At 60.2% G+C, this 115,343-nt stretch carries 89 protein-coding genes, 1 tRNA gene and 1 pseudogene (1 of these 91 running past the window's edge); 21 read left to right on the top strand and 70 right to left on the bottom strand.

Annotated elements, in window-relative coordinates; translation table 11 throughout:
• The 4 genes from HBJ59_RS30120 to HBJ59_RS30105 all read right to left on the bottom strand — a co-directional run.
• Positions 1-140: the start of a biopolymer transporter ExbD gene (locus tag HBJ59_RS30120; RefSeq protein WP_003218118.1), read on the bottom strand. Its footprint begins 262 nt before the window's first position; the window shows 140 of its 402 coding nt (coding positions 1-140); it begins with the start codon at positions 138-140; its stop codon lies off the left edge, out of view.
• A 1-nt stretch (position 141) separates the two neighbouring features.
• On the bottom strand, positions 142-867 hold the full coding sequence (locus HBJ59_RS30115) for a MotA/TolQ/ExbB proton channel family protein (RefSeq protein ID WP_167665676.1): 726 nt from the start codon (positions 865-867) through the stop codon (positions 142-144).
• Between the two features lie 50 nt (positions 868-917).
• The gene (locus HBJ59_RS30110; protein WP_167665672.1) at positions 918-1,727 is read right to left on the bottom strand and encodes an energy transducer TonB; all 810 of its coding nucleotides are present in this window, start codon (positions 1,725-1,727) and stop codon (positions 918-920) included.
• Positions 1,728-1,967: 240 nt separating this feature from the next.
• Entirely contained in the window at positions 1,968-2,819 is an 852-nt protein-coding gene (locus HBJ59_RS30105) for a LysR family transcriptional regulator (protein ID WP_167665671.1), read from the bottom strand.
• A gap of 106 nt (positions 2,820-2,925) precedes the next feature.
• On the opposite strand from HBJ59_RS30105, the gene HBJ59_RS30100 reads away from it, so the two are divergent.
• Both HBJ59_RS30100 and HBJ59_RS30095 read left to right on the top strand, forming a co-directional pair.
• Positions 2,926-3,387, top strand: coding sequence for a nucleoside deaminase (locus HBJ59_RS30100; protein ID WP_167665670.1), 462 nt, complete (start codon positions 2,926-2,928; stop codon positions 3,385-3,387).
• On the top strand, positions 3,374-4,558 hold the full coding sequence (locus tag HBJ59_RS30095; protein ID WP_167665669.1) for a CynX/NimT family MFS transporter: 1,185 nt from the start codon (positions 3,374-3,376) through the stop codon (positions 4,556-4,558). Before HBJ59_RS30100 ends, HBJ59_RS30095 begins: the two co-directional genes overlap by 14 nt.
• On the opposite strand, the gene HBJ59_RS30090 is transcribed toward HBJ59_RS30095, so the two are convergent.
• A complete protein-coding gene (locus HBJ59_RS30090) occupies positions 4,555-6,903 on the bottom strand; it encodes a TonB-dependent receptor (RefSeq protein WP_167665668.1) in 2,349 nt (782 codons plus the stop codon). The genes HBJ59_RS30095 and HBJ59_RS30090 overlap by 4 nt on opposite strands.
• 155 nt (positions 6,904-7,058) lie before the next feature.
• Here HBJ59_RS30090 and HBJ59_RS30085 point away from each other — a divergent pair, with 155 nt between their 5' ends.
• On the top strand, positions 7,059-8,003 hold the full coding sequence (locus tag HBJ59_RS30085) for a LysR family transcriptional regulator (protein WP_167665667.1): 945 nt from the start codon (positions 7,059-7,061) through the stop codon (positions 8,001-8,003).
• Between the two features lie 208 nt (positions 8,004-8,211).
• Positions 8,212-9,825 carry an alkaline phosphatase family protein gene (locus tag HBJ59_RS30080; RefSeq protein WP_167665666.1) on the top strand — a complete coding sequence of 538 codons (1,614 nt, stop codon included), beginning with the start codon at positions 8,212-8,214 and terminating at the stop codon, positions 9,823-9,825.
• A 132-nt stretch (positions 9,826-9,957) separates the two neighbouring features.
• Here HBJ59_RS30080 and HBJ59_RS30075 read toward each other — a convergent pair whose 3' ends face one another.
• Positions 9,958-10,863 carry a TauD/TfdA family dioxygenase gene (locus HBJ59_RS30075; RefSeq protein ID WP_167665665.1) on the bottom strand — a complete coding sequence of 302 codons (906 nt, stop codon included), beginning with the start codon at positions 10,861-10,863 and terminating at the stop codon, positions 9,958-9,960.
• A gap of 183 nt (positions 10,864-11,046) precedes the next feature.
• On the opposite strand from HBJ59_RS30075, the gene HBJ59_RS30070 reads away from it, so the two are divergent.
• On the top strand, positions 11,047-11,967 hold the full coding sequence (locus HBJ59_RS30070) for a LysR family transcriptional regulator (RefSeq protein ID WP_076015537.1): 921 nt from the start codon (positions 11,047-11,049) through the stop codon (positions 11,965-11,967).
• Positions 11,968-12,018: 51 nt separating this feature from the next.
• Here HBJ59_RS30070 and HBJ59_RS30065 read toward each other — a convergent pair whose 3' ends face one another.
• Complete coding sequence (locus HBJ59_RS30065; RefSeq protein ID WP_167665664.1) at positions 12,019-13,020, bottom strand: ABC transporter substrate-binding protein; 1,002 nt, start codon at positions 13,018-13,020, stop codon at positions 12,019-12,021.
• Positions 13,021-13,306: 286 nt separating this feature from the next.
• Between HBJ59_RS30065 and HBJ59_RS30060 the strand changes: the two genes are divergently transcribed.
• Both HBJ59_RS30060 and HBJ59_RS30055 read left to right on the top strand, forming a co-directional pair.
• The gene (locus HBJ59_RS30060) at positions 13,307-14,905 is read left to right on the top strand and encodes an ABC transporter permease (RefSeq protein WP_167665663.1); all 1,599 of its coding nucleotides are present in this window, start codon (positions 13,307-13,309) and stop codon (positions 14,903-14,905) included.
• Positions 14,902-15,717: an ABC transporter ATP-binding protein gene (locus tag HBJ59_RS30055; RefSeq protein ID WP_167665662.1), complete on the top strand. Its 816-nt coding sequence runs from the start codon at positions 14,902-14,904 to the stop codon at positions 15,715-15,717. The genes HBJ59_RS30060 and HBJ59_RS30055 overlap by 4 nt, the downstream gene beginning before the upstream one ends.
• A 13-nt stretch (positions 15,718-15,730) precedes the next feature.
• Here the strand turns inward: HBJ59_RS30055 and HBJ59_RS30050 are convergent, their stop codons facing one another.
• Positions 15,731-16,810, bottom strand: a complete 1,080-nt coding sequence (locus HBJ59_RS30050) for a fatty acid desaturase (protein WP_167665661.1) — start codon at positions 16,808-16,810, stop codon at positions 15,731-15,733.
• 101 nt (positions 16,811-16,911) lie between these two features.
• Between HBJ59_RS30050 and HBJ59_RS30045 the strand changes: the two genes are divergently transcribed.
• On the top strand, positions 16,912-17,916 hold the full coding sequence (locus tag HBJ59_RS30045; RefSeq protein ID WP_167665660.1) for an AraC family transcriptional regulator: 1,005 nt from the start codon (positions 16,912-16,914) through the stop codon (positions 17,914-17,916).
• Between the two features lie 145 nt (positions 17,917-18,061).
• On the opposite strand, the gene HBJ59_RS30040 is transcribed toward HBJ59_RS30045, so the two are convergent.
• Both HBJ59_RS30040 and HBJ59_RS30035 read right to left on the bottom strand, forming a co-directional pair.
• Positions 18,062-18,427: a response regulator transcription factor gene (locus tag HBJ59_RS30040; protein ID WP_076015543.1), complete on the bottom strand. Its 366-nt coding sequence runs from the start codon at positions 18,425-18,427 to the stop codon at positions 18,062-18,064.
• Positions 18,428-18,465: 38 nt separating this feature from the next.
• Complete coding sequence (locus HBJ59_RS30035) at positions 18,466-19,152, bottom strand: Crp/Fnr family transcriptional regulator (protein ID WP_167665659.1); 687 nt, start codon at positions 19,150-19,152, stop codon at positions 18,466-18,468.
• An 83-nt stretch (positions 19,153-19,235) separates the two neighbouring features.
• Here HBJ59_RS30035 and HBJ59_RS30030 point away from each other — a divergent pair, with 83 nt between their 5' ends.
• The gene (locus HBJ59_RS30030) at positions 19,236-19,760 is read left to right on the top strand and encodes a DUF962 domain-containing protein (RefSeq protein WP_167665658.1); all 525 of its coding nucleotides are present in this window, start codon (positions 19,236-19,238) and stop codon (positions 19,758-19,760) included.
• Between the two features lie 120 nt (positions 19,761-19,880).
• Here the strand turns inward: HBJ59_RS30030 and HBJ59_RS30025 are convergent, their stop codons facing one another.
• The 6 genes from HBJ59_RS30025 to dibA all read right to left on the bottom strand — a co-directional run bounded on the left by HBJ59_RS30025 (position 19,881) and on the right by dibA (position 26,230).
• Positions 19,881-20,861 carry a sulfate/molybdate ABC transporter ATP-binding protein gene (locus tag HBJ59_RS30025; RefSeq protein WP_063033633.1) on the bottom strand — a complete coding sequence of 327 codons (981 nt, stop codon included), beginning with the start codon at positions 20,859-20,861 and terminating at the stop codon, positions 19,881-19,883.
• Between the two features lie 3 nt (positions 20,862-20,864).
• The gene (gene cysW, locus HBJ59_RS30020) at positions 20,865-21,737 is read right to left on the bottom strand and encodes a sulfate ABC transporter permease subunit CysW (RefSeq protein ID WP_167665657.1); all 873 of its coding nucleotides are present in this window, start codon (positions 21,735-21,737) and stop codon (positions 20,865-20,867) included.
• Between the two features lie 13 nt (positions 21,738-21,750).
• Complete coding sequence (gene cysT / locus HBJ59_RS30015; protein ID WP_076015547.1) at positions 21,751-22,569, bottom strand: sulfate ABC transporter permease subunit CysT; 819 nt, start codon at positions 22,567-22,569, stop codon at positions 21,751-21,753.
• A gap of 158 nt (positions 22,570-22,727) precedes the next feature.
• Positions 22,728-23,738, bottom strand: a complete 1,011-nt coding sequence (locus HBJ59_RS30010) for a sulfate ABC transporter substrate-binding protein (protein WP_003218143.1) — start codon at positions 23,736-23,738, stop codon at positions 22,728-22,730.
• A 76-nt stretch (positions 23,739-23,814) separates the two neighbouring features.
• Complete coding sequence (oscA, locus tag HBJ59_RS30005; protein WP_003170956.1) at positions 23,815-23,997, bottom strand: sulfur starvation response protein OscA; 183 nt, start codon at positions 23,995-23,997, stop codon at positions 23,815-23,817.
• A gap of 322 nt (positions 23,998-24,319) precedes the next feature.
• Positions 24,320-26,230, bottom strand: a complete 1,911-nt coding sequence (gene dibA, locus HBJ59_RS30000) for a phosphodiesterase DibA (RefSeq protein ID WP_167665656.1) — start codon at positions 26,228-26,230, stop codon at positions 24,320-24,322.
• 166 nt (positions 26,231-26,396) lie between these two features.
• On the opposite strand from dibA, the gene desA reads away from it, so the two are divergent.
• Positions 26,397-27,581, top strand: a complete 1,185-nt coding sequence (desA, locus tag HBJ59_RS29995) for a delta-9 fatty acid desaturase DesA (protein WP_010168824.1) — start codon at positions 26,397-26,399, stop codon at positions 27,579-27,581.
• A gap of 322 nt (positions 27,582-27,903) precedes the next feature.
• Complete coding sequence (locus tag HBJ59_RS29990) at positions 27,904-28,902, top strand: sensor domain-containing diguanylate cyclase (protein ID WP_076015549.1); 999 nt, start codon at positions 27,904-27,906, stop codon at positions 28,900-28,902.
• 119 nt (positions 28,903-29,021) lie between these two features.
• On the opposite strand, the gene HBJ59_RS29985 is transcribed toward HBJ59_RS29990, so the two are convergent.
• The 3 genes from HBJ59_RS29985 to gabD form a co-directional block, all read right to left on the bottom strand.
• A complete protein-coding gene (locus HBJ59_RS29985) occupies positions 29,022-30,230 on the bottom strand; it encodes an HDOD domain-containing protein (protein WP_167665655.1) in 1,209 nt (402 codons plus the stop codon).
• Positions 30,231-30,367: 137 nt separating this feature from the next.
• Positions 30,368-31,645, bottom strand: a complete 1,278-nt coding sequence (gene gabT, locus HBJ59_RS29980) for a 4-aminobutyrate--2-oxoglutarate transaminase (protein WP_167665654.1) — start codon at positions 31,643-31,645, stop codon at positions 30,368-30,370.
• Between the two features lie 182 nt (positions 31,646-31,827).
• Positions 31,828-33,270, bottom strand: a complete 1,443-nt coding sequence (gene gabD, locus HBJ59_RS29975; protein ID WP_003218155.1) for an NADP-dependent succinate-semialdehyde dehydrogenase — start codon at positions 33,268-33,270, stop codon at positions 31,828-31,830.
• Between the two features lie 395 nt (positions 33,271-33,665).
• Between gabD and HBJ59_RS29970 the strand changes: the two genes are divergently transcribed.
• The 3 genes from HBJ59_RS29970 (at position 33,666) to HBJ59_RS29960 (ending at position 35,598) form a co-directional block, all read left to right on the top strand.
• A tRNA-Arg gene (locus tag HBJ59_RS29970) sits at positions 33,666-33,742 on the top strand.
• Positions 33,743-33,787: 45 nt separating this feature from the next.
• Positions 33,788-35,041: an AAA family ATPase gene (locus tag HBJ59_RS29965; protein ID WP_318304601.1), complete on the top strand. Its 1,254-nt coding sequence runs from the start codon at positions 33,788-33,790 to the stop codon at positions 35,039-35,041.
• Positions 35,035-35,598: a DUF4276 family protein gene (locus HBJ59_RS29960; RefSeq protein ID WP_167665653.1), complete on the top strand. Its 564-nt coding sequence runs from the start codon at positions 35,035-35,037 to the stop codon at positions 35,596-35,598. The genes HBJ59_RS29965 and HBJ59_RS29960 overlap by 7 nt, the downstream gene beginning before the upstream one ends.
• A 35-nt stretch (positions 35,599-35,633) precedes the next feature.
• Here the strand turns inward: HBJ59_RS29960 and HBJ59_RS29955 are convergent, their stop codons facing one another.
• From HBJ59_RS29955 to HBJ59_RS29885, 15 genes are all read right to left on the bottom strand, one after another.
• Positions 35,634-36,839, bottom strand: coding sequence for a Wadjet anti-phage system protein JetD domain-containing protein (locus HBJ59_RS29955; RefSeq protein WP_167665652.1), 1,206 nt, complete (start codon positions 36,837-36,839; stop codon positions 35,634-35,636).
• Positions 36,836-40,198 (bottom strand): ATP-binding protein, encoded by a 3,363-nt coding sequence (locus HBJ59_RS29950; protein ID WP_167665651.1) that lies wholly within the window; start codon positions 40,196-40,198, stop codon positions 36,836-36,838. The genes HBJ59_RS29955 and HBJ59_RS29950 overlap by 4 nt, the downstream gene beginning before the upstream one ends.
• On the bottom strand, positions 40,195-40,860 hold the full coding sequence (locus HBJ59_RS29945; protein WP_010168804.1) for a DUF4194 domain-containing protein: 666 nt from the start codon (positions 40,858-40,860) through the stop codon (positions 40,195-40,197). The genes HBJ59_RS29950 and HBJ59_RS29945 overlap by 4 nt, the downstream gene beginning before the upstream one ends.
• Positions 40,857-42,311 carry a DUF3375 domain-containing protein gene (locus HBJ59_RS29940; RefSeq protein ID WP_167665650.1) on the bottom strand — a complete coding sequence of 485 codons (1,455 nt, stop codon included), beginning with the start codon at positions 42,309-42,311 and terminating at the stop codon, positions 40,857-40,859. Before HBJ59_RS29940 ends, HBJ59_RS29945 begins: the two co-directional genes overlap by 4 nt.
• Positions 42,312-42,467: 156 nt before the next feature.
• On the bottom strand, positions 42,468-43,070 hold the full coding sequence (locus HBJ59_RS29935; RefSeq protein ID WP_167665649.1) for a hypothetical protein: 603 nt from the start codon (positions 43,068-43,070) through the stop codon (positions 42,468-42,470).
• Positions 43,067-43,627 (bottom strand): RNA polymerase sigma factor, encoded by a 561-nt coding sequence (locus HBJ59_RS29930; RefSeq protein WP_017478055.1) that lies wholly within the window; start codon positions 43,625-43,627, stop codon positions 43,067-43,069. Before HBJ59_RS29930 ends, HBJ59_RS29935 begins: the two co-directional genes overlap by 4 nt.
• Positions 43,628-43,653: 26 nt before the next feature.
• Positions 43,654-45,315 carry a VWA domain-containing protein gene (locus HBJ59_RS29925; protein ID WP_167665648.1) on the bottom strand — a complete coding sequence of 554 codons (1,662 nt, stop codon included), beginning with the start codon at positions 45,313-45,315 and terminating at the stop codon, positions 43,654-43,656.
• Between the two features lie 74 nt (positions 45,316-45,389).
• Positions 45,390-45,971 (bottom strand): hypothetical protein, encoded by a 582-nt coding sequence (locus HBJ59_RS29920; RefSeq protein ID WP_076015556.1) that lies wholly within the window; start codon positions 45,969-45,971, stop codon positions 45,390-45,392.
• Positions 45,972-46,045: 74 nt separating this feature from the next.
• Positions 46,046-46,264 (bottom strand): hypothetical protein, encoded by a 219-nt coding sequence (locus tag HBJ59_RS29915; protein ID WP_218586014.1) that lies wholly within the window; start codon positions 46,262-46,264, stop codon positions 46,046-46,048.
• A gap of 98 nt (positions 46,265-46,362) precedes the next feature.
• On the bottom strand, positions 46,363-46,986 hold the full coding sequence (locus HBJ59_RS29910) for a hypothetical protein (protein ID WP_167665646.1): 624 nt from the start codon (positions 46,984-46,986) through the stop codon (positions 46,363-46,365).
• A gap of 65 nt (positions 46,987-47,051) precedes the next feature.
• Positions 47,052-47,630, bottom strand: a complete 579-nt coding sequence (locus HBJ59_RS29905) for a hypothetical protein (RefSeq protein WP_076015558.1) — start codon at positions 47,628-47,630, stop codon at positions 47,052-47,054.
• Between the two features lie 89 nt (positions 47,631-47,719).
• Positions 47,720-50,308: an autotransporter outer membrane beta-barrel domain-containing protein gene (locus tag HBJ59_RS29900; protein WP_167665645.1), complete on the bottom strand. Its 2,589-nt coding sequence runs from the start codon at positions 50,306-50,308 to the stop codon at positions 47,720-47,722.
• 291 nt (positions 50,309-50,599) lie between these two features.
• Positions 50,600-51,391 (bottom strand): hypothetical protein, encoded by a 792-nt coding sequence (locus HBJ59_RS29895; RefSeq protein ID WP_167665644.1) that lies wholly within the window; start codon positions 51,389-51,391, stop codon positions 50,600-50,602.
• A gap of 52 nt (positions 51,392-51,443) precedes the next feature.
• Positions 51,444-51,890 (bottom strand): SMI1/KNR4 family protein, encoded by a 447-nt coding sequence (locus HBJ59_RS29890; protein WP_167665643.1) that lies wholly within the window; start codon positions 51,888-51,890, stop codon positions 51,444-51,446.
• Positions 51,891-51,927: 37 nt separating this feature from the next.
• On the bottom strand, positions 51,928-52,620 hold the full coding sequence (locus HBJ59_RS29885) for a hypothetical protein (protein ID WP_167665642.1): 693 nt from the start codon (positions 52,618-52,620) through the stop codon (positions 51,928-51,930).
• 390 nt (positions 52,621-53,010) lie between these two features.
• Here HBJ59_RS29885 and HBJ59_RS29880 point away from each other — a divergent pair, with 390 nt between their 5' ends.
• Complete coding sequence (locus tag HBJ59_RS29880) at positions 53,011-53,265, top strand: hypothetical protein (RefSeq protein WP_167665641.1); 255 nt, start codon at positions 53,011-53,013, stop codon at positions 53,263-53,265.
• Positions 53,266-53,411: 146 nt separating this feature from the next.
• On the opposite strand, the gene HBJ59_RS29875 is transcribed toward HBJ59_RS29880, so the two are convergent.
• From HBJ59_RS29875 to HBJ59_RS29770, 21 genes and pseudogenes are all read right to left on the bottom strand, one after another.
• The gene (locus HBJ59_RS29875) at positions 53,412-53,948 is read right to left on the bottom strand and encodes a hypothetical protein (RefSeq protein ID WP_167665640.1); all 537 of its coding nucleotides are present in this window, start codon (positions 53,946-53,948) and stop codon (positions 53,412-53,414) included.
• Between the two features lie 116 nt (positions 53,949-54,064).
• A complete protein-coding gene (locus HBJ59_RS29870; protein ID WP_167665639.1) occupies positions 54,065-54,481 on the bottom strand; it encodes a hypothetical protein in 417 nt (138 codons plus the stop codon).
• A 214-nt stretch (positions 54,482-54,695) separates the two neighbouring features.
• Positions 54,696-55,052, bottom strand: a complete 357-nt coding sequence (locus HBJ59_RS29865; protein ID WP_167665638.1) for a hypothetical protein — start codon at positions 55,050-55,052, stop codon at positions 54,696-54,698.
• A pseudogene (locus HBJ59_RS31290) lies at positions 55,049-56,433 on the bottom strand (cysteine peptidase family C39 domain-containing protein); the annotation flags it as partial. The gene HBJ59_RS29865 and the pseudogene HBJ59_RS31290, both read right to left, overlap by 4 nt.
• A 504-nt stretch (positions 56,434-56,937) precedes the next feature.
• Complete coding sequence (locus HBJ59_RS29855; RefSeq protein ID WP_167665637.1) at positions 56,938-57,384, bottom strand: hypothetical protein; 447 nt, start codon at positions 57,382-57,384, stop codon at positions 56,938-56,940.
• Positions 57,381-66,632, bottom strand: a complete 9,252-nt coding sequence (locus HBJ59_RS29845; RefSeq protein ID WP_178124302.1) for a DUF637 domain-containing protein — start codon at positions 66,630-66,632, stop codon at positions 57,381-57,383. Before HBJ59_RS29845 ends, HBJ59_RS29855 begins: the two co-directional genes overlap by 4 nt.
• Before the next feature lie 31 nt (positions 66,633-66,663).
• Positions 66,664-68,388: a ShlB/FhaC/HecB family hemolysin secretion/activation protein gene (locus tag HBJ59_RS29840; RefSeq protein WP_167665636.1), complete on the bottom strand. Its 1,725-nt coding sequence runs from the start codon at positions 68,386-68,388 to the stop codon at positions 66,664-66,666.
• 321 nt (positions 68,389-68,709) lie between these two features.
• Complete coding sequence (pgaD, locus tag HBJ59_RS29835; protein WP_167665635.1) at positions 68,710-69,192, bottom strand: poly-beta-1,6-N-acetyl-D-glucosamine biosynthesis protein PgaD; 483 nt, start codon at positions 69,190-69,192, stop codon at positions 68,710-68,712.
• The gene (gene pgaC / locus HBJ59_RS29830; RefSeq protein ID WP_076015573.1) at positions 69,189-70,535 is read right to left on the bottom strand and encodes a poly-beta-1,6-N-acetyl-D-glucosamine synthase; all 1,347 of its coding nucleotides are present in this window, start codon (positions 70,533-70,535) and stop codon (positions 69,189-69,191) included. Before pgaC ends, pgaD begins: the two co-directional genes overlap by 4 nt.
• A gap of 3 nt (positions 70,536-70,538) precedes the next feature.
• A complete protein-coding gene (pgaB, locus tag HBJ59_RS29825; protein ID WP_076015574.1) occupies positions 70,539-72,536 on the bottom strand; it encodes a poly-beta-1,6-N-acetyl-D-glucosamine N-deacetylase PgaB in 1,998 nt (665 codons plus the stop codon).
• Between the two features lie 12 nt (positions 72,537-72,548).
• Positions 72,549-75,002 (bottom strand): poly-beta-1,6 N-acetyl-D-glucosamine export porin PgaA, encoded by a 2,454-nt coding sequence (pgaA, locus tag HBJ59_RS29820; protein ID WP_167665634.1) that lies wholly within the window; start codon positions 75,000-75,002, stop codon positions 72,549-72,551.
• A gap of 181 nt (positions 75,003-75,183) precedes the next feature.
• Positions 75,184-76,680, bottom strand: coding sequence for a YdgA family protein (locus HBJ59_RS29815; protein ID WP_167665633.1), 1,497 nt, complete (start codon positions 76,678-76,680; stop codon positions 75,184-75,186).
• A 267-nt stretch (positions 76,681-76,947) separates the two neighbouring features.
• Complete coding sequence (locus HBJ59_RS29810; protein ID WP_076015577.1) at positions 76,948-77,580, bottom strand: NADH:ubiquinone oxidoreductase subunit N; 633 nt, start codon at positions 77,578-77,580, stop codon at positions 76,948-76,950.
• 81 nt (positions 77,581-77,661) lie between these two features.
• Positions 77,662-79,104, bottom strand: coding sequence for an efflux transporter outer membrane subunit (locus tag HBJ59_RS29805; protein ID WP_076015578.1), 1,443 nt, complete (start codon positions 79,102-79,104; stop codon positions 77,662-77,664).
• Complete coding sequence (locus HBJ59_RS29800; protein ID WP_167665632.1) at positions 79,101-79,991, bottom strand: efflux RND transporter periplasmic adaptor subunit; 891 nt, start codon at positions 79,989-79,991, stop codon at positions 79,101-79,103. Before HBJ59_RS29800 ends, HBJ59_RS29805 begins: the two co-directional genes overlap by 4 nt.
• Positions 79,988-80,197, bottom strand: a complete 210-nt coding sequence (locus HBJ59_RS29795) for a DUF1656 domain-containing protein (protein ID WP_003218193.1) — start codon at positions 80,195-80,197, stop codon at positions 79,988-79,990. The genes HBJ59_RS29800 and HBJ59_RS29795 overlap by 4 nt, the downstream gene beginning before the upstream one ends.
• A complete protein-coding gene (locus HBJ59_RS29790) occupies positions 80,194-82,272 on the bottom strand; it encodes an FUSC family protein (protein ID WP_167665631.1) in 2,079 nt (692 codons plus the stop codon). The genes HBJ59_RS29795 and HBJ59_RS29790 overlap by 4 nt, the downstream gene beginning before the upstream one ends.
• Complete coding sequence (locus tag HBJ59_RS29785) at positions 82,269-82,700, bottom strand: MarR family winged helix-turn-helix transcriptional regulator (protein ID WP_003218197.1); 432 nt, start codon at positions 82,698-82,700, stop codon at positions 82,269-82,271. The genes HBJ59_RS29790 and HBJ59_RS29785 overlap by 4 nt, the downstream gene beginning before the upstream one ends.
• A 218-nt stretch (positions 82,701-82,918) precedes the next feature.
• On the bottom strand, positions 82,919-84,388 hold the full coding sequence (locus HBJ59_RS29780) for a Fic family protein (RefSeq protein WP_167665630.1): 1,470 nt from the start codon (positions 84,386-84,388) through the stop codon (positions 82,919-82,921).
• A 101-nt stretch (positions 84,389-84,489) separates the two neighbouring features.
• Positions 84,490-84,735, bottom strand: a complete 246-nt coding sequence (locus HBJ59_RS29775) for a DUF2789 domain-containing protein (RefSeq protein ID WP_076015581.1) — start codon at positions 84,733-84,735, stop codon at positions 84,490-84,492.
• Positions 84,736-84,792: 57 nt separating this feature from the next.
• Positions 84,793-86,400 (bottom strand): glycosyltransferase family 39 protein, encoded by a 1,608-nt coding sequence (locus tag HBJ59_RS29770; protein ID WP_372241512.1) that lies wholly within the window; start codon positions 86,398-86,400, stop codon positions 84,793-84,795.
• 209 nt (positions 86,401-86,609) lie between these two features.
• On the opposite strand from HBJ59_RS29770, the gene HBJ59_RS29765 reads away from it, so the two are divergent.
• The 5 genes from HBJ59_RS29765 (at position 86,610) to HBJ59_RS29745 (ending at position 91,646) form a co-directional block, all read left to right on the top strand.
• Positions 86,610-88,772, top strand: a complete 2,163-nt coding sequence (locus HBJ59_RS29765) for an outer membrane assembly lipoprotein YfiO (protein WP_167665629.1) — start codon at positions 86,610-86,612, stop codon at positions 88,770-88,772.
• 3 nt (positions 88,773-88,775) lie between these two features.
• A complete protein-coding gene (locus tag HBJ59_RS29760) occupies positions 88,776-89,483 on the top strand; it encodes a DUF3142 domain-containing protein (RefSeq protein WP_167665628.1) in 708 nt (235 codons plus the stop codon).
• 77 nt (positions 89,484-89,560) lie between these two features.
• Entirely contained in the window at positions 89,561-90,259 is a 699-nt protein-coding gene (locus tag HBJ59_RS29755; RefSeq protein WP_076015585.1) for a hypothetical protein, read from the top strand.
• Positions 90,260-90,285: 26 nt separating this feature from the next.
• Positions 90,286-90,960 carry a hypothetical protein gene (locus tag HBJ59_RS29750; protein ID WP_256670924.1) on the top strand — a complete coding sequence of 225 codons (675 nt, stop codon included), beginning with the start codon at positions 90,286-90,288 and terminating at the stop codon, positions 90,958-90,960.
• Complete coding sequence (locus HBJ59_RS29745; protein WP_076015587.1) at positions 90,957-91,646, top strand: protein phosphatase 2C domain-containing protein; 690 nt, start codon at positions 90,957-90,959, stop codon at positions 91,644-91,646. Before HBJ59_RS29750 ends, HBJ59_RS29745 begins: the two co-directional genes overlap by 4 nt.
• On the opposite strand, the gene HBJ59_RS29740 is transcribed toward HBJ59_RS29745, so the two are convergent.
• The 15 genes from HBJ59_RS29740 to HBJ59_RS29670 all read right to left on the bottom strand — a co-directional run bounded on the left by HBJ59_RS29740 (position 91,643) and on the right by HBJ59_RS29670 (position 110,483).
• Positions 91,643-92,224: a hypothetical protein gene (locus HBJ59_RS29740; protein ID WP_076015588.1), complete on the bottom strand. Its 582-nt coding sequence runs from the start codon at positions 92,222-92,224 to the stop codon at positions 91,643-91,645. The genes HBJ59_RS29745 and HBJ59_RS29740 overlap by 4 nt on opposite strands.
• A 59-nt stretch (positions 92,225-92,283) precedes the next feature.
• Positions 92,284-94,737, bottom strand: coding sequence for a TonB-dependent siderophore receptor (locus HBJ59_RS29735; protein ID WP_167665627.1), 2,454 nt, complete (start codon positions 94,735-94,737; stop codon positions 92,284-92,286).
• Positions 94,738-94,831: 94 nt separating this feature from the next.
• A complete protein-coding gene (locus tag HBJ59_RS29730) occupies positions 94,832-95,788 on the bottom strand; it encodes a FecR domain-containing protein (protein WP_076015590.1) in 957 nt (318 codons plus the stop codon).
• Positions 95,785-96,294 (bottom strand): sigma-70 family RNA polymerase sigma factor, encoded by a 510-nt coding sequence (locus HBJ59_RS29725; protein ID WP_167665626.1) that lies wholly within the window; start codon positions 96,292-96,294, stop codon positions 95,785-95,787. Before HBJ59_RS29725 ends, HBJ59_RS29730 begins: the two co-directional genes overlap by 4 nt.
• Positions 96,295-96,367: 73 nt before the next feature.
• Positions 96,368-97,810, bottom strand: a complete 1,443-nt coding sequence (locus HBJ59_RS29720; RefSeq protein ID WP_167665625.1) for an efflux transporter outer membrane subunit — start codon at positions 97,808-97,810, stop codon at positions 96,368-96,370.
• Positions 97,807-98,865 (bottom strand): HlyD family secretion protein, encoded by a 1,059-nt coding sequence (locus HBJ59_RS29715; RefSeq protein ID WP_167665624.1) that lies wholly within the window; start codon positions 98,863-98,865, stop codon positions 97,807-97,809. Before HBJ59_RS29715 ends, HBJ59_RS29720 begins: the two co-directional genes overlap by 4 nt.
• A 26-nt stretch (positions 98,866-98,891) precedes the next feature.
• Positions 98,892-100,427 carry an MFS transporter gene (locus HBJ59_RS29710; protein ID WP_167665623.1) on the bottom strand — a complete coding sequence of 512 codons (1,536 nt, stop codon included), beginning with the start codon at positions 100,425-100,427 and terminating at the stop codon, positions 98,892-98,894.
• 229 nt (positions 100,428-100,656) lie between these two features.
• Positions 100,657-101,577 (bottom strand): LysR family transcriptional regulator, encoded by a 921-nt coding sequence (locus tag HBJ59_RS29705; RefSeq protein ID WP_017478026.1) that lies wholly within the window; start codon positions 101,575-101,577, stop codon positions 100,657-100,659.
• A 171-nt stretch (positions 101,578-101,748) separates the two neighbouring features.
• Positions 101,749-102,597, bottom strand: coding sequence for an ABC transporter permease (locus HBJ59_RS29700; protein ID WP_003218225.1), 849 nt, complete (start codon positions 102,595-102,597; stop codon positions 101,749-101,751).
• A gap of 12 nt (positions 102,598-102,609) precedes the next feature.
• Positions 102,610-103,461 (bottom strand): ABC transporter ATP-binding protein, encoded by an 852-nt coding sequence (locus tag HBJ59_RS29695; RefSeq protein ID WP_076015595.1) that lies wholly within the window; start codon positions 103,459-103,461, stop codon positions 102,610-102,612.
• Between the two features lies 1 nt (position 103,462).
• The gene (locus HBJ59_RS29690) at positions 103,463-104,488 is read right to left on the bottom strand and encodes an ABC transporter substrate-binding protein (RefSeq protein WP_167665622.1); all 1,026 of its coding nucleotides are present in this window, start codon (positions 104,486-104,488) and stop codon (positions 103,463-103,465) included.
• Positions 104,489-104,502: 14 nt separating this feature from the next.
• Positions 104,503-105,396 carry a TauD/TfdA family dioxygenase gene (locus HBJ59_RS29685; protein WP_167665621.1) on the bottom strand — a complete coding sequence of 298 codons (894 nt, stop codon included), beginning with the start codon at positions 105,394-105,396 and terminating at the stop codon, positions 104,503-104,505.
• Positions 105,397-105,572: 176 nt separating this feature from the next.
• Positions 105,573-106,937, bottom strand: a complete 1,365-nt coding sequence (locus HBJ59_RS29680) for an HlyD family type I secretion periplasmic adaptor subunit (protein ID WP_167665620.1) — start codon at positions 106,935-106,937, stop codon at positions 105,573-105,575.
• Positions 106,927-109,083, bottom strand: coding sequence for a type I secretion system permease/ATPase (locus HBJ59_RS29675; RefSeq protein WP_167665619.1), 2,157 nt, complete (start codon positions 109,081-109,083; stop codon positions 106,927-106,929). Before HBJ59_RS29675 ends, HBJ59_RS29680 begins: the two co-directional genes overlap by 11 nt.
• Positions 109,084-109,124: 41 nt before the next feature.
• Complete coding sequence (locus tag HBJ59_RS29670) at positions 109,125-110,483, bottom strand: TolC family outer membrane protein (protein ID WP_076015599.1); 1,359 nt, start codon at positions 110,481-110,483, stop codon at positions 109,125-109,127.
• A 338-nt stretch (positions 110,484-110,821) separates the two neighbouring features.
• Between HBJ59_RS29670 and HBJ59_RS29665 the strand changes: the two genes are divergently transcribed.
• On the top strand, positions 110,822-115,343 hold a 4,522-nt coding region (locus HBJ59_RS29665), incomplete at its 3' end, for a retention module-containing protein (RefSeq protein WP_167665618.1).

Genomic DNA, 115,343 nt, shown 5'->3' with positions numbered 1-115,343 from the left:
GGCAGGTTGATCGGAATCGCATTGGTCAACAACGGCGCCGTGACGATAAACACCACCAGCAGCACCAACATCACATCCACCAACGGCGTGACGTTGATCTCACTCAGCACCTCATCGCTGTCTTGCGTGGAGAAGGCCATCTCAGGACGCCTCCTTCACTTTTTGCACGCCGCCCTGGGCACCGGCTTTGCTCAACGTCGGGTGCAGCAGCACACGAAACGAGTTCTTCTGCGCCAGGCTGTAGAAGTCATGGGCAAAGTCGTCCAGGTCCGCAGCCGTGAGTTTCAGGCGACGCAGGAAGTAGTTGTAAACCAGCACCGCCGGCACCGCGACGGCGATACCCACACCGGTGGCGACCAACGCGGCACCAATCGGCCCCGCCACGGTTTCGAGGCTGGCGGAGCCGGCGGCACTGATGCCTTTCAAGGCTTCCATGATCCCCCAAACGGTACCGAACAGACCGATAAACGGCGACGTACTGCCGATACTCGCGACCACCGCCAGGCCGGTTTCCAGGGAGCGACGCTCACGCACAATTTGTTGGCGCAGTGCACGTTCCAAACGGTCCTGATGATTGATCGCCTGGCTCAGGTCAGCAGCGTGTGGCGCCTCACCCACCTGAATCGCGGCGTAACCGGCCTGGGCCACACGAGCGGCAGCGCCCGGCCTGGTTTCCGCCAGTTCAGCGGCCGAATCCAGACTGGAGGCCGCCCAGAACTGTTTATGGAATTTGCGATCCTGGGACTTGAGGCGGCCGAACTGGACGCCCTTGAGCAGGGCCAAGCCCCAGGTGGCGACCGAAAAAACCACCAGCAGCCAGATCACCGCGCTTTCGATGGACTCAGTTGGAGATGCTAATGCCATGATGTATTCCCTCTGTGCAGGTCGCGATGTGTCCAACACACCGCATCCAATAATTAATGAATCTTGAAATCGATCGGTACGCTGACCCAGCCGTCCTGGGCCACATCGCCCTGCTTGGCCGGTACAAAACTCCAGCGCTTCACGGCAGCCAGTGCGGCGTCGTCGAGCTGCTGGCGACCACTGCTTTTCTGAATCTGGATCTCACCCGGTTTGCCGGTGGCCAATACATGCACCCGCAACAACACCGTGCCTTCCCAACCCCGGCGCTGGGCCAGTGACGGGTATTCGGGCGCCGGGTTCTTCAGGTACGCGGCGTTGGCCGAGGCCGGTGTTACCGGCGCTGGCGCAGGCGGTGCGGGTGCTGGAGCCGGTGGCGCAGGTACAGGCGGCGCGGGCGGCTGCTCAGCGACCGGTTTCGGTGCGGGCTTGGGCACAGGCTTCGGTACCGGCTTGGGTTTCGGAATCTTTTTCGGCGCCGGCTTGGCGGCCAATTCATCAACCACCGGTGGCGGTGGCTCGACAACCGGTGGTGGCGGCGGTGGCGGCACGGGCGGTGGCGGCTCCACAACCGGCGGCGCCGGCTGGGAAAATTCGATCGTCATTGGCGGAATTTCCGGCGGCACAATCGGCAGCACCGGGGTTGGCTTCTGGCTGACCCAATAGATCACCGCACCATGCAAGGCCAACGCGAGAATCCCCAACAGGATCGCTTCACGCCGACTCAGCACACCCTTGGGGGTTTTCTGCGTACGCAACTGCCCCAACGGCGCGCGATGCGGCCGGCCAAGGTCGACCAACTCACCACCCGGTGCGTGGCGCCATTGCGCCTCTTGTGCACTGGCGGCGGTCTGGACATTGCCCATTGATTAACTCCCCTGCGGTCTTAAGCAAAAAAACCGACGGGCCTGCCTTGGCGGCCGTCGAGGGCTGAATCATCGGGGCCAGACGCTTATCTCTTAAAGTAATCTTTAAAGTTATAGATAGATCCAAATTGAATAACCGAAACATCCAGATACGCCAAAGCCACGGCCTGCGCGGGCTGGCGCCGAGGCGTAAAATTCGAATGCTTTTGAGGCATACAAAATATTCGCTGAAGGCATGGCTCAGCGGGGATTGCTGGCACATAAATCCTGCAATTGGCGCAGCAACGCCTGCCCCGCCGCGCCCAGACCATTGCGGCCATACAGCGCCAGCCGCACACCCTGCACCGCCGGCAAACCGCTGTCTGCGCCCAACACCACATGCCCGGGCTGCAAGACCCGCACCGGCAGCAAACTGATTCCCAGCCCCGCCGCCACCGCCGAACACACGCTGGCCAGGCTCGCGCTGGAATAACCGATGCGCCAGCGCCAGCCACCCACCTCCAAGTGATGCAACATTTCATTGCGATACAGGCCACCGGCAGGAAACGCCACCAGCGGCAACGGATCACGTCCCAGAGAGGGCGCACTGCGGCTGTCGACCCAGCACAACGGCTCTGGCCAAGACGCCAGGCAGTCATCACTGTCGCCCATTTGCTTGACCAGCAGCACGTCGAATTCACCGCCGCGATAATCCCGCAGCAACTCCGGCCCCAAGCCGCTGGTGACCTCCAGGCGCACCCGTGGATAAGCCTGCACAAACGCCGACAGCAATGGCATCAAGCGCTCAGCCGCAAAGTCCTCGGGCACCGCGAGGCGCAGCACGCCATCGCTCTGCTGGTTGATCAGCACGTCAGCCGCCTCTTCGTGCAGCGCCAGGATGCGCCGCGCATAAGCCAGCAAGCGTTCACCCTCCACCGTGGCCACCACGCGACGCTGATCACGGTCGAGCACCTGGCTGCCGAGTGCGTCTTCGAGGCGGCGGATCTGTTGGCTGACCGTGGACTGGGTCAGATGCAGGCGCTCAGCCGCGCGGGTGAAATTGCCGCAATCGACGACGGCAACAAAGCTGCGCAATAAGACGGGATCGAACATGAGCCTCACCATTCCATTTGCCACTGATTGGCATGGTTATATTTAATTTCAGAATACTCCGGCGGCTGCCCATACTTCACGCCTCATTGCGCACGAGGGGTTTTCCATGACTGACGATCAGCAGCATCTGCATCACGCCGTGCAACTGGCGAAGGCGAACGTAGCCGCCGGTGGCCGCCCGTTTGGTGCGGTCCTGGTGCGCGACGGCAAGGTGCTCGTGGAAGCGGTCAACGAAATCCACTTGAGCCAGGACCCCACCGCCCACGCCGAGATGCTCGCCATCCGCGCCGCCAGCCAACAACTCGGCCCGCGCCTGGAAGGCTGCGTGATCTACGCCAGCGGCCAGCCCTGCCCGATGTGCCTGAGTGCGATGTACCTGTGCGGCGTGTCCCGCGTGGTATTCGCCGCCAGCAACGAAGTGGCAGCACCTTTTGGCCTGTCGACAGCGGCGATCTACCAGCAAATGACGTTGCCTTTGGCGGAGCAAAAATTGCCCGTGCAGCATCTGCCACAGGCGGCGATGCAAGCCCTTTACGGTGAATGGCAGGCCCTGCATGACGCTGAATAATTCGTTCGCCGGCAAACTCGCCGGCTGGGGTTTGCTGGTAGTGCTGGGCCTGAACCTGCGGCCCATCCTCAGCTCCATCAGCCCATTGCTGGGGGAAATCCGCTTGGCCACCGGGCTGAGTTTCCAGAGCAGCGCCCTGCTCACCAGTCTGCCAGTGATTTGCATGGGGCTGGTGGCGTTGGTGGGTGTGCGCCTGGAGGCGAAGCTGGGAGAACGTCGCGGGATCGCCCTGGGTTTGATGATGATCCTGCTGGCGTGCCTCGCACGCTGGCTGTTTGGCCAGGCGCCGGCGTTGCTGGCCACGGCATTGTTCGGCGGCGCGGGTGTGGCGCTGATCCAGGCGCTGGTGCCGGCGATGATCAAGCGCCAGTTTCACCAGCGCGTGCCGCTGGCGATGGGGGTTTACTCGGCGTCGCTGATGGGCGGCGGTGGCTTGGCGGCGCTGCTCAGCCCGTGGGTGGCGGGGCATTTCCAGCACTGGCAGGCGGGGCTCGGGATCTGGCTGCTACCGGCCCTGGGCGCGCTGTTGCTGTGGGCGTGGCTGCCATTGGGCGCGGCGAAAAACCCGCAGGTGACAGCGCCGTTCCAGGGCCTGCGCAACCGTCGGGCGTGGTTGCTGGCGCTGTATTTCGGCCTGGTGAATTGCGGCTACATGAGCATGGTCGCGTGGTTGCCGGCCTACTATCAGCAGTTGGGTTGGGACGTATTGCCCAGTGGTTCGCTGCTGGCGTTCATGACGATCTTCCAGGTGATCGCCGCGCTGTTGATGCCCGCACTGGCGCAACGCGGCATTGATCGTCGGCCGCTGCTGAGCATCAGCCTGCTGGCCCAGACCGTGGGCTATATCGGCCTGCTGGCAGCGCCGCTGGAATTCCCGCACCTGTGGGTGGCGTTGATCGGCTTCGGCCTGGGCGCGTGTTTCGCCCTGAGCCTGCTGCTGACCCTGGACCACCGCCGCGACCCTCGGGAAGCCGGCCAACTGGCCGCGTTCGTCCAGGGCGTGGGCTTTTTGATCAACGCCATCTCGCCATGGCTGACTGGCTGGCTGCGGGAACTGACCGGCAGTTTCGTCAGCGCCTGGCTGGTGCTGACGCTGACGGTGGTGGCGATGCTGATACTCACGCGGGTGTTCAGCCCGGCGACTTATCGCCCCGCTCCCGTGGCGGCCTAGAAGTCGTAACGCCCGGTCACCCCAAGCGTGCGCGGGGTGCCCAACAGCCCTTCATACCCCCCGTTACCGCCGGTCCACAGGGTGGTGTAGTAGGTCTTGTCGAACGCGTTCTTCAGCCACAACGACACGTCCCACTGCCCTTGCTGGTAGTTACCTCGCAGGCCGGTGGAGAGGTTGACCACCGCGTACGCCGGGATCTGCCCGTAATCGGAATCTTCAACCGTGCCCACCGCCTTGGAGCGGAACGCATAACTGGCGGTGACGTAGGGTTCGAAGCCGTTATCCAGGTTCCATTTGTATTCGCCATTGGCGTTGGCGATCCACTTCGAAGCGCCCACCACCTGATGGCCACTTAAGTCGCACGAAGCCGGCGCGCCCGGGCGCAGGCTGACTTCCGGCGGGCACGGCGCATCTTTGTACGACAGGTACTGCACGTCGTTGTACGAGCCGTTGATGTTGAGCGTCAGGCCCTTGATCGGGATAAGCGTGCTCTCCACCTCCACGCCCCGTGAGCGCACCGAGCCGGCGTTGGTCAGGTACTGCACGCGGTTGCTGTCGTCGTAGGCGTTGGTCTGGTAGCCGTTGACCTGGGTCCAGAACAGGTTGGCGTTGAGTTGCAGGCGGCGGTCCCACAGGGTGCTTTTGAAACCCAATTCGGCATTGTTGGCGCGCTCGGTACCGATCAACAGCGAGTCCGGGCCGGCGGTGGGTGCGGAGCCGACCGCCAGGTTGACCCCGCCGGATTTCTCGCCATGGGACAAGGTGGCGTAGCCCAGCAAGTCGTCGTTGAACCGATAGCTGAGGTTCAACAAACCGGACGGGCTGGTGCTGTATTGGTTGAGGTCGCCGGAGTCATATGCCCCCGTTCGACCGCGCCGTGCAGTCGCCGCCGCACCGGTCACCGCAGCGCCGCCAATAGGTGCGTTGCGCGTGACCCAGGCACTTTTCTGTTCATAGGTACCCCGCAGGCCGGCGGTGAAGTCCAGGCGCTCGGTCAGGTGCCAGGTGCCTTGGGCGAACAGCGCAAAACTGTCGGTGCGGATATGCCCGTTGCCCACGCTGCTGACGTTGTTCAAGGCGCCCGTGGGCGTGCCGTTCCAGATGTCGGCCTTGGGCCCGTAATAGGCGAAGGATTTGTTGTCCAGGTCGGAGCCGAAGTAGTAGGCGCCGAGCACGTAATCGAAGAAGCCACCGGTGGGCGAAGCCAGGCGAAATTCCTGGGACCACTGCTTGTCTTCCACCGACACGCCGGCGTTGTAGGAGGCCGGTACATTGAGACCGTCGTCGTTGCGCGGGGTGAAATTCCACCAGCGGTAGGAGCTGACCGAGGTCAGGGTGAAGTCGCTGGGCAGCGTCCAGTTGGCTTCCAGCGAAGTGCCGCCCTGAAACACGGTGACGTGCTGGTCGCTGTCGAGGTTGACCTTGCGGTGCGTGCCGTCGACAAGGGTCGCGCCTGCCGCCGCCGCCCGCGATTGATACAGGTTGGTGCCATTGATGGTCGGCCCGGTGCTGTACAGCACGCGGGTGCCGGCGCTGGAATCCTCTTCGTTGTAGTCGCCGATCCAGCGCAGGTTGAACGTGTCGCTGGGCTTGTACAGCAGTTGGCCGCGAAAACCTTGGCGCGAGCCGCCATTGAGGTCGTGGCCGTCGTACTCGTTCTTGATGTCGCCGTCGCTGCGGGTGCGGTACGCGGAAAAACGGCCCGCCAGATCCTCGGTCAGCGGGCCGGAAATCGTGCCTTTGGTCTGGAAATAACCGTCCTCGCCCAAGGAAGTCTCAATGCTGCGCTCCGGGGTAAAACTCGGCGCGCGGGTGCTGATATTGATCACCCCGGCGGTGGTGTTCTTGCCGAACAGCGTGCCTTGGGGACCGCGCAGAACCTCGAGCTGTTCGATGTCCATCAAGTCGAACACGGCCATCCCCGGCCGCCCCAGGTACACGTTGTCGATGTACAGCCCCACACTGCCTTCCAGGCCGTCACTGGCCGGGTTGTTCCCCAGCCCGCGAATCGACACGCTGGACTGGCGCGCATGCATGTAGGCGACGTTGACGCTGGGCACCAGTTGCTGCAAATCCTGAATCCGGTAGACCCGCTGGCTCTCCAGGGCCTGGCCGCCGATCACGCTCATGGGCGTGGGCACGTCCTGGGCACTTTCGGTACGCCGCCGCGCCGTCACCGTGACCGTTTCCAACTGTCCACTGGCGTTCTCACCCTTGGGCGCCGGCGCGGGCTCATCGGCCGCCTGGCTGCTGGACCAACCGGCACTGCCCGCCAGCAACAACGCCATCGGCAGGCGTTTAAGGCGCCAGGGAGAGGGAGGGACAGCGCGATTCAACAGGCTCATAAGCGGCTCCGGTGTCAGGAAATACGCTGGATCGCATATTCCTAAAGGCTATTTATTTATGTTTTTACAAACATTTACTGCATAAGAGATAGCCTTTATAAGGAGTCGACCTAATGCATAGCCAATGCATTTCCCCGATATTTTCAATGTGAAAAATGCATATCGACCTGCGCCAACTTCGCCACTTCATCGCTCTTGCCGAGCAACGCAGTTTTGTCGCGGCAGCGGTGACCGTGAACCTGTCGCAATCGGCCTTCAGCCGCAGCATCCAGGCGCTGGAACTCAGCGCCGGTTGCCAGCTGGTAGACCGTGGCCGCAAGGACCTGGCGCCGACCAAACAAGGCCAGGTGCTACTCGAACATGCGCGGCGGCTGGTCAGCGGCGCCCAGCAACTGGCGAATGAGATCAGCCAGTTCAACGGGCTGGAGGCGGGTGAGCTGCGCTTCGGTTGCGGCCCGGCGCCAGCGGCAGGTTTGATCCCGAGGGCCATCGGCAGTTTTATCGGGCGCTACCCCAAGGCCCGGGTGCAGTTCCAGGTGGACGACTGGCAAAGCCTGAGCAAGCGCCTGCTCAGCGAAGAGTTCGAATTTTTCGTCGCCGACACCCGGCATTTCGAGGCCCACCCGGATTACCAGACCCACCGCTTGCGCCCGCGCAAATGGCACTTCTGCTGCCGCGCCGGGCACCCGTTGGCGGAGCTGGAAAGCGTGACTGCCGCCGAGCTGATGAGCTATCCGCTGGCGGTGACGATTCGCCCGCCGAACCCGCGCAAGGTCATCGTCGACCTCAGCGGCCGACCCGACTACACGCCCAACGTCGAATGCGAAAACGGCTACAGCCTGCTGGGCGTGGTGCTGCGTTCGGACGCTATCGGCATCGTCAGCGCCAACAGCGACGTACTGCACATGGCCCGTGGCGAGCTGGTGTGCCTGCGAATTGAAGGTTTGGCGGAAGACCTGGAGGAGCGCTACACCCGCTATGGGATTGTCAGTCGTGCGGGGTATCGGCTGTCACCGCTGGCGGAGGCGATGATCGAGCAGATCAAGGTGATTGATGAGCAGGATGAAGAGGTGTGCGCGCTGGAGAATTTTGCTGTCTGAGCGACCGCCTTCGCGAGCAAGCCCGCTCCCACACTTCACCGCGTACATCCTGTAGAAACGCGATCGAATGTGGGAGCGGGCTTGCTCGCGAAAGCGTTAGTCGCCAAACAAATGCACTCACTGCATAAAACCCATTCCCCAAATGCACTTGCTTCAAGGCCCGCCAAGCGGCGAAATCGTTCGCCTGTCCTCCGTTCGGTGAAGCCTCATGTCCCAACCCAAACCCGTGCGCAATGTGCTGTACATCATGTGCGACCAACTGCGCCGCGATTACCTGTCGTGCTATGGCCACGCCCATCTGCACACCCCCAACATCGACCGCCTGGCCGCCGCCGGCGTGCGCTTCAGCCGGGCCTACACCCAAGGCACGATTTGCGGCCCGTCGCGGATGTCGGCCTATACCGGACGCTATGTCAGCAGCCATCAGGTGGCTTGGAACGCGGTGCCACTGCCCTTGGAAGAACTGACCATCGGTGACTATTTGCGGCCCCACGGCATCCGTACTGCACTGGTGGGCAAGACCCACGCCACGCCCAATCTCGAAGCCCTGCAACGCCTGGACATCGACCCCGACAGTGCCCAGGCAGAACCGCTGAATGAGGTCGGCTTCGAAGCCTATTTCCGTCACGACGGGATCTTCCCCGACAGCCCGCTGTTCACCGAAAAACGTGAATCCGCGCCCTACACCCACTACTTGCGCGAACAGGGCTACGACGGCACCAACCCCTGGCACGAATGGGCAAATGCGGCGGCCGGTAAATCCGGGGAAATCCTCAGCGGCTGGCACATGCGCAACGCTCACCTGCCGGCGCGGGTGGATGAACAGCACTCGGAAACCGTCTACACCACCGACCGCGCCATCGACTTCATCACCGAGCAAGGCGAGCAACCGTGGTGCCTGCACCTGTCGTACATCAAGCCTCACTGGCCCTACATCGCCCCGGCGCCGTACCACGCGCTGTACTCCGCTGAGCATGTGCAGGCGCCGATTCGGCCGGCGCCCGGAAAGGAAAGTGATCACCCGGTGTACCACGCCTTCCGCCAGCATCAGGAGAGCCTGAATTTCTCCCGGGATGAAGTGCGGCTTAACGTGATCCCGACCTACATGGGCCTGATCAAGCAGGTGGACGATCAACTCGGCCGGCTGTTTGATTTTCTCGAAAGCAATGGCCGCTGGGACGACACGTTGATCGTGTTTACCAGCGATCATGGTGACTTCCTCGGCGATCATTTCCTCGGTGAAAAGGAATTCCTGCTGGAGCCTGCAGTGGGTATTCCGCTGATCGTGCGCGACCCTCGGGCTGCCGCCGATATCACCCGTGGCTCGGTGGACGAGCGCCTGGTGGAAACCATCGATGCCCTGCCGACTTTCCTGCACGCGCTGGGGTTACCCGGTGCCGAACACCGCCTGGAGGGCCGCTCGCTGATTCCGCTGCTGCACGGTGAAAACATCACCTGGCGCCGCTACGCCATCGCCGAATACGACTACGCCTTCCAGGCCCCGGCTCGGGAACGCCTGGACCAGCCCATCGACCGCTGCCGCATGACCATGGTGCGCAGCGAACGCTGGAAATACCTGGCCTACGACGGTTACCGCGCGCAGTTGTTCGACTTGCAGAATGACCCGCAGGAATTGCATGACCTGGGCACCGACCCGGCGCACGCGGATGTGCGCGAGGCGCATCGGGGTTATCTGTTCGAATGGCTGCGAGGCTTGAAACGGCGCACCACCATTAGCCACGCCGAGATTGATCTGCGTGGCCAATGGTTCAGGTATGGAGAGCCGGAAGCGGAGAAGGTGGTGCAGATCGGGGTCTGGTGACCCGAAACGACCGATAAGCTTTTGTGGCGAGGGAGCTTGCTCCCGCTGGACTGCGTAGCAGTCCCATTTTTTTGGGGCCGCTTCGCGCCCCAGCGGGAGCAAGCTCCCTCGCCACAGGGATTTGCGTTGGCGTTATAGGCCGCGGGTGGTCTGGCTACGCTGCCCCTGCACGCTCACCGGCACATCGCCCTTGAGCGTTACCCGGCGCACGATGCGTTCCTGGGTGCCATAGTCGTCCACTGCGTAATGCTGGGTGGCGCGGTTGTCCCAGATCGCCACGTCGCCGGTGTTCCAGCGCCAGCGCACGGTGTTCTCCAAGCGAGTGACGTGGCTTTGCAGAAGGTTGAACAGGTGCGCCGAATCCACCTGCGAATAGCCCTTCAGGCGTTTGACGAAGTGCCCCAGCAGCAGGGTTTTTTCGCCGCTGACCGGGTGCACACGCACCACCGGGTGCTCGGTCTCGTAGACCGTCGAGGTGAAGATCTTGCGGTACTCCTCCAGCTTCTCCGGCGACACATCCGGCTTGCGCGCGGCGTAGTCGTATTCGTTGCTGTGCACGGCCCAGAGCTTGTCCGCCAGTTCGCGCAGTTCGGCACTCAGGTCGTTGTAGGCCGCTGCGGTGTTGGCCCAGACGGTGTCACCACCGGAGGCTGGCGCCAGCACCGAACGCAGGATCGAGGCTTTCGGGTAGGCATCAACGAAGGTTACGTCGGTGTGCCACGAGTTGGCGCGCTGGCCACGGGCGCCGTCCAGTTCCAGCAGGAACCGCGTGCCGTCGCGCACTGGAACGGTGGGGTGGGCAATCGGCTCGCCGAGCAAGTGGGCGAAGGCTTCCTGGCTCTGGTCATCGAGGTGGGTCTGCTCGCGGAAGAAGATCACCTTGTACTGCACCAGCGCCTGCTGGATGGCGTCGACAGTGGCGGCGTCCAGCCCGCCGGATAAGGTGATGCCACGGATCTCGGCGCCGATGCGTCCGGCCACCGGGTGGATATCCAGCGCCAGGGCGACGGGTTGAACAGCTAGTGCGGCGTTGCTCATGGTGATGACCCTCATGTGCCAGCTTTCGGTTGGGAGTAGCGTGCAACAAGGCTCTATTCATATGCATTTTAGGTCTAGCAAATGAACGAATGCTTCGTTGACGGAATAAGAGCTTGCATTTAAAACCTCAGCTCCCCCGGTCGCAAATGCCTTCGACCTATTTTTAAAATGCCAGGAAAGCATATGGATCTTCGCCAACTGCGCTACTTCATTGCCCTCAACGAGCACCGCAGTTTTGTGCGTGCTGCCGACGCCATGGGCATCACCCAACCGGCGTTCAGCCGTAGCATCCAGGGGCTGGAACAGGAGTTCGGCTGCGTGCTGGTAGACCGTGGCAACAAGGACCTGCGCCCCACGCCCGAAGGCCAGGTGGTGTTGCAACACGCCCTGACCCTGGTGCACGGCGCAGCCTTGTTGAGCAGCGAAGTCACGCGCATGACCAAGCTCGATGCGGGCGAACTGCGCTTCGGTTGCGGCCCGGCGCCGGCGGTGAAACTGGTGCCGGATGCGGTGGCGCGGTTTATCACCGCGCACCCGAAAATCCGCACCAGTTTCCAGGTGGATAACTGGGAAAAACTCAGCCGTAGCCTGAGCCGTGAAGAGATCGAATTTTTTATCGCCGACATCCGCCAGTTCGAGTCCGACCCGAACTTTCAGACCCGGCCACTGACGCCCAAACGCGGGGTGTTTTTCTGCCGCCCGGGGCACCCGCTGCTGGCCAAGGACAGCCTGTCGACCAACGACATGTTTGATTACCCGTTGGCCGCGCCGCTGATTTCCCAAGGCACTCGCAAACTGCTGGCGAATCTCAGCGGGCGCATGGATTTCTCACCGAGCATTCACACCGAACACTTCCCGGCATTGGTGAAGATCGTGTTGCAGTCGAATGCGATTGGCGTGGGCACCGAAGAGGCGTTTGCCGAGGACATTGCCAAAGGTGAGCTGGTGCTGCTGCACTGGCGCAACCTGCCACAGAACCTGGAGAGCCTGAATGCTCGTTGCGGGATCGTCAGCCGCACCGGTTTTCGCTTGTCGCCGGCGGCCAAGGCGATGATCGAGACGCTGGTGGCAGTGGATCAGCAGGAGGTGAGTGTGGCGGTCTAGTGCACCGCCACACTCACTCCCGCTACGAAGGAAGCTTGCGATAGGGGGCCTTCAGATTCCGGCGGCCGCCAACTTCGGCGCCACCCAATCGCTCACCTGGAACGGCTTGCGGATCAACCGCTGCTGCGATGCCAGGTCCACCTTGTCCTGCAATTTGGCGAGGAACACCGGGTCGAGGGTCGACGGGAATATCTCGCTGAGTTTCTGGTCTTGCAAATCGTTGGTGAGAATCACCGGTGGATAGCTGGCCAGCCCCGACACCAACTGGATGTAGGCCTGCTTGTTGCTGTCATCGGTCAGCCATTGCACTGCTTGCTGCTGCGCCTTGAGCAATGTGGCCACGGCTTCGGGATGCTCATCGACAAACTTGCCACTGCCCACAAGCACGCTCTGGATACTGCCGGCGTCGCCCAGGTCCTTGGTGCTCAACGGGATTTCGGCCAGGCCCTTGGCCTGCAATGCGCTCAGGCCCGAACTGCCCCAGGTGGCGTCGATCTGCTTGGCGGCCAGTGCGGCGACGGCGGCATTGAAGTCCAGGTTGATGACTTTCAGGTCTTTTTCACTCAAGCCCTGACTGGCCAATGCGCTGTCGAATGACAGTTGGCTGGCGGTGCCGCGGAACACCGCAACGCGCTTGCCCTTGAGGTCCTGCAGGGTCTTGATGCCCGAACCCGGCACCACCCCCAGATAATGTTTGACGCCTCGGGCGCTGGCACTCAACAGGCGCGTGTCGAGGCCGTTGGATTTGCCGATGATTGCCGCCAGGTCGCCCAGGTAGGCCAGGTCCACCTGGCCATTGGCGAAGGCTTCATTGATCACGGGGCCCGCGCCCTTGAAGAAATTCCACTGGATCTTGATGCCCTGGTCGGCGAAGGCCTTTTCGAAGATCTGCTGTTGGCGCAGCACGTCCACCACCCCGCCGCCGCTGTGTTGAGTACCGGCGGTGAGGTCGGGCACGGCAATCCGGATTTCCTTAAGGTCGGCAGCCTGCACCAGCCCGGCCAACGCCGTGCCGGCAACGAGGGTGATCAAGCGTTTGAAGGGCAGCTTCATAGGGGGTGCTCCTGAGGGCGGCGGTAGCCTGGGGAGCAGAAAGTAGGCATAAGCGGGTCAAAACTATAAATACTATAAATTCACAATTTAATAGCTTTCAGATCTATAGGCAGCCAAACGCAGGCCCCAGAAGGCTATGCATCAACAGCATGGAAAATATTCTCCAAATGCATTGGATGCGTGTCAGGTAGCGGCTTTAAATGGTTTTTCTTATCCCTCAATCGTCTTGATTGTTTGTTTATAAGATCAAAAAAACATAAAGCCCACCGGACAACGGAGGTCATCCATGGCCCGAATCTCGCTGTTGAGCCTGCCACTGGCGGCCCCTGCCCAAGGGCGGCAGCCACGTTGGCCGCAACTGGGCGAACACCTGTTGCCCTGGCTGCTGCCGCTGGTGTTGTTCGCCCTATGGTGGTTGGCCAGCCGCAATCACTGGATGAGCGAGCAGATCCTGCCCGCACCGTCGCTGGTCTGGAGCAGCGCGGTGGAGTTGGCCGGCGGCGAATTGTGGAGCCACTTGGCGATCAGCCTGCAACGGCTGTTTTGGGGCTTGCTGGCGGGGGTGAGTGCCGGGGCATTGCTGGGGGCGCTGCTGGGTTTCAGTCCCCGAGCGGAGCGCCTGGTGTTCCCGACGTTCAGCGCCTTGTCGCAGGTCCCGACCCTGGCCTGGATCCCGCTATTCATGGTGTTTTTCGGAATTGGCGAAACCCTCAAGCTGGTGGTGCTGGTGAAGGCCATTGTGGTGCCGGTCACCCTGCATACGCTGGTGGGGGTGCGCGACGCCCAGCCCGGCCTGCGTGAAGCGGCACGGGTGCTGCGCCTGCCCTCTCACTTGTTGATCCGTCGCCTGATTCTGCCGGCCGCATTGCCGGCGTTCATGGCCGGTGTGCGCCTGGCCCTGGCCGCCGGCTGGACCTCGTTGCTGGCCGTGGAGCTGCTGGCCTCCAGTGAGGGCATCGGCTACCTGATGGTGTGGGCGCGGCAGCTGTTCATGCTGGATATCGTCTTCGTGTGCATCGTGGTGATCGGCGTGCTGGGCGTGGTCATGGACCGCGGCGTCGGCTGGCTGGACCGCAAGTGGGTGCACTGGCCGCATCCGGCCACCGCACAGATTCGCCGTGGCCCGCGCTACCAAGGCTGGCAACGCCTGCAACCATGGCTGCTGCCGCTGGGTTTAGTGGCGCTGTGGCAACTGGCAACACAGCAGGCCTGGGTGGATCCGAACATCCTGGTCAGCCCATGGGCCGTCCTGCAAACCACGGTGGCCGGGGTGCTGGACATGAGCCTGGTCAGCGCCCTGGCCCTGAGCCTCGGGCGCACCTTGGGTGGGTTGGTACTGGGCGGCGGCCTGGGCTTCATCGTCGGCTTGCTGCTGGGCCTGTCGCGCACCAGTGAACGGGTACTCGGCCCGACGCTCGCCGCCCTGCGCCAGATTGCGATTTTCGCCTGGGTCCCGCTGCTCACTGCCTGGTTCGGCCTCGGCGAATTGGCCAAGTGGGTGTTCATCGCCCTGGCCGCGTTTTTCCCGCTGTTTATCGCCACTCAACGCAGCGTGCTCAACCTGTCCCCACAACTGAATGAAGCAGCTCAGGTGTTGCGCTTGAGCCTCGGCCAGCGCCTGCGCCGCCTGGTGCTGCCGGGTGCGGCAGCGGGGATTTTTGCCGGCCTGCGCCTGAGCCTGATCTACGCCTGGCTGGGCACCATCGGCGCTGAATATTTCATGCCGTCCAACGGCGGCATCGGCAGCCTGATGATCGGTGCCCAGCAACTGCTGCGCATGGACCTGATCATGAGCGGCATGCTCCTGGTGGGCCTCACCGGCGCCGCTCTCAACCTTATCGGCCAACGCATCGAAACCCGCGCCACGCGCTGGAGACACGCATGAACGCACCTATCGTCAGCTTCACCCATGTGGGCAAATCCTTTGACGTCGACGGCTTCGAACTGGAGGCCATACGCGAATTCAACCTGGATATCGCCGAAGGTGAGTTCGTTGCGATCGTCGGCTCCAGCGGCTGTGGAAAATCCACCCTGCTGCGCTTGCTGGTGGGCCTGGACACACAGTTTCGCGGCCAGATCAGCGTCGATGGCAAGGCCGTCAGCGGGATTGGTGGCGAGCGCGGCATCGTGTTCCAGGAACACCGTTTGTTCCCTTGGCTGACGGTGGAAGAAAACATCGGCCTGGGCCTGGTCAACGAGCCCCTGAGCGTTGCCGAAAAGCAGCAGCGCATCGGCGATTTTATCGAGCTGGTGGGCCTCACCGATTTCACTCGGGCCTACCCGCACCAACTGTCCGGCGGCATGGCACAACGGGTGGCAATTGCCCGCGGCCTGGTGGCCAGCCCGCGCATCCTGCTGCTGGACGAACCCTTCGGAGCCCTCGACGCCCTGACCCGCCAGCAGATGCAGGACGAGCTGCTGGCCATCCGCGCGCGGGCGAAAATCACCACGATCCTGGTGACCCACGACGTGGAAGAGGCGATTTTTCTCGCCGACCGCGTGGTGGTCATGGAGCCCCGCCCAGGGCGGATCAAGCAGGTGGTGGACATCGCCCTGCCCCATCCGCGCCAGCGCAGCAGTTTCGACTTCCATCAGTTGCGGGAAGAACTGCTGCACGAACTGATCAGCGACGACCACTACCAGCCGCCGCTGCGCGAACAGATCCGCGACCTGCCCCTGGCCTTTATTGCCTGCTAACCAGGAGTAATCCTCAGTGCGTCGCCGTTTCAGCCGGATTGATCGCCACCGATGAATGGGTGGCGCGCTCAAACCGATTGGCCCGGGCAAAGGTGCCGAAATCGTTGAATCGCACGCCCATTTCAGCCATCACCTTGTGCGCCGTTTTCACCGTCATCTGGCGGATGTAGAACGGTTCCTTGACCACGAAATGATGAATCCCGTGGGTGCTGCCGAAGTTGAAGCAGAACGCCTGCAACGGCCACAACCACCACGGGTTGAGCACCTGGGTTTGCTGGATCACATTGCCCTGCTCGATGTCACCGTAGTAGTGCATGTTGGAGCTGACAAAGTGCAGGCAGAAGGTGCGCAGCACGTTGGGCCCGATGATCACCACGGCGGCGATGTCGATGATGTGCATCACTGCCAGCGTGTTGGCTGACCAGTCGATTGGCGCGCCCAGCAGGCTGGCGATGCCATTGGCGGCATGAAAGCCCAGGAACACATACCACGCGCCCCAATGCAGCAGCGCCAGCGGTGCGTAGACCAGCGCCGTGCGCTTGAGAATGCCCAGCTTGTGCTTCCAGGTCGGTGCGCGCAGCACCCGGATCAGCGCCGACATGATGTTGTCGCCGACCATCAGCAACCGGGCCAGGCCCCACGGTTCACCGTTGGTGATTGCACGCTCTTCGATATCGGTTTCGCTGCCGGACACCTTGTGGTGGTTGAGGTGGATGTGGCGTCGCACCCAAGGGTTGATGGTGCTGGGTCGCGCCAGCCACACCAGGCCCATCATCAGGTTGTGGGGCAGGCGTTGCTTGCGAAAGTACATGCTGTGGATCAGGTCGTGTTCCAGCTCGTGGGTCAATGACGCGAGGAACGCGTTGAGCAGCAGGCACACCCACCACGCCATGTGCCCGGTGATATACAGCGACGCTGAACCCAGCATGCCCACCAGAGCAAAGGCCAGGATGCCCGCGCCCAACGCGTCCTGATGCAGCAGCCACGGGTGGCGCTCGCGCAATAACAGGCCCTCGGCCAGCACCACTTCACGAATATGCGCTGACCGCTGTTGTGCGTTCATCTGCCGGGGGCTTGCAGAAGTACCGTCCATGCTTCCATCCTCTGTCTTATTGATGCGTACATCCTGCCCTATGCGATCTGGCGGGACGCTAGCCCCACACGCCAACCTGTTGACCGCAAGCGCCAATCAACATGAACGAACCGACCTCCCTCGCCAGCTGGACCCGCGCCCTGCGCAAGCAGCTCGACGCCCTGGGCCTCGACAGCGCCGCGTTGTGCGCCCAGGCCGGGCTCGACCCGCAGCAGATGGACGATCCCAACGCGCGCTATCCGTTGTCGGCCACCACGCGTCTTTGGGAACTGGCGGTGCAGGCCAGTGGCGACCCGGCGATTGGTTTGCGGGTGTCGCGGTTTGTCAGCCCAACCACCTTTCATGCGCTGGGTTACGCGCTGGTGGCCAGCGGCAGCCTGCGGGAAGTGTTCGAGCGGATCGTCCGCTATCACCAGGTGGTCAGCGACGCCCTGAGCCTGGAGCTTAGCCGGGAGGGTGATCGTTATCGTTTTCGCCTGCAACAGCCTGCCGGCACACCCGCACCGGCGTTTGAGGCGATTGATGCATTCGCGGCGATTTATGTGCGTACCTGCCGTAATCGCCTGGGCCGGGATTATGCACCGCTGGCGGTATACCTGAGACGGCCCGAGCCGGCCGATCCCAAGCCGTGGCACACGGTGTTTCGTGCACCCGTGTTTTTCGCCGCCGAGGAAGACCGTCTGGAATTCGCCGCCCAGGACTTTGACAGTCATCTGGATGATGCCAACCCGGAGTTGGCCGAACACAATGAAACCGTACTCAAGCGCACCTTGGCACAACTGCGACCGCTGACCTGGGAGCGCAAAGTGCGTTCGGCCATTGAAGCGCAGTTACCCGACGGTGAGCCGAGTGCCGAGCGCATCGCCCAGGCGTTGCATTTGAGTTTGCGCAGCTTGCAGCGGCACTTGGCGGATGAGGGCTGCCGGTTTGATGCGCTGCTCAATGAGTGCCGGGAGAACCTCGCGCTGCTGCACCTGCGGGACCCCGAGTGCTCGCTGGCGGAGATCAGTCATTTGTTGGGGTTTGCCGATACCAGCAGTTTCAACCGGGCGTTCAAGCGCTGGACCGGGATCACGCCGGGGCAGTTTCGGGATGGGTTGAGGTAGCTGGAGTTGCGGTGGCTGTGTGGGCCTCTTCGCGAGCAAGCCCGCTCCCACATTTGACCGAGTACATCCTTTGGAATGCGGTCAAATGTGGAAGCGGGCTTGCTCGCGAAAGCGGTCGATCAAACACCACAAAAGCCAGAATCAGTCAGCGCCCACGATCCCGCCGCAACACTTTCTTCACCCGCGCCACCAACGCCCGGGCCTCAAACGGCTTGAGCAAATAATCATCCTCATGCAATTCCAGCCCACGCAGCCGGTCTTCAATCCCGTCAGGCGTGGTCAAAAACAGCATCGGTGTCTCACCTTTCAACCGAATCGCCTGCTGCAGCTTCCAGGCATTCAACCCCGGCAGCATCACATCCAGGATCACCAGGTCGTATTCGGTGTTTTCCACAAAGCGCAGGGCCGCCATGCCATTGGCCGCCACCTCCACCGTGTAACTGGCCTCTTCAAGACTGCGGCCCATCGCCTCTGCCGCCTCTGACTCGTGTTCCACCAACAGGACGCGCATAACACACCTCGAATAATCGTGAACGCAGGCTACCACCCTCAGGCGTGCGCCGCCTCGCGCAAACGCTGCGGGTCGAGGATTTCGATCTCGCCATAGCCCAGGCGCAGGATGCCTTGGCTCTGCAGGTTCTTGAGCAACGCGTTGGTGGTCTGGCGCGACAGGCTCAACATCGCGGCGAGGTCTTCCTGGGGCAGTTGCAGCACCTGCCGCACCTGCTCGATGTCGCCGTAGCCTTCGGCGATCATCAGCAAGCGGTGCGCTACCCGTACCGACGCCGGCATCAGGCTCAATTGCTCGATATTGATAAAGGTCAGGCGCAGCTTCTGGCTCATCAGCAGGGCCATGTCGCGCCAGTAACGCGGAGTCTGTTCAAGGATGTGCAGCAAGGCCGGCTGCGGCACCTGCAACAACGTACAAGGCCCTGCGGCGCAGGCATCGTGGGTGCGGGGCAACCCGTCGAACAGGGAGATCTCGCCGAACCAGTATGGCAACTCCGCCAGGCTCAACACTGCCTCCTTGCCCTGCTCGTTCACCGCGCTGATGCGCAGGGAGCCTTCCAGCACCGCGTACAACCCACACGGTGGGTCACCGCGCTTGAACAGGTATTGCCCCGCCGTCAGCTGCCGCAACCGGGCGCTGACCAGCAAGCTATTCTGTAAGTCAGCAGGCAGATGGCTGTACCAGTGACCGGTGGCCAGCCGTGGGTGCCACTTCTCTACATCCATCCGAACTCCGAAGATTGTCGGCCAGTTGACAGTGTGTCGCGGGCCTACAGGGCATGATCAAACATCCTACAGGAGGAACAACAATGAAAAGCCTCGTCGACCATCTCAGTCAATACGCCGCCTACCACCGTGACCCGCGCAATATCGCCAGCCACTTTATCGGCATCCCGCTGATTGTGGTGGCGGTGGCCGTGCTGCTGTCACGCCCCGAATGGACGGTGGCCGGGCTCTGGCTGTCGCCTGCGGTGCTGCTGGCACTGTTCTCGGCGTGGTTCTATTTGCGCCTGGAGCTGGCACTCGGTGTGCTGATGACGGTGCTGATGGGCCTGTCGGTGTGGGCCGGGCATGTGCTGGCGGCGCAAAGCACGCTGGTGTGGCTGAGCAGCGGCATCGGCATGTTCGTGGTGGGCTGGGTGATCCAGTTTGTGGGGCATTACTACGAGGGGCGCAAGCCGGCATTTGTCGATGACGTGTCCGGGTTGATCGTGGGGCCGTTGTTTGTGGTGGCGGAGTTGGCGTTTCTGGTGGGGCTGCGGCATGACCTGAAGCGGCAGATTGAAGAGCGTTCTGGGCCGGTGCGGACAAATCAGAAAAATGTCGCCGCCTGACCACTGTAGGAGCGAGCTTGCTCGCGAAAAACCAGAGAGCGCCGCGTTCATCCAGCATGAATGCGTTATCGTTAACGATTTTCGCGAGCAAGCTCGCTCCTACAGTGGGTTGCATCGGTCTTAGGCTTTTTGCCAGACCTTGGGTTTGAAGAACAACGTCTCGCCCCGTGCCAGGCCGGTCAGGCTGTCGTGGTCTTTCACCACTTCGGCCTCGATCAGTTCGCTCTGGCCTTCGACCTTCAGGGTCACCCGGGTAGTCGCGCCAAGCGGGCGAATATCACGCACTTCAGCCGCGTGGTGGTCTTCCAGCTCATGGCGTGACAGCGACACTTCATGCGGGCGGAACAGCACGTGCTTGTCTTCACCCAAATGCAGGCGGTTCGAATCCCCAAGGAAGTGATAAACGAAATCACTGGCCGGGTTTTCGTAGACTTCGCCCGGTGAGCCGATCTGCTCGATCACACCCTTGTTCATCACCACGATGCGGTCCGCCACTTCCATGGCTTCTTCCTGGTCGTGGGTCACGAAGACCGAGGTCAGGTTGATGTCTTCGTGCAGCCGCGCCAGCCAGCGGCGCAGTTCTTTACGAACCTTGGCATCCAGGGCGCCGAACGGTTCGTCCAGCAGCAGCACTTTAGGCTCTACCGCCAGGGCGCGGGCCAGGGCGATACGCTGGCGCTGGCCGCCGGAGAGTTGTTCCGGGTAGCGATCCGACAGCCAATCGAGCTGCACCATGTTCAGCAACTCATGGACTTTTACCGCGATCTGGCTTTCTGTGGGGCGCTGGTTTTTCGGTTTCATGCGCAGGCCGAACGCGACGTTGTCGAACACCGTCATGTGGCGGAACAGCGCGTAATGCTGGAACACAAAGCCGACGTTACGATCACGCACGTCGTGGCCGGAGACGTCTTCACCGTGGAACACAATGCTGCCGGCATCCGGGGTTTCGAGCCCGGCGATGATCCGCAGCAAGGTGGTCTTGCCGCAGCCGGACGGGCCCAGCAACGCCACCAGCTCGCCACTCTGGATGTCCAGGTTGATGCTGTTCAGGGCCTTGAAGGCGTTGAAATTCTTGCTGACATTACGGACTTCGATCGACATGACTTATTCCTCAGCCGCACCGGCGCGCAGGCGGTTAATACGGTTCTCGCTCCACTGCTTGAGCAGCAGGATGAAGAGCGCCAGGATCAGCAACAGACTCGCGACGGCAAACGCGGCGACGTGGTTGTATTCGTTGTAGAGGATCTCGACGTGCAGCGGCAAGGTGTTGGTTACGCCGCGAATGTGGCCGGACACCACCGACACCGCACCGAACTCACCCATGGCCCGCGCGGTACACAACACCACGCCGTAGATCAGACCCCACTTGATGTTCGGCACGGTGACATGCCAGAACATCTGCCAACCGTTGGCGCCCAGCAGGCGCGCGGCCTCTTCTTCCTGGGTACCCTGCTCCTGCATCAGCGGGATCAGCTCACGGGCCACGAACGGCACGGTGACGAAGATGGTCGCCAGCACGATACCCGGCAAGGCAAACACGATCTGGATGTCATGGTCTTGCAGCCACGGGCCAAAGAAGCCCTGAGCGCCGAACATCAACACGTAGACCAGGCCGGCGATCACCGGCGATACCGAGAACGGCAGGTCGATCAGGGTCACCAGGATACTTTTGCCACGGAACGAGTACTTGCTCACGCACCAGGCGGCACTGACACCGAAGACCAGGTTGAGCGGTACCGAAATCGCCACGGCGATCACCGTGAGTTTCAGCGCCGACAGCGCGTCCGGCTCAAGGATTGCCGTGAAGAATGCACCCAGGCCATTTTTCAGGCCCTGGGACACCACGATAAACAGCGGCAGCAGCAGAAACAGCGCGAAGATCAACCAGCCAAGGCTGATCAGGATGCGCCGGGATACAGCACTGCCACGGCGGGCAGCGTTCGCCGACGAGGCGGCGGAAATAGACGATTGGGACATGTTCCGCGCCTCCTTATGGGGTTTCGATGCGCCGCTGCAACAAGTTGATCAGCAGCAGCAGGACAAAGGAAACCACCAGCATCATCACGCCGATGGCAGTGGCGCCGGTGTAGTCGTATTGGTCGAGCTTGACCATGATCAGCAGCGGCAGGATCTCGGTTTTCATCGGCATGTTGCCGGCGATGAAAATCACCGAACCGTATTCACCCACACCGCGGGCGAAGGCCAACGCAAAGCCGGTCAACCAGGCCGGCAGCAGCGCTGGCACCAGGATATAGCGGAACACTTGCAAGGGCTTGGCGCCGAGGCAGGCGGCGGCTTCTTCGATTTCCCGGGGGATATCGGCCAATACCGGCTGCACGGTACGCACCACGAATGGCAGCGTGACGAAGGTCAGCGCCAGCGTGATGCCCAAGGGGGTGTAGGCGATCTTGAAGCCCAGGTCGGCGGCGAACTGGCCCACCAGGCCGGTGGGCGTGTACAGCGCGGTGAGCGCAATACCGGCGACGGCGGTGGGCAGGGCGAACGGCAGGTCGATCATCGCATCGATGATTTTTCGACCCGGGAAGGTGTAGCGCACCAGCACCCAGGCCAGCAGGGTACCGATGATGCCGTTGATGATCGCTGCGCAAAACGCCGTGCCGAAGCTCAGTTTCAACGCCGCCAGCACGCGGGGTGCGGTGATGATGTTCCAGAACTGATCCCAGGTGAGTTGAGCGGCATGTACAAACATCGCCGCCAGGGGGATGAGTACGATCAGGCTGAGGTACACCACGGTGTAGCCCAGCGTCAGCCCGAAGCCGGGTATGACGGGGGAGATACGACGCGACATAAGAGTCCTTGGTTAGCGGAACGGACATGCAAAACCCGCAAACGAATGCGGGCTCCTGATCCCTGTAGGAGCGGGCTTGCCCGCGAAAAACGTCAACGATAACGCGGGCAGTCAGCAAGCACGCGGCGTCATGAAGTTTTTCGCGAGCAAGCTCGCTCTTACTGGGCCGAGTAGATCTGGTCGAACACGCCACCGTCATTGAAGAATTTCGGTTGGGCAGTTTTCCAGCCGCCGAAGTCTTTGTCGATAGTCACCAGGTCCAGTTTCGGGAACTGCTGGGCGTATTTGGCGGCGACTTTCTCATCGCGTGGGCGGTAGAAGTTCTTCGCCGCAATCTCCTGGCCAGCCGGGCTGTACAGGTGCTTGAGGTATTCGGTGGCGATCTCGGTGTTGCCCTTTTTCTCGGCGTTCTTGTCGACCACGGCCACTGGCGGCTCGGCGAGGATCGACAGCGAAGGTACAACGATGTCGAACTTGTCGGCGCCGCCGTCTTCTTTCAAGGCCAGGAAGGCTTCGTTTTCCCAGGCCAGCAACACGTCACCCTGACCGTTGTTGACGAAGGTGATGGTCGAACCGCGAGCGCCGGTGTCGAGGATCGGCACGTGCTTGAACAGCTCTTTCACGTATTCCTGGGCCTTGGCTTCGCTGCCACCGGCTTTCAGGCCGTAGGCCCAGGCGGCGAGGAAGTTCCAGCGGGCGCCGCCGGAGGTTTTCGGGTTCGGGGTGATCACGGAAACGTCTTTCTTGATCAGGTCGCCCCAATCCTTGATGCCTTTAGGGTTGCCCTTGCGCACCAGGAACACGATGGTCGAGGTGTACGGAGTGCTGGCGTCCGGCAGGCGGGTTTGCCAGTTTTCCGGCAGGGTCTTGCCCAGTTTTGCGATTTCGTCGATGTCACCGGCCAGGGCCAGGGTTACGACGTCGGCACGTAGGCCGTCGATCACCGCGCGGCCTTGCTTGCCCGAACCGCCGTGGGATTGCTGGATCTTGACGTTGTCGCCCGGGTGCGACTGCTTCCAGAAGCTGGTGAATTCAGCGTTGTAGTCCTGGTAAAGCTCGCGGGTCGGGTCGTAAGACACGTTGAGCAGTTCGTAATCCTTGGCAACGGCGGAACCGGCAAACACGGCACTGGCCAGTGCTGCCAGGGCATAACGGCGAATCGACGACATAGAAGGCTCCTGAAATTCTTGGGTGTTGGCTTTTTTCTTATAGTTGCGGGTCTTGCAATCGAATCGCCGATCTTGCTCAGCTCGGTTTGTTGCCCGGGTTCTGCAAACGGAATTTCTCTTTGCGTTCGATCTGTACTACCTGGGCGTTGTGCACAGTGATTTCCACCGCACCAAACCGCAGATCGCGCAGAGCGCTCTGGATCTCGCGCAAAATGGCTGCTTCGTCCTGGCCGTCAACGCTACGTAGAGATGCGCTCATGGTCGTGCTCCTGAAATGAGAAGTGCCTCGCAGTGGCGGCACTGCTTGCGGCGTGAGGGCGATAGTAGATAAGCGCGGATATTCTTAAAAATACTATTTAAGAATGTTTATATAACCAGAAAGAATTTTCTGGTGGGACGTGGGGTTGCGAGGGGTTTTGCGGGACGGCCCGTGAAATAAAGCCGTGTGGAGATCCAAATGTGGGAGCGGGCTTGCTCGCGAAGGCGGCGTGTCAGTCAATACATAGGTTGGCTGATCCACCGCATTCGCGAGCAAGCCCGCTCCCACACTTGGCCCTATTTCAAATCAAGCCAGGCGGTATTTAGCGAATTGTCGGCGCCGTCGTCCAATCCAGCTCACTGGCCGGCATCGGCCGACCAAACCAGTACCCTTGGCCCAGGTCGCACTGTTGTTCCAACAGAAACCGCGCCTGATCGACCTGCTCGATGCCCTCGGCATGCACCTGCATGCCCATGCTTTGCGCCAATGCGATTACCACCCGCACAATCGCCGCATCGTCCTCATCCCACGGCAACCCGGCGACAAAGCCCTGATCGATCTTGAGCTTCTGCACCGGCAAGCGCTTGAGCCGCAGCAGTGATGAATAACCGGTGCCAAAGTCATCAATCGCCAGGCGCAAGCCCAACTCCCGCAGGCGGTGCATTTGCTCAAGGGCGACTTCCGGGTCTTCCATGACTGCGCTTTCGGTCACTTCGAGCTCCAGAAACGCCGGATCCAGCCCGGTATCGTGCAATACCTTGGCCACTTGGTCGTACAGCTCACGCCGGGCAAACAGGCGGCTGGACACATTCACGGCGAGGAACGTCAGCGGCGCGCCGTCGGCCAGCCACTGGCACATCTGGCGGCAGGCCTGGTCCATGACCCAAGCGTCGATATCGGCAATCAGCCCGGTACGCTCGGCAATCGGGATGAATTCTCCCGGCGGCACCAGCCCGCGCTCCGGGTGCTGCCAGCGCACCAGGGCTTCGACACCGATCAGGCGGCTGTTCTGCAACTCGTGCACCGGCTGGTAGTAGACCCGCAGCTCTTGCTGCTCCAGGGCGCGGCGCAGTTCGCCGGCCATTTCCACCCGGTGCTGGGCGTGGGCGGTGAGTTCTTCGGTATACAGGGCGTAGCTTTCGCGGCCGGCGCTTTTGGCCTTGAACAGCGCAGAATCGGCGTTACGCAGCAGTTGCTCGGCGCTCAGGGCATCGCCGGGGAACAGGCTGATGCCGATGCTGGCGCTGATAAACAGTTGATGACCGTCGAAGATAAAGGGTTCTTTCATCGCATCAAGGATGCGTTGCGCCAGTGCGGCGGCCTGGACCAGCTGTGGACAACTTTCCGCCAGCACCGCAAATTCGTCGCCGCCCAATCGTGCCAAGGTCACGCCGGGGCCGAACAGACTTTGCAGACGCTCGCCGACCGTCTTGAGCAACTGGTCGCCGACGTTATGGCCGAGGCTGTCGTTGATGATTTTGAAGTGGTCGAGGTCGAGCAGCAGTAAGGCGCAGCCACGTTTATGCACCTGCGCCGATGCCAGGGCTTGTTCGGCGCGGTCGGTGAACAGCAGGCGGTTGGGCAGGTCGGTCAGCGGGTCGTGGTGGGCCAGGTGGGCCAACTCGTGCTCGGAATGCTTGATGGCGCTGATGTCGGAGAACACCGCGACGTAGTGGCTGATCTGGCCCTGATCATCGCGGATCACCCGGATGGTCTGCCACTGCGGGTAGATTTCGCCGCTTTTTCGGCGGTTCCAGATTTCGCCGCTCCATTCACCGTCGCGCTCCAGCGTCTGGAACATGGCCTGGTAAAAACTGGCCGAGTGGCGTCCGGACTTGAACAGGCTCGGCTGGTGGCCCATGACGTCTTCGCACTGGTAGCCGGTGATTTCGATAAAGGCTCGGTTGACGTGAACAATCAGCCCCTTGGCGTCCGTGACCAACACCCCTTCGCGGGTGCAATCGAATACGGCAGCGGCCTGGCGCAGGCGTTCACGGTTTTCCCGCAGTGGTTGCTGGACCAGGTTCCCCCGGGCAAAACGGGCGCAGAGCAGATAGATCGCCAGGGCACTGAGGCTGACCCACAAGTAACCGCGCATCTGGAGCCAGTAGCCCAGCTCCACGGGTTCATCGATAAAGTTGATCAATACCTGATGGCTGAGCTGAATCCACACAATCGAAACCAGCAGGTACACCAGCCCTGCACGCAGGGCACCTCGGTATGAAAACAGCATATGTTTAGTAATCCTTACTAAAAAACCAGATTCGCCCTACAAAGGTTACGGATTATAGAATAAGAAACATCCAGTCACTCCTATCTGAAAGGGCGGCTGGTTTTATCTGTAGGCTTAGTGATAATGCGCAAGCTGGTTTTTTCTTTATCTGAGGGCCATACAGCCTATGTGGTACAACGGTTTTCTTGACTTGTCGGCCTGGCAACTGGTTGCAGTCACCCTGTTGATGACCCACGTGACCATTGTCGGGGTCACGGTCTATCTGCACCGCTATTCAGCCCACCGCTCCCTGGAGCTCAATGCTGGCCTGAAACACTTCTTCCGCTTCTGGCTGTGGCTTACCACGGCGCAGAACACCCGCGAGTGGACCGCTATCCACCGCAAACACCACGCCAAGTGCGAAACCGTCGATGATCCCCACAGCCCGGTGATCAAGGGCCTGTCCACGGTCCTGCGCAAAGGCGCCGAGCTGTACCGCGCCGAGGCCGAAAACCCCGAGACCCTGCGCATCTACGGCAAGAACTGCCCGGAAGACTGGATCGAACGCAAGCTCTACACCCCCTACCCGCTGTTGGGCGTGGCGATCATGGGCGTGATCGACCTGCTGCTGTTCGGCACTATCGGTATCACCATCTGGGCTATCCAGATGATGTGGATTCCGTTCTGGGCCGCCGGCGTGATCAACGGCCTGGGCCATGCCATCGGCTACCGCAACTTCGAATGCCGCGACGCGGCGACCAACCTGATTCCCTGGGGCATCATCGTTGGCGGCGAAGAACTGCATAACAACCACCACACCTATCCCAACTCCGCCAAATTGTCGGTGAAAAAATGGGAGTTCGACCTGGGCTGGGCCTGGATCAAAGTGTTCAGCTTCCTGCGCCTGGCCAAGGTCCAACGGGTCGCGCCGATCGCCCACCGGGTTGAAGGCAAGGGCCACCTGGACATGGACACCGCCATGGCGATCCTCAACAACCGCTTCCAGATCATGGCCCAGTACCGCAAGTTGGTGATTGGCCCGCTGGTCAAGCAGGAACTGGAGAAGGTCGATCACTCGGTGCGTCACCAATTCCATCGCGCCAAGCGCCTGCTGTCGCGGGAAACCAGCCTGCTGGATGACCGTCACCACGTGCGCATCCAAAGCATGCTGGAACACAGCCAGGCCCTGAAAGTGATCTACGAGAAGCGCCTGGCGCTGCAACAGATCTGGCTGAAAACCAGTACCAACGGCCACGACATGCTGGCGGCGATCAAGGAATGGGTACACGAGGCCGAGGCCAGCGGGATTCAATCCCTGCGGGACTTTGCCCATCAACTGAAGACCTATTCGCTGCGGCCTGCCGCGGTCTGATCACGGCTGTAGCGAGCCGATTTTTTGTGGCGAGGGAGCTGCTGTGGCGAGGGAGCTTGCTCCCGCTGGGCTGCGTAGCGGCCCCAAAATCTTGGGAGCGCTGCGCACTCCAGCGGGAGCAAGCTCCCTCGCCACATCAAGCCCCTTACCCCAACAGGCTCACTCCTACATGTTTCTGGCGCCATTTCTTGGTCGCCTCAAATCGGCGCTGATAACGGAACTTAGCTGCAAATTCCCCCTCTCAAACAACACTTCGCCATCCCGGCGGCCCTTGTTGTGACCGCTGCCCAACCCCGCGGCATGCCCAGAGAGAGTTGTGCCGATGGTCCCCGAAAAGACCTTCACCGACACCCCCGTCCACGATCAGCCACGACCGGCCGCCGCCGCTACGTTGCTGGCGCTGATGCATGCCCAGGGCGAAGTGGAACGCTTGAGTGAACGCGAGCAACTGCTGAGTTCGCTGCTGGTCAGCGTGAATGCCGTGCTCTGGGCTATCGAGTGGGACACCCGCCGCGTGCTGTATGTCAGCCCGGCCTATGAGCGGGTTTTCGGACGTACGGCGGGCATGCTGCTGGCGGACCATCGAGAATGGCGCAACAGCATTCACCCCGAAGACCTCGACTATGCCGAGCACAGCCTGGCCCAAGTGCTGCTCAGCGGCGCCGTGGAAGACCGCGAGTACCGCATCATCACCGCCGACGGGCAGATCCGCTGGCTCAGCGACAAGTGCTACATCAGCCAGCAGGCCGAACCCGGCCAGCCGGTGATCGTGGTGGGCATGGCCGAGGACATCACTGAAAAGAAGCAGCTTGAGCTTGAGTTGCAGCGCCTGGCCACCACCGACGTGCTGACCCGCAGCAGCAACCGCCGGCACTTCTTCGAGTGCGCCCACCACGAGTTCGAACGCGCCTGCCTGCAAGGCACGCCTTTGGCGTTCCTGTTGCTGGACATTGATGACTTCAAAGTGGTCAACGACACCTACGGCCATCTGGAGGGCGATCAGGTGTTGCAGCGTATCGCCGAGAGCGGTCGAGGGGTTCTGCGCCGTGGCGACCTGTTCGGGCGCATTGGCGGCGAAGAATTCGCCGCCGTGCTGCCCGGTTGCGCACCGGAGATGGCAATGCAGGTGGCCGAACGCCTGGGGCACGAGATTGCGCAACTGAGTTTCAGCCATGACGGTGAGAGCTTCGCAGTCACCGTCAGCCAGGGCCTCGCCAGCCTGACCGCCGAGGATGCCAACGTCGACAGCCTGTTCGCCCGCGCCGACGCCGCGATGTACGAGGCCAAGCGCCAAGGCAAAAACCGCGTACTCGCCGGCTGAGCTACACCATTACCTGTGGGAGCCGGGCTTGCCCGCGATGCAGGCACCTTGGTGTGTCAGCTGTACCGGGATGATGCTATCGCAGGCAAGCCAGCTCCCACACTGGCCCGCATCGCCTGCTAAGTTTTGCGCATACGCGCCAATTCCGGCAAACCCACCTTGAGCAAGCGCGCCGTCTTGCTTTTTGCCAGCGCCTCGACGCCTTCATGCTCGGTCAGCCGCGCCAACTGCGCCGCCAGGTTCACCACCAGCGCTTCCCGGGAATACACCCCGCCTTCCAGCGAGTAAATCGCCGCGATCAACTGGCGCAACTCCAACGGCAAGCGCCAGCGCGTGCGCAGCGCCGAGCCATAGGCCGCGCCGAAGGTGTAGAGGGACTCGCCAATCGCTTCGTCATCCAATTCGCCACCGCCTTGCAACCAGTCTTGCAGGCATCGCAACAAAGCCAGGTCGCCAAGACGATGGAGAATGCCGGCGCTGTAGCAGCGCTCGTGATCAAGGTCGAGCATGCGCGCCAGGCTGCGGGCGTAATCGGCGGTGCGTTGGGACAGCTGCCAGTAACGCTCGGCGTAATCCTTGAGGCTCGGGTCGCTCAGCACCACGTTGTGCTTGAGGGCCAGCCCCAGGATCAGGTTCATGCTCTGCCCGGCCGCCAGCTTGTGCAGGGCCATGGCCAGGGTTTGTACCGGCGAGCCGTGATGGCCGGCGCTGTTGGCGGCGGCGATCAGCACAGCGGTGATTTGCGGGTCCATGCGCACCTGCTCTTCCAGGCGCTTGAGGTCCAGGCCCTCCGGTTCCAGGCTGTATTGCACCGCGGCCTGCACGTCGACTCGCAGCGGCGCGCCATCGGACGCTTCGCGGCGCCGCTCCAGAAACACCGGCAAGGTCATGCCCGGCGCCAGGGCCGGAACTTCGCAATACACCGTCTCGCCTTCATTCAGCAGCAAGTCTTGCAGGCGCTGGGTCAGGCTTTCCATATTCAAGGGTTTGGTCAGGTACGCCGTCGGCGCCAGGGGCAAGACTTCGTGCACGCTGGCGCTGTCGTTGCGGGTGCCCAGCAGGATAAACGGCAACAGCGGCGATCGCCGTTGCTGGCGCACGCTGTGCAACAGGCTCAGGCCATCGACGCCGGGCAGCTCCCAGTCGGCGATGATCAGGTCGTAGGGTTTGTCACGCAGCAGCTCGGCGGCTTGCTGGCCATCGGCACACACATCCAGCCGTGCGTCACAGCGCACATTCAGCAACACCTGCTTGAGCAAATCCCGGGACCAAGGGTCGGCCTCGGCAATCAGCACACGGGGTACAGCAGGTAAATCAACAGCAGTCATCCAGCACGCTCCATCGGCAATACCAGCACCTTAGACAAAGGAGCCGCCTGCGTACAATGAACAACGGCTGAATACCGTTCATCGGGCACAAAAAAACCCGCCTAAGCGGGTTTTTTGTCGATCAGGTCAACTTTCGATCACAGCTCGGAGAAGCACTCTTCGATGATCGCCAGGCCTTTGTCCAACTGCTCGTCCGGCGAGGTCAGCGGAACCAGCACGCGCAATACGTTGCCGTAGGTGCCGCAGGACAGCAGGATCAAGCCCTTGTCGCGAGCCTTGGCCACCACGGAAGCAACGGCAGCGGCGTTCGGCTTGTGGCTGTCGCCATCTTCGAACAGCTCGACCGCAATCATCGCGCCCAGGGCACGCACTTCGCCGATCACCGGGTACTTGGCCTGGATAGCTTTCAGGCCGGTCACCAGGCGCTCGCCGACAGCCTTGCAGCGGTCCAGCAGGTGCTCTTCTTCGAACACTTCCATCACGGCCAGGGCCGCGGCGCAAGCGATCGGGCTACCCGCGTAGGTGCCGCCCAGGCCACCTGGCGCGATGGCATCCATGTATTCAGCCTTGCCGCACACGCCGGCCAGCGGGAAGCCGCCCGCGATGGATTTGGCGAAGGTGGTCAGGTCGGCAGCGACGCCCATCTGTTCCATGGCGAAGAAGGTACCGGTACGGCCGGCACCGGTTTGCACTTCGTCGGCGATCAGCAGGATGCCGTGCTTGTCGCACAGCTCGCGCAGGCGCTTCATGAACGATTTAGGCGCGACGTAGAAACCGCCTTCGCCCTGCACCGGCTCGATGATGATGGCAGCGATATCACGCGGCTCGGCATCGTTCTTGAAGATGCGTTCGATGCTGGCGATGGAGTCGTCATCGCTCACACCGTGCAGTTCGTTCGGGAACAGCGCGCGGAACACGCCGCCTGGCATCAGGCCCATGCCGGCCGAGTAAGGCACGACTTTACCGGTCAGGCCCAGGGTCATCATGGTGCGACCGTGGTAAGCGCCGGTGAACGCGATTACGCCGGCACGGCCAGTGGCAGCACGGGCGATCTTCACGGCGTTTTCTACCGCTTCGGAACCGGTGGTGACCAACAGGGTTTTCTTGGCGAAATCACCCGGCACCTTGGCGTTAACTTTTTCGCACAGCTCAACGTACGGCTCGTAGGCCAACACCTGGAAGCAGGTGTGCGTCAGCTTGTTCAGTTGCTCGGTCACCGCCGCAATGATTTTCGGGTGCAGGTGACCGGTGTTCAGCACGGCAATACCGCCGGCGAAATCGATGAACTCGCGACCTTCAACGTCGGTCACGGTGGCGTTCTTCGCCGACTCGGCGAAGATCGGGTGAATCTGGCCAACACCGCGTGGTACAGCGGCTTCGCGGCGTTTCATCAGGGATGCGTTGGTCTTGCTCATAAAGTCCTCATTCGCCACTCATCGGGTGGCGTGGTCCAAGGAATACGTGGCGGGGAGGCAACTACGGCAGCATGCGATGATCGACTGCCACAGCTTTCCCGGCCACTACGAATAACGGTGTGAAACACGCAAAGGGACAGCGCTCTCGTGCCCTCTGCGTTTACTGCAATCTCGCCCCGGGCTTAGATGCCCAGGCAGAGGTATTTGATTTCCAGGTAATCCTCGATCCCGTACTTGGAGCCTTCACGGCCCAGGCCCGAAGCCTTGATGCCGCCAAACGGCGCCACTTCGTTGGAGATCAACCCGGTGTTGACGCCAACCATGCCGTATTCCAGGGCTTCCGCCACTCGGAACACACGGCCCAGGTCGCGGGCATAGAAGTAGGAAGCCAGGCCGAACTCTGTGTCGTTGGACATCGCGATCACTTCGGCTTCGTCTTTGAAGCGGAACAGCGGCGCCAGTGGGCCGAAGGTTTCTTCCTTGGCCACGGCGGCGTCTTTCGGCACGTTGACCAGGATGGTCGGCTCGAAGAAGTTGCCTTCCATCACCTTGCCGCCGGCCAACAGGGTTGCGCCTTTGCTCAGGGCATCAGCGATGTGTTCCTGAACCTTGGCCACGGCCTTCTCGTCAATCAGCGGACCGGTGGTGGTGCCTTCTTCCAGACCGTTGCCGATCTTCAGCTTGGCCACCGCCACTTTCAGTTTTTCGGCGAACGCGTCGTACACCGAATCCTGAATGTACAGACGGTTGGCGCAGACGCAGGTCTGGCCGTTGTTGCGGTACTTGGAAATGATCGCGCCTTCGACGGCCTTATCCAGGTCTGCGTCGTCGAACACGATGAACGGCGCGTTGCCGCCCAGTTCCAAGGAGACTTTCTTGATGTCCTTGGCGCATTCGGCCATCAGTTGGCGACCGATTTCGGTGGAGCCGGTGAAGGACAATTTACGCACGATCGGGTTGCTGGTCAGCTCGCTGCCGATATCGCCGGCGCTGCCGGAGACCACGCTGAACACGCCTTTCGGAATGCCGGCACGCTGGGCCAGTTCAGCCAGGGCGAACGCGGAGAACGGGGTTTGCGACGCAGGCTTGAGCACCATGGTGCAACCGGCGGCCAGGGCCGGGCCGGCTTTACGGGTGATCATCGCGGCCGGGAAGTTCCACGGCGTGATGGCCGCGGTAACGCCGATCGGTTGCTTGATCACGATCAGGCGCTTGTCCGGCTGGTGGCCGGGAATCACATCACCGTAGACGCGCTTGGCTTCTTCGGCGAACCACTCGATGAACGAAGCGGCGTAAACGATTTCGCCCTTGGCTTCGGCCAGCGGCTTGCCTTGCTCCAGGGTCATCAGGCGAGCCAGGTCATCCTGGTTCTCGATAATCAGCTCGAACCAGCGACGCAGCTTGTTGGCGCGGTCCTTGGCGGTGAGTGCACGCCAGGCCGGCAGGGCCTTGTCAGCCGCTTCAATGGCGCGACGGGTTTCGGCGGCGCCCATTTTTGGCACGGTACCGAGGATTTCGCCGGTAGCGGGGTTGTTGACCTTGATCGTTTGACCGTTGTCCGCATCGACCCAAGCGCCATCAATGAAGGCTTGCTGGCGGAACAACTGGGTGTCTTTGAGCTGCATGTCGGCTTTCCTTAACAGCACCGCGCACGCGCGGAGCGAATTAGAGTTGTTGAAAGGCGCCTTGAGGGCTGCCGTCAGGGAAATCATTCACTGGGCGCAAGCACGTAAATAGCGCACGAAAGGACAAATGTGCGGTTCAGCACCCAGGCAGGAGCGTTTGAAATCTCAAACGAATCCTAGGATCAATGGGGGTGCAGGGCAATAGTCTGTTCGAAAAAAAGAACGAAAACGGCGCATTTGCTCCATTTTTCTGATCAGCGTGTTTCAGGCGAGTTCAACCGTATTGCACCGAGACGCCCGGCACAGGGCGCCAGCGGTACGTATTCCTACTGGCAGGAGGCCGAAAAGCGGCATGGACGCCCAAGGTCGACATGGGTATGATGTCGCCCGCACAAGCATCCGTAGCTCAGCTGGATAGAGTACTGCCCTCCGAAGGCAGGGGTCGTGGGTTCGAATCCCGCCGGGTGCACCAGATACAGATGAAAAAGCCCCAGGTCGAAAGACCTGGGGCTTTTTTGTGGATAGAAATATTGCATTTGTGACTCGACGGCTGATCGCCTATACCATGCGCGGGCTAGTATTTTCTGACGATCAATACGCAGGCGATGAAAAGCGCGCCGCTCGACGACCGCCGGTGAAGGTCGAAGGAACTGCCATGAATATCGAATCGATTACGATCAATGGATTTAAAAGTGTCACGAACCTGACACTAGAGAGCTTATCGCCGTTCACTGCACTGGCCGGCTCGAACGGCGCAGGGAAAAGTAATATTACCGATGCTCTCGCTTTCTTTGGCGCCATCGTAAAAAGAGGCGCCTCTACTGCGATTCGTGACTTTGGTGGTTTTCAACAAATCCATTGCTTCAAGCATCGTAAACAAAAAAGAACGACTATCTCTTTCGAGATAAAAATTCAGATTGATAACGAAAATTTCGAGTATGCCCTCAAGATAGTTGAAATTGACAAAGCTCCTCAGGTGGTCGAAAACCTAAAAATCAACGGCACTCAATACATTGACCGCAGGCAGAATGGCGAAACAAAAGTAACGCTGACAGATTACTCACCGCTTCAGTCCTTCTTGGAATACCCCCAAGACATGACTGCGCTTATGCTTTTAAGTAACTCTGCATTGTATAAGTTCCTAACCAATATTCGTGTTTACCGTATTGATCCAATTGCCGCCAAAGAGCCGGACAACTCGACCGCAGATGCAACCATGCTGGATAGCCATGGCAGAAACGTTGCAACCATGCTGTCTATCCTGGAGAAGGACAAGCACTTCCGGACCCAAGTTCTGGAATGGATAGAACTGATTGTTCCCGGCATGGAAAATGTCTCAACTGAAAAACAACGACTGGATAGCACCACTGTCATCACATTCAAGGAGGAAGGGACAAGAACTCATTTCCCAGCACGCCTGATTTCGGATGGCACTATTTACGCTTTATGCATAATGACAGCAGTCTTAAGTCGGACCTCTCAAGCCGGTTTAACTATTATCGAAGAGCCTGAACGGGGTATCCACCCCAAAGCAATTGGCGAGCTGGTCGCACTCATGCGTGACAACGCCACCGTAGATCATCCGGTATTCATTACTACCCACAGCGAATCTGTGGTGCGCAACCTTAACCCTGAAGAGCTCTGGCTAGTTAATAAGCTAGAAGGCCGGACGAACGTCAAATGCGCAGCCGAATCAAGAGTCGATAAAAAACAAATCCCCCTTGATACCGCTTGGCTGACCAATTTGTTTGACGGGGGTCTGCCATGGTGAAGGTAGGTTTTATCGTAGAAGGCGACTGTGAACGAATCGTAGTTGAATCTTCAAAATTCAAAAAAATATTGACTGATGCTGGGTACGAACTCGTCACACCAGTGATCGACGCAAAAGGCGGAGGCAACCTCCTGCCCCATAATATCGAGGTCTTCATTCAAGTTCTTGAAACAAGGGGAGTGGAAAGAATCTATGTGCTGACCGACTTAGAGGACGATGACTCAGTTGATATCGTCCGTAATCGAATCCAAAACCAAAAATTGGAGATGGTCTTTGTAGCCGTGAAAGCTCTTGAAGCATGGTTCCTTGCAGACACCCAAGCCATGAGTCAATGGCTAAAGCAAGGGTACAACGAGCCCCAGCCAGAAAGGACGACAGACAAGCCTTATGATCGTCTCAAAGAAATCGCCAGAGAATTGGGAACCTCAGGACCTGGTAACAAGCCCGCCTTTGCTAAAAAAATGATCAAGCATTTCGGATTCAGCGTGACGCGTGCAGCCGAACACCCAGAATGTCCAAGCGCTCGGGAGCTGGTCGAGTACTTCCGGGCGCCCTGACTTAAGCGCAAGGGGCAGCAAACAGAGAGATGTGTTCAGTTGGTTGGCTCGAACTCTCCGGAAACTTCGGAGAGTTGCTTCAATGCCGCCATCAAGCACCGATAACCCACATACTCCTGCTCCAGCCTCACGCCGTTCCCCAACCGATTGTCCCGCAGCTCATCAAACACCGAACGCTCCGCTGACGTCAGACAAGGCAAGTCATACACAACTTGACGATCTTCTCGCCCCCAAAATTGTGCGTGGGCATCAAGTGTGCTGCGGTCCATCAACAATGACTCGACATGCCCAAACCGGCGGCGCAACTGGTCAAGAATCGCAAATCCATGAGTATCAATATCGCCCCAGTAATAAATCCTACAGTTCGATAGCCAATTCGCTCGCCCTAGCGCATCCCAGCCGTAACCCTTGCCGAATACCACAATGGAGCCCGGCACAGGCGGAAAGGCTAGAAAGTTGGTTTCATTCTCGGTTACGAAGACCTGCCTGACGGCAATACTCAATTGAGCGAAGCTGGCTGCATCAAGGGTGATATCAGGCAAAGTGGGACCCGGCAGGAGGATCAGACTCGGATCTAACACCCGCAAACGAATCCCTACGGGTTTATCGAGAAAGCCATAGCGGGCAGAAAACTGTGTGACGCCTTTATATTGCTGCGCAATAGCCAGCTCGGGCAGAACTTGGTCGAACAGCTCACTCAGTACGGCCTTGTATCTTTCGATGAACTTGCTGTGAATTCCAGGTATGTCTATCTGCCGAAGGTAGATACCGGGCCGAGGATGTTCCGCCATCCAAGTCACCACATCCAGAAGCGCGGCCCAATGCCGTTCCAGTTCCATAGCCTGCAACGGCCGGCTCCCCATCCAGTCGACCAGCAAGGGTTGGCGGCGTCGGGTCAGTTCAAGCAGGACCTTGAAGCGCTTCGTCTCACCCTCTTTGCCAATCAACGCAATAGCCTCTTCCAGTGAATCCACCCAGATAGAAGCCGGCAAGCGTTGCGCCCCCACAACCCTGTGATTGACTTCCCGCCACTGGATGCGAATGCCGTTGATATTACTTAGCTGCGCGACCCAGGCTCTGACACTATCGAAGGAAGCACTCAGTTGCGCAGTATCCGGCCCCTTCAATATCAGCCGCCGTGGCTCCCAAGCGTCCTCCGTCACCAGCAAGCGCAGCAGCTCGCCCCGCTGCCAGAGCCGTAATAACTGCTGTGTGAGTTCCGCTGCCGAAGTCCATTTCATGACGATAAATCAGGTCGGTTCAATCGATACTCTTCAATGGATAGATTGCGCAGCCGAGACGCCCTCCCCCCGTCGTTCTGTACAAAGCCCACGCTGGAAACAAAAGGCTCAATGATGTGGATTTTCTGCAACGGTGTGACAATCAGCAACTGCAGGTTGAGCTGCTCAAACAGCCGCAAACCATACTCGGCCGACTCATCGGAACCGCGTCCAAACGCTTCATCGATTACTACGAACCTGAACGAACGCGAACGTACAGCGCCCCATTCCAACCCAAACTGATAGGCCAGACTTGCTGCCAAAATGGTGTAGGCCAACTTCTCTTTTTGCCCACCGGACTTACCGCCCGAATCCGAGTAATGCTCATGCTCACGATCATCCTCACGCCATCGCTCACTGGCGGCAAACAAGAACCAGTTGCGCACATCGGTGACCTTGCTGGTCCACCGTCGGTCTTGCTCGGATAGTCCCTCCCGCCCACGAAAGCGATCAATGATGGTTTTGACCTGCAGAAACTTGTTTTCCGAATACTGCGCATCCTCGGACCCTGTCAGTGCGCCCTCGGTACAGGCACGCAATTGCATCTGGAAATCTCGAATATCCGCATCCGGGCTCAGTTGGGACTCCAGCACGATGTAGCGACCGGGGTTGTAGTCGATCTGCCCCAGGGATTCATTGATACGGCCAATCCGTTCCTTGATGGTTTCGCGCTCCCGAGCCAATTGCCCGTTGAAGTTGGCGATCTCATTGATCGTGTTGACGTTGAGCAACTCCTTGAAACGTCGCTCAAAACGCGGCAGATCGTCGCGGTTAAGTTGGTCCAGCAAGTTGCCATACTCATCGGCGGCATTGAGATCGGCGTCGAATTCGCTGGTCTCCAGTTTGTAGGCATCCTTGAACGCCACCATGGCACGGATGATCTTGTCCCGCAGCCGCTCCAATATCTTGGCCTCGGCGTCCATTTTGCCTTGCAGCGCTTCGCGGACTTCTCGCTCGGCGCCGTCGCAAGACTCAACGGACAACATCCGCTCACCCAAGACATGAAGACGCAACGCTTCCAGTTGAGCCCGGACAGACTCGTCGATAACGACCAACAAACATCGAGTTTCGGAACGCAATGTGCTGGCAACATCGTGCTTGGCCTCAACGTTACCCAACTCCTTGTCCAAGCGGGACACTTCATCTTCCGTTGCCTGAAGGGCTTCCTGCACTGATTGGAGCTGTGCCGTCAGTTGCAGCAATGTGTCACTCGCGGCCTCCAACAGTGCCTTTTCATCCTGCAACCGCGCCACAAGGGTGGCGCATTCGGCCCAGTCAATTTCTCGGTAATCGGTAAACTCATGAAGTGCCGCGAGTGATTCCAATTGCCGGCGCAAGTGAGCACGCTGTTTTTCGGCACTGGCGACACTTGAGCCTATGTCAGCCACATGCATTTCTAGGCGATGTCTAACCGCCTCAAGCGCCGAGATTTTCTCTGCGTTGCTCCACCCTAAAACATAACGACTGCGGTCGTCCAAACGATGCCGATCATCCTTTTCATGCCGCTCCCCCGCGCCCTTGATCTGCCCCGACAGGGACAAGGCGCGCACCTCTCGGCGAAACTGTTCCGCCGTCTCACAGCAGGCGTAGTTAAAACGATGAGCAAGCTCACGTGCCAACCAGGGATAAAACGGCGAATCGGGTTTGACGCTGAGTTTTGTCACCAGCGACTGGGGGTGCAGGTCTGGCGCCTCGGTTTGGCGGACTGCGCGCACCCTGAAATACACGAGACGCCCCGCCAAGTGAGTTCGATCAACCCATGCCGCTACCTGTGCGTAGTGTTCGTCCGGTACCAGCAGTGCCAGGCCAAAATTGTGCAGCACCCGCTCGATAGCCCCTTCCCACGGACGATACTCTTCGCGCACCTGAAGCAGCTCTCCGACAAAGGGCATCAGTTCGTCATCTAATCCAGTTGCCAGACACATGGCTGCCCGTAACTTAATCTGGACTTCCGGAATATTGCTGCGTCGGGCCCTGAGGCTGTTGATTTCGCTGGAAAGCGCATCATGCTCGCGCCGCCCTTCACGCAATGAAACGCCCCACTCGGTGATCTGGTTTTGCAGATCAGCTTCCTCGGTACTCGACTGTTCGCGACGAGCCCGCAGTAGTTGCTCCAGCTGGATAAACCCTGCCTCATCATCAACAGGCGACTCACCCGCCGCCGCAAGCAACTGCCCGTGACGTTGCGCGCGCTGCTGACGGCGCTCCCGCTCATGGTCCTGTTTGCGAATCTCAATCGCCAGTTGCTCCAGGCGATCACCGCCCTGCTCGGCCACCGCCCGCTTGAGGGAGTCCACGTCCAACCGTTGGCGGTCACGTTGCTCGACTTGACGCTCCTTATGAGAAGACAAGCGCTGTTGATCATTGGCCAATAGCTGCAAACGCCGGTCGAGCAACCCAAGTTTGAGCTCCGAGAACCATGGCTTAAGGGCTTCACGGCAATCGCGCAACCCGTCCTGCTCAACAATCAGACCTTGGTATTTGTCGCAGTCAGCCACCAATGGCTCCAACAGCAGGCGCTGCTGTTTGGCCTTGAGCACCGCCTGATGAGCACGGCTCAAATCGTCAAAATGGGCGATCAATGCAGTGATACGGGCCGCGGCATCGAACGGCTCAAGCATATGGCTACGAACAAATTCGGTCAGGTTTCCGACAGACTTCATCGAAACCGTTTGATGAAACAGTTCCAGAGCTTGTTCATTATCAATCCCCAGACGCCGCCGAAACCAAGCACCGTACTTGGGAAAACTGTCCTGAATATCGACGCCGTCGTTACGCAGCCGTTTTCGCAGTTGTGCAATGTCGGTGCCGAAGTCAGCAAAGTCAGCGGCAATACAAAGCTCGCGTTCGGCCCCCACGTAAAAACGCTCTGGCGGCCCCTGTCCATCCTTTATCCAGAATACCTGGGCCAGGGTCACCGTCTGGTCGTAGCCTGCGTTATGAAATACCCCCAGAATCACCGAATAGCTGTTGTGATCGCGCAGGGCGACCGGCTTTGCAGTTCCGGTGACCTCGCTGCGTTCAGACTTGAAATGCCCCAACACGTACGAGCGCAGGCTTCGCTCCTTGTTTTCGGCTCCGGCGGCTTTGTTGTAGGCAATCCGCTGAGTGGGCACCAACAACGTGGTGATCGCATCCACCAACGTAGACTTGCCAGATCCAATATCCCCCGTCAGCAGGCTATTTTTCCCATCGGGCGACAGCGTCCAGACCCGCTGATCAAAGGTCCCCCAGTTGAGTACCTCAAGGCGCCTGAGGCGGAACCCGGAGAGCCTGTCATCACCGATAAAATCCAACTCCGTAAGCAACGACTCACTCATTGTTCAATCTCCTGCACGCCATCAGGCGCTGACTCGCTTTCTCCCGAAAGACGCATCTGGTACTCCCCAAGCCGCTTATCGAAGTCAGACAACCATTGAGCGTCTACAAACGCCTTGAGGATGCGCCGCACCTCATAGCTCAAGGGGCCGGCGGTACTCTTGAGGCGGCGTAAAAAACCCAGCTCGATGATCTTGGTGATGTGTGCATCAATCTGGTCAACAAGCCGGGCTTCGTTGCTGCTGTCGGGCAAAAAAACGCGAATCAGTTCGACGATTTCATCACGAGTCAGCACCAGCCTCGTTTCACCGCCAGAGGCGTCGAACTCTGCCAGTTTTTTTCGCAGCAAGGCCAAGAGCAGACTGACCGGAAATGACAGCGGTCTACGCGCAACAAGCCGTGGCACCCGAACCTGCGGTTCATCCTCGTCGGCCTCGGCACGGCTGCGCAGGAAAGCGTAGCCTTCGGCCTCATCCAACATTAACTCCAGACCCAGCACTGTCACGTAGCCGCGAACCTGGGTCTGCCAGTTGAGTAACGTCCCCCACAGACGCTCATCACCTTCGCGATAAATCACTCCCTTAAGCAGCAAAACCAGCAGCGTCGACAGATCTGCTGCGGCAACGTCTATAACCACGTCCGGCGCATGTTGTTCTTCGCTCATCCTTGCCTCACAAAAATAACGCGCGCCAGCCGTGCCTGCTTTCGTACGGGATGGCCGTCAATGGACGTAGCCGTCCACAAAATCGGCTCGTTCTGGCTGTCATCGACGACGCCTGTAAATGTTTCGCTGGCCAAGTGAAGATAGGCCACCAACTCGGCCAACCCTTGGCGCAACGGTTGTAATCGGATCAACTCGCACAATGTGATTTGCGAGCGGGTCTGCAGTGCCTGATCGATATGAGCAGCGAGCCTCGCAAGGTCGACCATCCGCTCGTTGTACAAGGCACTCACGTCGAGATCATCGTCGCCGACTTGCACGCTCATGCCCGCAAAGTCGGGCTTCAGGGTCAGTGTGTGCAAGGGCCGTTCCATGGGTAACTCGATACGGGCCGCCACATCGACCATAAGCATAAAGTTGCCCAAGGGGGGATGCTCACGAACGCCCAAGGCCTTGGCTTCTAACGCCCGCAGGATGTCCATGATTCGGCGGTTTTCCAGCCATACCTGATCATCCAGAAAGCGTCGCAACTGCTGGGAAAGTTGCGCGACCATGCGCTGGGTATGTTCGCCCGCCTCAAGCCAGTCGTAATGCACACGACGAGTGCGAATATCCGGCTTCAACTCCATCACCGGCGCCAGGGCAAGCACATGATCAAGCATCCGTGTCAGCTCCTCCTGACGGCTGGTCGACATCAAGAACCCCCAGAACGCCCTGAAACTGCGGCCCTGATCGGAGTCTGAAATAGCATCGCGCTCGCCCATGATCTGTTCCAGCAGCTCGCCCTTGGCGCCATCCCATATAGCGATTCGCTCACGCACACGTCGATCCAGCAGGCGAAAGTTATGTTCGACCTCTCGAAAATCGGCGAGCAGCTCCCGTGACAACTGAGTAAATTGCTGGAAGCGATCTTTCAGGGCTGTATCGTGCAGTAGAGGCACGTCACCACCCAGGATCTGTGAGATTTCCGCATCCAGCTCATCCCGGCGCTTGCGCAACTCGGCCACACGCTTGGCCGGATCCGCTTCACTGCCCTCGCTCATCTGCTTAAGCAGCTCAAACAGTGTCAGTAACCTGGACTCGGTACCGACAAACCCCCGTTCAACGAGGGAAGCCAACCAACCGATGGCCTTCTCGGTAGACGGCGTTAGATCAAACTGTGGCTCATCGTCGTCTTGACGGTAAAACTTGCGCAGCCAGCCCTTTTCCGGGCTGGCCCAATCATTGAGGTAATACAGCGCAGACTTGGGAAAGGCGTTGTCGTCAAGTTGCCTGCGCAAGGCGAACAACTCGTCTTCCAGCGCCTCCGCCAGGTCAGCGGCGGCAATGATTCGCACGTTGGGGGCGACAAACACGCGGTGCAAAAAACTTGCAACCAACGAACCGTGGTCCGAGCACAGCAACCGCCATGCCGGATGATGCATTCGCAGGCTTTCAAGGGTGGCGTAATCCATCACGTACCGATTGCAGAGTTAACGAACTCAAAACAATGGCGCCAAGCCGAGGTATTTTCCACTCCTAAATTGACGTACTAGCCGAACGGCTAGGTTGTTGCAAAAAGCGTCCGTCAAAAGTCCAAAATTAGATTCAGAACTTTTGAACAGGACATTTCAGTGTTGTTGTCGCAACACCTCCAACCGCGCCGGCAAGTCTTCCTTGGGAAAGCGCTTATGTAACTCCAGCAGCTTCTCATCCGCCGCCTTCGCTTCTCCCGCCTGCCGCAACCGCAGGATTTCCTGCAGCCCTTGCTCCAATGGCGGCAGCACAACAGCCGCGCGTTTGCTCATCTTCGCCACCGGCTCATCCGCCAGCGAACCCGCCACTTCTGTCTGCACCTGCGGTGCGCTATCGGCCTGCGGAGCCACGGAGAATCGAGCCATCGGCGCCGCTGCCGGAGCCGGACGGGCCAGTTCTTGCGGAGCCGCCGCGTAAGTGCCTGTGGATAATTCCGGCTGCGGCACCGGCGAGCGCGTAACCAAACCAATCATCAGAGCGACACCCGCGACGGTGGCAAACGCCATCTGCCAGCGCGGCCGTTGGCAGGCCTGCAACCAGCGCTGCCACAGGCCGGGTTGCCGCACGGGCGCTTCGCGGTGGGCGGTGGCCAGGATGAAGGCGTCCAGGGAAGCCGGCGGCTCGCCGCTGGTGTGTTGACGGAAATGCTCGATCAGCACCTCGTCGTTCGAGTCCTGGGTATGTCGGGAGTCAGTCATGCGGGTACCTCCTCGGCCAGCAGTCGGCGCAGTTTCTGCTGGGCGTAACGCAAGCGGCTTTTTACCGTTTCCAGTGGGGCGCCGGTGAGTGCGGCGATTTGTGGCACTTCCAGCTCGCCGTGCAGGCGCAGCAGGAACACTTCGCGCTGGTCTTCGGGCAAGTCCTGCAGTGCGGTGTCCAGGCGCGCCTGGTCGCGGCTCAGGCTCAGCAGTTGTTCGGGCCCGGCGCTGTCGTCGGGCTGGCCGTGAAGCTGCTCATCGTAGCTGTCGTGCAGTGGGTTGTGGATGCCGTGCTTGCGCCAGTGGTCGATCAGGCGGTTGCGGGCAATCTGGAACAACCAGGTGCGAAAACTCGCCCGCCCCTGTGGCTCGCTGGTGCTGCGGATCAGGCTGAGCCAGGTGTCCTGGAACACTTCCTCGGCCAGTTCGGCCTTGTTGCTCAAGGACACCAGAAAACGGTACAGGCCCTGTCGATGCCGCGCGTACAGGGCTTCGAACGCTGCACCGTCGCCGCTGCGGTAGCGGGACAGCAGGGCTTCGTCGCTGGGTGAATCCATCAGGTGGCGCACTCCTTTGAGGTGGATCAGTGTTTGGCCGGGGCCTGGAGGCTCTGGGCCAATTCGACCTGTTGCACAAACTCGCTGCGCAAGCCGAAGGGGTCGTCGCCCCGAGCGGAGCGGGCCAGTGCGGCCGTGTCCTTGAAACTCATGGTGCCAGTGTAGCGGCCATCACCCTTGAGTTGCTGGGCGAAGGCGGCCACGGCGGCAGAGAAACGCAGGTCGTCGCTGGGTTTGCCACTGTGCTGGTTGCTGATGGGGTGTTCGATCAGTCGGCTATCGCCGCCTTCCGCTGGTTTGTAGCGTACCCGCAACATCGCCCACTCATCAGTTTTACCGTCAGCCTTGGCCGCCGATGCGTAGCGCAGCGGCTCCAGCCAACCCTGTTCACCCTTCGGAACAATTTCATACAACGCGGTCACCGTATGCCCGGCACCGATTTCACCGGCGTCGACCTTGTCGTTGTTGAAATCCTCACGTTTCAAGGCGCGGTTTTCATAGCCCAGCAATCGGTATTCACTGACCTGTGCCGGGTTGAATTCGACTTGCAGTTTCACATCCCGGGCCACCACGGCGAGGGTTGAGCTGAGCTGGTCCACCAGCACTTTGCGGGCCTCGCGCAGGTTGTCGATGTAGGCGTAGTTGCCATCACCGGCATCGGCCAGTTGTTCCATCAGGTGTTCGTTGTAGTTATCCACACCAAAGCCGAGAGTGGTCAGGGACACGCCGCTTTGGCGCTGGTCGACGGCCATTTGCTTGAGGCTGTCGAAGTCACTGACGCCCACATTGAAGTCGCCATCGGTGGCCAGCAGGATGCGGTTGATACCTTTGTCGATAAATCCTTCGCGGGCCATTTGGTAGGCCATTTCGATCCCCGACGCGCCTGCGGTGGAGCCACCGGCGGTGAGTTGGTCGATGGCGTTGCGGATCGTGGTTTTGTCGCGGCCCGAGGTGGGCTTGAGCACCACTCGCGATTCGCCGGCGTAGACCACCAGCGATACGCGGTCCTGGTCGCGCAGTTGGTCCACCAGCAGTTTGAGGGTGCTCTTAACCAGCGGCAGGCCTTCGCGGCGGTTCATCGAGCCGGACACGTCTACCAGGAACACCAGGTTAGCCGGAGCCAGGTCCGCCACGGCGCGGTCCGAGGCCTTGATGCCGATGCGCAATAGTCGGGTGTGGGGGTTCCACGGTGAGGGGGCCACTTCCGTGGTCACGCCAAAGGGCGAGCCGTCGGTAGGCAGGGCGTAATCGTAGGGAAAATAATTGACCATTTCCTCCAGTCGTACAGCACCCTCGGGCGGCAGGCTGCCTTGGTTGAGGAAACGTCGTACGTTGGCATAGCTGCCGGTGTCGACGTCAACGCTGAAGGTGGAAACCGGCGTTTCGGCTACGCTGCGGATCGGGTTGTCCGGTAGGTTCTGATACTGCTCCCGAGGCTCGGCCTGGTATTGCAGGGCGACTGTGTCGTTCATGACCAACCGCGACGCCATCGGTGCAGGAGCAACCATGCGCTTGACCATGGCCCCCTGAACGCTGGCGGGCTCACTTTGCACCTCTACGACAGGCGCCGATTCAGCAGGCTTGGCCACATCACGGGATGAAGAAAGCCCACACCCGGCAAGCGCTACCAGCAGGGTCACGGCAAAGCCTTGGGCGGCAGGACGCAACAGCAGAACAGGACGGGACATGGTCTGAACCTCGTGAGTGAATGATCCGTTCACAAGGTCAGACGCAAGGAGTTGGTGATTCGGGTTAAAGCAACTTAGCGCGACGGAATATCGCGCAAATCATCGACGATAAATCGGCTCAACACGCCCGTGTAAAAAGGCTCGACGCTGGTGTTGCCCGTGTTGGAGATAACCCCACCCATGGTCTTGTACTGCTGCCACTGACCCAACACACCACCCGGCACCAGACCACTGCGGTCCTTGGCAAAGTGCAACACCTCGGCGCCGCCCTTCTTGACCTTGACCTGATAGTTGAAGTCGACACTCAGCAAGATGGTGTTGTCGTCGACAAGCACCGTGGCGAGTCCGCCCTTGGAGTCCTGGATATGGCGGGTGTAGACCAGATTCACATCCAGCAGGTAATCGGCGCTTTCCTTGCTGGTGGCGTATCGCTTGGCCTTGAGCAGCCGGTTGACCAGGTCGACGCCCAGTTGCTCGCGGACTTTGTCATCAGGCAGGAAGCGTGGGTTCTTGCCCACTACTTCAACGTCGAAGGTATCGAGCCAATAGGTAGCGGTCTTGGGAATCTGAACCGGTGCGGGGGAAATGTAGTAAGCCGGCTTGGAGGCGCAGCCAGCCAGAAAGCTGAACGCCAGGAGTAAAGCAACAACGCGCATGTCTGAACTCTTCCCTGAATGATGTCAATTTGACTTCATTTTACGGCGTTGTCGGCGCCTTTTCGAGTCCTGCTTCAATTTGAAGCAATAGCCCCAGCGGCCAGCAAGCCAATACCGGCGTACCACCCCCAAAGGAACGGCCTGGCCTGGCGATTTTTTCGGGCATAAACGTACACATAGCAGGGGATGAACAGACACAGCAGCGCATGCCCCAGCGAGTTTTTAACGGCCACACAAAAAATGGCCAGCTGCATCAAAATTGCCAGTCCCAGTCCAACCATGACCAATGTCATTACCACGGTATTTCTCCTGCGCGGGTGCGTGTGTTACTTCGAGTGGGGCACGACGGCACTGGCCAACCTATCGCCAAGGCGACGAAGCCAACCCTCCATCAGGCGTACAACGTCCAAAAGTCCATGCCATCCACAACCCAATACCTTTGCTCTTTCGGGATCAGCTCCGCGAATGAGCCAGACGGCTGCCCGTCCCAGTCCGAGGGCACATAGGATTCATGAAACCTGTCCCAGTCAACATGCCGGAACACCTTGCTATCCAGGTCCACATAAAAGCGGGGCAGCCTCATTCGCATTTTCTCGCATTCATCCAGACGAGGCTTCGCGTGGCCAGATAGAACGGCCTCGATATGGTTATGAAATTCGCCAAGGTAGGCAGCGGAGTAACCGTAGGTGAAGAAACTGACCATCCACTCCAGCGAATAAACGTTGACGCTGTTGCTATCCAGATAGCGCTGAAAGGTATTCACCTCCAGAACCGGAACGCCCCCTCTGAACTCGGAAACGGCCTGGTCATAGAGGCTACTGTCCATGACGCCACTTTCGACATAGCTCCTGTATTCAGGCCTGACATCGATACAGAAATTTCCCTTGTCGTCTGCCAGGTAGTAGTACTTGCCATCAGCGACAAACACCGCCAAATCCCTGCGCCCCTCGAAAATATCTTCAAGCAGGCCATCAACATCATCTGCAGAAATCATCAGCGCCTCTTCAGTTGCCATGGAGCCCGGCGGCACCCGTCGATACCTGAGCGACTATAGGATTTACATTGGCGCCAGGCTCTGGCTCACGCCGCCGGAGCCACAGTCGCCACAGGAATACGCTCATTGGGAGCAGTCACGTCATACACGTGCTGCTCACACCCCTTCCCGATAATCACGAACTCCACCAGGTAAACCTTTTGCTTCTCAGGCTTGAAGGCTGAACTCATAGGGCCGCATTCATACACATATTTTTTGACGAGGCCGGCGTAGTTGGCGCTGTAGACCCGTGACTCGCCGATCACTTCAAAGGGCTGCCCCGGGTCAGCCTGCACTTCCAACTGCGGGAAGCGTTTGACGACAGCGCTGTTGGTGACCTCGCTCATCTTGGCGATCCAGCCGAATACCTTGCCACGGCCGGAATCAACCACCGTCCCGAGGATTTCCGGACGCTGGTCCACATCGGAACTACGGCGCACGGAGAACTGCACCGGATAGGTAAAGCCGGTCGCCTTCATGATGACTTTGGCGTGCTCGGCATCCACCTCGACCTTGTTTTGCTGCAACTGGACGCCGTCCTTGAGCAGGGTTGGCGAGGAGTTCCTGGCAGTGGAGTGGCAGCCGGCCAAGGCCAGGGCGAGGATTAGGAGTGAGGTCTTTTTCATTGGTTGCTTCCTTGAATACAGATTAAAAATCTGGCTCGGGCTACGTGGGAGAACCGCAGCCCGACGCCGTTTTCTATCGGTTGTAATACTTAAAACGCGTAACGCGCCTTGAGCATCACCCCATCCGCGTCAAACCCACTGCGGGCCTGGCGGGTGTAGCTGGCCCCCACGGTAAAGTCCGACACCTGGTAGTTCACGCCAACACTGGCTTCATAGCTGTCACGCGCCACCGAAGCGCCGGTAACGGTGAACGCAGAACCGCCAAGCACATAGCTGGAGGTTTGTGCGACGCGATCACCCATCAGGTCGTGATACGCCATCAAGGTTGCTTCCGGCTGCAGGCTACCGGCGCCCATTGGCAAGTTGCCCGCCAAACGCACACCAGCGCCCAGCTCGCCCACTTCATAGCGTTGCGACTGGGTGCTCAGCGCGGCCGAAGAACCCTTCTCGTCGAAACCGTCCATGCGCACGTTGGCGTAACGCGCTGCCACGCGCGGCTCGATCACCACGGCCTGCGACGGCTTGAAGCTGTAGCCGCCGATCACACTGGCAGACAGCACATTGCTGTCGTAACTGCCCTTGGCTGTGGTGCCGGCGATATGGCGTTTGCTGTCGTTGTCGTTATGGCCATAGCTGAGGCTGCCGTCGACAAACCAGTTTTGCAGCGACCAGTTGCCGTACAGCGACAGCGCATGGCCCTCCACTTCGGTCTTGTTGCCGAGGTCGGAATGGATGTTGGAGTTAAGGTAGCTGTACGCCACGCCCAACGTGGTGGTGTCGTTCAAGCGCCCGTCCACACCCACGGCCATGCCGCTGCTGTTGGCCGAGTAGCCGTTATTGCCGCCACGCCCGTCCTGGTCCATGTTGCTGCTCAGGCCCTGCACCCACACGCCGCCGGTTTGATGGCTTTCGCGCTGGTCGGTGAGGCGGTTGAAGATCGCACCGTTGATCACGGTTTGGCCCGACAACGCCACGTCCAGGGCGCCGCGGTTGACGTCTGGTTTGAGCTGTTCGCTGACTTGCGCCAGTTGCTGCGCAGTACCGGCGTTGGCCAGGGCCTGGAACACTTGATCGTTCTGGTTGAGGCTGCCGAGCACGTCATTTTTGAAGGTATTGACCGCCGTGGCCGCTGCGGCACTGGCGCCCACGCCGGCCAGCTCTTGCTGCACTTGCTGGTTGTCCTTGACCGCCACCACCGCCTTGACGGTTTGCGCGTCGGCCGAGTAGCTGAGCACGTCGAGCAACGACGACGAACTGGCGACCGACAGGCCGTTGTTCTGCACGCTGTTGGCTTGCACCAAGGTGTATTGGGTGCCGTTGTTGGTGCGTGCGAAGTCGCCTGGCTGCGCGCTCACCGTCAGCTTCGAGGCCTGGGCGAACGTGGCGTTGCCATTCACGTTCAGGTACGGCGTGGTCGGCACGACGCTGTCGGACAGATGCATATCGATGCCCGCGCCGTTGGCAACGTTAAGGTCGCCGGTGATCGTGGTGCCCGGGGCGGAAAGGTTCAGCGAGCCGGAGTTGATCGAGACCGGGGCGATGATGCGGCTGCCGGTGAAATCGGCTTGGCCTGCGACATTCACCGCGCTCAAGTTGAGCAGGTCGCCGGTAATTTTGCCGCCGGTCCAGTTCAGCGTGGCGAGGTTGGCGGCGTCGATGGCGGTGCCGGAGTTACTGCGGATCTCGCCGGCTTGCTGGTTGATCTCAAACGCCGAAGTCTGATCGGCAGCGTCCACGTGAATGGCTGTGCCATCGGCGCTGATCGTGCCGCGGTTAACGATGCCACGCGCACCGGTTGCGCTGTTCTGGGCAAAGGTTGCCCCGGCAAACTCGAAGGCATTGGCGTTGGTGCCCGTGGCCTCAAGGGTGCCGGTGTTGAGGATGTAGTCGACCGTGCCGTTTAGAAACATCACCGTCTTGGCGTCATTGCCGTTGGCGGAAAGCAGACCGCTGTTTTCAATGCGCAGAGGATTGGTGTCAGTTTCCACCTCGATACCCCAGGCGCCCTCGCCTGTTGCCTTGAGCGTGCCGGCGTTGAGGATTTTGCCACCGACGGTGGTGCCCAGATTGTTCTGACGGTCGAGGATCAGGCCGATTGAGTAATCACCGTTCAAGTCGATTACGCCGGTGTTGGAAACGTCGCCGGCGATGGTGGTGCCATGCAGGTAAATGCCTTCACCGCCATCCACGTAGGAGGGTGAAGCCGGCGGGGTCAGGGGCAGCGTGGAACGGATGGTGCCGGAGTTGATGACACTTCCACCGATGGTCGTCGCGCCGATCTCAAGGCCCTCGTAACCCCCATTTTTCATAAGAATGTTGCCCGCCTGGACCACGTCCCCGGTGACAGTTCCCGGGCTCAGGTTTTGCGGGCCCGACCAGAACAGCGGGTCCAGGGCAATCGCACGGATGGCGGCGCCTTGGGAATCCAGAGTGATGTCGGCACGGTTGATCAACGAACCCTGGATAGTGGTGTTGGCCACACCCAGTCCGGCAGGGTTGGTAGTGGTCGGCACCACTACTTCGGAGAACGTCCCGTTGATAATCAATGACTCATTAAAGGTCTCGCCGACCCAAATGTTCTTGCCCTGCCCCAGGTCGAATTCCACCGCCAGCGCTTGCGTACTGATTGCGCCGACCATGAGTGCCAACAGGCTTTTCTGGAACTGCTTACGCTTCATTTCAAACTCCATGAACTACATTAAAAGCCGCCAATAGGCCCGGCGGCAGTAGGTGTACTGAGAGAGGGATCAATTGATCCGCTGCATTCCCCCGGGGTGCCTTTCTGAAACGCAGGCGCGCAAATATGCACCGCAGCCGGCGATGACAGAGAAGAGGTTTTGGGGGCGAGGTTCACATTAATCCTTAATGTCATTTGAAAACGCTGCAGTCCATGCAGCCCGACCGGTTGCGGGTGGGCGGGGTAAAGACAATGGGATATACAAAATGTTCAAGATGCCCTGCGGGTTCGGTCAATAACCACCCGCGTCGACATCAGCCACCGCAAGCCACGCGGCGACCACCTGATCAAAAGCCTCATCACAAGCCTTTACCTGCAACTGGACAATTGCGCGTCTGGCATCGGCAATCGACCAACCCGCGGAGTTCAACGTCAGCCAGGCGCAATCAAGGCGCCCGGCGGCGATGAACTCATCGAACAAGGTCCTTTTATCCCGTAGCGGATCAAACCAGGCGGGCAGTCTCACACTGGGTGGAGTGGGCATGTCCCGGTCCACGATTTCGAAGGAGCAACTGCACTTCCACCAGGCTCGTGAGGCATTCGACGGGTCAGGGAAGTCCCCGGAGTACGGTGTAACACTGTCGGGCATGCTGTGAAGTGGGGTCAGCGTTTTAAACAATTCGGCCTGCGCAAACCCCTTCGGGTCGTCACCGGTTTTCAACGACAACGCATCTAACTCAGCCAGGCAATCAAGCCCTACCGCGTCAGCGAACGCCTCAAGCTCCGGTGTGATGCCATCGTCCAGGCTCATCGACATCATCGCGATCACGGCGAACAACTGTGCGGGAGTCCTGGCGATTTCATAGGTCATGCCGTCGGCTTCGACATACATCTCCACAAAGCAGGGCTCGCGGTCCACAAACCAGTGTTTCCAGTAACCGATGTAAGTGGGGCCGGAGCCGTCGCTCCAGATGGGCGTAAGCGCAGGTGGGTGGCCGTACCAGCCCGCGGGAGCTTCCAGCGTGCAGATAGGCACCCTGATGGCGCCTTGCGCGCAGGCCAGCAGCGTATCCGGCAGGCTCAAGGCGCTAACCGAACAAACAGATTGGGCACATCACGCACGAGGTTATAGCGCTTCATACCTGCCTCCTTTCGATCAAATCTTTTACATAAGCCAGCTTATTTAAAATGAAGCTCGAAAAGTCTTCAGACACGACTTCAACCTCATCGATTTCAGCGTCCAGCTCAACGATCGCCCAATTGCTCCGAGTATCAAAAGCGTATGAAACCTCGCAGGAGTCCCCCGCGAAGACATACAGCCCGGCATAGATGCCCGCGTCTGCATCGGCTAGAGCGGTATACCTTACCGGCCCATCACTCACATAGAGCGCACAGTCCAGCTCACCAAACCCTAAGGTGGCAAGGAACTCCAGATAGTCAGCAGGAACACCATTGCGACTCGCGGCATCCACCTCGCTCAGTATCAAGTCGACGTTATCTATACGGTCGCCAAAGTCCCCTTCATAGCCCACAGCCGAGGTTATCTCGCTGACCAACTGTCGTATTTCAAGTGTGTTTTCCATTGTCACTCTCCTGGTATTTCCTGATCTGCTCGCGGAGTTACTTGAGCTCTTTCACCAGATATCCACCGGAGATCTGCGTGATACCCGTCAACGCACGGCGCAATGCCTCAGGATCAGTGCGATAAGTGAGCGGTGTGTAGCCGTAGACATTCTGACCATTGAACGGCGTGACCGTCTCCACCGTGCGCCAGAGCATCTCGTCGCCACGGTCCATGCGCGCCACCACGGTTAGCGTTGGGTAGACCACGCTGCTGAAACCCTGGGTCAGGCGAAAACCCCACTCGCCCACCGTCAGTTGAATCTGCGCATCGGCCGGCTCGTCGTCACCCACCACCTTGAGCGATGACGTCTTACCCAAGGCATCGATAAAGGCCTGCTTGAGCAACACGCCCAAGTCGATATTTTCGGCATCCATCACCGTGAGGATCGCCGCCGGCGTCGACATCTCGGCCAGTTGCCCCGCCTTCATACCGGCGGCAAACCCCGCGCCGCTCAAGGCCGACGTGCCCAGCTTGGACGCACCGCTGGCCATGCCAACGCCCGCGCCGAGCCCGGCACCCAGGGCCGCACCCCAGGCTTGTTCACGGCCCATGTAGACCATGTTCTTTTCCCATTTTACGGGCAGCACTTTGACCGTCTTGACCTGCGCACGATGCTCGGGCGTGAGGGGCTGGCTGACGCAGCCGCCGAGGATGAGGGTGGAGAGGAGAATCAGGAGAAGGTTTTTCACATCAGTCCTTTAATGTTGGTGGTGGGTGGATGCGTTTAATCATCGCCAGTGTGTCGGCAATGGGGGTGAAGACATGAGGCATTGGGAGTGGGCCAGTACTTTGCTGCCTTGCGTGGGTTTGGGTGCGGGCTTATAGTCCGGGCCGTCGCCCATATGGCGATTCAGGTTTGGCGACCTGACAACAGAGCGCAAAAGCATCCCGCTTCTATGCAGGTGTTTTTGCACCCGCAAAGCTGTGCATGATATGGCGGCTGTGCGCGGGAGACCTTCGGGTCTGCCGGTTTACTCTGTTGCCGGTTCGCCAACCTGCGTACAGCTGCCACCCATTCGTTTGGCGACGAATGAGTGGTGGCTTAATCCACCAACAGAGTACTGACAATGAATCGATACATGCCCCTAACGGGCCACGACTGCACCGTCCCCGCCCTGCTTATCGACACCCATGCGCCCCTCGACGTCCTCCACGACGCCGCCGTGTACCGGATTCGCGCCGTCACCCAACTGCTGGAAAACCTGGCCTTCCGCGAACAGCTCAGCAGCGATGCTGTGGTGCTTCAAGACTTCGCCCAATTGCTGGCTATTCCGCTGCGCGATGGGTGTGATTTGCTGGATGTCATCGGTCGCCGGCTTAACAGCGTCAACTGACCGCAACAGGGCGGCTGACGAGTTGCCTTGTTAGGCGGTGAGGCCGTGACAGGGGCAGATCACACCTGTGGTCCGCCTCTCTGTACCCCGGCTATTGCGCTGCACGCCAAGCGTGAATAGCTGCCGACTCAAACCGATGAACACACCTAATTTTTTGCGCATCTACTCGACGGCACTTCTGCGACAGCGCCAGGCGCCTCTACGTCGGAGAGCAGCCGAATTACCCCACCGCATTGCCCGCCCTGCCTCTGAAGGTATGCCTCATAGTCTTTACCCGCCTCAGGAACAAACACGCGGGGATCCGGTACACAAAACGCCTCGCCGGTAAGCATTTTCATCACGACTACAGACGGTAGACCCGCGGGTATAACAAACTCCGCGTAAGACTCGCCGTAGCTCAGGTGATCACTTCTCCAGGAAGCAGGCATTCCGACACTTCGTTTGGTGTGTTGCCCCAAGGTGGAATTGACCTTATCCGCAACGGTATAACCGTAGGCATAAAGAGGTTCTTTACTCGAAGCGCAGTCTTGTCCTGGATTGATGGCAACCGGCAAACCGTTATTTCCAAAAAGACGGATGCGGGCGGTGGTTGCCTGATCGTAGGGAAAAGACTTTTCATTGCTAGTAGAACTGCAGCCGCTCAGGAATAGAACAGAAAAGAGGGTCAGCAAAAGGGTCTTCAAAATAACTCCTAGGCTCACATTTCAAGCGGTTATAGGTAATTTATTGAGGGGTGATAGGGGCAGACCACCAATATTCGCTTTCACACTAATCGTGGCCTGCCCCCTATTTTCTGTGATTACGAAATTACTAACTTTGACTCACTAACGTTACCACCGCGCAAAAACTCTTTGAAGCACGAGCAGATAAAATTTATATCTTTCGTCATTGACCGCGCAGGATATCGGTCGCCTAAAATTTCTATCATTTCTGCTCCTGCACGCTGATTACTGATAGTTTTTACATCATGCTCACCATCTTCAAGATATTTGGCCAACATGAGGAAAAAGTTTCCAGAATCCGTGTACAGATCTAATTTATATGGACCGTATTCAGGTTCGGGATCGATTACTAAGCTAATAACGCCGACACGAGAAGCATATTGTCGGACAATTGCTTCTACCGCTTCAGCTGTCGGCTGATGGATGATGGATGATGGATGATGGATGATGGATGATAGGTATCTGTAGTCTTCCTTGGTCAGGGTCCAAGACATATCCTCCTATCAACATCATTTTTTTCTCCTTGATAGATTTCATGCCCGGCTCCTAATAGTATCTTTTCGACAATCCTGTTATATCGTCGACCGCGTTAACTGTTAAAGATTTCAACTGGGTCAAAGGGGACGGATTTATTTAATCGACCAAATTGGAGTTTTTTTTAAAATTTAATATTTAAATAAATCCGCCCCCTTTACGTCTCTTTACGTCTTACTCTTCATCCCAAAAATCTCCGGGAGGCGCATACACCCCACCCCGTAAGACAGCGCACCAGCCGTAACTTCTATAAAACATCTCAAGATCAAGGATCTTGTAAACGCCTTCATCAACTTCCTGCAACGTAATCAAACCATTAGCGAAATGCGTATATCGACCGCCCGCCCCTGCAACGGCTCTTAACTCCAGTTCTCTACGATCCCAGCCTGATACCACCCCCGATGACTCAGGGACAGTATCCGAAAATGAAATTTCAAACTCTTTTGAAACTTTGCAAAAGCAGGGAATTCGTTCCTGCCTGAGTAATTCATCCGTGATCATGTTTTTAGGGAAATCAATATTTAATATCACTTAAGTGCACTCCGAGGAACAACAACCTCACCTGAAAAATTTCTTTGAAAGGTACTGACGGGACTAAAATATTGGGCCCCATGCGGATCGCGAATAGCTACAACGGAGATTCCATTTCTAGTTGTAACCCCATCCACCACAACAAAATGGGAAAAGTCAGTACCTTTCGTGTTGTCAACAATGCGGACAACCACCGGAGTTCCATCACCGGTGTATCTAGCCAAATCAGCAACATTTCTGCTCCCAAAGGCACTTGCAGGAACACCTTCAGAAGTCATCAGGCTTGCAACATCTCGAGCGTAAATCCCACCCTCAGAAGGCGCAATCCTTTGGATAAGAGATCCTATATCAACCTTCTTGCCCAACGTATCCAGAGCCATACCGCAAGAGTTGTGTCCGCAGGTAGGCACGGGCCCTTGGTTCACGACCAGACGATCACCATCTCTCAGAATCGAATCATCAAGCAATGGATTTTTGGGAGGTGCGCCAGCAAGCTCCCCAGCAGTTGTCGTTCCTTTTGCACCAACACCTTCCGCCCCCACCAGGGTAGCCCAACGCCCCGCAAACCACTCAATCGCCTTCCCACCAACCAGTCCGCCGGCAGCACCCGCCGCAGTGCCCAATGTCATATCGAACAATCTGTCGCCCAATTGCTCGGGTGTGGAGAAGACCAGTTTGTCCTCAGCCCGGGCGATGGCTTGTTCTGGAATCGGGCCCGTCCACCAATCGACGCCATCCCTGGCCGCCTGTGCGATGCCTGCGGGAATTTGGTCGTAATTATTTATAAGACCTTCAAGCCCCGCCTTGAATCGCCCAGGAAAATCGGCGGCAAGGTCCACAACATGACTACCTAAAGCCTCAGCTCGGTAACCCAGTTCATTGGCGGGCTCGTAGCCCGTGAAGGCCAGGTCCCTCGGATCAAGGCCATTGAAGCCGTCGAGCAGTGCTTCACGGTACTCACCTTGCGTAATTCCGTCTCGCAAAACTGATAGCTGCAATGAGCGCTCAAGATCAAACATTCCAAGGTTTCTGGACTTATCGAGCTCTTCCATATCCCTGATGATTTTCTTCTCGCACGCACCCGCTCCCGCTCCGAGCGCACTACACCCAGCTCTCGCCTTATCCGCATCCTCAATTTCACGGTGAGTCAGCCAGTTGTACGTCGAGGCTTTTTGGGCGATCTCCGAGCCCTTTTCAAGATCACCATCAACGGCTGCAGCTGCTAACAAGCCCGTCAGCTGCGACAGCATCAACGTGATGTCGTCATTACCGCGTGCTGCCCAAGCCAGCTGGTTGATCAGTGCCTCATTCAGTCCGGCAGCCGCAGCACCGGTTTTGAAGTCGTTGCTAGTCGCTTCGCCAGCAGGCCGACCATTAACGCGAGGAAATAGGCGTCAGACCACTATTCTTCTATGTTTTTAAAGAGCAACTCTGCCAGCCTTAAAACGTGGTCTGCCCCCTATTTTTTTTAATCGACTCATCTGGAATTTTTTGAATTTAATACTTAAATAAATCCGTCCCCTTTACGCCTAGTCCCCTTTACGCCTTTACGGTTATTGGTTACGAATGGCGCAGCTCATTTGTAAACAGTCGGTAACGTGCCTCTCCAAAAGCGTGCTGGTTCCATGTCCGAGGGAGTCTGCATTGATTTGCACTAAATGGCACTGGCTTGTGTATTGAGATTTTGCTCCTGCTAAGGAGCGAAAAATCATGCTGAAAAAGGGCGTATTGGTTAGGTAGACCGAAGGTCGTCAGACTGGGGTGCAGAAAGACTACAGAACGGGTGCAACTTGAGTGCAGAGAGGGCGCAATCAGGGTGCAGCAGCAACTGAAAATACCGGCGCAAGAGTGCGCCGGATCACAGACAAAGCAAAATACCTGCTGATTAAGACTCTGGCAAAACCGAAAGTACTGCTTTAAAAATATAAGCTCCATCATCAACGGCTGATGATGCCTCATATATTGCTTCGGTCGCTGTCATAAGCGAATCCTCTCCACCAGCTAAGGACAGCGCCGATACAACGCGGGCCTGGCTAAACAACTGAAGTCCTTCTTCATTTAAGTTTTGCTCTTCATCCAGGCTGCCTTGCAAGTCAAAATACTTCTCATCTAACTGTGCAGCTAAAGCATCTAGCCCAGAAACCTGATCAGTCGTGAGTTTATTACCAGATCGTAGCTGCCTAAGAGATTCGACAACAATAGGCACCTCTACTGGGCAGGCCTGAAAAGCAAGTTCACAAGCCACTTTTACAGCACTTCTTCGCTGCTCTTGACTGACTAACTTAAGCTTTTCTACAAGGCCTTTCTCAACCATTTCTAAACGCATAATCATTGTTTAGCCTTTGGCAGTGGTTTTAATGGTGTTGACACATTGGCCCCTGTCGGCTCAATTACGTTCTGACATGATGCACAGACAGGGCGTGTCGCACCGACATCAACAACTTTCAATCCGTTAGCGTTGGCATAGCTGACAATATCCGCTTCTGCGTGGCCAGTTCCAACAACTACTTTCTCGCCTTCTTGCAAACTCACTCCAGGGCGAAGATAGCCACGAGGTTCACTTGTACTGACCAGAACAGAGCGAACACCATTCGCATCCTCTACTACCGCAACCCCCATAGTTATTCGGCCTTGAGAGTTCGCAGGTATTTGTGACTGAATTTCACTTACACGATTTTGGACAAGGTTTGATGGGTTGTCATAGGCAAGACCTCGCTCTAAGGATGTACCTGCGCCTTTTGCACCAAAATACCCCTCCGGCAGCGCACACGGCCCCGTATTGTGCACCCACGTCTTCAGATCTCCAACGTAGAACGTATGCCCCACATCAACCGTCAGGTTGTACGTCTCACCCACTGGCAGGTAAAGCTCCAGCGACTCAACTTCAGACGACGTGTTATCCGTGTCGCCGTCTGCCAGGGATTGCAGCAGGTCCCCCGGCTTCAGATCGATAACAGAGATAAAGTCGCGCTTGGCCGGTACGTAGAACGGGTGGCCAGGGGTGACCAGCAGGGTTTCGCCTTCCGCTTTGCCGTCTACGCGAACGCTTTTCAGCTTGAGGCGGTAAATCGGTTGGTCGGAGCGCTGATGGGTGGCCAGAATTTTAGCGGCGAAGGGTTTGCCGCCTTTTTCGGGTTTGCTCCAGACCACGTCGCCGACTTTGAGCGACTCGATGGTGCGGTCGCCGTTGGGGGTCGAGACTTTGGTGCCGGCCGCGAAGCAGCAGGGCTCTTTGTATTTCGAGAGAACGACGTCATCGCGTCGGGTCGCGAACAAGTCATCGGCCCTGGCGAAGCTGCCCACATCACCGGTGTAGGCGGTTTGCTCGTATTTCCCAATCGAGGTGGTCGGGGCTGTCGCATTGGCGCCTGTGCGCTCGAAGCGCACGGCTGAGTCAAGGCTGTTGGGGTTCAGGCCATAGTTGGGAATGTCATCCGCAACGCGTGCGATGCCGCTGCTGCTAAGCGTTTCCTGGCGGCCCACGTTGGTCAAACCGACGTCGCTACGGGCCACAAGTGCGCCGTCGGCCCTGACGACGCTTGAAGCCTCGCCAACCTTGGAAACCTGCCCAAATCGGCCGGAAGGCGCGATCATGGTCAAACCATCAGTCATTAACTCAGTGACTTGCGCCGCTGACTCATAGCTGTTGCCTTGCAAGCGCGAGACAAATTCCCTGCCCGTCTGCCTAGTGATCATTTGACCGCCGCGGTCCACCGTCGGGTCGGCAATCGGCCCCAGCAGGCCGTCGGTCATTTCCAGTGGGCTGCTATTACCTAAAAGCCCACCGGCAGTCTTGGCAAGACCTTGCACTGACCCCCATAGACTGCGGCCAGCCCCTACTGCCAGGCCTTTGGCAACGTCGCCATAGTCAGTCGGTTTGCCGCTGTAATCCAGGTTAGTCTCGTAAAAATCCACCAACCCTTGGGTGTTGCGCCCTTTCGGATCACCCAGGTAGTCGATGTTTATAGTGCTGTCTTTGTAAGCAGTCGGCCGAGTCGTGCGGAAATCAAGAATCAAGGCCGCTGTTTCATTACCTGAGTACCCCCGCGTACTGCCGTCTGCAGAAGCGTCGGTTCGGGCGTATTGATCTGCAATAGGTGCAAGCGCAACACCCAGATGCTGCAAAGTAGCCGTGTCGATAGCGTCTACGTCTTTTTGCGAGATCGACTTGCTCCAACTTTCATCGGTGTTGTACGCCAGGGCAACGCCCATCAGTCGCGTGGCTTCTTCGACACTGATGCCTTTTTCCGCTGCCAGCGCAGGCGCTTGCTTTTCAATCAGCTCAGGCGCTCTTGGGTGCAACTGCTCGTTGTACCGCTCAACATTGCCCGCCACCCACGCGGCGTCATTCGGGTTGCCGTTAACCAGCGAGCCGGCGGCAATACCGATGAGCTGCGCGGTGGCAACTTTGAATTGATCATCGGTAGCGAAACGCTCATCCAGGTACTTACCGAGGTTCTCGTTCGCAATCGCCGTCAAGCCCTCTGCCGCACCGGCGGCAATGGCGCCGGTCTTGAAGTCGCCACCTCGGGCCGCTGAAAGCGCGCCACCGAGGAGGGCATGCATCAAGACCTTCTGCGTCGAGCCGGGGCTCAGGTCCAGTTCGTTCGCGAGGTCGCCAAGGCCCTTATTGCCCGCCGCTGCGGCAAGGTCGAAACCTTGCGAGACCAAGGCCGAACCGAGGTTGTCTTGCAAGCTGCCGCCGTTGATGGCGGTTGAGATGCCACTTTCGATGACGGCATGGGTGCCGCCGCGCAGCACCGCATCCTGTGCTTTTTGCCAACTGAGCCAGTCACTGGAATAGCCTGGGTTTTGTACCGGCCCCGCCGTAGTGACTTTCGCGCCCGCACCGTCGGCCGGGCTCGCGCCCTTGAACCAATTACTGTCTGCGTAGTTCAACGCCCCGGTTGCCAGCCCCGCGATGGCGGCGTTTTTCAGGCTACTGCTGCTGAAGGTGTCCTTGAGCGCAACGCCGATGTTGCCTTTGTTGTTGATCGTGCTCACAGCACCGGTGCTGGCCAGCGAGGTCAGTGCGGCGGTGGCCATCATGTTGCCTAGCCCGGCACTGGTGGCGGCAACTGCCGCCGACGTACTAGTTGCCGCAACCGCAGCTGTGCCGGCGGCCATGGCTGTCCCTGAGCCCGCTGTCGCGCCTGCGGCCCAGCCAGCCATCGCACTCGCACCGCCTGCCGTCAGCACGGTCACGATAATAATGACCGCCAGCATGACACCCTGCCCCATGCCAGAGTTGCTGTACTTGAAGGAGTCATGCAGCTCTTTTACCTGCCGCCAATCCACATCGCCGCGCTTCTCGGCTTCCTTGAGCCAGGCCAATTGCGGGTCAGCCTTGACCATGGTGTCGATGGTCTGGCTGACGGTTTGCTGGTCGACCTGCTTGACATCGATTTTCAGGCCGTTCACGGCTTGGATGACGGTTTGCCCCTTTGCAACCAGTTCGCTCTGGCGCAGGGTTTCATCGGTTTTGCCTTTGCCCTTCATCGAGAACCAAGCCATGTTGCTCTTGCTCTTGGTATGGCTCTCGTCGTGATAGTCCTTCACGCCTTCAAACGTCACGGCGCCGCCGCTTTTCAGGATCAGGTCGTTGCCGCTGTTGAGCTTTGCGACCTGGTATAGCTGGTCGCCGTTGCTGACCAGGGTCAGGTTACCTGCGGTCTTGATCTCAGTGCCGACGTTGGTGGTTTGGGTGACTTCGTCGCGCTTGGCTTTTTTCGCGCCCCAGCCACCGTTCTCCTTCATGTCATACAACGTATGCGTACTGTTCTGCGCCGCCAGCAAATTCAACTTATCCCCGCTATACAGATAAGCCTCATTCCCCGCACTGATCTTGCTCGCCACAATCGTGGTGTCGCGCCCGGCCAGGCTCTTAAAGTCCGCGCCCGCCGTCAGCACACTGGCCAGCTGCGTGGTTTGCTCATCGGTCGTCTTGATGCGTTTTTTACCGTCTTTTTCTTTGCCCTCGACGTTGTGCACATCACTGACAGAGGTCACGTTGAGATCGCGCCCAGCCTGAATATTCAGGTCCTTACCGGCAGTAGCGGTGCTGCCAATAATGTTGACGTCTTGCCCGGCCTGCATGTTGACGTTGCCGCCCGCCGTGACGCTGGCGGCGAGGTTTTTGACGTCGGTGGTGATGGTGGATTTATGCCCGCCGTCACTGGATTCGTGTTTCACGCGGGTATCGCTGGCGGCGATCAGGTTGAGGTCGCGGCCGGCGGTCAGGGTGGCGTCGTTGCCGGCGGTGAGTGCGCCACGGTTGGTGAGGTCGCGGCCGGCGTCGATGGCGAGGTTGCCACGCGCGGTGATGGTGCTCGCGCCAGCATCGGTAAGGGTGCGCATGCCGGCGCCGTCACGTACCTGGATCGCGGTGTTTTCGTTGGTGATGTCGCCTTTGAGGGCGGTAAGGCTGACTTGATTGCCTCGAATTTCGCCGCCCATGGCGTTGCGGATGCTGTCTTGGGCCAGCAGGCTCAGGTTGTTGCCGGCTTCGATCAGGCCGCCGTTGTAGAGGCTGCCGCCACTCGCGGCGCTGAGGTTGTTGCTGGCGCGCAGGGTGCCGACGTTGATCAGGTCACCGCCGGTAACGAGGTTGAGGTCACGGCCCTGGATCAGGCTGTTGCCGCGTACGTTGCGCGATTCGGCCTGGGCCAGGTAGAGCACCGGCACGAGGACGGTTTGGCCGTCGACCACGCGGTTTTCCATCCACACGATGTCGTGGGTCAGGGCGCCGACTTGCTGGCCGGTGAGGGACACGCCGACGCTCAGGCGCAGGGCGTCTTTGCTGGCGAGGGCGTTGTCCATCAGGTAGCGGAACTGGTCGGCGTCGCTGAGCAGGCCACCGGCGAGGAAACGTTGGCCGGTTTGTGCGAGTACGGCGTCGCGAATCAGGCGGGTTTCGTACTGGCCGTCACCGAGGCGGCGCCAGGCGTTGTCACTGTTGAAGCCGAGTTTGCCGAGCATGTAGTCGGAGCTGAAGAAGCCCAATGCGGTGGTGAGCTCGGGGTTGGTTTCGATCAGGTAGTGGCTGGTGGGGTCGGCGTTCTTGACGAACAGGCCGTACTCGCCCTTGGGCAGTTGGAAGGTGGGCGAAGTGGTGGGATCGACCGGGGCGAAGGCGGTGCCGGTGTAGTCCACGGGCACGAAGCCGCCGCCGGGGGCCACGCCCACTACAGGCAATACGCTGCCGGGCGCCTGGGCGCTCGGGTCGTTGGCGTGTTGGCTCAGGTTGATGTTGATGCCGCCGACGGGAATGCCGGTCTGGTCTTCGCCGAGGGTGCCAGTGAGTTGCGCCAGGGTGTTTTCGTGCAGGGTGCCGTTTTGCAGGGTGCGAGCAACGTTGAGGTTGACCGTACCGCCGGCTTGTAGCGTGGCCGCGTAGCCAGGGCCGCCGTTGTCGGTCCAGGTGGTGACATTACTGACCTCGGCAAAACGGTCATCGGAAGACCGCGCCTTGAGTGCTTCAAACCGCGCCAGGTCGAAGTTGCCGGCGGCGACGGCGGCATTGAACGCTGGGACGTCACGAAACTCCATCTGGTCCCAATAATCGATGTCGATCCTTTTGGGTGTACCCACGACGATGGTGTTTTGGCCGGTGCGGGTGCCCGCGCCCTGATTGAGCAGGTCGTTGGCGGTGATGCTCAGGTTGCCATTGGCCGCCAGCAGGCTGTAGCGGTTCTGGACGTTGTCGCCCTGGATCAGCAGGTCTTTGCCCGCCACCAAGCGCGCAGAGGCCGAGTCCTTGATCGCGGATTCAAGGAAGGTCTGGTTAATGGTGATTTGACCGCGCTTGAACGAGTCGTGCCCGCCGCAGTGCTGGCCGCACTGCCAATTGAGGCTGCCGGTGGTGACGGTCTGGCCCAACTCGAATTCAGCCTTGGCGTTTTCCACGAAGGCGGCGTTGATGCCGATATTGCCTTCGCTTTCCACAGTACCGGAAAGGTTGCTGAAACCTGCCGCGCGTGCGCCATTGACGGCGGCAAAGGTCAGGTTGCCCTTAGTGTAGACATCACCGTAGAGGTTGCTGAAGCTGTTACCGCGCAGGGTAAGGTCGCCGCCGCTGAACAACAGCGTGTCGGCCGCATTGGTGATGCCGTTGACCGCAGTGAGGTTCACCGCGCCCTGGGCACCGAGGGTGCCACGGTTGTCGATTTGCGCGGCGGCGATATCCAGTTGCTGGCGGGCGGTGAGGAAACCGAGGTTGGCCAGGGTGCCGCTGAGCGTCAGGCGCGCATTGGTTGCCGCCAGGCGGCCGCCGTTCTGGTTGAGAGTGTTCGCGGCGACGGTGAGGGTTTGCAGGGCCGATACGCGGCCACTGTTGGTTATATCGCCGGTGGTGATGCTGATGTCACCGTCGCTGAGCAGCTCGCCGCCGTTGTCGAGGCTGGCCACGTCGAGGATCAGGCCCTTGCTGCTGGCCATGCGGTCGCCGGCCTTGAGGGTCAGGCCCTGGCTGCTTTTGTACGTGAGCACTTCGTTCAGTTGCAGACGGCCCAGGCCGTCGATGCTGCCGAATGCCCAGTCAGCGGTGCCCATGCCATTGATGTTGCCCTGGCTGCCGGTGAGGCTGGCAGTGTTGATGCGGAACAGGCCGTTGCCCGCGTGCTGCAACTGGCCACCCTGGTTGTTCAGGTGCGTGGCATCGAGGCTGAAGGCTGCGCTGCCGAACTCGAGGGTGCCGTCCTGGTTGTTCAGGGTGCCGCTGAGGTTGAGGCTGCTGCTGGCACCGGCCAGCGCACGCAGTTGTCCGCGTGCGCTGTTGTCGAGGTTGCCACCGTTGAGGGTCAGGCCCTGGTTGGCTTCAATCAGGCCGCCTTGGTTGGTGAGCGTGTCGCGTGAGGTCAGGTTGAGCTGGTTGCCGCTGATCTGGCCGCCCGCGCTGTTGTTGAGGGTGTTGCCGGTGATCGTCACCTGTTCTTTACCGAACAGCTTGCCACCTTGGTTGGCGAGGGCTTCGACGGTCAGTTGCAGGTTGCCCACCAGGCTGGCCAACGTGCCGTTGCTGGCGTTGTTCACGCTGTCGGCGGTGACGGTCAGGGTGTCGCCTTGCACGGTGCCGCCGGTGTTATCCAGGCTGCCGGTATCCAGTTGGGTATGTGCGCCGCCGCTGAGCATCAGGCCTTTGCGGTTGGTCGCTTCCTGGCCGCTGTAGCTCAGGCCCTGGTTACCGGCCAGCAACTGGCCGCCATCGTTGTTCAGGTGCTGCGCGGCGATGTCGAGGCGCTTGCCGCGCAGGGTGCCCCCGCTGTTGTCGAGGGTGGTGAGCGCCTTGACTAGCACGGCTCGATCGCCAGCGTCGATGACACCGCCAGCGTTGGTCAGCAGGTCGCTGACGTTGAGGGTCACGTCGCCGCCATTGCTGACCAGCGAGCCTTTGTTGCTGTTGTTGAGGGTCTGCGCGGTGACGTCAACCGAGGTGCCGATCAGGATGCCGGCGCTGTTGTCCAGCCGCTCGCCTTGTACCTGCAACAGGCCTTCACTTTGAATACGGCCTTGGGCATTGAGCAATTGGCCCGGGCCTTTGAGCAGCAGGCTCACGCCCGGCGCGCCACCGGCCAGCAGGCCGGCGTTGCGGTTGTCGAGGCCGGAGGCGCGCACGTCGAGTTGGTCGCCCACCACGCGCCCGGCGCGGTTGTCGATGTCACCGCCGGTCACGTCGAGCAGCAGTTGTTTGCCGACGATTACGCCGCTCTGGTTATCCAGGTTCGCCGCGTGCAACTCGACATCGCCCTGCCCGGCCTGCAAGCGGCCTTGGGCGTTATTGAGCTGTTGCGCGGTGACGAGGGTCAACTTGCCGGTGTTGGCGCTCAGTACGCCGTTGGCGTTGCTGCTGAGGTTGCCGGCGTTGAGGTTCAGGTCGGTGCTGGCCTGGGCAAAACCCTGGCTGTTGTTGAACCCATTGGCAACGGTGAGGTTCAGTGCGCCGTTGTCGGCCTGGATCAGGCCCTTGAGGCTGTTGTCGAGGTCGCTGGCGTTCACCGTGAGGGCGCCGGCAATCAGCTTGCCGTTCTGGTTATTCAGGCTGCCGGCGTTGACGGTCAGGGCGTTGGCGATCACTTGCCCGCCGCTGTTGTTGAGTGCGGCGCTGGTCAGCACCAGGCTGCCGCCGGACATTTCGATGCGGCCTTGGCGGTTGTCCAAAGAGGCGCTGTCGAGGGTAGCGGCCTGGCCTTCACCGAAGCGAATCAACCCGCCGAGGTTGACGATCGCCGGTGCGCTGATCGCCAGGCTTTGCTCGCCGTACACACGGGCGGTGGCGCCTTGGTTGGTGAGCTTGGCGGTGCTGACGCTGACGGTTTTGCCCTGGATGATGCTGCCCTGGTTGGTCAGCGCCTGCGCGGCGGTGATCGCCAACGCGCGGCTGGCCAGCAGGTCACCGCTGGTGTTCACGGTCTGCGCGTTCACCACCAGGTCGCCGGTGGCATTGCGGCTGTTATCAGCCTGCACGCCCGCTTCGATGATGCCCGGGTTGGTGACCTTGATCGCGTTGAGTTCGATGCGCTGACCCGCGGCCAGGCTCTTTTGGTTGACCAGTTCTTCGGCACTGCTCACCTGCACATTGCCGGTGGCGTAGACCTTGTCGGTCAGGTTCACGTTCTGCGCGGTGACCTTGATATTACCGGTGGCCGCCGTCTGCGCCATGCTCAGGCGCCCATTGGCATCCAACTGGATATCCCCACCACTGGCGGCCAAGGTACCGTCGAGCTTCACGCCCACGCCGGCCTCGGTGCCCACCAGTTTGATCGCGCCGGCGTACATGCCGCCCAGCGCCGAGGAGTCGATGGCCAGTTCGGGCTTGGCGCTGCCGTCATCGGCGCGCGCGGTGGCTTTCAGGCTTTTGGCGTCAACATCGTTGCGCCCGGCGATCACGGTCAATTCCCGTGCGTTGATCTGCGCATTGATCTTGGCCGAGCGGGTGATGATCTCGAAGCGGTCGACATTGCTGGCATTCAAGCCTTCGCCGTCGATGGTCACTGCGCCGCCGTCAACCTGGTAGCGCTGCAACTGGCCGCTGGCGTCGAGCACCGGTTTGCCGGTGGTGAGGGTCACGTTGGGGGTGTTGATAAAGCCGCAGCCGCTGCACGTGACGCCGTACGGGTTGGCGACGATGACCTTGGCCGACTGGCCCGCCACTTCGGTGTAGCCGCGCAGTTGGCTGGGGCTACCGCCGTTGACTTCGTTGAGGATGACGCTGGCCGCGCCGCCCTTAAGGTTGGGGTTGCCGACGATGTAGCCACCCAGCTGGGTGTTCGTCATGGGGCCGTTGGCGTTGTTGAGGATCACGCCGTTGGGGCCGACGTTGTAGTCCTTGAATTGGTTATGGGACAAGCCACTGCCATTGGGGGTGGCGATGTTCACCACCGGTACGCCATTGCCGGCCTGGCCGACGGTGGTGCCCGGCGCACTGACCACAATGCCTTCGGCCTGGGCCAGCAGCGGCTGCCAGAACAGCGCGTTGGCCAGGATCAGCACCAGGCCGCGCTTGGGCAGGCCGAAGAACGAGTCTCGCGGCTTCAGCGCAGCAGAAGGTTGGCGGGCCAGGAAGGCAAAGTGGCGAACATCCATTGTCATATTCTCGATGTAACGGGGCGTTGAATTACAGGAAGAAATCCATGCGGAAGTAGATCGGCGCTTCGCGCTCGCTCATCACTGCCGGGCGTTCCAGGGAATGGGCAAAGGTCACGCTGGTGCTGACGTATTTGCCACGGGCGAACAGCTCCAGGGAGTTGCTCGAGACCCGGCCGTGCAGGTTGTCGTTGTAGCGGTCGTTGCGGATAACGCCCTGGTCATAGCCGACGCTGGCACCGTATTCGGCGAAGGCCGGGCGCAGCCAGCTCAAGGTCACCGGACGGGACCAGCGCACGTCATTGCGCCAATAGCCGCCGCTGTCGCCGGTCAGTTGCTGGTCCTTAAACCCACGGATCGACGACGAGCCACCCAGGCTCATGCGCTGGGGGCTGTACAGCACATCCTCACTGCGCTGACCGGTAGCCAGGCTGGTGAACGTGAACGACTCGCCCCACAGCGTGAACGGTTGCAGGTAGCTGACGGTTGCGGTGTATTTGCGGTAGTCGGGAGTTGGCGTGAGGTTGCCCAGGCGGTCGCGCTGTTGGTCGTTGCGCTGGGCATCGAAAGCGCCGATGCCGTTTTGCACGCCCAGGTCGAGGTTGACGAAGGCATTGCCGATGCGGCGGCCGTGGTTGATGCCCAGTTGCAGTTCACTGAGGCGGTTGCTGCTGGGCTCGGTGCGCACGTCGAGGATGTAGTTGTTGGTGCGCAGGTGCGACAGGCCGACGTTCACCGACGTCTTGCTCACGTCGTCACGATGGATCACGCGCTCGGCGCGCAGTTGGTGGTTTTCGTTGTCGCCGTTCTGCTTGAATTTAAAGTCGTTGGTTACGCCAAAGGTGCGGTAATCACTCTCGCTGTAGGTGTAGCTGAAGTTCCACCAGCCCCACGGCACGTTGTAGTAGAGCATGGTGTTTTTCGAGGTTTTCTGGTGGTCGCTGACGGCATCGTGGCCGCCGCGCAACACCAACTGGTCGGCCAGGCCCAGCGGGCTGTCCCACTCAAGACCCGCGCCCCACTGCTGTTCGCCGGTGCTTTTCTGCCCGTCGTTATTGCGTGACAGGCTGGCACGCCAGGGTTTTTGCGGGACGTTCTTGACCTGCACTTCACTGCCGCCCACCTGGCTGCCGGGGGTCAGTTCCATTTGTGCCTGCTTGGACGGCAAGCGGTTCAACTGGTCCACCAACTGCTCGATTTCCCGCAGGTTGAGCTGCTCGCCAACCTTGCCGGGAAAGGCCATGGCCAGCTCGCGTTGGGACAGGTTGCTGCCGTCGGCGCCCTTCAAGCCTTCGAGTTTGCCTTCCACCACCAACACCTGGAGGTGGCCGGTGGACAGGTCCTGCTGCGGCAAGTAAGCACGGCTGGTGACCATGCCTTTGTCGATGTAGTAGTCGGTGATCGCCTTGAGCACTTGATTGAGCTGAGAGACGCCCAGGCACTGGCCGATATAAGGCTTGAGCAGACGCTCGCGGTCCGACGCAGGCAGGCTGTCGGCGCCCTTGAGTTCGATGTCTTTGATCGGGAAGCAACGGGTGTCGGCCGGGGTGGCAGGCGCTTCGGGCTTGGCTTCTTTGCCGGGCAGTTCCTTGAGGTCTTCAAGGCGCCGGCGCTGGTCTTCCAGCAGACGGTTTTGCCGATCACGGATCAGGTCCTGATCGCCAGGCGTGGGCGCAGCCGTCGCACTATTGAGTGCGAAGCAAGTCAGCAGGCAAACGCCCAGCAGCAGCCGAGTCCGTGGCAGTAATAAAGACATGTTCGATCCGTCGAGAAAGCGGGGGCCGGCAAACTAACATCGAACTTCCGGTCGGCCAAGAATCTGACTTAGTTGAAAGTTATGTTTAATAGACCTTTAAGTTGCTGATTATTAACAATAAATAAATCATGCAACGCTTAATCGCTTGCAATTGGAATTTTTATTCCGACAAGCGGTAACAGTATTGATACAACTTCGGCTAAGGGGCTTACAATTGCCATTACTTAGCCATCAATCCCGTATCACGACTGGTTAGTAGCCAAAAAACCGGAAAAGTTCGCGGCTACTTTGTGAATTGGATCCCACTTTTCGGCATTCAGGTTAACCGACCTCTTTCGCCCGCTCCTGCCCCGGCACCAGCTTCAACCCTGGCCGCTCCACATGGCGGGATACATGCGCTGTCACTTCCTGCACGCCACCTTCATGGTCGTTATGAATCACCAGCACACCCGGGCGGCGCAGTTGCTCCAGGTCACCGTCCCCCAGGCTGAAGCTGTGGCTCAAACGCTGGTCGCTCAAGGCCTTGGCCGCCGAGCGGCGCTGGGCAAAGCGCTTGCCGCGCTGTTGCTGGTAACGCGCCCAACCGATCAGTACCACCGCGTTGAACACAGCGATCCACAGGTAAATCTGCAAGGTATCCAGTGCCGCAAAAATCGGTGCATCAATGCGCGGGCCGCCGTGGCTGTCGAGCATCGGCACCATGCCGCGCACCAGCAAGAGGATCAGGCCAGCCCAGGCCAGCAGGGTCAGGAATACGTCGATCGCCCACATCACCGGGCGCTGTTGGGTTCGGATCAGGTTCATGGTTGCAGTTCCTTGGTGGGGGCTTTGATACCGCGATCCGGGCTGACCCAGCGCGCGCGTTTCTGGTGTTGCCGAAACAACACTTTGGGGAAGCTGACCAGGGTGGTGAACAGGCTGACCAGCCAGAACACCAGCGGGTACCAGACGGTCCAGAACAGGGTTTTCCACAGGCCCTTTTCATAGCGCCGGTCGATCATGATGCTCACCGCGAATTGCACCAGGCACACCACTGCCAGCAACAGGCCGGTAAAGGCCGGCGGCATCAGCGAGTCGACGGCGATGGCGGCGGGCAGCGTCACGACTTTACCCACGGCCCAGAAGATCACCGAGAGCAAAAAGGTGAAGGCCCAGCCGGTGGACAGGCAGTACTCGAACAGCAGCGGCCACAGGTAGCGATGGCGCCATTGCCAGATGCCCCGGATGTTCTTGAACAGCACTTCGGCGCCGCCCTGGGCCCAGCGCAGACGCTGTTTCCACAGGCCGCCGAGGGTTTCCGGCATCAGGATCCAGCACAGTGCGCGGGGCTCGTAGAAGATGCTCCAGTGGTCCAGTTGCAGCTTCCAGCTCACGTCGATGTCTTCGGTGATCATGTCGGTGCTCCAGTAGTCGACCCGGTCCAGGGCCGCCCGCCGAAACGCCACCACCACGCCGGAGACGGTGAAGATCCGCCCGAAGACCCGCTGGGTGCGCTTGATCAAACCGATGATCGAAGAGAACTCGCCCACCTGCACCCGGCCGATCAAGGTCGAGCGCGTGCGAATGCGCGGGTTGCCGGTGACGGCACCAAGGCGCGGGTTGTCGAGCATCGGCGCCACCAGGTACGCCGCGGTGTTCGACGAGAGCAACGCATCGCCGTCGATGCACACCAAATATTCGCTGCGTGCTGCTACCGCGCCCATGCGCAGGGCCACGGCCTTGCCCTGGTTTTGCGCCAGGTGCAGCACCCGCAGGCGCGGCTCTTTCAGCGCCAGCGCATCGAGCACCGCGGCGGTGTTGTCGCTGGAGCCGTCGTTGATCGCGATCACTTCAATGTTGCGGTATTGCTGGGCCAGCGCGGCGCCGATGGTCTCGGCAGCGTTGTCGCCTTCGTTGTAGCAAGGGATCAGGATCGAGATAAGCGGCTCGCCGGCGAGTACCGGCGCCGGGGTGTCATCCGCCCACGGCCAGTGGCGCTCCCAGTGCAGCCAGAAGTACAGGCCGCCGGCGATCCACAGGCCGGACATAAACAGCGGATAGAAGAATACGAAGTCCATCAGGAACTGCCCGGTGACCAGAAAGATCAGGCCAAGGGGCACACCCAATACCAACGACAAAACGATAAGCGCGAGGATTCTGTCGAACATGAGTCAAGGATTCCACTGGTTGGAAAGGGCCGGACGCACGGTTTTCAGATCCGGCGAATTCTCCAGGAAGTTGTCGGGGTAGTAGCCAAAACTGGTCACGCCTTGACGCTTGAGCACGCCCATCCACTCGGCCATTTGTGCGCCGGAAAGATCCGGGGCAGCCTGGGTGCGCCAGTCCTTGGCTTGCAACTCAAAGACGGTGCGTTGCAAGGCGCCGGGGCGGGCCTTGACGGTGGCCACGAGTTTTTCCAGCCAGGCATTGGAGCCCTTGAGGTCCTGGCCTTCCATCAATGGCATGGCCATCGGCGCAGTCCAGTCGTAGCTGGTGAGGAAGTCGTCGAGGTTCTGCGCGAACCAGGCTTCACTGCCCGGATTGAGCATCGGCTCGGCGAAGATATTGCGTGCGGTCTGTACTTGTGGGCCGCGCAGCGTGCGGACCTTGGCGGTCAGCTCATGGGTGAAGTCGATCAGGTAGCGGCTCTTGAAACGGGTCCAGCGCTGCATCACCGCAGGGTCGGCGCGCAGGGCTTCGATGGTGTCCGGCAGGCCGTTGGCGGCGTAGGCCTTGAGCGCCAGCGGGCTGGCGTCTTCAAAGTCCGACAGCACCGCGTCGTCGTGGAACAGCACGCCGTCGATGGCACTGGTGCGGGCCAGGTCTTCGTAGATTTCGCCGATGATCTGCCGCACCTTCGGATCGAACGGCGACAGGCGCTGGTACTGGTCCGGGTCGATGGCGACCTTGCCGGTTTCCGGGTCCCAACGGGTGACACGGGGCAGCTTCGAATCGAGGGCGAAGCTGAGCACCGGCATCCAGGCAAATACGTTTACGTGAGCCCGAGTGCGCAGTTGCCAGGTGACGCGGTTGAACAGGTCGGCGCGCACCGGCAAATGGCGGTTGGGGAAGTACAGCGAATGCACCAGGCCATCGCCCTTGGGGTCGGCGAAAGCTTGCAGGAATACGGTGCTGGCGCCCATGTCGACCACGCGCTGGATCAGCTTGTCGAGGTTGCGCACCTGCTGCTCCGGGTCCGGATCGTAGACGTTGTCCAGGTCCACATGCAGTACCCGCAATGGCGCTTCTGCCTGGGTCGCGACGATGGCGTTGGCGTAGTGCTCGCCGTCCGGGTCGGAGGCCACCAGGAAACGCGGGCTGCTCATCAGGTTGCCGAGGCTGTCGAGACCGTCTTCCAGGGTCAGGGCCATCTGGTAGCCCTGCTCGCCCACGACGGCCAGTGAAGTACCGTCGGCGGCGCCATATGGCCACACCCACACACGCGGTGCCTTGCCGGTGACGGCGCGGATCTTGTTGGAGATGGCCGCCACGTCGGTGCGCATCCGTGCCTGGAACTGGGCTTCGGTTTCGTAGCGATTGGTCGCAGGGTCAAAGCGTCGGGTGGTGGCGGCCGGTTGCAGGTTGCCCTGTGGGTTGGCCAGCACGCCTTTGTGATTGGCGTCGGTGTGCGCGGCGATTTCCACCAGGCCGGATTGGGCGATTTCGCGCACCTGCTGCCAGGTCAGGAAGTCCGAACGCGGCCGTGGTGTGCCGGCGAAATCCACCGGCTGGTTCAGCGGCGTATCCACCCATGAGCCCACCGGCGCCAGCAACGCGTGCCAGTTGTAGCTGCGCAGGATCGGCATCACACGGGTGTAGAAGCTCGCGTAGCCGTCGTCGAAGCTGAGCATGATCGCCTTCGCCGGCAGCTCCGGGCCGCCGTTGCGGGCGGCGAGGATCTGGTCAACGGTGACCGGCTGGTAGCCGTTTTCCCGTAACCACGCCAGCTGTTCGATCAAACGCTCGGTACGCACCGCCACCACCGCCTGATCGGGGTCGCGGTCCTCGATGTCGTGGTAGGCGATACCGAGAAAGTGGTTCTTCGGCCACGGCGCTTCGTTGGCGGGCTTGAGCCGCTCGGCGGGTGGAGTGAAAGGCGCGGGTTGCTGGGCGCAAGCGCTGCTCAGCATTAACCCCAGGGCCAACAGGCAACGGGACAAAACAGGCATGATCGGACTCTTCTAGAAGCGGTAGGTGAGGTCGACGATCAGGCGCAGATCGCTTTCGCGCTCACCGTCATAAGGTCGGCTGATCCAGCTGAGGTTGGCGCCGGTTTCGAGCACGTCGTTCCAGCGAAACCGCTGGCCGTAGCCCACCAATGCAACGCCGCCGGTGCCGTAATCGCGCTGGCTGTAGGTGCCCGCCCCCACCTGGAACTGCTGGCTCCACTGGGTTTCGTAGCGGTGGTAGAGCACGTGGTTGACGGTCGCCGTGGGCAGCATGCTGTAGTCCGAGCGCGGGTTGAAGTACGGCGTGTCTTCCTTGGTGTTGCGGCTGGTGCCGACTTCCAGGCCCAGATCGACTTGCACCCCCGGCGAGCTGTACACGCCCTGGCGTCCGGTGAGCAGCGCTTCGAAGCGGTTGTTGCCGTCGCTGAAGTGGGACGGGCTCAGGGCCAGTTTCCATTCGCGGCTTTCGTTGGCGCGCCAGCGGATAAAACCGCTGCCGCCGTTGGCGGTGATGTCGGCGTTCAGCGCCCGCAGCGGGGTGCTGGCGGAGAGGTAGTCGAGGCTACCGCCGTACTGCCATTGGTCATTGATGTCCCGCGCAATCGCGACCCGCGCGCCTTGCTTGGAGCCAAAGCCGTAGGAGTGATTGGACACTTCGGCTTCGAGGGTCATGTCGCGGGTGCGCCGCTCTACACCGAGGCGCTGCCAGCGGTGTTGGCCGTTGCCTTCTTCAAAGTCGGCAGTGGCGTAGCCGACACCGCCGAACACGCGCCAGTCTTCATCGATGGGCGGGCTGTAGAGCAAGGTTTCGATGCCGAAATCGCGGCTGCCGGACACCGCGCCCGCACCGTTATCGCCGCCACCGTTGCTTTTGCCGGTGTAGGCCTCGACGCGCAATTCGGCCATGTCATGCACATCCCGCAGGCGACTGAGGCGCTGCACCTGGCGGTTGTCCGGGGCGCGGTCGACCACGTCGTCGGTGAGTGCATCGAGCTGGCGCCACTCCTGCAGATCCAGGGCGGTATGGCCTTGGGAGACTTCCAGGCCGATGTCGCGCGGGGCCTGGGCTTCGGTTTCCTTGAGGGTGTTTTCGGCACGCCGTGGCCAGTCGCGGGCGCGGTACATATCAGCTTGGGCCAGGCGCAGGCCGATATTGCCGGGCGCCTGCTGCACCAGGGCTTCCAGGCCTTTTTCGCTGGCGGGAAGGTCGGCGCCATAGGTGCCGGCCTGAGCGGCCAATTGTTGGGCGTCCATCCAGGCGTCGTTGGGGTTACCGATGGGCAGGCCCTTGAGTTCGACCCGGGGTTTCTGGGTGCTCGCCAGGTTATCGGCGACTTCGCGGGCCTCCACCACCTGATCGTTTTCGAGCAAGGCGTAGAACAGCGCGGTGCTGTCTTCGACGTGATCACCCGCGTCCGCATCGCTGGCCACCAGGGCCTGGCGATACAGCGGGGCGGCCTTTTCCGGCTGGCGTTGGTCGAGGTAAGCGGCAGCAACCCAACGCAGCGCGTAGGTCGGCAGTTGCACACCTTCGCCCTTCAGCACTTCGTACTCGCGGACCACCTCGGCGGTGCGTGCCCGGGCCTTCAGCGCGCCCAGGCGGTCGATGCGCCAGCGCACCACGTCATCATGGGCGCTGGCATCCGGTGTCCACGTGGTGAGCAGTTGGTCGTAATCCTTGAGGGCGCGGTCGGCGATGACGTAGCGCTCTTTTTCACTGCGTGAGGCGAACTCGGCCAGGCGCACGCGTTCGGCGGCCAGGTCGCCTTCGAGGCGGCGCTGGGTGACCGGGTCCAACAGGCCCGGGCGCCGGGCGGCCAGGCGCAGGGCTGGTTCCGGCAGGCGCGCGCGTTGCAGGGCGACGATGTATTCGCGGGCGACTTCGGGTTTGTTGCCGGCGCGGATGAAGGCCTGGTCGAACTCGAACAGCGCGTCATAGGTTGAACCGGCGCGAGTCAGGGCGTAACCCAAGGCCATGCGGCGGTCGGCGTCGTCGGGTTTGGCGGCCACTAGAGCGCGGGTGCGCTGTACGGCTTCGGCCGTTTGGCCGGCGTCGGCCTGGGTCAGGGCGAGGCCCAATTGCAGGTCCGGGTTATTCGGCTCGCGTTGCAGCGCCTGGCGATACACGGCAATTGCCGGCTCCCAACGCTGCTGGTTGCGATAAGTACGGGCGACCGTGGCCAACGCTTGGGAAGTAAGGGTACGACTGCGGCCCTGGGTCTCGTAGACCGAAAGCACTTCGGCGTCCTGGCGTGCCCAACTGGCAATCAACAGGTGATCGCTGACCTGCCCCGTCGTCTGACGCTCGGCGGGCAATTGGCGCAACAGGTTGAGGGCCGGGCCATAGTTGCCGCTACGGGCCTGGTTGATCAGCGAATCATAGGCAGCATCCGCCGACGCCACGACAGGCCAGAGTAACTGGCTACACAGGGCCAGACGGATAAAGGGATGAACATTACGCGACATGTCGTCAGCTTCCTCACCAGGGAAAGCTGTAGTGATAAATTCACCTGCACGACACACCAGGCGGCCGACATCTGATGACGCAGCCAAGCTTTCCTGGGGCGCAATATCCTTGAGAGGGGTACAAAAAAGGCCAATTCCGAACAATTATTCAGAATTGGCCTACATCACTTTGAGCCGAGTTTTATTGAGCGCCGCTAACCGCGCCGAACTTGCCCAGTACAAAACCAATGAATTGCTCGACGGTCATTTTCTGGCCGTTGAAGGTCACTTCATTGTTGGCGTAGTGCAGCTTGGAAACGACATCGGTGCCCACCAGGGTCGCCAGTTGAGTACCCACGGCCATGCCGCTGATCATCTCGCTGGCCATCTGGGATTGCTGCTCGATGGCTTTCGGGTCGGTCACACCACCGATCTGCGCTTGCAGGGCGGCAACGTCCTGAACCATCGGCTTGGACAGCGTCAGGTTGGCGTCCAGCAGCGCAACGATTTGCTTGCCCAGTTCAACCGGCGGCAGGTCCATGCTCGACGGCTTGGCCAGGTCGACCACCAGGTTGAAACGGCTCTCGCCATTGGTGGTTTTCAGCGACAGGTTTTCTACTGCCACTTGCGGCTTGGCAGCCAGCAGTTGATTGACATTGGCCTGGGCCAGGGTTTGCTCGGCTTCAGTCAGTTGCAACTCAGGCACTGGCTGGCCGGCAGCGGCAGCGGCTTGGGCCGGTTGCACTTTTTCCTGGTAGAGCTTGGTCAGCACCAGCATCGATGGGATATCGACGTTCTTCATGCTGACCGCCATGGCCGCCGAGCCCACTGGCTTGCCCTGGTAACCGATCTCGTCAATCTTGTAGTCGACACGGCCGGCCAGGTTGTTGTCCTTGGTTTCGCTGCTGTCTTTCTGCTCAAAGTTCTTGAGGGTCAGCACCGCTTGCTGCGGGCCGAAGGTGACCTTGGTGTTGGTCAGCTCGACAGTGTTTTGCCCGGTGTAGAAACCAAAGGTGGTTTTTTCCAGGTTGCTGGCGATGGTCAGGCCGCTCAGCTCGGCATCCAGCTTGGCGTTGTTGGCATCGACAACCGAGACCTTGAGGCTGTCCATGTAGCCGCTGGCCTTGACCTTCTTGCCTTCGGCAGTCGAATCGAAGTCCAGGTTGGCACCGGAGAAGCTCACGGCCGACTTGTCGTCCTTGAGTTCCAGAGGCAGCAGTTCAACATTGCCGTTAACCGAGCGGTTGTAGCCGATGTTGGCCACGCCCTTGAGCGGCGACACGTCTTTGCTGGCGGCGAACCATTTTTCGGTGGTGGGGTTTTTCTCAAGTTCGTAGTGACTGGTGGCCATGACTGGCAACCACTTCAGCGACACCAGACGCGAGAACGGCAGCGGGCCGTGTTCGATATGGTCGACGAACAGCAGTTCGGTGTCCTGATGGTTTTCGCCGAACACTGCGCCTTGGGCCTTGAGGCGATAGTGCGCGGTGCTGCTGAACAGCTGGCGGTCGAGGGAAACGAGCTCGAGGGTCACGGTGCCGTCGACGCCGGCCATGGAGGTCTGCAGTTCCTTGTTGGCATCCTGGATGGCGGTTTGCAGCACCGGCTCCAGTTGCTTGCCGGTGTACCAGGCACCGCCTGCACTGATTGCACCAATGGCGACGACGATACCCAAGAGAACGACTGCTGGCTTATTCATGTAGTGACCTGATCAAATCCTGTGAAATGGGCTGTCTTCCCTGAACACCCGAAGGGTGTCGGCTCAAGCCCGCCGAAATCCGGGGAAGATTAGCATTGGCTGGCGTATGCAGCCCAATTTTTCAATAGGCGCAGACTTCAGCGGTGAACGGTAAAGCGCCTTCGCGAGCAAGCCCGCTCCCACATTCGGCTGCATTCCAAAGATGCAACTCGATCGAATGTGGGAGCGGGCTTGCTCGCGAAGGCGTCAGTACAGACACCACAGATTTCAGGAATACTCGGTATCGATCTCATCCAATTGATGATCAAAGCTCTTCAGCCGTGCCGTCCACGTGTACACCAGCACTTCAAATTCGCGGTGAATCACCGCGTTGCCCGGCGTATCCGACTTGGGATCATAAAAATCCAGCTGGTAACGCTCCCGCGCCATCGCCGTGGCCACGTCGGACAATTCCCGGGCGTTATTCAGCCAGTGCCGTCCGTCGGCGACTTGCCGATCAAGCATCACGCATTGTTTTTTCAGGGCTTCGAGGCTTTTTTCCAGCGGGGTGCCGGTCAGTTCACCCATGACTTCCTGGAAGGTGCGCCCCGGTTGCCAGTAGCTGCCCCAGAAGTAGCGGTCGAACACCGTCTCGACCCGGCGCAGGGCGACTTTGGTGTCCCAGATCGCCACGCGGGTCTTGCCTTGTTCGAGCAGTCTTCGCTTGATTCGCTGGCCTTGGAAAGAAGCCCAGGCCACCACACCGATGGACAGCACCGCGATCAGCGCGCTGGCGCTGTCGAGGAACACCATGGCCTTGTCAATTTGATGGGCCAGCATGATGCCGTAGAAGTACGTCGCCGATAACAACACCAGTGCGAAGAACACGCACCAGAAAGCGGGAGCATAAGGGTTTTTCATTATTGGAATCCCCATGAGCAAACGCGAGCAGTGACAAGCGGGTCATCAACAGAACCCGCCAGTCAAAGCATAGCAATCAGCTCAGGGTTTGCTGGCTTGTGTGGCTTGCGTTCGTCCACTTTCCCAGCCGCCGCCCAGGGCCAGGAACAAATCGATCTGGCTCATGGCAACCTGGGTGTTCGCCGCCGCCAGTTGCGCTCGTACATCGGTGTAGGTGCGGGTGGCTTGCAGGTCGGCCAGGAATGAGGCGCGGCCGGCCTGGAAGAAGCGGTGCGTCTGCTCCGCGGCCTCTTTGGCCGAGGCGCCGGCATCGGCCAACGCATCGCGACGTTGCAATTGCGCGGTGTATTGCGCCAGGCCCGTCTGGGTTTCGCGGATGGCGTTGAGCACCACGCCGTCGAAATGCGCCAGGGCGCCCTGGGTCGCGGCTTCGGCTTCGTGAATACGCGCGCGGGCACCGTTGGTCGGCAGCGTCCAACTGATCAGCGGGCCAAAGCCCCAGCGGTTGGTGGCTGGCGTGCCCAGGTCATCCAGAATACCCACGGTGCCGACGGTGGCCCCGATGCTGATATCCGGGTACAGCGCGCCGGTGGCCACACCGATGCGCGCAGTGGCAGCCGCCAGTTGGCGCTCGGCCTGGCGCACATCAGGGCGACGCTTGAGCAGCGTGGCGCCGTCGCCCACCGGCAGCAATTGCGCGATATGCGGCAGCTCGGCGCATTGGGCGGTGCCGGCCGGCAGTTGATTCAGTGGCTTGGCCAGCAGCATCGACAGGCGGAACAGCCCGGCCTGGCGCAACGCTTCATAACGCGGCATTTCGGCGCGCAGGGATTTGTATTGGGTTTGCGAACGGGTGACCTGGGTTTCATCACCACGCCCGGCATCCCGCAGGCGCTGGGTCAGGTGCGTGCTCTGGGCTTGCAGGTCGAGGGACTCGTTGGCGATCGCCAGCTCTTCGTTGGCCGCGCACACTTGGGTGTAAGACCGCACCACGTCCGCTACCAGGGTGATACGGGCGATATCGGCAGCCGCCTGGGCCGCATCGGCGCTGGCCTGGGAGCTTTCAATGCCGCGCTGCAAGGTGCCGAACAAATCGAATTGGTAGGAGGTGCTGATGCTCGCGGCGCCGATATTGGCCACAGGGACTTTTTCCGTCAGCAAATAGGCCTCACCGGATTCTTGCAAGCGCTGGGCTTCGGCCTTGGCCCCGGCACTCCAGCCGCCGGCAGATTCGGCTTGCTGCACCTGATAGCGCGAGCGCTGCAAGTTGGCCGCAGCCACCCGCAGGTCGGTGTTGGAGGCCATGGCCTGCTCCACCAGCTTATCCAGGCGCGGGTCTTGATAGAGCTTCCACCAGTCCGCCGGCACCGGCGCCGACACCACATTGTTGCCCTCCCCGGCCAACTGGCCCTGAAGGTCACCGCGGTTCACGGCAGCCTTGTCCGGCAGTTTGTAATCGGGGCCCACCACTTGGCAGGCCGACAGCAACAACCCCAGCCCGGCGGTTGCTAAAAGCCGTTTCATGGCTTGTTCTCCGACTTGGGTTGGTCGTCGATGATCGACACCGTGGCAGTGCGCCCGGCAATCATGCGGAAGTCCGCCGGCACGTCGTCAAACGCGATGCGCACCGGAATCCTCTGGGCCAGGCGCACCCAGCTGAACGCCGGGTTGACGTTGGGCAGCAGGTTGGAGCCGCTGGTGCGGTCACGGTCTTCGATACCGGCGACGATGCTCTGCACATGCCCGCGCAGGCGGGCGTTGTCGCCGATCACGCGGATGTCGACGCTCTGGCCGACGTGGATGCCGTCGAGCTTGGTCTCTTCGAAATAGCCGTCGATGTGGAAGGAGTTGCTGTCCACCACCGACAACACCGGGCGCCCGGCGGTCACGAACTCCTGGTTACGCGGCGCACGGTCGTTGATGTAGCCGTCCACCGGGCTGCGGATCACCGAGCGGTCCAGGTTGAGCTGCGCGGCATCCACCGCCACTTGCGACTCGGCCAGGGCCGATTGGGCACGGGTGACACGGGACTGGCTTTCTTCCAGTTGCTCGCTGGCCACCAGGTTGCCGAGGCCACGGTTACGCTTGTTCTCGCGCACGGCCTGGGCCAGGGTTTCCTGGCGGTCGGCCACAGCGGCCTGGGCCTGGCGCAGGGCCAGCTTGAAGCGGTCCTGGTCGACGGAGAACAGCACCTGGCCGCGCACCACCAACTGGTTGTCACGCACGTCCACTTGCTGGATCAGCCCGGACACGTCCGGGGCGATCTGCACGATGTCGGCACGGATATGGCCGTCACGGGTCCAGGGGGCGAACATGTAGTACATCACCATGCGCCACACCACGACGCAGGCGAAGGTCACCACCAATAACGTCAGGACTACACGGCCGATGGTCAAAAAAGGTTTTTTCATGTCATGAGGTATCGACTGAGTGAGTCCACTGCGCCCAGCAACAGAGCGTAGAGACCCACATTGAACAATGCCCGGTGCCAGACCAGGCGATAGAAGTGGACGCGGGTCAACAGCCCGTGCACCACCAGGTACAACACATACGTAATGCCCATCAGCACCAGCAGCGTGGGCAGGAACACCCCGCTGATATCCAGATCACCGATCATAAAGGCGCTCCATCGGGTAACGGCGCTTCCATCTCTGTGCCACCAAGAAATTCCACGCCGGGCAACAACGCCAGGCGCAAGCCGCTAAGGGCGTGCAGCAGGTGCAGGCGGGTTTCGTCCTCACCTTGCAGGCCCTGGCCGTTGAGGGCGCGGCGGGTACGGTCGAGGGTCATCAGCAGACCGCTGGGGGCCGGCAGACGTTCACCGGCTTTCAGGCAGGCCTTGAAGTAACCGCCGACGCCTTCCACCACCTGGTTCAACAACACACGCGGAACCCCGAGGATGCGCGGCGAGTACGCCAGCAGGTCCAGCAGGTTCAGCGCCACCCGAACTTCGCGCAGGGCGATGCCGGTGTCCTGGCCGGTCATGGCCAGCCGCGGCAGGTGTTGCATCAGGCGGTCGAGCATTTGCACGCCCATCTTGCGGTGCTCGGCCAGGGTCGCGGGCTCGGTCAGGGTGACGATGTCGCGCCAACTGAAGCGGGTCAGGCGCTTGGCCGCCAGCTCGGCGCCGAACGGCCGGGCAATCAGGGTCCAGACAAAGGCGAACAACAGGCCCACCGGGCCCGCCAGGTTGGAGTTGGCGAAGGCCAGGAAGTCCGCGTCGTAGGCACCCTGGATGCTGATGAACGACGAGGTGTTGACCAGCGTCAGCAGCATGCCGAGGTAGAAGCGCGGCTGTACCGTGAGCGTGCCGATGCAGATAAAAGGCACCGAAAACGCCAGCACCAGCATCGGGAAATCATGCAGGTTGGGCAGCACCAGAAACAGGTAGAGGCTGGCGAACAGCACCGACATCGCCGTCCAGAAAAAGAACCGGTAGATCTGCGGCGCCGGGTCGTCCATCGAGGCGAAGAAGCTGCAGGCCACCGCCGCAAGGATCACCGCACTACCACCGTCGGTCCAGCCCAGCAGGATCCACAGCACCGAGGCGACGATGATCGCAGTGACGGTGGAAAACGCCGAGTAGAACATCAGGCCACGATCGAGGAACGGTGTCAGCCGGCCCAGGCGCCAGTGGCGGTACACCGCGCGCCAGCTGTCCTGGCTTTCGCACTGGATAGCAGCTTGCAGGCTGCGGCAGTCTTGCCACAGATCCACCCACTCGCCGAGGCGATACAGGGCGTTGGAGAACAGTAACTGGTGGCGGTCATCCAGGGCGTCGGCATCGGGTTGCAGGGCTTCGATCTGGTCGCGCAGAACACGCCAGCGCTCGAGGGGCGCGTCCTTTTGCGTGCTGTCCAGCCACTCGTTGGCGGCGGCCAGCAATGGTGTGAAGCGATCGAGCAATTCCGGCGCGCGGTGTTCAAGGGCGTACACGGCATCGTCGAGAGCATCGATCACCGGCAGCAGGTGGATCATCCGCCCGCGCAGCTCCTTGGTGTTGCGCACCGTTTGCGGTCGCGAGCCTTCATGGGGCAGCTGGCCGATCATCAACTCCAGGGTGTTGAAGGTGGCAACCATGCCGCCGCGCAGGGTGCTGATTTCTTCGGGCTGCACGTTGCGGCTGAGGAAGCGCTGGCTGTAGACCTGTGCGTCGGCAAACCACTTGCTCACCGAGTCATCGAACACCGGCGCCAGGCGTCGCGGCCAGAACATCGCACCGACCACCGCCGCCACGGCGATGCCGAGGAAGATTTCTTCGGTACGCGCCTCGGCCACATCCCATACCGCCAGCGGGTTATCCACCACCGGCAGGGCGATCAGCGGCAAGGTGTAGCCGGCCAGCATCAGCGCGTAGCTGTTGGCCGTGCGCAGGTGCAGGGACAGGAACAGCAGAATCCCGGTCCACAGCGCGATCACCACCACCAGCAAGTACGGCGTCTGCACAAACATCGGCACAAAAAACACCGCCGCCGCCGCACCCATGAAGGTACCGACCGCCCGGTACAGCGCCTTGGAGCTGGTAGGGCCGACAAACGGGCTGGAAACGATGTACACCGTGGCCATCGCCCAATACGGACGCGGCATTTGCATCAGCATGGCGATGTACAACGCGATCATTGAAGCGGCGAATGTCCTTACGCCATAGAACCAATCCTTGGCCGGCGGCATGCCGGTAAAAAATCCGTTCAAGAACTCACAACCATGGGATGTTGATTGGCGCCTTCAAAGGCCCGCAGTACACGCAGGGCAGCTTCCAGGTCATCGGGATCGATCGTCGCCAGCACCTCGCGGCGCAGACGCACCAGCTGTTCTTCCACCGCCTGCACCAGCTCGCGGCCACGCTCGGTGAGGCTCAAGGCCTTGGCGCGGCGGTCGTGGATGTCTTCGGTGCGGCACACGTAGCCGGAATTGCACAGCTGGTCCAACAGACGCACCAGGGACGGGCTTTCCATCCCGGCGGCCTGGGCCACCTTGACCTGATGCACACCGTCGCCGAGGCGGCCGATCATCAGCAGCGGCACGGCGCAGGCTTCGGAGATGCCATAGCTGACGAGCGTGGTCTGGCAGATTTTGCGCCAGGTTCTGGCACCTACCACCATGCTGCTGCTGATGTTCATCTGGAGTTGTTCGAGGGTCTGGGACACTGGATTCTTCGCATACAGTTAGTTTGCTAACTATCAATATGGTCGATGGATCCAAGGCAGTCAAGTTTTGATACAAATTTGCGGATAGGTGGCGAAGCGACGCAGCCCAAGGAACCGCTGCTCTTTACCCTAGTTCATGTGCCGGAAACGTCCGTGCGAAAGGCGATTTTTTTGCACCGAGCCGATCGCCGCTATGCCGTCACCCGTCCTACCTCCTCCTCAATAAACTCAAACACCTCCTGCGCAACGCTGTACTGGAACTGCTTGCGTCGGTGCCGGGAAACCTTGCCCTCGTTATCCAGGCACATCATCACCAGCTTCGACAGATCGCTGCCGCGCACGTCGTAGCGCTCGTTTACGGCTTTAACCACGCGGTCGTAGCGATCCAGGAATTCGGTTTCCTCGCGCAGCTCTACTTCAAGCGCCCGGCGGGCCATCTGCAAGGTGAATTCCACGCAGCGGGTGGCATCCCAATAGCGGTAAATCGAAGGATGGCCAATGAAGTCAAAGGCCATCTGGTCGCCATCCAGCCAGGTGACATTCCAGAATTCCCGGGAGGGTTGTGAGAATGCCTTGAGGGCTTGCAGGTAGGCTTGTTCCTCATGCTTCATCGCGACCGATACCGGCAGCAGCAGGCCGTTTTCCAAAGCACCGTAATGACAGAGCGTCTGATGAACCAGAAAGCGCGACAAGCGCCCATTGCCGTCCATGAACGGGTGCAAGAACACGAAACCGAAGGCGGTCACTGCTGCTGCAACCAATGGGTCGACGTCCCGCACTGGCTGGTTGGCAAAAGCCATTAGCTCTTCCATCAACTCCTGGCACAAATCCGGCGCGGGGGGCACATAGCTGACGCCCGCAGCGCCCCTCAGACCGTTATGCAGGTGATTCTGCTCGTGACGGAAGGCGACCGCCTTGTCGAAGGGATTGGATACAGTGCTGTTTTGCAGCTCTACCAGGTAGTCCTCGGTGAGCAGGCGACCTTCATGGGCCTGGCGCAGCAGTTGAACGAAGCGACGGGACTTTTCTTCGCTGGGTTGTTCTTTTTCGATGGCGAACGAGTCGCGGGTTTCATGCAGGTAAGCCCATTGGATGGCGCGGTCCATCATTTCAGGCGGGAGGGTGGCCATGAAGGACTTGGCGCGGCCCAACACATCCAGCGCCAGTAACGTCTCTATCTGTGAAGTGCGCTCTACGGTGGCACAGTAATGCAACGAGCCCAGACCGTTGAAATCGACTCGCCAGCGGCTATTGCGGGTACTGGGGCCTGTTACATAGCGCTTGGGATCGAACAGGAAAACAACACTTCCGCGCACCGGCGTTGTGTAATCCAGCGAGCGTCCAGTGAGCCCTTCCCACAGGAAGCAGGCTTTGCGAATAAACACACCATTGGGCGACTTGGCGAGTTCAGACAGAAAAGGCTCAGGGCCAAACTGCTCAAATGTCTGAGCCAAAACAGGCAGGTTGATGCCTTCATGCTTGAGGGCGAACAGCACATGCTCGAATAAAGAATCTTGTCCGGGTGCTACCGATTGCGGGACCGCCAGGCAATCACCAATCAAGGTGATGCGGGTCACCGGTTTGATCATGGCGACGCGCTTGGGAGCGATGACCTTAAGGCTCAACGCCTCACATAAATGAGCGTAACCAACGACGGGCATGGTGAGCGTCCCTAGAAAAAAATAACTAGGGAGATTAAAGCTCAGTTTTTTTTACCTCTCACCATTTATTTTTACATTAATGGGGTTTTATAGATTTTTTTTTACACCCCTCGCCCCTCTCTCAACCGCAAATTCAACTCATCCACCACCTCCGCCCAATCCGCATCCTCCAAAATCTCTTCGCGCAAAAACGCCCGCTGGCCTGGCGTCCAGAAAAACGCATCCGCCAGATGCAGTTCGGGTTTGAGTGGGGAATGCACCGCGATAAAGCGCTCGATGCTCACCGGGTCATCCGGCAAGCCAAGCTGTTTGAACAATGACGGCAAGCTGTGGACTGGAGATTCCATGATGTGTTCCTGAAGGAGGGCTCATCTGAGTCTAGAACCTCTGAGGTGATGCGCAGATTAATCACAGCCAGTGCGGTGAACACCTGCCGGCGCGTTGCACAGCACAAACAGTCGGGCCCGTGCGCCACCGCCATCCTGCTGACTGAGCTGGCGCCATCCTGCCGGTAATGGGGCAAAATCATCCGGGCCATCAGCGGCGCTGATCAGCCAGACACGCTGGATTTCCGCCGGCAACGCCGACAGGCGATCCAGGTAAATTCGCCCGCCATCCTGGTCCACCAAAGTGCCAAAACCATAGGCATTCGGCCGCGTCGATTTGCCGGTGGCGGTCGGCGGTGTGAAGAGCTGCAACTGGGCGTCGGTCTCGTCGTAATAGACGTAGGGCAAGTACCACAGCATGTCGCTGATGACGATGCGGTCATCTTCCTGGTAGTTGCGGTTGACGAACTCCACCGCGACGTTGAATTGATCATGTTCATCGACGGTGGAGTTGGTCTTCACGCCCACCAGTTCGACCCCGACAAACAGCACGAAAAGCGCCGCCGCGGCCAGTGACACGCGGTGCGACAGACGGTCGACAGCCACCGCCACGATGATCGGCAAGCTCATCGCGTAGGCCGTGAGATAACGCTCGATAAACACCGGGGAAATAAACGACACCCCATAGACCAGCAGCACCGGCAGCATGAAGAAAAGCGCCAGCAACCAGCCAAAGCGATAGCGACTTTGATCGCGCCAGGCGGTCACGCCCACCAGCGCTACCAGCAACAACGGAAACCCGACAAACAGTGGCCGCCACACATGGTCGCCCGGGTCCTGAATGAGGAACTGCCACACCATCGACGGTAGGGAATACAGGTTGACCGGGTCTTCCCAGCCAATATCACCCCCCACCTTGAGTTCTTCAGTGTGCTGCACCAGGCCGAGCAAGTTCGGCAGCCAGGGCAAGTACAGCAACACAATCGCCACGTTGGCCAACCACCAGCCAGGACGGGTGACAAGGCGCAGGCCGCCGGCCCGTGGCAGCCGCAGCAATACCAGCCAAGTCCAGTGCACCAGCACGCACAACGCGGTGAAGTAGTGGGTGTAGAAGGCGGCGGTCATTAACAGCGCATAGACCACCAGATACCGCTTGCGCTCAGGCTGGCGAACCCAATACACCAATGCCAGGGTGGCAGCCAGCAGCCACACGCCCAGCAGCGAATACATCCGCACTTCCTGGCTGTAGCGCACCGCCGTGGGCAGCAACGCCAACAGAATTCCGGCCAGTACCGCCGCGCGGCGGGTCGCGACCAGGCGCGTCAGCCAGACGCCCAGGCCGACGGCGACCACGCCTGGGATCGCACTCATGCTGCGCAGGGAGAAAATACTGTCGCCAAACAGCTCGATCCAGCCGCGCAGCATGAAGAAATACAGCGGCGGATGAACGTCATGGGCGGCGTGAAACCACAGGTCTTCCAGGGAGTACTCGGCGAGCAGCAGGCTTGAACCTTCATCTCCCCAAATCGCGGAGGCGGTCAAACCATAGAAGCGCACGGCCATAGCCAATGCCACCAGCGGCACCCACCACAATCGAGCGAGCCAACCGGCATGCTCCCACAGGCCAGGATTGACCACGGGAAAGGCCCCGGCCTTGTTGTCTTGTTCCGCCACAGAGCGTTGCACCTCTACTTCCTCACCCACTACCAAACCTGCGCTTGCGCGAACACCCGCCACTCTAGGTGAAAAGACCTCGATTCGCCCGCTGTTTTGCTCGTTTTGAGCCGCCATCCGCCAATCGGACAAATCTGAATTTTGCGCAGGGCTTCTCCGACGCGTTGGCCGGATCAGGCTATGATTGCAGCCTTCCATGGATTCAGGATCAAGGACACTTCATGCGCATCGGTCTTCTGTCACCCCTGGCACTGGCATTGCTCACCACCCTTCCCCTTCAGGCCCACGCCAGCGGCGATGATTCGTGCTACCCGGATTGGCGGGTGTCGCGTAACAGCCTGGACGTGTGCAGCAACCTGCCGTTTTTAAGCCCGGGCAATGACAGCCGGGTCAACCTGCGGCTGCTGCTGGCAGACAAAAACGTCATGCCGCTGGCACCGAATGACCTGGGCGAGCAGGATTTTTCCGAAGGCTTTGGCCCGGTGCCATTCCCGGCGTATCGGCTCACGCCCGCAGCGGATGAGCCCGACAACCAGCCCGACGACTCGCGCACCGCCGAACTGGATGAACTGCTCAGCCCACTGGGCATCAAGCGCGATGACTACAAGGCCGCCGGTGAAGCCTTCCTTTCCGGCGAAGGCAGCCGTTGCCGCAGCAACGCCGATGACAGCGCCGCCGCGTTTATCAGCCAGGTGGTGAAGGCCGATGTACCGCAGGCCGAGCGCCAGTTGCTGGCCAAACTGCGCTTGCAGATGCTCACCAACTGTTCCTCGGACGGCGTCCCTGCGGGCGAGGCCGATCAGTTGAAATCGGCAGACGGCCAGGCATTGCTGGCCTACCTGCAAGCGGCCGGGGATTTTTACAGCGGACGCTTCAGCGACGCACAAAAAGGCTTCACGGCGCTGACGAGCAGTTCGCTGCCCTGGCTCAAGGAAACGGCGCTGTACATGACGGCGCGCACCGCGCTGAACGACGCCCAGCAAAATGCTTTCGACGAATACGGCACCCCCTCGCTTGAGCATGTGGATAAGTCCGCACTGCAACGGGCCGAGACCGGATTCGATGATTACCTGAAGACTTATCCACAGGGCGAATACGCCGCTTCCGCCCGTGGATTGCTGCGCCGGGTGCACTGGCTGGCGCCCAACCCCGACAAACTGGCAAACGACTTTGCCTGGCAATTGACCCAGGCCACCGATGCCCAGCGCAACGTATCGCTGGATGAACTGGTGCAGGAAGCCGACACCAAGCTGCTGACCACCACCACGGCACCCGTGGACAATCCGTTGATCCTGGCCCTCAACGACCTGATGTGGATGCGCGCAGGTGAACCGCCAAGGCTCACTCGCGAAGCCCTTGACGGGCAAAAGTCGATATTCGCCCAGGAACCGGCGCTGTACGCCTACGTGCAAGCGGCGTTTGCCGTGTACGTCGAGCATCAACCCGATCGCGCCTTGAAGCTGTTGCCGCAGGACGTGCCGTCGAACCTCGATTACTTCGCCTTCAGCCAGCAGACCCTGCGCGGCCTGGCATTGGAAGCCAAGGAAGACTGGAAAGCCGCCGAAGCGCTGTGGCTGCAACTGCTGCCGCTGGCCAAACAACCGTTGCAACGTGACCAGCTGGAGCTGGCATTGGCGATGAACTACGAACGCAGCGGCCAACTGGCCAAGGTATTCGCCGCCGACTCGCCGATCAGTGCCAAACAGGTGCGCTATATCCTGCTGCGCAACGTCGCCGGTCCCGATCTGCTGCGCCAACGGCTTGCCGATGCCAGCGACCCGGTAGAGCGCCAGACCGCGCAATTCACATTGCTTTATAAAGACCTGATGCGCGGCCAATTCGAGACCTTCGCCGAGGACTTGAAACAACTGCCTGCCTCGGTTCCCGACGACAAGCTCGGCACCAGCCTGGGTTACGTCTACGGCGGCGGCCAGTCGTTGAAACTGTTCCAATGGAACGGTGACAAGGCCGAGTCCGGCTACACCTGCCCGAGCATCGCGCAAATCGCCAGCACCCTGCAGGCCGATCCGAAAAACCCGCAGGGCCTGAACTGCCTCGGTGAATTCGTCCTGCGTAACGGTCTGGACGGCATGCCCCTGGAACAAGCGCGCTCCGCCGGCAGCCTGGGCAGTACCGCCTCGCCCTTCAAGGGTGAAACCTTCTCGCGGCTCGAAGGCTACAAGCGGGTGATCGGCAATCCCAAGGCCCCTCACAACGACAAGGCCTACGCACTGTTTCGCGCCATCAATTGCTATGGGCCTTCGGGCTACAACAGCTGCGGTGGCGAAGACGTCGACAAGGCAGTGCGCAAAGGCTGGTTCCGCCAGCTGAAAACCGGGTTTGCCGATACCCAGTGGGGCAAGTCGCAGCAGTACTACTGGTAAGCCGTGAAGCGCTTCTGGCTGGCCCTGCTCCTGCTGGCAAGCCCGGCCTTCGGCGCGGTAGACGCCCGCGACCATGATGCGTTCTGGCTGTGGAGCGGCGTCGCGCCACAGCCGGTGCTCAAGCAGGCGAAAATCCTGTACATCCTCCAGGGCCAGATCAACTCAACCCGCCGCGCACCCCAGCGTGGCGTGCAATTCATCGCCCAGGGCATGAGTGTGCCGCGCATCACCCAAGGTGAAATCTGGGTGGTGTACCGCGCCCACACCCTGCACTGGCCCGAGTCGGTCTACACCCAGATGCTCGGCCAAGTGCAACGCTGGCGAGACGCGGGCAACCCGGTGGTTGGCATCCAGATCGACTTCGACGCACGCACGCAATACCTCAAAGAATACGCCGACTTCCTGCGCGACTTGCGCCAGCGCCTGCCCAAGGATTTGCGCCTGAGCATCACCGGGCTGATGGACTGGAGCAGCAATGCTGACCCGGCCGCCATCGCACAACTCAAAGGCGTGATTGATGAAGTGGTGGTGCAAACCTACCAGGGCCGCCACAGCATCCCGGATTACGCGGCGTACCTGCCACGCATGAATCGGCTGGGGGTGCCGTTCAAGATTGGGTTGATTCAGGGTGGGGAATGGGAGGAGCCGGGGTATTTGAAGGGGAATGAGTGGTTTCGTGGGTATGTGGTGTTTTTGCAGAATCCGACCTGATGCTTGACACGGATTAAGACTTTATGCAAGAAAGTGTCCTCTGTCCGCGGACAGAGGACACTCGGAACCGGAGCCCCATGAAAAGTCAAGATATCGTAGTTCTGTTCAAACTAATCAGTCTTGAACTGCGGGCAAAAGGGGAGCGCGTAAAAAAGCGCGAATTTACCGTCCCCAATGACGAGCATGACCCATGGGCCCAGAGAATGCAGCACTCTGATGGCACCTTCAGTTATCTCAAGACCTATCAGTTTTCCGAGCCGGAAGATTGGCGTGGCTGGGATGATCGCGACGAAGAAGTAGAGAAGGGCAATCTTCAAAGCTATTCCGTGCGAGCTCTATCTTCCGCACTCGGGCTAAGCAAAACCGAAGTGTCCTCGTCACTCAATCGCTGCCGCGACATTGGCCTGATTTACACAAACCACTCCGACGGTTCACCACTGGTTAGAAGCAAAGCGCTTCTCGATCTGGTGACCTACAGCATTCGCTATATATTTCCCGTGAAGCCCGGCCCTATTGTGAGAGGCATTCCGACTGCATTCGCAGCCCCGATCCTGGCAGGGAAAGTCATGAGTGGCGGCGACCTCATGCCTGTTTGGCCTGATGCCTATGGCAAAAGTAAAGGTCAGGAAATCACACCCTTATATAAAACTGTCCCGGGCGCAGTAAAAAAGGACGAGCTTCTCTACCACTTCCTCGCCCTCGTCGACGCCATTCGTATCGGTGGCCCACGAGAAACCAAAGTGGCCGACGCGATGCTGAGGGAGTGGATCCTGTGAACTCAAACAGAACCATGATGCTGCACATGCTTGAAGAGGTTGCCGAGGCGCTGGGGGAAGAGCTACGCGAACAAGTGGCCTTCGTCGGCGGATGCACCACTGTCCTGCTTATCACCGATGAATTCACTCAGGAATCCATTCGTGGCACCGACGATGTCGATCTGGTCATTCATCTGACAAGTACCGCTGACTGGTATCGGCTGGAGGATCATCTCAAATCCAAGGGCTTCAAGAATACCGGACAAGACACTGTTACCTGCCGCTTGCGCCTGGGCGCCCTGAAAGTCGACTTTATGCCGACGGATGAAAAGGTATTAGGGTTTTCAAATACCTGGTTCGTGGGCGGGTTGGAAAATGCTGTTTACCACGACCTGCCCGACGGCATTCGAATCAAGGTATTCGCTGCGCCGTGGTTTCTTGCCGCGAAACTGCAGGCCTATAAGGGGCGAGGAAACGGGGATGTTCTGATGTCCAACGACATTGAAGACATCATCGCATTGGTTGATGGCCGCGAAGAGCTGGGTGAAGAAATGAAGCAAGCGCCGAGCGAGCTACGAACGTTCGTCAGCCAACAACTTTCTGAACTCCTGAGGCTTACGGCGTTTTTAGACGTGGTTCAAAGTACAGCTCAGGACCCTGATCGTGAAACGTTGATTCATGAACGGCTGAACACAATGATTGCATCCGGAGCGCACGCTTGACCCTACCTGTGAGCGTAACCCGCCAAGGAACCAACCGAGCGGAAAACAGGGACGCCGCCGGCTCGGCATACAACAGCGGTGCCTACCTTTACGTAATAGCAGACGGCACCTCAAAGCCCGAAAGCGGCGCCTTGGCGCGGGCACTGACTCACTATGTGCTGGCTTCCTTTTCCAACCTCAAGCGCTCTGAGATTTCCTGTCCCGACAAAACCCTTGATCTGACACTCACTTCACTCAGCGAAGTACGCTCAACCCTTTGCGCAAATTACCCCTTAGCCTCCGCCAGCTATCTCGTACTCATGATTCATGGCCACACCGCCGTTTCCATTCACGCAGGTGACTGTTGCCTGGGACAGCTGGAAGATGGGCGCGCGGTAAACTGGCTAAGCCCGCCTCACTGCGGCCCCAACTGGAAGAGCAACCTTAGCCACGACCTTATCGCCAACAGCCCTACACGTAAAACACTGTGGAACTGCATGAGCTATCGCAGGCCGCATGAGCCGCATATCCAATCGTTGCAAGCAGGCCCTGATACGAAGTGGATCTTGGCCACTGACGGTTTTTGGGCTGAGCTCTCACCCGCGGAACAACTAAAGGCTATTGCGGGCCAAAGCCTCGATGATCTCCAAGGCGAAGACGACATTACCTTCATGCTGCTGCAAGCTCAGAAGCAGCTCCTCCTCTAACCCCGCGCCAGCTCAGCTAACCGCATCGCCGATACAATCGAGAGCGCGTAAAAACACAGCCCGATAGCGATCCAGATGCAGTTGGCCAAGGTCAGGCGCTTGTTCACCTCACCCCTGAGGTCATTCTCCACTTGGTTCACCGCGCGCTGTACCTGCACCATCAGGTAGAGATGCACAATCGTCAGGCAAGCACTGATCTTCATCGCGGTCAGCGGCGCAAGGGCCCATGAGTACATGTAGGGCAAGGCACCGCAAACAACCAACCCGATGGCCACGCTGCGTGGCTGCCATTGATACGTCGGAGCCTTGACCTCAACTTGCCGGCGGATTTTCATGATCAGTGGGTAAAGGAAAATCACCGAGAAGAACGCCCGCACAACCGGCCAGACGTTCGCGCCAGTCGCCTGCCGATAGCAGGTCCACTGCTTGTAGAACCAATAGACGAAATACATACCCGAGGTCAGCAGAATCATGATCACCAGCTTGCGCGGTGCAACCACAAAAAACGTGGATGCAGCGGCGAGCGGTTGGCTCAATTCGGCCTGCGGCGGCGCGTAGGGGTTGTCGATCACTGACACGGAAAATCTCCTGAAGGGTGTTTGGCTAAAACACGTTAACGGCCGCCGTTCGCAAATGTTTACCAGTCATAGGTCAAACTCGACACCACCGTGCGCCCTTCCCCGTAATAACAATCCAGGTCGCTGGTGCATTGCGACACGTAGGTTTTGTTGGTCAGGTTCTGCACATTCATCGCCAGCTTCACACCTTTGAGCTTGAACGGCGAGGCACCCAGGTCGTAGCTCAGGCTGGCGTCGTAGACGGTATAGGACGGGATGCTGAACGCTCCTGCGTAGTAATCACCGAAGCTGCTGCGAACGTAGCGCGTACCCACGCCTGCCCCAAGGCCCGCCAGGGGCGTGTCGCCGAGGACGGTGTAATTGACCCACACCGAAGCGGTAAGCGGTGAGATGCCTGCCGGGTGTCGGCCTTGGCGGCCGTCATTGTCTTTGGTGTATTTGATGTCGTTGCGCGCTGCCGAGGCGACCACGTCCCAGGCATCGCTGAGGGAGGCCTTGGCTTCCAGCTCCACACCCCGTGAGCGCATGGCACCGCTCTGGGTGCTGAAGGTGGTGTCTACCGGGTTGGTGGTCAGCACGTTTTCCTGGTCGAGTTGGTAGACCGAGACCTGCACAAAACTCTTCTGGCCCGGCGGCTGATATTTCAGGCCGACTTCGTACTGGTTGCCGGTAGAGGGATCAAACGGTTTGCCGCTGATATCGGTGCCCGACAGCGGCAGGAAGGATTCGGAATAGCTGATAAACGGCGCCAGGCCGTTATCGAACAGGTACACCAAACCGGCCCGGCCAGTGAACGCCTGATCTTTGCTGCTGGTGCGGGTGTCGGCCAGCGGCTCCTTGTTGACCACGTTGGCCCAGTCGTAGCGCCCGCCAAGGACCAGCGCCCACTTATCCAGTTTGATCTGGTCCTGCACATACAGGCCGGTCTGGGTCACGGTGCGGTCCCAGCGATACGGCTGGCCGAAATTCATCCGCTGGCCGTAGACCGGCTTGAACAGGTCGATCACCGGCGGATTACGGTCGTACAGGCCGTGGAATTGCGAGTTGAAGTGGTAGTAATCGAGGCCGACGATCAGCGTATGGGACAGAGCCCCGGTGTCGAATTCCGCCTGGGCGATGCTATCCACGCCAAACACTTTGTTGTTCTGCGACCAGTCCACGCCAAAGCGCTGCAGGTAGCGTTGGTCTTGCACGCCAGTTGCCGGGTTGGGCACAAATTTGTAGCCGTGCAGCGGTGCGGTGTAGCGGTCGTCCACTTCGGCGTAGCGGGCATTTTGCTTAAGGGTCCAGGTGTCGTTCAGGCGATGGGACACCTCATAGCCCAACACGTACTGCTCACGGTTGTACTGGTTGACGCCTGGCTCGCCGATAAACACATCACGCTTGATCTTGCCGTTGGGGTTGTCCCAGATCGTCCCGGACGCGGGCAAACCCTGGGCCTCGGGCACGCCTTTGTCTTTCTGGTACTGGGCAAACACGGTCAGGCGCGTGTCGTCGTTGGGCTGCCAAGTCAGGCTGGGGGCGATGAATTGGCGTTTGTTCTCGACGTAGTTGATCTCGCCCTGCTCGTCCTTGGCCAGGCCAGTGAGGCGATAGAGAAACTGGCCTTGTTCATCCAGTGGACCACTGAGGTCGATGGCGGCGCTTTTGTGTTCGTAGGTGCCGGCTTCCAGCACCACTTGATGCACCGGGGTTTCGCTGGGGCGCTTGCTGACCATATTGACGATGCCACCCGGCTGGTTCTGCCCGTATAACACCGAGGCCGGGCCCTTGAGCACTTCGATGCGTTCCAGAGAGTACGGCTCGATCTGCAATGCACCGCCGGTGCTGCCGCCGCCATAAGGCAAGTGCAAACCATCCAGGTACAGCGGCGTAGGCGAGAAGCCACGGGAGGTGGGTTCATCGAACAGTTTGACCCGGTCGGAAAAACCGCCGGCGGTCATGCCCGGCGTATAAAGCAGCGCCTGGGTGACGCTTTGGGCGCCGCGCGCCTTGATCTCGGCTGCGGTAATGACGTTGACAGTCTGAGGAATTTCCACCAGCGCCGAATCGGTCTTGCTGCCGGTGGCGCTGCGCTTGGCAACGATGCCGTCGACCGCGCCCCAGGCCGTTTCCTGATCCTGTTGGCCACTGACCTGCGTCGCCCCGAGTTGCAGCGCACCGTTCGCCGGCAGCGCCTGCAACGACCAGCCGCCCTGGGATTGCACCGCGACCAACCCGCTGCCGGCCAACAACCGTTCCAACCCTGGCCCGGTGGCGTAGCGGCCCTGCAAGCCGGCGCTGCGCTTGCCTTGGGTCAGCGAGGCGTCCACCGACAACAGGATTCCCGAGGCGCTGGCGAACTGGTTCAAGGCCTGGTCGAGGTTGCCTGCGGGAATGTTGTATTGGCGCAGGGCTTCAGCGCTCTCCTGGGCCTGGACCACGCTCGGCACCACAGGCGCCGTCGCCAGCAAACTGACAAACAGGCCACGGCGCAGGGCGCGGGCCAGAGGTTGGATTGGGTGGTGCGACATTGCAGGGCTCCCCGTGAGAACGCTTCTTGATTGGCTTTCAAGAGGTATCCCGGACGGGGTTGGAAAACCGACAAGCCGTAGGCAAAAAATTTTTTTAGACCCGCGCCTTGATCGTGACCCAATAGCGCGTCACCGCCTGTACCTGCACCGGCAACGAACGCGCAAGCGCGTCGAGAATCGCGTCGGTGTCATTCAGCGGAAACACGCCGGTCAACAGCAAGCCGGCTACTGCCGCATCGCAGCGCAACAGCCCCGGGCGATAACGGCTCAACTCGGCAACGAACTGCCCCAGCGGCTGGCGCTCGGCGATCAAGCGGTTCTCGGTCCAACTGCTGGCGTTGGCATTCACAGGCGCCAGCGTCGAAGTCCGGCTGGCGCTGAACCACAGGCTGTCCCCGGCATTCATCTGCACCGCCGCACCGCGCACCGGACGCACCTGCACGCGCCCTTCATACAGGTCGACGCGGCTGCCATCGTCCACTTCACGCACGGCAAACCGGGTGCCCAGGGCCTGCACATCTCCGGCCGGGGTTTCGACGATCAATGGCCGGGACGGATCGTGGCCGCTGGTCAGCAGGATCTCGCCACGTATCAGGCGGATACGCCGCTCACTGGCGCTGAACCGCAGGTCGACCGCGCTGTTGCTGTTGAGGTCCAGGCGCGTGCCATCGCTCAAGGTCAGGTGACGAATCTCGCCGGTGGCGGTGCGGTATTCGGCAAACGCCGCCTGCCAAGGCTGGCTGCTTTGCACCAGATAGCCGCTGCCACCGGCCACCAGCAACAGCCCGAGCAGTTTCAAGGCGGCGCGGCGTTGGGTGTCCGGTGTATCGCGTAACACCGCACGGGCACTGTCGACCGGCACACCGCCGAGGGTTTGCTGTAACTGTTGCAAGCGCTTCCAGGCGCGCCGGTGTTCCGGGTCGGCCTCCTGCCAGCGCGCGAAGGCCTGGCGCTGATCGCCGTCCATCTCGCCGCCCCACTGCAGCATCAACCACTCGCTGGCCTGCTCCACAATGGCCGGGGCAATCGGCGCTTCGTGCCGGGTTCTCATTCTTCGTAGACGACCTGATAGCAGGCGAGAATCGCCCGGGTCATGTACTTCTGCACCGAGCTGACGGTCACCTCCAGGCGCTCGGCGATCTGTGCGTAGCTCAGCCCTTCGAACTGCGACAACAGGAACGCGCGGCGCACGTTGTCGGGCATGCGGTCGAGCATGGCGTCGATTTGCATCAGGGTTTCAAGGATCAATGCGCGGGTTTCAAGGGACGGCGACTCGGGCTCCTGCAGGTGGGCGATGCTTTCCAGGTAGGCGCGCTCGATGCGCAGGCGCCGCCATTGATCAATCACCAGGTTGCGGGCGATCTGTGTCAGGTAGCTGCGGCTTTCCTTGTCACCGGGAAAGCGCCCCGATACCAGCAAGCGCAGGAAGGTGTCCTGCGCCACATCGGCGGCGTGCTCGCGATCGCCCAGGCGTTTGCGCAGCCAGCCTTGCAGCCAGCCGTGATGGTCGCGATACAGGAGATGAAGCTGTTGCCGGCCGTCAGTCGCGGTGTCCATGAAAAGCTCAGATACGTTATTGAGAGCAATTATCATTACACCTTGTTGCGCGGCTGGCAAAGTTCTTTGTCATTCAGCGTCCGGCGGTTTGCAACGGATACACCGATTCCCAGCCACCGCCCAACGCCTTGTACAACCCGACCATGGCCAGGGACACGCCGGTGGAGCTTTCCACCCACTGCTCTTGCGTCGCCAGCAACGCGCTTTGCACCGTCAGCACGTTGACGAAATCCACCACGCCTTCGACGTATTGATGCTGCGCAGTAGCGAGGGCGATCTGGTTCTGCCGGACGGCTTCGGCAAGGCTGTCGCGGCGCAGTTGGCTGGCGTTGTAGCGAGTCAGCTGGTCGTCGATTTCATGCCAGGCCCGCAGCACGGTTTGCTGGTAGGCCAGGGCCGCTTCCTGTTGCTGGGCTTCGCGCAGATCGAGCATGCCTTGCAATCGGCCACCGTTGAAAATCGGCAAGCTCAGTTGTGGGCCAAAGGCGAATGCACGAGAACTCCACGAGCCGAGATCTGCCAACTGCAACGCCTGGGAGCCCACGCTGCCGGACAGGGTGATGCGCGGGTAGAAGTCGCCCTTGGCCACGCCGATGGAAGCGGTGGCGGCATGCAAGCGCGCTTCTGCCTGACGGATATCGGGGCGACGTTCGGCCAGTTGCGACGGCAGGCCGATGGCAACCTGACGCTGGGTCTGCGGCACGGCGGCGTCCTTGGACAGTTCGGCATACAAGGCTTGTGGCGGTTCGCCCATCAACAAGCTCAGGGCGTTGATCAACTGGTCCTGGCGTTGCTGCAAGTCCGGCAGGCGCGCCTCGATGGCGGCGACTTGGGCGGCGGCTTCGGCGACGTCCAGGTCAGTGGCAACCCCGTCGGCCAGGCGCAGCTGCGACAGCTTGAGGCTGTGGCGGGCGACGTCGAGGTTTTGCTCGGTGACGGCCCGGGTGTTCTGCACGCCGCGCAGTTGGATGTAGTCCTGGGCAGTTTCCGCCAGCACTGACAACAGCACCGCACGGCGGTCATTTTCGGCGACTTGCAAGGTGGCGTCGGCGGCTTCGGTTTCGCGTTTTACCCGGCCCCAGAAGTCCAGTTCCCAGGCGGCGGAAAAGCCCATGTCCCACTGGTTAAAGGCCGAGCGGCCATTCTTGCCGGAGGGATCGCTCAAGCCATCGGCGCTGTTGCGTTGGCGCAGGTAATCGCCGGTGGCGTTGACGGTCGGGTAGCGCTCGGCAGTAATCACCTGGCGCGCCGCGCGGCTTTGTTGCAGGCGACTGCTGGCGAGTTTCAGGTCGAGGTTGTCGGTCAGTGCACGACGCGTCAGCGCGGTGAGTTGCTGGTCATGGAACACTTCCCACCAACGCTCTTCCAACGGCTCGTTGACCGCATGACTGGCGGCTTGTCGGCCCTGAGGCTCGGTCCATTTGCCCAGCGGGTTTTGCGGGCGCTGAAAGTCCGGGCCGACGGTGCAGGCACTCAGGCTGAACAAGCTCAAGGTAATCCAGGCGAGGCGTCTCATTGCTGGGCGACCTCGCGTGGCTGGGCGGCGGCGTGGGTGTCGACGCTGGCTTCCACCGACATGCCGACCCGCAGGCGTTCGGTCAGCGCCTGGCCGGGCTCCAGAATGATTTTCACCGGAATGCGCTGCACCACCTTGGTGAAGTTGCCGGTGGCGTTGTCCGGCTTGACCGAGGCAAACGTCACTCCAGTGGCCGGCGCCAGGCTTTCAAGGTGCCCCTTGAGCACGTCACCGTCGAGGCTGTCGACCCGCACTTCAACCGCTTGGCCTGCGTGCATGTGGGACAGTTGGGTCTCCTGGAAATTAGCCACCACATAAGCCTCGGCCAGCGGCACCACGGCGAGGATCTTGCTGCCCGGCGTCACATAGGCGCCAACCCGCACCGCGCGCTCACCGACCATGCCGTCCACGGGTGCAACGATGCGGGTGTACGACAATTGAAAACTGGCTATTTCCAGCGCCGCCTGGGCACGTTTCAGACCGCCTTCAGCCGCGTCGCGCTGGGCGCTGAGGATTTCCACCTGCTTGCGCTCGGCAGCCAGCACCGCCGTGGCATTCGCCAGGCGCGCGGTGGCCTGGTCGATGCGGGTCTTGGCTTGCTGGGCGTTCTGCACGGTGCCAGCGCCTACGCCGGCGAGGTGGTTGTAACGGTTCAGTTCATGTTCGGCAAATGCCACTTCGGCGCGATCTGCCGCCACCGTGGCCTGAGCTTGAGCGATCACCGAGCTTTGCCGCTCCAGAGTCGCCGTGGCGTTTTTCAGCTGCGCCTGGGCCACCAGGGTATCGGCGTCGGCCGCCTGGGCTGCGGCGCGGAAGTCACGGTCATCGATCAGCGCCAGCAACTGGCCGGCCTTGACCCGCTGGTTGTCTTCCACCAGCACTTCCTTGATAAACCCGGCCACGCGTGGCGCCACCAGGGTGTAGTCGGCGGCGACGAAGGCGTCGTTGGTGGTCTGGCGCTTGCTGCCGAACACGCCCGGCGCCAGCAGGTAAACCAGCACACCCACGGCGAACACGGTGATGACGGTTACAGCGATTTTGTCTTTGCGTTTCATAACGATCCCTTTGGCTCAGTGAGCAATCAAGTCGGCGCGCGGGGCGGATAAATCCGCGTCGGCATCCAGAAAATCAGCAGGATCAACACCGCCGCGACACCGGCCATGACGTAGTAGAGATCCGAAGAAGTGAGCACCACGGCCTGCTGGTGCAAGCGATGGGCAAGGCCGGCGGCATCGCTGTCGGCCAGGGGCGAGTTGCCCAGGCTGTCCACCAACATGGTCGAGTGGAAATGCAGGCGGTGGGTGGTCAGGGCGTCTATAACGCCGGTAGCGACCACGGCGGCCAGGCCTTTGACGGTGTTGAACCACGCCGAGGCGAACGGCCCGTCCTGCGGCGTGATGCTGCCGGTGGAGAGCATCAACAGCGGCAACACCGCCATGGGTTGCCCGAAAATTTGCAGCAATTGCAGCGCGTAGAAGTCATCGCGGATCCACGCCGACGTCAGTTGCGCCCCGCCCACGCAGGACAGGATCAGCATGCTCAAGCCGATACCCAATACCCAGCGGCAATCAACCCAACGCAGGTTGCACAGCGCCGCCACCAACGGCAGCGCAATCAACTGCGGCAGCGCCATGATCAGCATCACCGGGGCAGTTTGCAGCGGGCGGTAGCCTTGTACCTGAGCCAGGTAGCTGGATGGAATGATGGTCACCGCCAGCAGCACAATCAGCACGCCGGCAAGCACGATCAGCGCGAACGCCAGGTTGCGGATGCCGAGCATCTGCAACTTGAAAAACGGCATCGGGTGCGACCACTCGTTGATCATGAACAACACCAGCAACACCAGGCCGCCGATCAGCAACGAGGTGATCAGCGGTGATTCGAACCAGTCCAGGCGGTTGCCCTGCAACAGGCCGATCACCAGCATGCAGATCGCCGGGAACCCCAGCAGCAGGCCGCGCCAGTTGAACTGCTTGAAGCGCTCCAGGCGCAACGGGTCCTGAGGCAAGCCGTAGGCCACGGCGGCCATGGCCAGCAGGCACGGCCCGACAATCTGCCAGAACGCCCATTGCCAGCCGACGTATTCGGTCCACATTGCCGCCAACGGTGTACCGAGGCTGGGGCCGAAGGTCGCAGTCAGGGCGTAGCCCGCCAGGCCGTACAGCTTGACGTGGGCCGGCAGGAACCGCAGCGCTACGGTCATCAGCATCGGCGGCAAAGCGCCGCCGGCCAGGCCTTGCACGGTGCGCAAAATCAGCAGGCTTTCGTAATTCGGTGCGAACGGGCACAGCACGCCAAGCACGGTGAACAGCCCAATGGCGCACAGGGTGAAACGGCGCAGAGAGAACGTCACCGAACACCAGGGTGCAAAGGCCATCGCCGAGACGGAGGTGGCGGTGTACGCAGCCACCAGCCAGGTGCCTTCGTCGAAGCCGATGTACATCGCACCGCGAATATCGGCGAGGGCAACTTTGGTCACCATCTCGTTGAGACCGGACACCAGCACTGCGAGCAACACGCCCACCAGGCCGATGATGATGCGCGGGCCGAAAACGGGCAGGGTGATGGCGGTCGGCTTGGCTGCGGCCAGGGGTGCGGGAGCAGCGAGGGACGTCATGAACTACAACTCGGAATAGGAAATACCCGAGCAGTTTAATCAGGCTTAGACATGACAAAAAGTGACTTATAGGAAGCTTATAAGTGCACCAGACGCAATGATCAAAATGTAGGCGACCTCTGTGGGAGCCGGGCTTGCCCGCGACGGCATCACCTCGCTATTCCTGAAAAACCGGGTCGCCCGCATCGCAGGCAAGCCAGCTCCCACATTGACCGAGCTCACTTGCGACTCACGTGGGTTGCGCTTCTTGCCACGTCGCCTCGCAGCATTCACGCATGGTCTCGCGCAGCCATTTATGGGCCGGGTCTTTGTCGAAACGCGGATGCCAGGCCTGGGTCAACACCAGGGTCGGCAGGGAGATTGGCAGGGTGAATGCGCGCAACGGCAGCTTCAGGCGATTGGCGCTGTAGAGCGCTTCCTTGGGCACCGGCAGGATCAGGTCGGAGTCCGGCAGCATGAACATCGCGCCGTGAAACCCCGGGGCGATCATGGCGACTCGACGTTCCAGGCCCTGGGCGTTGAGCGCCGTGTCGATCGGCCCACGGGCGATGCCGCGTCGGGAGATGCTGATGTGGGAGTAGCTGGCGAACCGTTCGGCGGTGATCTCTCCATCGAACAACGGATGGCCTTCCCGCGCCAGCCCGACGAAGGTGGTGGTGAACAGGTTCTGCACCTTCACTTCCGGGGTGATCGGCATAGTGTTGCCCACCCGCAGGTCGAGCCGGCCTTCACGCAGGGCTTCATCATCGGTGTCGCCTTCGGGCACGAAGCGCAGCTCGCACAGCGGTGCCATGCGCTCCATGGTGTCGAACAGCCGACCGCCATACACCCCGACAAAAAAGTCATTGGCCCGCACGCTGAATCGGCGGCGCAACGTGCGCAAGTCCACTTCGTCCGCCGAGCGGAACAGCAGCGCCGCCTGTTCCACCACATTACGCACCTGGCCCTGCAACTCCAGGGCCTTGGGCGTCGGCACCAGGCCGCGACCGGCGCGCACCAGGATCGGATCACCCACTGCCTCGCGGATTCGCGTGAGGGTGCGGCTCATGGCGGCCGGGCTCAGGTTCATCCGCCGTGCGGCACCCACCACACTGCCCTCGTCGAGCAAGGCGTCGAGGGCGACCAGCAGGTTCATGTCCGGTAATTGCATGCCAAGCACTCGTGATGGATTGGGAGTGAACTTGGCGCAATCGTAGCAGGCTTCTCTGTAGGAGCGAGCTTGCTCGCGAAGAACGTTAACGATAACGCGGGCATCCTGATGGGGCGCGTTGCCTGGGCATTTTTCGCGAGCAAGCTCGCTCCTACAGGGAGCAGCAGGTGATTAACGTTGCATGCCCCAGCGCTTTACGGTGACGCGCTCCAAAGTGTCGAACACCAGGTTTTCCACCAGCAGACCGATCAGGATTACCACCGCTAACCCGGCAAATACTTTGTCGGTGTAGAGCTCGTTGCGGTTCTGGAAGATGTACCAGCCCAGCCCGCCCTTGCCGCTGGTGGCGCCGAATACCAGCTCGGCCGCAATCAGCGTGCGCCAGGCAAACGCCCAGCCGATTTTCAGCCCGGCGAGGATCGACGGCAGCGCCGCCGGGATCAGGATGAACAGCACAAAACGCATGCCCTTGAGGCCGTAATTGCGACCGGCCATGCGCAGGGTTTCCGAGACACCGAGAAATCCTGAATAGGTGTTGAGCGCCAGCGCCCACAGCACTGAATGCACCAGCACGAAGATCAGGCTGTTCTGCCCCAGGCCAAACCACAACAGCGCCAGCGGCAGCAGGGCAATCGCCGGCAACGGGTTGAACATCGAGGTCAGGGTGCTCAGCAAGTCGCGACCCAATTGGGTGGACACCGCCAGGGTGGTCAGGGCGAACGCCAGCACAATGCCGATCAGGTAACCCTTGATCAGCACCACCAGCGAGATGCTGACCTTGCTCAACAGCTCGCCACTGGCCATGCCGTCGTAGAACGCGCTCAGGGTCTGCAGGAAGCTTGGCAGCAGCAGGTCATTGTTCTGGTAACGCGCGGCCGCTTCCCAGAGGATCGCGAGCACGATCAGGATCAGGCTTTTACGCAGCCAGCCTTGTTGCCACAAGCGCTGACGCCACGGTAACTCGCGCTCTACGCGAACACCGGGCAAAGGTTCGAGAGTGATTTCATATTCCTGGCGCATGGTGGAAACCCTTCAATAAGCGATGCGGATATCGGCGAAACCCAGCTCGGTTTCCGCCTCGGGCGCTTCATCAAACAACAGCCGATGAATGCGCCGCGCCGAAGCCTGGAACGCCACACCGCCAAGGCTGTGCAGGTCGTATTGATGGCTGTGGATTTCCGCCCGCACCCGCCCGGGATGCGGCGACAGCAACAGGATGCGGTTGCCCACCACCAGCGCTTCTTCGATGGAGTGGGTGACGAACAACAACGTGAAGCGCACCTCTTCCCAGAGCAGCAGCAACTCTTCCTGCATCTTGCGTCGGGTCAGCGCATCGAGGGCGGCGAAGGGTTCGTCCATCAGCAGGATTTTCGGCTGCATGGCCAACGCCCGGGCGATGGCCACACGGGCCTTCATGCCGCCGGACAGGGTGTGCGGATAGGCATCGGCAAAGGCCGTAAGGCCGACTTTTTCCAGGTAGTACAGCGCCCGTTCTTCGGCCTCGCGACGCTTGAGGGTCTTGGAGGCGAGCAGCGGAAACATGACGTTCTGCTTGACGGTTTTCCACGGCGGCAGTTGGTCGAATTCCTGGAACACCACAATGCGGTCCGGCCCCGGTTGCTCGACTTTTTGCCCGAGCAAACGGATCTCGCCTTCGCAGGGTTTGATAAAGCCGGCGATGGATTTCAGCAATGTCGATTTGCCGCAGCCCGAAGGCCCCAGCAGTACAAAGCGGTCCGCCGGGTCGATCTCGAAACTGACCTGGTGGGTGGCTCGCACCACTCGTTCGGGCGTGCGGTATTCAAGGCTGACGTGGTCCACCGACAGCAACGCTTCGGTGGTTTTCGGGTTGCTGGCCGTGTGGCCTTGCAAGGGTGCGTTCATGTCAGCTCCCTTGCAGCGGTTTGGCGTCCTGGAAGAAGTAATCCTTCCACGATTCGGGTTTGTTTTTGATCGCGCCAACGCGGTAGAGGAATTCCGCCAGCGGGTAAGTATTTTTCGGTGTGACGCTGAATTCGAACTGCGGGTTTTCGATGATTTTCAGCAGGTCGGCGCGGTCGATCTTGGCTTTGGTGACACGGATGTAGGTATCGGCGGCGGCGCCTTTGTCGTTCTGGGCGAACTGGGCCGCTTCGGTCAGCGCCTCGACGAACGCCTTGTAGGTTTTCGGGTTGTCGTTGCGGAATTTCTCGGTGGCAAACAACACCGTCGGCGAGTTCGGGCCGAGGATGTCGTAGGAGTTGAGCACCACGTGCACGTTCGGGTTGGTCAGGGCCTGTTCCTGGAACGGCGGGTTGGAGAAATGCCCGGTCAGTTCGGTGCCACCGGCGATCAGCGCAGCCGTGGCATCCGGGTGCGGGACAGCCACGGTGTACTTGTCGAGGCGGTTGAATTCCTTGTCGCCCCACTGCTTGGCCGCGGCGTATTGCAGGAAGCGCGACTGTACGGAGACGCCCACTGCGGGTACGGCAATGCGGTCTTTTTCGGTGAAGTCGGCAATGGTTTTGACCTTGGGATTGTTGCTCACCAGGTAGTAAGGGAAGTTGCCCAGAGAGGCGACGGCTTTCACGTTCTGCTTGCCGTGGGTGCGGTCCCAGATGGTCAACAGCGGGCCGACACCAGCCCCGGCGATGTCGATGGAACCGGAGAGCAACGCATCGTTGACGGCGGCGCCGCCGGACAGCTGGGTCCAGTCGACCTTGATGTCGATGCCTTCCTGCTTGCCGTACTTCTCGATCAGGCTCTGATCGCGCACCACGTTGAGCAACAGGTAGACGATGCCGAACTGCTCGGCGATGCGAATCTCGCCTTCGGCCTGGGCGGCGGCAGGTGCAACAAGGCTGCCGGCCAGCAGGCTGACGCCCAGGCCGACCGTGGCAGCCAGGCGCGCCAATGGGATTTTCTTGGACATGGTCATGCTCCGGATCAGAAAGGCGCGTCGCCCTGGATGGTGGTGCGGAACAGCTTGCGCCGCAGGTGGCTTGGGCAGCCGGCCGCCAGATGGATCAGCGAGCGGTTGTCCCAGAACACCAGGTCGTGGGGCTGCCACTGATGGCGATAAATGTTTTCGGGCAGCACGCTGTGGGCGTAGAGCTGAGCCAGCAGGTCACGGCTTTCATCGTCCGGCAGGCCGACGATACGGGTGGTGAAGCCCTCGCTGACGAACAACGCCTTGCGGCCGTTTTCCGGGTGGGTGCGTACGATCGGGTGCACCACTTCCGCCACCTGAGCGAGCTGCTCAGGGGTGAGGGTCGGGCGCCAGTTGCCTTCGAATTTGGTTTCGCTGTAGCGCGCCGTGTAGGAGTGCGCGGCGCTGCGACCTTCGACAGCCTTGCGCAGGCGCTCGGGCAGTTGGTCCCAGGCTTTGTGCATGTCGGCGAACAAGGTGTCGCCGCCTTCGGACGGCAGCTCCTGGGCATGGAGCATCGAGCCGAGGCTCGGCAGCTCTTTGTAGGAGAGATCCGAGTGCCAGAACTTGCCGGCGTCTCCCAGGCCGATGGATTGGCCGTTTTCGAGGATGTTGGAGACGATCAGGATTTCCGGGTGGTTGGCCAGCAGGAATTGTTTGAGCACGTGGATTTGCAGCACACCGAAGCGGCGGCTGAAGGCGATCTGTTGTTCGGGGGTGATGCGTTGGTCGCGGAAGACCACGACGTGATAGTCCAGGTGCGCGCGATGAATGCGCGTGAAGTCCTGGTCGCTGACCGGGCGGGTCAGGTCCAGGCCAATGATCTCGGCGCCGACGCTGCCGGGAAATGGACGGATCTCAAAGGTTTGTGCAGTGTCGTTCGCTGTTGGAACAGTAGAGGTGGCAGACATGAGTTCACTCCCGGACGGTCAGGAGAGTGACTTTATAGTCATAAGAACGGCATTTTAAATACCGTTAACGAATATCGATATGGCTTTTGTACAGGCCATGGCGCTTGGGTGTTTTGGAGGGCCTCATCGCGGGCAAGCCCGGCTCCCACAGGGGACGGCCGGGCGTGCAGTCGGGATCAGCGCTCGTGCAACGCCTCTGCCCGCGCCCTAAGGATCGGCTTGAGCAGGTAGCTGAGGATGCTTTTCTGGCCGGTGATGATGTCCACCGAAGCCACCATGCCGGGGATGATGATCAGCGGCTTCTCATCGGTGCCCAAGTGGCTGCGGTCGGTGCGCAGGGTGATCATGTAGTAGGTGGTTTTCTTGTCTTCGTCGGTGATGGTGTCGGCACCGATGCGCTCGAGCTTGGCCTTGAGGCCGCCGTAGATGGTGTAGTCATAGGCGGTGAACTTGACCACCGCCTCTTGTCCCGGGTGCAGGAAGGCGATGTCTTGCGGACGTATCTTGGCTTCCACCAGCAGGGTGTCATTCAGCGGCACGATTTCCACCATGTCACTGCCTGGCTGGATCACGCCGCCTACGGTGTTCACCAGCAGCTGCTTGACGATGCCGCGTACCGGCGAGGTCACCAGGGTGCGGCTTACCCGATCTTCCAGGGCCTTGCCGGTAGACGCGGCCTTGTTCAGTTCTGTGCGGGCTTCGTTGAGTTGAGTCAGGGCTTCACTGCGGAATTTGCCGCGGGTTTCGTCGATCTTGCGCTGCACTTCCTTGATCGCCGATTCGGCACGGGGAATCGCCAGGGTGGTTGCATCAAGTTGCCCACGGGTTTCCATTTCCGCACGCTTGAGCCGCAGCACTTCAACCGGAGAAACCGCGCCCTGGGCCACCAATGGCTCGGACATGTTGATTTCCTGGCGCTGCAACGACAGCTGGTTGCGGTATTGGCCTTGCTTGGAGGAGAACTCGCGCAGTTCCTGTTGACGCTGTACCAGTTGCTCCTGCAACCCGCCGACTTCGTCCTTGAGCTGCTGACGGCGACTGTCGTACAACGAGCGCTCACTGGCGGCCTGGCTTGGCGCGGCCTTGAGCACGTCGTCCGGGATGTTCAGCGGGCGGTCATCCACCTGCGCGCTCAAGCGTTCGACCCGCAGCAACATCGAGAGCCGCAGGGCTTCGGTTTCGCCGGCGTTGGACACAAAACGCGTGTCGTCCAGACGAATCAACGGTGCCCCGGCTTCGACGATCTGGCCTTCCTTGACGTACAGCTCTGCGACGATGCCGCCTTCAAGGTTTTGGATCTTCTGCAACTTGGAGGACGGAATCGCCTTGCCGTCACCGCGCGTCACTTCGTCGATGCTGGAAAAATACGCCCAGCACACCAGGAACAGGAAAAACGCGATGATCGCCCAGATGGTCAAGCGGATGACCCGCGGCGCATCTTCGATCAGTGCTTTGTTGACCTCGGGCAGCGGCTGGTCTTGCAGGGAGTCGGAGCCTTTGAAGTAGCGGCCAATCGAGTTTTTGACGGACTTAAGCGACACTGATCTGCCCCTTCTTCAACGCTTCCATGACCACGGCTTTCGGGCCATCCGCGAGGATCTGACCCCGATCGACCACCAACAGGCGGTCCACCAGGGACAGCAGCGAGGCGCGGTGCGTGACCAGCACCACCGTCTTGTTTTGCACCACAGCTAGCAGGCGTTGTTTCAAGCGTTCTTCACCGGTGTTGTCCATGGCGCTGGTCGGTTCGTCGAGCAGCAAGATAGGCGGGTTGAGCAGTAAGGCACGGGCCAGCGCGACGTTCTGCCGCTGGCCGCCGGACAGGTTCTGCCCGCGCTCGCCGACTTGCAGCTCGTAGCCTTGGGGGTGCAGGCGGGCAAACTCGTGGACGCCGGCCAATTCCGCAGCTTGCAGGACCATTTCGTCTTCGACATAGCGCGCACCCGATACCAGGTTGTCGCGCAGGGTGCCGGCCAGCAGTTGGATGTCCTGAGGTACGTAGCCGATGTTATGGCGCAGCTCGCTGACGTCGATCTGGCGAACGTCCACGCCGTCCACCAGCAAGGCGCCGGAGTCAGGCTGGTAGAGGCCGACAATCAATTTGGCGAGTGAGCTTTTACCCGAACCACTGCGCCCGATAATGCCGATTTTTTCCCCGGGCTTGATCACCAGGTTGAGATTTTTCAGCGCGGCGTTTTGCTGGTCCGGGTAGGTGAAGTTCAGGCCCCGGCATTCGATCGCACCTTGCAGCGTGCGGCGGCTCATCGGACGCTCTTCGAAGTTGCGCTCTTGGGGCAACTCCATCATCTGGTCTACCGATTTCATGGTGACTTTGGCTTGCTGGTAGCGGGTCAGCAGGCCGGACAGCGAAGCCAGCGGGCTCAAGGCACGGCCACTGAGCATGTAGCAGGCAATCAGGCCGCCCATGCTCAGGTTGCCGTCGATGATCTGGTAAACACCGAAGCAAATCATCACGACGCCCGCCAATTGCTGAATCAGCAGCGTCATGTTCATCGACAGGCCCGACAGCAACTTCACCCGCAGCTCCAGGCGACTGAGGGTGCCAATCGTCTGTTCCCATTGGTATTGGCGTTCGCTTTCGGCGTTATTGACCTTGACCGCATCCAGCCCGGCGAGGGTTTCGATCAGGCTCGATTGGCGCTCGGCGGCCAGGGCCATGGTTCGCTCCATGGTCGCCACCAGGGGCTTTTGCAAGGCATAACCGATGCCTAGGGCCAGCGGGAACGCCAGCACGGGAATCCACACCAGGTGCCCGCCGAGGATAGCGATCACCAGGAAAATCAGCAGGGTGAACGGCAGGTCGATCAGGCTGGTGAGGGTCAGTGACGCGAGGAAATCCCGCAGGCTCTGAAACTCGTGGATGTTTTGGGCAAAGCTGCCCACCCGCGCCGGGCGGTATTTCATGGACATCCCGACAATGCGCTCGAACAGCGTCGCCGAGATGATCAGGTCGGTTTTTTTCCCGGCCAGGTCCAGGCACAAACTGCGCAGGCTTTTGAGGATCAGGTCGAACAGGTAGGCGCCAGCAATACCGATAGCCAGCACCCACAAGGTGGCCGTGGCCTGGTTCGGCACCACGCGGTCATAGACGTTCATCACGAACAACGGCGCAGCCATGGCGATGATGTTGATCAGGAAGCTGGCCGCGATGGCGTCGGTGTAAAGCCAGCGCGAGCGCTTCAAGGTGTCGCGGAACCAGGAGCGGGCACGGGGGATCAAGGTACCGTGGTTGACGTCGAACTTGTGCTGGGGTTGGGCGAAGAACACTTTGCCGGTGTAATCATCGGCCAACACGTCGCGCTTGATGATGACTTCACCGCCGTCGCTTTCGCTGAGCAGAATGCGGGCTTCGTCCTCGCCATGCCAACCGACCAGCACCGTGCTGCGACCGTCCTTGAGCAACAGCAAGGCCGGCAGGGCGATGGTCGGAATCTGCTCCAGCTTGCGTTGCAACAAACGCCCCTGTAGCCCCGCGCGTGCGGCGGCGCGAGGCAACAGCTCGGCGCTCAGGCGTTGCGCAGGCAACGGCAGCCCAGTGGTGAGCATCGCCGCGCTGGCAGGTTTCTGATGCAATGCGCAAAGCGCAAGCAACCCGTCAAGTAACGGGTCGTCGTGCAGCGTGCGTGGATCATGACTGAGATGAACTCGACTGACTTCTGATTCCACGCGGGGCACTCTCGACTAACAGATGGGGCTTGAGGGGGGACTCAATTCATCCCGGGCAGTTGGACTTTAGGCTTCACGTCGTTTTGCACGACGGAGGCCATTGGCGCGACCACTCCCTGGCTTTTGAGCAATTCGCCCATGGTCGCCTTGATTCGGTACTGAGTAAATAACTGAATATTTTTGATCTCTTCCAAACGGCGGGAAGCGGTGAACAGTTCGTTCTCGCTGTCGAGCAAATCGAGCAGGGTACGTTGGCCCAAACTGAATTGCTGCTGGTAAGAAGTGCGTACTCGGGTGCTGTGATCGACGTATTGCTGGGCGATCGGCACTTGGGCGTTGGCGTTGTTCAGGGCATTCCAGGCCAGGCCCAGCTCTTCGTTCAACTGGCGCAAGGCGTTATTGCGGATATCCAGGGCCTGGTTGGACAGGGCCGATTTGGATTCCAGGTCAGCTTTGTTGCTGCCACCGGAGTAAAGGTTGAAGCGCATGCGCAACATGGCTTCCCAGCCATTGCTGTGGGACGGGTCACCGCTGACGTTGTTGTCGGCATTGGTGCCGAGTTCAGCATCAAAACGCGGGTAAAACGTCGATTTGGCGGCTTGGTACTGCTGTTCGGTTGCAACGATGTCGGATTCAGCCGAGCGCAGGATCGGGCTGTTGTCGAGCATCTGGCGACGCGCTTCGTTCAGATCGGCTGGCAGCATTGCCATGAACGGTGCCGGGCGCTCCAACTGGTCAGGCATCTGGCCCACGGCACTCAGATAGTTAGTCTGGGAGTCGGCCAGGTTGGTCTGCTCGGTGATCAGGTTGTTACGGGCTTGAGCCAGACGGGCTTCAGCCTGGTCCAGGTCAGCACCGTTACCGACGCCGCGCTGGGTGCGCAATTTGATCTGGTCGTAGATGCGCTCGTGGTTGCGCAGGTTCTCTTCAGCCAGGCGTACGAATTCACGACGGGTCAGCACGTCCAGGTAGACCTGGGCAACGGTCAGGCCGGTGCGCTCGGAGGTGCCAAGCAACGAATAAGCACGGGAGTTAACGGTGGCTTGTTGACGCCCTACTTCGCTGGAAGTGGCAAAACCGTCAAAAATCATTTGCTGCAGGCGCAGGCTCGATTCGCCGCGATTGAGCGTGTCCCATTGGTTGTTGCCGCGGCCATTGGTGGCACGAGTGGTGGAGTTGTCCACACCTTCGCGACCGTAGCCGCCGGCCAAATCCACCTTCGGCAGGTAGCCACCTTGGGCGGCTCGCAATTGGTAGTCGGCGGCGATACGGCTATTTACGCCGGCCTGAACTTCAGGATGCACATCGAGCGCTTGCTGCATGGCCTGTGGCAATGTTTGGGCGTGTACAAAACTCGCGGCGAGGACGAACGGCAGTGCCTTAAACAGGTGCAAACGCATTTCAAAAATTCCCCAGGACTTCTTGTCTCAAATCACAGCAGATCGAGTCGCTGTGTCGGAAAATGGCAACCGTAATGACCGTACGTCGGAAAGTTCAAAAGCGGAACTGGTTCACACATGTAGGACGGTTCGCCGCATAAATATCAATGTGACATTAGTGGGGCGATTGTTTAGGATGGCGGCCATAAGGTCAATAGTTTGGCATAAAGTTAATTCCGAAAAATTATAGCCAAATTATTGACGAATCACCTGTCAAAAGTCCAAGCACCTCCAAACTGACGCTAACCAGTGCTCAGGTCTATGGAAGTTACCCGAACGGATCGCCGGAGAAATCTTCAATGAGCAGTGTTGTTGCCATCGTCAAAAGCATTGTTGGCCAAGTTTTCGTCATTTCTCCAGAAGGAGTCAGACGTGTACTTGTCGAAGGCGACCGACTGTTCGCAGGGGATCAGGTAGACACCGGCCTCTCGGGCGCCGTTAGCCTGGAACTGGCCGACGGCCGCACACTGGACCTGGGCCGTGAAACCCAGTGGAGCGCCGACACGCCGGACTCCAGCCTCGACCTGGCCCAAGCCACTGCCCAGGCCGCGCCGTCGGTTGCCGAGCTGCAGCAAGCCATCGCTGCCGGCGCCGACCCGACCACCGACCTGGAAGCTACCGCAGCAGGGCCGACCGCGGCCGGCACGGGCGCAGCGGGTGGCGGCCATAGTTTCGTGGTGCTGGATGCAACGGCGGCCAGCGTCGCGCCGACCATTGGTTTCCCAACAGCCGGCCTGGGTGTGACCACCTCGGCCCTGACCCAGAATACTGGCGGACAGGCGAGCGACGCGGGCGGCCTGGTGCTGCAAGCATCCACCCTGACCCTGGGCGCGACCCCGACCATCACCGAAGCTGGCGGCGTGCTGACCTACACCGCCACTGTGACGCAGGCGCCCACCAGCGACCTGAGCATCACCCTGTCCAATGGCGCGGTGATCACCATCCCGGCCGGCCAATTGACGGGCACCGTGAATGTGCCCCTGGCCCCCAACGACACCCCGTACATCGATGCAAGCCAGATCAGCGTCACCGTCACCGGCACCACCGGTGGCAACAACCTGGTGCTGACCACCGACCCCGCGCCGGCGGTGACCCAAATCACCGACACCGTCGACACCACCACTGTCACGCTGACAGCCGGTAATACCGTGACCGAAGGCGGTCAGATTACTTACACCGCTACCCTGACCAACCCAGCGCAGACGCCAGTGACTGTCACCTTGAGCAATGGCTCGGTGATTACCATCGAAGCTGGGAAGTCCACCGGGACGGTTGTGGTCGATACGCCAGCCAATGATGTTTACAACAATGGCTCGACCATCAGCACCACGATTACCGGGGCTACCGGCGGTAACTTCGAGAACCTGGTGCCGGCGACTACGCCAGCGGTTACCACCATTACCGATTCGATCGATACCACTACGGTCACGCTGACGGCCGGTAATACCGTGACCGAAGGCGGTCAGATTACTTATACCGCTACCCTGACCAACCCCGCGCAGACGCCAGTGACTGTCACCTTGAGCAATGGCTCGGTGATTACCATTGAAGCCGGGAAGTCCACGGGGACCGTTGTCGTTGATACGCCAGCCAATGATGTTTACAACAACGGCTCGACCATCAGCACCACGATTACCGGGACTACCGGCGGTAACTTCGAGAACCTGGTGCCGGCAACTACGCCAGCCGTTACCACCATTACCGATTCGATCGATACCACTACGGTCACGCTGACGGCCGGTAATACCGTGACCGAAGGCGGTCAGATCACTTACACCGCTACCCTGACCAACCCCGCGCAGACGCCAGTGACTGTCACCTTGAGCAATGGCTCGGTGATCACCATTGAAGCCGGAAAGTCCACGGGGACGGTTGTCGTCGATACGCCAGCCAATGATGTTTACAACAACGGCTCGACCATCAGCACCACGATTACCGGGACTACCGGCGGTAACTTCGAGAACCTGGTGCCGGCGACTACGCCAGCGGTTACCACCATTACCGATTCGATCGACAACACCACCGTCTCCCTGACGGCGGGCGAAAGCGTGACCGAAGGCGGTCAGATTACTTACACCGCTACCCTGACTAACCCAGCGCAGACACCGGTGACCGTCACTTTGAGCAATGGCTCGGTGATTACCATTGAAGCCGGGAAGTCCACCGGGACGGTTGTCGTCGATACGCCAGCCAATGATGTTTACAACAATGGTTCGACGGTTAGCACCACCATTACCGCGGCTACTGGCGGTAATTTTGAGAACCTGGTGCCGAGCACTACGCCAGCGGTGACAACGATCACCGACTCGGTTGATACCACGACGGTGACGTTGTCGACTAACGACACTGCGATCACTGAAGGCGGTCAGATCACCTACACCGCCACGCTTTCGAATGAAGCGCATGCTCCGGTCACCGTGACCCTGTCCAACGGCCAGGTCATCACCATCGACGCGGGCAAAACCACGGGCACCGTGGTTTTCCAAACGCCAGTCAACGACGTCTACAACAACGGTTCCACCGTTAGCACCACCATTACGACGGCCACTGGTGGCAACTTCGAGAAGTTGGTCCCGGACAACACCAATCCGCCGACTACCGTCATTTCGGATTCGATCGACACTACGACGGTGACGTTGTCGACTAACGACACTGCGATTACCGAAGGCGGTCAGATCACTTACACCGCAACTTTGAGCGACGAAGCTCATGCTCCAGTGACGGTGACTCTGTCCAACGGACAGGTGATCACTATCGACGCGGGTAAAACCACGGGCACCGTGGTCTTCCAGACACCGGTCAACGATGTTTACAACAACGGCTCGACCGTTAGCACAACCATCACCACCGCTACTGGCGGTAACTTCGAGAAGCTGGTTCCGGACAATACAAATCCGCCGACCACCACGATTACCGACTCGATCGACACCACCACCGTGACCTTGTCGACTAACGACACTGCGATCACTGAAGGTGGCCAGATCACTTACACCGCAACGCTTTCTAATGAAGCGCATGCACCGGTGACCGTGACCCTGTCCAACGGCCAGGTGATCACCATCGATACCGGTAAAACCACCGGCACTGTGGTATTCCAAACGCCAGTCAATGACGTTTACAACAACGGTTCGACCGTTAGCACCACGATCACCACTGCCACTGGCGGCAACTTCGAGAAGTTGGTCCCGGATAACACAAATCCGCCGACGACCATCATTTCGGATTCGATCGATACCACCACCGTGACACTGTCGACCACTGACACCGCCATTACCGAAGGCGGTCAGATCACCTACACCGCAACCTTGAGCAACGAAGCTCAAGCGCCGGTGACCGTGACCCTGTCTAACGGCCAAGTTATTACCATTGATGCTGGTAAAACCACGGGTACCGTGGTTTTCCAAACACCGGTCAACGACGTCTACAACAACGGTTCGACCGTTAGTACCACGATCACCACCGCCACTGGCGGCAACTTCGAGAAGCTGGTCCCGGATAACACTAATCCGCCGACCACCGTCATTTCGGATTCGATCGACACCACCACCGTAACGCTGTCGACCACTGACACCGCAATCACTGAAGGCGGCCAGATCACCTACACCGCCACGCTTTCGAATGAAGCGCATGCGCCGGTCACCGTGACCCTGTCGAACGGCCAGGTCATCACCATCGACGCGGGCAAAACCACGGGCACCGTGGTTTTCCAGACTCCGGTCAATGACGTCTACAACAACGGTTCGACCGTTAGCACAACCATTACCACCGCTACTGGCGGCAACTTTGAGAAGTTGGTCCCGGATAACACCAATCCGCCGACCACCACGATTACCGACTCGATCGACACCACCACGGTAACGCTGTCGACCACCGATACCGCGATCACTGAAGGCGGTCAGATCACCTACACCGCGACCTTGAGCAACGAAGCTCACGCGCCGGTGACCGTGACCCTGTCTAACGGCCAGGTGATCACCATTGATGCGGGCAAAACCACGGGCACCGTGGTTTTCCAAACGCCGGTCAATGACGTTTACAACAACGGTTCCACCGTTAGCACCACGATTACAGCGGCTACTGGCGGTAACTTTGAGAAGTTGGTCCCGGATAACACCAATCCGCCGACCACCACGATTAGCGACTCGATCGACACCACGACCGTAACGCTGTCGACTAACGACACTGCGATCACTGAAGGCGGTCAGATCACCTATACCGCGACCTTGAGCAACGAAGCGCATGCGCCGGTGACTGTGACTCTGTCCAACGGCCAGGTGATCACCATTGATGCGGGTAAAACCACCGGCACTGTGGTTTTCCAGACTCCGGTCAACGACGTCTACAACAACGGTTCGACCGTTAGTACCACGATCACCACCGCCACTGGCGGCAACTTCGAGAAGCTGGTTCCGGATAACACTAATCCGCCGACCACCGTCATTTCGGATTCGATCGACACCACCACGGTGACGCTGTCGACCACCGATACTGCCATTACCGAAGGCGGCCAGATCACCTACACCGCGACCTTGAGCAACGAAGCTCATGCTCCAGTGACCGTGACTCTGTCCAACGGCCAGGTCATCACCATTGATGCGGGCAAAACCACGGGGACTGTGGTTTTCCAGACCCCGGTTAATGATGTCTACAACAACGGTTCCACCGTTAGCACCACGATCAGCACCGCTACTGGCGGTAATTTCGAGAAGCTGGTCCCGGACAACACCAATCCGCCGACCACAATCATTTCGGATTCGATCGATACCACCACCGTAACGCTGTCGACCACCAACACCGCAATCACCGAAGGCGGTCAGATCA

The organism is Pseudomonas sp. AN3A02, assembly GCF_011765255.1.
Classification (GTDB): Bacteria; Pseudomonadota; Gammaproteobacteria; order Pseudomonadales; family Pseudomonadaceae; genus Aquipseudomonas.
The sequence above is the reverse complement of the archived record's forward strand: the minus strand, read 5'-3'. Positions and strand labels throughout refer to the sequence as shown.

Excerpts from the sequence above, each read along its gene's own strand:
- HBJ59_RS29775 (WP_076015581.1), bottom strand. The coding sequence starts at position 84,735 with ATGGAATCTCCAGTCCACAGCTTGCCGTCATTGTTCAAACAGCTTGGC.
- HBJ59_RS29935 (WP_167665649.1), bottom strand. The coding sequence starts at position 43,070 with ATGACTGACTCCCGACATACCCAGGACTCGAACGACGAGGTGCTGATC.
- HBJ59_RS29780 (WP_167665630.1), bottom strand. The coding sequence starts at position 84,388 with ATGCCCGTCGTTGGTTACGCTCATTTATGTGAGGCGTTGAGCCTTAAG.
- HBJ59_RS29900 (WP_167665645.1), bottom strand. The coding sequence starts at position 50,308 with ATGAAGCGTAAGCAGTTCCAGAAAAGCCTGTTGGCACTCATGGTCGGC.
- cysT (WP_076015547.1), bottom strand. The coding sequence starts at position 22,569 with ATGTCGCGTCGTATCTCCCCCGTCATACCCGGCTTCGGGCTGACGCTG.
- HBJ59_RS29795 (WP_003218193.1), bottom strand. The coding sequence starts at position 80,197 with ATGATCGGTGATCTGGATATCAGCGGGGTGTTCCTGCCCACGCTGCTG.
- HBJ59_RS29905 (WP_076015558.1), bottom strand. The coding sequence starts at position 47,630 with ATGAAAAAGACCTCACTCCTAATCCTCGCCCTGGCCTTGGCCGGCTGC.
- HBJ59_RS29690 (WP_167665622.1), bottom strand. The coding sequence starts at position 104,488 with ATGTCCAAGAAAATCCCATTGGCGCGCCTGGCTGCCACGGTCGGCCTG.
- HBJ59_RS29710 (WP_167665623.1), bottom strand. The coding sequence starts at position 100,427 with ATGACGTCCCTCGCTGCTCCCGCACCCCTGGCCGCAGCCAAGCCGACC.
- HBJ59_RS29805 (WP_076015578.1), bottom strand. The coding sequence starts at position 79,104 with ATGAAACGGCTTTTAGCAACCGCCGGGCTGGGGTTGTTGCTGTCGGCC.
- cysW (WP_167665657.1), bottom strand. The coding sequence starts at position 21,737 with ATGTCCCAATCGTCTATTTCCGCCGCCTCGTCGGCGAACGCTGCCCGC.
- HBJ59_RS29960 (WP_167665653.1), top strand. The coding sequence starts at position 35,035 with ATGGTGAAGGTAGGTTTTATCGTAGAAGGCGACTGTGAACGAATCGTA.
- HBJ59_RS30035 (WP_167665659.1), bottom strand. The coding sequence starts at position 19,152 with ATGGATGTAGAGAAGTGGCACCCACGGCTGGCCACCGGTCACTGGTAC.
- HBJ59_RS30105 (WP_167665671.1), bottom strand. The coding sequence starts at position 2,819 with ATGTTCGATCCCGTCTTATTGCGCAGCTTTGTTGCCGTCGTCGATTGC.
- oscA (WP_003170956.1), bottom strand. The coding sequence starts at position 23,997 with ATGAGCGCATCTCTACGTAGCGTTGACGGCCAGGACGAAGCAGCCATT.
- HBJ59_RS29695 (WP_076015595.1), bottom strand. The coding sequence starts at position 103,461 with ATGAACGCACCCTTGCAAGGCCACACGGCCAGCAACCCGAAAACCACC.
- HBJ59_RS30060 (WP_167665663.1), top strand. The coding sequence starts at position 13,307 with ATGGCCCGAATCTCGCTGTTGAGCCTGCCACTGGCGGCCCCTGCCCAA.
- HBJ59_RS30055 (WP_167665662.1), top strand. The coding sequence starts at position 14,902 with ATGAACGCACCTATCGTCAGCTTCACCCATGTGGGCAAATCCTTTGAC.
- HBJ59_RS29915 (WP_218586014.1), bottom strand. The coding sequence starts at position 46,264 with ATGACATTGGTCATGGTTGGACTGGGACTGGCAATTTTGATGCAGCTG.
- HBJ59_RS29765 (WP_167665629.1), top strand. The coding sequence starts at position 86,610 with ATGCGCATCGGTCTTCTGTCACCCCTGGCACTGGCATTGCTCACCACC.
- HBJ59_RS29670 (WP_076015599.1), bottom strand. The coding sequence starts at position 110,483 with ATGCGTTTGCACCTGTTTAAGGCACTGCCGTTCGTCCTCGCCGCGAGT.
- HBJ59_RS30100 (WP_167665670.1), top strand. The coding sequence starts at position 2,926 with ATGACTGACGATCAGCAGCATCTGCATCACGCCGTGCAACTGGCGAAG.
- HBJ59_RS29815 (WP_167665633.1), bottom strand. The coding sequence starts at position 76,680 with ATGAATAAGCCAGCAGTCGTTCTCTTGGGTATCGTCGTCGCCATTGGT.
- HBJ59_RS29810 (WP_076015577.1), bottom strand. The coding sequence starts at position 77,580 with ATGAAAAACCCTTATGCTCCCGCTTTCTGGTGCGTGTTCTTCGCACTG.
- HBJ59_RS30050 (WP_167665661.1), bottom strand. The coding sequence starts at position 16,810 with ATGGACGGTACTTCTGCAAGCCCCCGGCAGATGAACGCACAACAGCGG.
- HBJ59_RS29955 (WP_167665652.1), bottom strand. The coding sequence starts at position 36,839 with ATGAAATGGACTTCGGCAGCGGAACTCACACAGCAGTTATTACGGCTC.
- HBJ59_RS30085 (WP_167665667.1), top strand. The coding sequence starts at position 7,059 with ATGCATATCGACCTGCGCCAACTTCGCCACTTCATCGCTCTTGCCGAG.
- HBJ59_RS30110 (WP_167665672.1), bottom strand. The coding sequence starts at position 1,727 with ATGGGCAATGTCCAGACCGCCGCCAGTGCACAAGAGGCGCAATGGCGC.
- pgaA (WP_167665634.1), bottom strand. The coding sequence starts at position 75,002 with ATGTCGCGTAATGTTCATCCCTTTATCCGTCTGGCCCTGTGTAGCCAG.
- gabD (WP_003218155.1), bottom strand. The coding sequence starts at position 33,270 with ATGCAGCTCAAAGACACCCAGTTGTTCCGCCAGCAAGCCTTCATTGAT.
- HBJ59_RS30030 (WP_167665658.1), top strand. The coding sequence starts at position 19,236 with ATGAAAAGCCTCGTCGACCATCTCAGTCAATACGCCGCCTACCACCGT.
- HBJ59_RS30025 (WP_063033633.1), bottom strand. The coding sequence starts at position 20,861 with ATGTCGATCGAAGTCCGTAATGTCAGCAAGAATTTCAACGCCTTCAAG.
- HBJ59_RS30065 (WP_167665664.1), bottom strand. The coding sequence starts at position 13,020 with ATGAAGCTGCCCTTCAAACGCTTGATCACCCTCGTTGCCGGCACGGCG.
- HBJ59_RS29755 (WP_076015585.1), top strand. The coding sequence starts at position 89,561 with ATGAAAAGTCAAGATATCGTAGTTCTGTTCAAACTAATCAGTCTTGAA.
- pgaD (WP_167665635.1), bottom strand. The coding sequence starts at position 69,192 with ATGAACCTGATCCGAACCCAACAGCGCCCGGTGATGTGGGCGATCGAC.
- HBJ59_RS29940 (WP_167665650.1), bottom strand. The coding sequence starts at position 42,311 with ATGGATTACGCCACCCTTGAAAGCCTGCGAATGCATCATCCGGCATGG.
- HBJ59_RS29845 (WP_178124302.1), bottom strand. The coding sequence starts at position 66,632 with ATGGATGTTCGCCACTTTGCCTTCCTGGCCCGCCAACCTTCTGCTGCG.
- HBJ59_RS30010 (WP_003218143.1), bottom strand. The coding sequence starts at position 23,738 with ATGTCGTCGATTCGCCGTTATGCCCTGGCAGCACTGGCCAGTGCCGTG.
- gabT (WP_167665654.1), bottom strand. The coding sequence starts at position 31,645 with ATGAGCAAGACCAACGCATCCCTGATGAAACGCCGCGAAGCCGCTGTA.
- HBJ59_RS29700 (WP_003218225.1), bottom strand. The coding sequence starts at position 102,597 with ATGCGCCAGGAATATGAAATCACTCTCGAACCTTTGCCCGGTGTTCGC.
- HBJ59_RS29920 (WP_076015556.1), bottom strand. The coding sequence starts at position 45,971 with ATGCGCGTTGTTGCTTTACTCCTGGCGTTCAGCTTTCTGGCTGGCTGC.
- HBJ59_RS29945 (WP_010168804.1), bottom strand. The coding sequence starts at position 40,860 with ATGAGCGAAGAACAACATGCGCCGGACGTGGTTATAGACGTTGCCGCA.
- HBJ59_RS29785 (WP_003218197.1), bottom strand. The coding sequence starts at position 82,700 with ATGAACATCAGCAGCAGCATGGTGGTAGGTGCCAGAACCTGGCGCAAA.
- HBJ59_RS30075 (WP_167665665.1), bottom strand. The coding sequence starts at position 10,863 with ATGAGCAACGCCGCACTAGCTGTTCAACCCGTCGCCCTGGCGCTGGAT.
- HBJ59_RS29750 (WP_256670924.1), top strand. The coding sequence starts at position 90,286 with ATGCTTGAAGAGGTTGCCGAGGCGCTGGGGGAAGAGCTACGCGAACAA.
- HBJ59_RS29715 (WP_167665624.1), bottom strand. The coding sequence starts at position 98,865 with ATGAAACGCAAAGACAAAATCGCTGTAACCGTCATCACCGTGTTCGCC.
- HBJ59_RS29880 (WP_167665641.1), top strand. The coding sequence starts at position 53,011 with ATGCCCCTAACGGGCCACGACTGCACCGTCCCCGCCCTGCTTATCGAC.
- HBJ59_RS29855 (WP_167665637.1), bottom strand. The coding sequence starts at position 57,384 with ATGATTATGCGTTTAGAAATGGTTGAGAAAGGCCTTGTAGAAAAGCTT.
- HBJ59_RS29930 (WP_017478055.1), bottom strand. The coding sequence starts at position 43,627 with ATGGATTCACCCAGCGACGAAGCCCTGCTGTCCCGCTACCGCAGCGGC.
- HBJ59_RS29870 (WP_167665639.1), bottom strand. The coding sequence starts at position 54,481 with ATGTCTTGGACCCTGACCAAGGAAGACTACAGATACCTATCATCCATC.
- HBJ59_RS30045 (WP_167665660.1), top strand. The coding sequence starts at position 16,912 with ATGAACGAACCGACCTCCCTCGCCAGCTGGACCCGCGCCCTGCGCAAG.
- HBJ59_RS30040 (WP_076015543.1), bottom strand. The coding sequence starts at position 18,427 with ATGCGCGTCCTGTTGGTGGAACACGAGTCAGAGGCGGCAGAGGCGATG.
- HBJ59_RS29685 (WP_167665621.1), bottom strand. The coding sequence starts at position 105,396 with ATGTCTGCCACCTCTACTGTTCCAACAGCGAACGACACTGCACAAACC.
- HBJ59_RS30090 (WP_167665668.1), bottom strand. The coding sequence starts at position 6,903 with ATGAGCCTGTTGAATCGCGCTGTCCCTCCCTCTCCCTGGCGCCTTAAA.
- HBJ59_RS29800 (WP_167665632.1), bottom strand. The coding sequence starts at position 79,991 with ATGAAAAAACCTTTTTTGACCATCGGCCGTGTAGTCCTGACGTTATTG.
- pgaC (WP_076015573.1), bottom strand. The coding sequence starts at position 70,535 with ATGTTCGACAGAATCCTCGCGCTTATCGTTTTGTCGTTGGTATTGGGT.
- HBJ59_RS30070 (WP_076015537.1), top strand. The coding sequence starts at position 11,047 with ATGGATCTTCGCCAACTGCGCTACTTCATTGCCCTCAACGAGCACCGC.
- desA (WP_010168824.1), top strand. The coding sequence starts at position 26,397 with ATGTGGTACAACGGTTTTCTTGACTTGTCGGCCTGGCAACTGGTTGCA.
- HBJ59_RS30095 (WP_167665669.1), top strand. The coding sequence starts at position 3,374 with ATGACGCTGAATAATTCGTTCGCCGGCAAACTCGCCGGCTGGGGTTTG.
- HBJ59_RS29985 (WP_167665655.1), bottom strand. The coding sequence starts at position 30,230 with ATGACTGCTGTTGATTTACCTGCTGTACCCCGTGTGCTGATTGCCGAG.
- HBJ59_RS29725 (WP_167665626.1), bottom strand. The coding sequence starts at position 96,294 with ATGGACACCGCGACTGACGGCCGGCAACAGCTTCATCTCCTGTATCGC.
- HBJ59_RS29890 (WP_167665643.1), bottom strand. The coding sequence starts at position 51,890 with ATGGAAAACACACTTGAAATACGACAGTTGGTCAGCGAGATAACCTCG.
- HBJ59_RS29730 (WP_076015590.1), bottom strand. The coding sequence starts at position 95,788 with ATGAGAACCCGGCACGAAGCGCCGATTGCCCCGGCCATTGTGGAGCAG.
- HBJ59_RS29925 (WP_167665648.1), bottom strand. The coding sequence starts at position 45,315 with ATGTCCCGTCCTGTTCTGCTGTTGCGTCCTGCCGCCCAAGGCTTTGCC.
- pgaB (WP_076015574.1), bottom strand. The coding sequence starts at position 72,536 with ATGCCTGTTTTGTCCCGTTGCCTGTTGGCCCTGGGGTTAATGCTGAGC.
- HBJ59_RS29840 (WP_167665636.1), bottom strand. The coding sequence starts at position 68,388 with ATGTCTTTATTACTGCCACGGACTCGGCTGCTGCTGGGCGTTTGCCTG.
- dibA (WP_167665656.1), bottom strand. The coding sequence starts at position 26,230 with ATGCTGTTTTCATACCGAGGTGCCCTGCGTGCAGGGCTGGTGTACCTG.
- HBJ59_RS29910 (WP_167665646.1), bottom strand. The coding sequence starts at position 46,986 with ATGGCAACTGAAGAGGCGCTGATGATTTCTGCAGATGATGTTGATGGC.
- HBJ59_RS29735 (WP_167665627.1), bottom strand. The coding sequence starts at position 94,737 with ATGTCGCACCACCCAATCCAACCTCTGGCCCGCGCCCTGCGCCGTGGC.
- HBJ59_RS29720 (WP_167665625.1), bottom strand. The coding sequence starts at position 97,810 with ATGAGACGCCTCGCCTGGATTACCTTGAGCTTGTTCAGCCTGAGTGCC.
- HBJ59_RS30080 (WP_167665666.1), top strand. The coding sequence starts at position 8,212 with ATGTCCCAACCCAAACCCGTGCGCAATGTGCTGTACATCATGTGCGAC.
- HBJ59_RS29950 (WP_167665651.1), bottom strand. The coding sequence starts at position 40,198 with ATGAGTGAGTCGTTGCTTACGGAGTTGGATTTTATCGGTGATGACAGG.
- HBJ59_RS29990 (WP_076015549.1), top strand. The coding sequence starts at position 27,904 with ATGGTCCCCGAAAAGACCTTCACCGACACCCCCGTCCACGATCAGCCA.
- HBJ59_RS29705 (WP_017478026.1), bottom strand. The coding sequence starts at position 101,577 with ATGCAATTACCGGACATGAACCTGCTGGTCGCCCTCGACGCCTTGCTC.